The sequence below is a fragment of the Streptomyces sp. NBC_01320 genome (genome assembly GCF_035974375.1).
GTDB lineage: Bacteria > Actinomycetota > Actinomycetes > Streptomycetales > Streptomycetaceae > Streptomyces > Streptomyces yanii.
In genome coordinates this window covers 4,086,080-4,201,422 of the sequence record NZ_CP108390.1, presented here as the reverse complement: position 1 = coordinate 4,201,422, position 115,343 = coordinate 4,086,080, and the positions used below count along the sequence as shown (strand labels likewise).

94 protein-coding genes, 3 pseudogenes and 1 riboswitch (2 of these 98 running past the window's edge) are annotated in these 115,343 nt (G+C 69.7%); of the genes and pseudogenes, 63 read left to right on the top strand and 34 right to left on the bottom strand.

Translation table 11 applies throughout. The features are described 5' to 3' along the window. Positions 1-644, bottom strand: the start of a protein-coding gene (locus OG395_RS19005) for a DEAD/DEAH box helicase (RefSeq protein ID WP_327244036.1). Its footprint begins 4,012 nt before the window's first position; 644 of the gene's 4,656 nt are visible here — the first part of the coding sequence; its start codon is at positions 642-644; its stop codon lies off the left edge, out of view. Positions 645-771: 127 nt separating this feature from the next. Between OG395_RS19005 and OG395_RS19000 the strand changes: the two genes are divergently transcribed. Genes OG395_RS19000 through OG395_RS18990 form a run of 3 tightly spaced genes read left to right on the top strand, consistent with a single transcriptional unit; the run spans position 772 to position 2,790 of the window. Continuing rightward, positions 772-1,665, top strand: a complete 894-nt coding sequence (locus OG395_RS19000) for an AraC family transcriptional regulator (protein ID WP_327244035.1) — start codon at positions 772-774, stop codon at positions 1,663-1,665. A 10-nt stretch (positions 1,666-1,675) separates the two neighbouring features. Next, positions 1,676-2,488 (top strand): AzlC family ABC transporter permease, encoded by an 813-nt coding sequence (locus tag OG395_RS18995; protein ID WP_442818575.1) that lies wholly within the window; start codon positions 1,676-1,678, stop codon positions 2,486-2,488. After that, the gene (locus OG395_RS18990; protein WP_266980829.1) at positions 2,485-2,790 is read left to right on the top strand and encodes an AzlD domain-containing protein; all 306 of its coding nucleotides are present in this window, start codon (positions 2,485-2,487) and stop codon (positions 2,788-2,790) included. The genes OG395_RS18995 and OG395_RS18990 overlap by 4 nt, the downstream gene beginning before the upstream one ends. A gap of 480 nt (positions 2,791-3,270) precedes the next feature. Here the strand turns inward: OG395_RS18990 and OG395_RS18985 are convergent, their stop codons facing one another. After that, positions 3,271-4,185, bottom strand: a complete 915-nt coding sequence (locus tag OG395_RS18985; RefSeq protein ID WP_327244034.1) for a hypothetical protein — start codon at positions 4,183-4,185, stop codon at positions 3,271-3,273. 79 nt (positions 4,186-4,264) lie between these two features. Here OG395_RS18985 and OG395_RS18980 point away from each other — a divergent pair, with 79 nt between their 5' ends. Both OG395_RS18980 and OG395_RS18975 read left to right on the top strand, forming a co-directional pair. Beyond that, positions 4,265-4,459, top strand: coding sequence for a DUF3046 domain-containing protein (locus OG395_RS18980; RefSeq protein WP_266980825.1), 195 nt, complete (start codon positions 4,265-4,267; stop codon positions 4,457-4,459). A gap of 186 nt (positions 4,460-4,645) precedes the next feature. Further along, entirely contained in the window at positions 4,646-5,812 is a 1,167-nt protein-coding gene (locus tag OG395_RS18975; protein ID WP_327249381.1) for an AI-2E family transporter, read from the top strand. Between the two features lie 103 nt (positions 5,813-5,915). On the opposite strand, the pseudogene OG395_RS18970 reads toward OG395_RS18975, so the two are convergent. Beyond that, positions 5,916-6,821: pseudogene (locus OG395_RS18970) on the bottom strand (SDR family oxidoreductase); the annotation flags it as partial. 267 nt (positions 6,822-7,088) lie between these two features. Here OG395_RS18970 and recA point away from each other — a divergent pair. Further along, complete coding sequence (recA, locus tag OG395_RS18965; RefSeq protein WP_327244033.1) at positions 7,089-8,219, top strand: recombinase RecA; 1,131 nt, start codon at positions 7,089-7,091, stop codon at positions 8,217-8,219. Positions 8,220-8,222: 3 nt separating this feature from the next. Further along, complete coding sequence (gene recX / locus OG395_RS18960) at positions 8,223-8,945, top strand: recombination regulator RecX (protein WP_327244032.1); 723 nt, start codon at positions 8,223-8,225, stop codon at positions 8,943-8,945. 145 nt (positions 8,946-9,090) lie between these two features. Here the strand turns inward: recX and OG395_RS18955 are convergent, their stop codons facing one another. Continuing rightward, on the bottom strand, positions 9,091-9,729 hold the full coding sequence (locus OG395_RS18955; RefSeq protein WP_327244031.1) for a DUF6197 family protein: 639 nt from the start codon (positions 9,727-9,729) through the stop codon (positions 9,091-9,093). A gap of 230 nt (positions 9,730-9,959) precedes the next feature. Between OG395_RS18955 and OG395_RS18950 the strand changes: the two genes are divergently transcribed. Further along, on the top strand, positions 9,960-10,571 hold the full coding sequence (locus tag OG395_RS18950; protein ID WP_327244030.1) for an ArsR/SmtB family transcription factor: 612 nt from the start codon (positions 9,960-9,962) through the stop codon (positions 10,569-10,571). After that, positions 10,568-13,129, top strand: a complete 2,562-nt coding sequence (locus tag OG395_RS18945; protein WP_327244029.1) for an FtsX-like permease family protein — start codon at positions 10,568-10,570, stop codon at positions 13,127-13,129. The genes OG395_RS18950 and OG395_RS18945 overlap by 4 nt, the downstream gene beginning before the upstream one ends. A gap of 61 nt (positions 13,130-13,190) precedes the next feature. Here the strand turns inward: OG395_RS18945 and OG395_RS18940 are convergent, their stop codons facing one another. From OG395_RS18940 to OG395_RS18905, 8 genes are all read right to left on the bottom strand, one after another. Then, positions 13,191-13,598 carry a rhodanese-like domain-containing protein gene (locus OG395_RS18940; protein ID WP_327244028.1) on the bottom strand — a complete coding sequence of 136 codons (408 nt, stop codon included), beginning with the start codon at positions 13,596-13,598 and terminating at the stop codon, positions 13,191-13,193. Beyond that, entirely contained in the window at positions 13,595-14,146 is a 552-nt protein-coding gene (locus OG395_RS18935; protein ID WP_327244027.1) for a cysteine dioxygenase, read from the bottom strand. Before OG395_RS18935 ends, OG395_RS18940 begins: the two co-directional genes overlap by 4 nt. Positions 14,147-14,219: 73 nt before the next feature. Next, on the bottom strand, positions 14,220-14,291 hold the full coding sequence (locus tag OG395_RS18930) for a putative leader peptide (RefSeq protein ID WP_327249380.1): 72 nt from the start codon (positions 14,289-14,291) through the stop codon (positions 14,220-14,222). Between the two features lie 48 nt (positions 14,292-14,339). Beyond that, positions 14,340-15,956 carry an FAD-dependent monooxygenase gene (locus OG395_RS18925; RefSeq protein WP_327244026.1) on the bottom strand — a complete coding sequence of 539 codons (1,617 nt, stop codon included), beginning with the start codon at positions 15,954-15,956 and terminating at the stop codon, positions 14,340-14,342. 176 nt (positions 15,957-16,132) lie between these two features. Continuing rightward, a complete protein-coding gene (locus OG395_RS18920) occupies positions 16,133-17,044 on the bottom strand; it encodes an amino acid ABC transporter permease (protein ID WP_327244025.1) in 912 nt (303 codons plus the stop codon). Continuing rightward, complete coding sequence (locus OG395_RS18915; RefSeq protein ID WP_327244024.1) at positions 17,041-17,706, bottom strand: amino acid ABC transporter permease; 666 nt, start codon at positions 17,704-17,706, stop codon at positions 17,041-17,043. The genes OG395_RS18920 and OG395_RS18915 overlap by 4 nt, the downstream gene beginning before the upstream one ends. A gap of 75 nt (positions 17,707-17,781) precedes the next feature. Further along, complete coding sequence (locus tag OG395_RS18910; protein WP_327244023.1) at positions 17,782-18,624, bottom strand: glutamate ABC transporter substrate-binding protein; 843 nt, start codon at positions 18,622-18,624, stop codon at positions 17,782-17,784. Positions 18,625-18,675: 51 nt separating this feature from the next. After that, positions 18,676-19,461, bottom strand: a complete 786-nt coding sequence (locus OG395_RS18905; RefSeq protein ID WP_327244022.1) for an amino acid ABC transporter ATP-binding protein — start codon at positions 19,459-19,461, stop codon at positions 18,676-18,678. Positions 19,462-19,801: 340 nt separating this feature from the next. Between OG395_RS18905 and OG395_RS18900 the strand changes: the two genes are divergently transcribed. Both OG395_RS18900 and OG395_RS18895 read left to right on the top strand, forming a co-directional pair. Continuing rightward, entirely contained in the window at positions 19,802-20,494 is a 693-nt protein-coding gene (locus tag OG395_RS18900) for a response regulator transcription factor (protein WP_327244021.1), read from the top strand. Between the two features lie 15 nt (positions 20,495-20,509). Continuing rightward, a complete protein-coding gene (locus OG395_RS18895; RefSeq protein ID WP_327244020.1) occupies positions 20,510-21,904 on the top strand; it encodes a sensor histidine kinase in 1,395 nt (464 codons plus the stop codon). A 43-nt stretch (positions 21,905-21,947) separates the two neighbouring features. Here the strand turns inward: OG395_RS18895 and OG395_RS18890 are convergent, their stop codons facing one another. Further along, positions 21,948-22,946, bottom strand: coding sequence for a TAXI family TRAP transporter solute-binding subunit (locus OG395_RS18890; protein ID WP_327244019.1), 999 nt, complete (start codon positions 22,944-22,946; stop codon positions 21,948-21,950). 98 nt (positions 22,947-23,044) lie between these two features. Between OG395_RS18890 and miaB the strand changes: the two genes are divergently transcribed. Beyond that, a complete protein-coding gene (gene miaB / locus OG395_RS18885; protein ID WP_266990422.1) occupies positions 23,045-24,547 on the top strand; it encodes a tRNA (N6-isopentenyl adenosine(37)-C2)-methylthiotransferase MiaB in 1,503 nt (500 codons plus the stop codon). 111 nt (positions 24,548-24,658) lie between these two features. Continuing rightward, the gene (locus OG395_RS18880; protein ID WP_327244018.1) at positions 24,659-25,378 is read left to right on the top strand and encodes a class III extradiol dioxygenase subunit B-like domain-containing protein; all 720 of its coding nucleotides are present in this window, start codon (positions 24,659-24,661) and stop codon (positions 25,376-25,378) included. Between the two features lie 118 nt (positions 25,379-25,496). Here OG395_RS18880 and OG395_RS18875 read toward each other — a convergent pair whose 3' ends face one another. Beyond that, a complete protein-coding gene (locus OG395_RS18875) occupies positions 25,497-25,736 on the bottom strand; it encodes an antitoxin (protein WP_327244017.1) in 240 nt (79 codons plus the stop codon). Positions 25,737-25,759: 23 nt separating this feature from the next. After that, a complete protein-coding gene (locus OG395_RS18870) occupies positions 25,760-26,002 on the bottom strand; it encodes a hypothetical protein (protein ID WP_327244016.1) in 243 nt (80 codons plus the stop codon). A 234-nt stretch (positions 26,003-26,236) separates the two neighbouring features. Between OG395_RS18870 and miaA the strand changes: the two genes are divergently transcribed. From miaA to hflX, 6 genes are all read left to right on the top strand, one after another. Then, the gene (gene miaA, locus OG395_RS18865) at positions 26,237-27,175 is read left to right on the top strand and encodes a tRNA (adenosine(37)-N6)-dimethylallyltransferase MiaA (RefSeq protein WP_327244015.1); all 939 of its coding nucleotides are present in this window, start codon (positions 26,237-26,239) and stop codon (positions 27,173-27,175) included. A 107-nt stretch (positions 27,176-27,282) separates the two neighbouring features. Next, positions 27,283-27,720: a hypothetical protein gene (locus tag OG395_RS18860; protein ID WP_327249379.1), complete on the top strand. Its 438-nt coding sequence runs from the start codon at positions 27,283-27,285 to the stop codon at positions 27,718-27,720. 104 nt (positions 27,721-27,824) lie between these two features. Further along, positions 27,825-28,697, top strand: a complete 873-nt coding sequence (gene dapF / locus OG395_RS18855) for a diaminopimelate epimerase (RefSeq protein ID WP_327244014.1) — start codon at positions 27,825-27,827, stop codon at positions 28,695-28,697. A 141-nt stretch (positions 28,698-28,838) separates the two neighbouring features. Continuing rightward, entirely contained in the window at positions 28,839-30,992 is a 2,154-nt protein-coding gene (locus OG395_RS18850) for a RelA/SpoT family protein (protein WP_327244013.1), read from the top strand. A gap of 99 nt (positions 30,993-31,091) precedes the next feature. Beyond that, positions 31,092-32,546, top strand: coding sequence for a M1 family metallopeptidase (locus OG395_RS18845; protein ID WP_327244012.1), 1,455 nt, complete (start codon positions 31,092-31,094; stop codon positions 32,544-32,546). Positions 32,547-32,690: 144 nt separating this feature from the next. After that, the gene (gene hflX, locus OG395_RS18840; RefSeq protein WP_327244011.1) at positions 32,691-34,211 is read left to right on the top strand and encodes a GTPase HflX; all 1,521 of its coding nucleotides are present in this window, start codon (positions 32,691-32,693) and stop codon (positions 34,209-34,211) included. A 78-nt stretch (positions 34,212-34,289) separates the two neighbouring features. Here hflX and OG395_RS18835 read toward each other — a convergent pair whose 3' ends face one another. Together OG395_RS18835 and OG395_RS18830 are read right to left on the bottom strand one after the other, a co-directional pair. Continuing rightward, positions 34,290-35,459, bottom strand: coding sequence for a trypsin-like serine peptidase (locus tag OG395_RS18835; RefSeq protein WP_327244010.1), 1,170 nt, complete (start codon positions 35,457-35,459; stop codon positions 34,290-34,292). Positions 35,460-35,716: 257 nt separating this feature from the next. Continuing rightward, on the bottom strand, positions 35,717-36,940 hold the full coding sequence (locus OG395_RS18830) for a trypsin-like serine peptidase (RefSeq protein ID WP_327244009.1): 1,224 nt from the start codon (positions 36,938-36,940) through the stop codon (positions 35,717-35,719). Between the two features lie 315 nt (positions 36,941-37,255). Here OG395_RS18830 and OG395_RS18825 point away from each other — a divergent pair, with 315 nt between their 5' ends. The 5 genes from OG395_RS18825 to OG395_RS18805 all read left to right on the top strand — a co-directional run bounded on the left by OG395_RS18825 (position 37,256) and on the right by OG395_RS18805 (position 45,309). Beyond that, a complete protein-coding gene (locus OG395_RS18825) occupies positions 37,256-38,647 on the top strand; it encodes a diaminobutyrate--2-oxoglutarate transaminase family protein (protein ID WP_327244008.1) in 1,392 nt (463 codons plus the stop codon). A gap of 29 nt (positions 38,648-38,676) precedes the next feature. After that, complete coding sequence (locus tag OG395_RS18820) at positions 38,677-40,572, top strand: IucA/IucC family protein (RefSeq protein WP_327244007.1); 1,896 nt, start codon at positions 38,677-38,679, stop codon at positions 40,570-40,572. A 61-nt stretch (positions 40,573-40,633) separates the two neighbouring features. Beyond that, on the top strand, positions 40,634-41,368 hold the full coding sequence (locus tag OG395_RS18815; RefSeq protein WP_327244006.1) for a GNAT family N-acetyltransferase: 735 nt from the start codon (positions 40,634-40,636) through the stop codon (positions 41,366-41,368). A 60-nt stretch (positions 41,369-41,428) separates the two neighbouring features. Next, complete coding sequence (locus OG395_RS18810; RefSeq protein WP_327244005.1) at positions 41,429-43,300, top strand: IucA/IucC family protein; 1,872 nt, start codon at positions 41,429-41,431, stop codon at positions 43,298-43,300. Between the two features lie 38 nt (positions 43,301-43,338). Next, positions 43,339-45,309, top strand: coding sequence for an ATP-dependent DNA helicase (locus OG395_RS18805; RefSeq protein WP_327244004.1), 1,971 nt, complete (start codon positions 43,339-43,341; stop codon positions 45,307-45,309). 117 nt (positions 45,310-45,426) lie between these two features. Here OG395_RS18805 and lexA read toward each other — a convergent pair whose 3' ends face one another. Beyond that, positions 45,427-46,221, bottom strand: coding sequence for a transcriptional repressor LexA (gene lexA, locus OG395_RS18800; protein ID WP_266980763.1), 795 nt, complete (start codon positions 46,219-46,221; stop codon positions 45,427-45,429). Positions 46,222-46,773: 552 nt separating this feature from the next. Between lexA and nrdR the strand changes: the two genes are divergently transcribed. Together nrdR and OG395_RS18790 are read left to right on the top strand one after the other, a co-directional pair. Continuing rightward, positions 46,774-47,286, top strand: coding sequence for a transcriptional regulator NrdR (nrdR, locus tag OG395_RS18795; RefSeq protein WP_327244003.1), 513 nt, complete (start codon positions 46,774-46,776; stop codon positions 47,284-47,286). A gap of 161 nt (positions 47,287-47,447) precedes the next feature. Then, positions 47,448-50,351: a vitamin B12-dependent ribonucleotide reductase gene (locus tag OG395_RS18790; RefSeq protein WP_327244002.1), complete on the top strand. Its 2,904-nt coding sequence runs from the start codon at positions 47,448-47,450 to the stop codon at positions 50,349-50,351. A 98-nt stretch (positions 50,352-50,449) separates the two neighbouring features. Here the strand turns inward: OG395_RS18790 and OG395_RS18785 are convergent, their stop codons facing one another. Then, the gene (locus OG395_RS18785) at positions 50,450-50,986 is read right to left on the bottom strand and encodes a TerD family protein (RefSeq protein ID WP_327244001.1); all 537 of its coding nucleotides are present in this window, start codon (positions 50,984-50,986) and stop codon (positions 50,450-50,452) included. Positions 50,987-51,114: 128 nt separating this feature from the next. Then, the gene (locus tag OG395_RS18780; RefSeq protein WP_327249378.1) at positions 51,115-52,071 is read right to left on the bottom strand and encodes a DUF1152 domain-containing protein; all 957 of its coding nucleotides are present in this window, start codon (positions 52,069-52,071) and stop codon (positions 51,115-51,117) included. An 89-nt stretch (positions 52,072-52,160) separates the two neighbouring features. Between OG395_RS18780 and OG395_RS18775 the strand changes: the two genes are divergently transcribed. The 4 genes from OG395_RS18775 to OG395_RS18760 all read left to right on the top strand — a co-directional run bounded on the left by OG395_RS18775 (position 52,161) and on the right by OG395_RS18760 (position 56,706). After that, positions 52,161-52,766 carry a YdbC family protein gene (locus OG395_RS18775; protein WP_327244000.1) on the top strand — a complete coding sequence of 202 codons (606 nt, stop codon included), beginning with the start codon at positions 52,161-52,163 and terminating at the stop codon, positions 52,764-52,766. A 420-nt stretch (positions 52,767-53,186) separates the two neighbouring features. Continuing rightward, complete coding sequence (locus tag OG395_RS18770; RefSeq protein ID WP_327243999.1) at positions 53,187-53,846, top strand: histidine phosphatase family protein; 660 nt, start codon at positions 53,187-53,189, stop codon at positions 53,844-53,846. 12 nt (positions 53,847-53,858) lie between these two features. Next, positions 53,859-54,770, top strand: a complete 912-nt coding sequence (locus OG395_RS18765) for an ADP-ribosylglycohydrolase family protein (RefSeq protein ID WP_327243998.1) — start codon at positions 53,859-53,861, stop codon at positions 54,768-54,770. Between the two features lie 184 nt (positions 54,771-54,954). Next, positions 54,955-56,706: a DUF4153 domain-containing protein gene (locus OG395_RS18760; RefSeq protein WP_327243997.1), complete on the top strand. Its 1,752-nt coding sequence runs from the start codon at positions 54,955-54,957 to the stop codon at positions 56,704-56,706. Positions 56,707-56,908: 202 nt separating this feature from the next. Here OG395_RS18760 and OG395_RS18755 read toward each other — a convergent pair whose 3' ends face one another. After that, entirely contained in the window at positions 56,909-58,462 is a 1,554-nt protein-coding gene (locus tag OG395_RS18755) for an MFS transporter (protein WP_327243996.1), read from the bottom strand. 187 nt (positions 58,463-58,649) lie between these two features. On the opposite strand from OG395_RS18755, the gene OG395_RS18750 reads away from it, so the two are divergent. From OG395_RS18750 to OG395_RS18740, 3 genes are all read left to right on the top strand, one after another. Next, on the top strand, positions 58,650-59,276 hold the full coding sequence (locus tag OG395_RS18750) for a TetR/AcrR family transcriptional regulator (RefSeq protein WP_327249377.1): 627 nt from the start codon (positions 58,650-58,652) through the stop codon (positions 59,274-59,276). A gap of 119 nt (positions 59,277-59,395) precedes the next feature. Next, positions 59,396-60,106, top strand: coding sequence for a ribonuclease HII (locus tag OG395_RS18745; protein WP_327243995.1), 711 nt, complete (start codon positions 59,396-59,398; stop codon positions 60,104-60,106). Positions 60,107-60,166: 60 nt separating this feature from the next. Next, complete coding sequence (locus OG395_RS18740; RefSeq protein ID WP_327243994.1) at positions 60,167-60,787, top strand: hypothetical protein; 621 nt, start codon at positions 60,167-60,169, stop codon at positions 60,785-60,787. 66 nt (positions 60,788-60,853) lie between these two features. On the opposite strand, the gene OG395_RS18735 is transcribed toward OG395_RS18740, so the two are convergent. Continuing rightward, positions 60,854-61,492: a hypothetical protein gene (locus OG395_RS18735; RefSeq protein WP_327243993.1), complete on the bottom strand. Its 639-nt coding sequence runs from the start codon at positions 61,490-61,492 to the stop codon at positions 60,854-60,856. Between the two features lie 214 nt (positions 61,493-61,706). Next, the gene (locus OG395_RS18730) at positions 61,707-63,878 is read right to left on the bottom strand and encodes a RecQ family ATP-dependent DNA helicase (RefSeq protein ID WP_327243992.1); all 2,172 of its coding nucleotides are present in this window, start codon (positions 63,876-63,878) and stop codon (positions 61,707-61,709) included. 110 nt (positions 63,879-63,988) lie between these two features. Between OG395_RS18730 and OG395_RS18725 the strand changes: the two genes are divergently transcribed. The 6 genes from OG395_RS18725 (at position 63,989) to OG395_RS18700 (ending at position 72,158) form a co-directional block, all read left to right on the top strand. After that, the gene (locus OG395_RS18725; protein WP_327243991.1) at positions 63,989-65,287 is read left to right on the top strand and encodes a DUF4192 domain-containing protein; all 1,299 of its coding nucleotides are present in this window, start codon (positions 63,989-63,991) and stop codon (positions 65,285-65,287) included. Positions 65,288-65,571: 284 nt separating this feature from the next. Continuing rightward, the gene (locus tag OG395_RS18720) at positions 65,572-66,336 is read left to right on the top strand and encodes an NUDIX hydrolase (protein ID WP_327243990.1); all 765 of its coding nucleotides are present in this window, start codon (positions 65,572-65,574) and stop codon (positions 66,334-66,336) included. A gap of 112 nt (positions 66,337-66,448) precedes the next feature. Then, positions 66,449-68,275: an ATP-binding cassette domain-containing protein gene (locus tag OG395_RS18715; protein WP_327243989.1), complete on the top strand. Its 1,827-nt coding sequence runs from the start codon at positions 66,449-66,451 to the stop codon at positions 68,273-68,275. A 181-nt stretch (positions 68,276-68,456) separates the two neighbouring features. Next, complete coding sequence (locus tag OG395_RS18710) at positions 68,457-69,323, top strand: FadR/GntR family transcriptional regulator (protein ID WP_327249376.1); 867 nt, start codon at positions 68,457-68,459, stop codon at positions 69,321-69,323. Between the two features lie 325 nt (positions 69,324-69,648). Next, complete coding sequence (locus OG395_RS18705) at positions 69,649-71,199, top strand: RNA polymerase sigma factor (RefSeq protein ID WP_327243988.1); 1,551 nt, start codon at positions 69,649-69,651, stop codon at positions 71,197-71,199. A 128-nt stretch (positions 71,200-71,327) separates the two neighbouring features. After that, entirely contained in the window at positions 71,328-72,158 is an 831-nt protein-coding gene (locus OG395_RS18700) for a S1 family peptidase (protein ID WP_327243987.1), read from the top strand. A 106-nt stretch (positions 72,159-72,264) separates the two neighbouring features. Here the strand turns inward: OG395_RS18700 and OG395_RS18695 are convergent, their stop codons facing one another. After that, the gene (locus OG395_RS18695; protein ID WP_037701300.1) at positions 72,265-72,498 is read right to left on the bottom strand and encodes a DUF7455 domain-containing protein; all 234 of its coding nucleotides are present in this window, start codon (positions 72,496-72,498) and stop codon (positions 72,265-72,267) included. 443 nt (positions 72,499-72,941) lie between these two features. Here OG395_RS18695 and OG395_RS18690 point away from each other — a divergent pair, with 443 nt between their 5' ends. From OG395_RS18690 to OG395_RS18665, 6 genes and pseudogenes are all read left to right on the top strand, one after another. Next, positions 72,942-75,062 carry a DNA gyrase/topoisomerase IV subunit B gene (locus tag OG395_RS18690; protein WP_327243986.1) on the top strand — a complete coding sequence of 707 codons (2,121 nt, stop codon included), beginning with the start codon at positions 72,942-72,944 and terminating at the stop codon, positions 75,060-75,062. Positions 75,063-75,194: 132 nt separating this feature from the next. Beyond that, entirely contained in the window at positions 75,195-75,713 is a 519-nt protein-coding gene (locus tag OG395_RS18685) for a DUF1453 domain-containing protein (protein ID WP_327243985.1), read from the top strand. Beyond that, positions 75,710-76,845, top strand: a pseudogene (locus OG395_RS18680) (sensor histidine kinase); the annotation flags it as partial. The gene OG395_RS18685 and the pseudogene OG395_RS18680, both read left to right, overlap by 4 nt. A 382-nt stretch (positions 76,846-77,227) precedes the next feature. Continuing rightward, a complete protein-coding gene (locus OG395_RS18675) occupies positions 77,228-77,908 on the top strand; it encodes a response regulator transcription factor (RefSeq protein WP_327243984.1) in 681 nt (226 codons plus the stop codon). A gap of 131 nt (positions 77,909-78,039) precedes the next feature. Next, positions 78,040-78,483, top strand: coding sequence for a DUF485 domain-containing protein (locus tag OG395_RS18670; protein WP_327243983.1), 444 nt, complete (start codon positions 78,040-78,042; stop codon positions 78,481-78,483). Then, on the top strand, positions 78,480-80,072 hold the full coding sequence (locus tag OG395_RS18665) for a solute symporter family protein (protein WP_327243982.1): 1,593 nt from the start codon (positions 78,480-78,482) through the stop codon (positions 80,070-80,072). The genes OG395_RS18670 and OG395_RS18665 overlap by 4 nt, the downstream gene beginning before the upstream one ends. A 93-nt stretch (positions 80,073-80,165) precedes the next feature. On the opposite strand, the gene OG395_RS18660 is transcribed toward OG395_RS18665, so the two are convergent. Further along, entirely contained in the window at positions 80,166-80,843 is a 678-nt protein-coding gene (locus tag OG395_RS18660; protein ID WP_327243981.1) for a DUF7342 family protein, read from the bottom strand. Beyond that, the gene (locus tag OG395_RS18655) at positions 80,840-82,510 is read right to left on the bottom strand and encodes a sensor histidine kinase (protein ID WP_327243980.1); all 1,671 of its coding nucleotides are present in this window, start codon (positions 82,508-82,510) and stop codon (positions 80,840-80,842) included. The genes OG395_RS18660 and OG395_RS18655 overlap by 4 nt, the downstream gene beginning before the upstream one ends. 96 nt (positions 82,511-82,606) lie before the next feature. Between OG395_RS18655 and OG395_RS18650 the strand changes: the two genes are divergently transcribed. Further along, positions 82,607-83,626, top strand: coding sequence for a LacI family DNA-binding transcriptional regulator (locus OG395_RS18650; protein ID WP_327243979.1), 1,020 nt, complete (start codon positions 82,607-82,609; stop codon positions 83,624-83,626). 46 nt (positions 83,627-83,672) lie between these two features. Here OG395_RS18650 and OG395_RS18645 read toward each other — a convergent pair whose 3' ends face one another. After that, complete coding sequence (locus OG395_RS18645) at positions 83,673-84,977, bottom strand: citrate synthase (protein WP_327243978.1); 1,305 nt, start codon at positions 84,975-84,977, stop codon at positions 83,673-83,675. Between the two features lie 112 nt (positions 84,978-85,089). Between OG395_RS18645 and OG395_RS18640 the strand changes: the two genes are divergently transcribed. Continuing rightward, complete coding sequence (locus OG395_RS18640) at positions 85,090-86,250, top strand: citrate synthase/methylcitrate synthase (RefSeq protein WP_327243977.1); 1,161 nt, start codon at positions 85,090-85,092, stop codon at positions 86,248-86,250. Between the two features lie 23 nt (positions 86,251-86,273). Continuing rightward, positions 86,274-87,374 carry a CobW family GTP-binding protein gene (locus tag OG395_RS18635; RefSeq protein WP_327243976.1) on the top strand — a complete coding sequence of 367 codons (1,101 nt, stop codon included), beginning with the start codon at positions 86,274-86,276 and terminating at the stop codon, positions 87,372-87,374. A gap of 26 nt (positions 87,375-87,400) precedes the next feature. Here the strand turns inward: OG395_RS18635 and OG395_RS18630 are convergent, their stop codons facing one another. Beyond that, a complete protein-coding gene (locus tag OG395_RS18630) occupies positions 87,401-89,851 on the bottom strand; it encodes a DNA gyrase/topoisomerase IV subunit A (RefSeq protein ID WP_327243975.1) in 2,451 nt (816 codons plus the stop codon). A gap of 378 nt (positions 89,852-90,229) precedes the next feature. Here OG395_RS18630 and OG395_RS18625 point away from each other — a divergent pair, with 378 nt between their 5' ends. From OG395_RS18625 to OG395_RS18610, 4 genes are all read left to right on the top strand, one after another. Continuing rightward, positions 90,230-91,606, top strand: coding sequence for a M16 family metallopeptidase (locus OG395_RS18625; protein WP_327243974.1), 1,377 nt, complete (start codon positions 90,230-90,232; stop codon positions 91,604-91,606). A 26-nt stretch (positions 91,607-91,632) separates the two neighbouring features. Continuing rightward, positions 91,633-93,015: a M16 family metallopeptidase gene (locus OG395_RS18620; protein WP_327243973.1), complete on the top strand. Its 1,383-nt coding sequence runs from the start codon at positions 91,633-91,635 to the stop codon at positions 93,013-93,015. A gap of 208 nt (positions 93,016-93,223) precedes the next feature. After that, positions 93,224-93,390: riboswitch (cyclic di-AMP (ydaO/yuaA leader) on the top strand. 13 nt (positions 93,391-93,403) lie between these two features. Continuing rightward, entirely contained in the window at positions 93,404-94,210 is an 807-nt protein-coding gene (locus OG395_RS18615) for a M23 family metallopeptidase (protein ID WP_327243972.1), read from the top strand. Between the two features lie 214 nt (positions 94,211-94,424). Next, positions 94,425-95,144, top strand: coding sequence for a GntR family transcriptional regulator (locus OG395_RS18610; protein ID WP_327243971.1), 720 nt, complete (start codon positions 94,425-94,427; stop codon positions 95,142-95,144). Between the two features lie 191 nt (positions 95,145-95,335). Here the strand turns inward: OG395_RS18610 and OG395_RS18605 are convergent, their stop codons facing one another. Then, positions 95,336-95,617 (bottom strand): HPr family phosphocarrier protein, encoded by a 282-nt coding sequence (locus OG395_RS18605; protein ID WP_327243970.1) that lies wholly within the window; start codon positions 95,615-95,617, stop codon positions 95,336-95,338. 172 nt (positions 95,618-95,789) lie between these two features. Between OG395_RS18605 and OG395_RS18600 the strand changes: the two genes are divergently transcribed. The 5 genes and pseudogenes from OG395_RS18600 to OG395_RS18580 form a co-directional block, all read left to right on the top strand. Further along, the gene (locus OG395_RS18600; RefSeq protein ID WP_327243969.1) at positions 95,790-98,744 is read left to right on the top strand and encodes a bifunctional acetate--CoA ligase family protein/GNAT family N-acetyltransferase; all 2,955 of its coding nucleotides are present in this window, start codon (positions 95,790-95,792) and stop codon (positions 98,742-98,744) included. Between the two features lie 73 nt (positions 98,745-98,817). After that, positions 98,818-99,414, top strand: a complete 597-nt coding sequence (locus OG395_RS18595) for a DUF5998 family protein (protein ID WP_327243968.1) — start codon at positions 98,818-98,820, stop codon at positions 99,412-99,414. Next, entirely contained in the window at positions 99,414-100,601 is a 1,188-nt protein-coding gene (locus tag OG395_RS18590) for an alkaline phosphatase family protein (protein WP_327243967.1), read from the top strand. The genes OG395_RS18595 and OG395_RS18590 overlap by 1 nt, the downstream gene beginning before the upstream one ends. Before the next feature lie 53 nt (positions 100,602-100,654). Further along, on the top strand, positions 100,655-101,305 hold the full coding sequence (locus OG395_RS18585) for a thymidine kinase (protein WP_266980684.1): 651 nt from the start codon (positions 100,655-100,657) through the stop codon (positions 101,303-101,305). Positions 101,306-101,774: 469 nt separating this feature from the next. After that, positions 101,775-102,083: pseudogene (locus OG395_RS18580) on the top strand (Ku protein); the annotation flags it as partial. 4 nt (positions 102,084-102,087) lie between these two features. On the opposite strand, the gene OG395_RS18575 reads toward OG395_RS18580, so the two are convergent. Further along, a complete protein-coding gene (locus tag OG395_RS18575; protein ID WP_327243966.1) occupies positions 102,088-103,464 on the bottom strand; it encodes an AbrB family transcriptional regulator in 1,377 nt (458 codons plus the stop codon). A gap of 215 nt (positions 103,465-103,679) precedes the next feature. Here OG395_RS18575 and OG395_RS18570 point away from each other — a divergent pair, with 215 nt between their 5' ends. Together OG395_RS18570 and OG395_RS18565 are read left to right on the top strand one after the other, a co-directional pair. Beyond that, positions 103,680-104,357 carry a response regulator transcription factor gene (locus OG395_RS18570; protein ID WP_327243965.1) on the top strand — a complete coding sequence of 226 codons (678 nt, stop codon included), beginning with the start codon at positions 103,680-103,682 and terminating at the stop codon, positions 104,355-104,357. Positions 104,358-104,360: 3 nt separating this feature from the next. Next, the gene (locus tag OG395_RS18565; protein WP_327243964.1) at positions 104,361-105,806 is read left to right on the top strand and encodes a sensor histidine kinase; all 1,446 of its coding nucleotides are present in this window, start codon (positions 104,361-104,363) and stop codon (positions 105,804-105,806) included. A gap of 383 nt (positions 105,807-106,189) precedes the next feature. Here the strand turns inward: OG395_RS18565 and OG395_RS18560 are convergent, their stop codons facing one another. Next, positions 106,190-106,966 carry a VOC family protein gene (locus OG395_RS18560; protein ID WP_266980682.1) on the bottom strand — a complete coding sequence of 259 codons (777 nt, stop codon included), beginning with the start codon at positions 106,964-106,966 and terminating at the stop codon, positions 106,190-106,192. A gap of 232 nt (positions 106,967-107,198) precedes the next feature. Here OG395_RS18560 and OG395_RS18555 point away from each other — a divergent pair, with 232 nt between their 5' ends. Continuing rightward, the gene (locus tag OG395_RS18555) at positions 107,199-108,026 is read left to right on the top strand and encodes a sulfurtransferase (RefSeq protein ID WP_327243963.1); all 828 of its coding nucleotides are present in this window, start codon (positions 107,199-107,201) and stop codon (positions 108,024-108,026) included. Positions 108,027-108,126: 100 nt separating this feature from the next. Here the strand turns inward: OG395_RS18555 and sepH are convergent, their stop codons facing one another. Beyond that, a complete protein-coding gene (sepH, locus tag OG395_RS18550; protein ID WP_327243962.1) occupies positions 108,127-109,182 on the bottom strand; it encodes a septation protein SepH in 1,056 nt (351 codons plus the stop codon). A 495-nt stretch (positions 109,183-109,677) separates the two neighbouring features. Between sepH and OG395_RS18545 the strand changes: the two genes are divergently transcribed. Beyond that, positions 109,678-110,790 carry a hypothetical protein gene (locus OG395_RS18545; protein ID WP_327243961.1) on the top strand — a complete coding sequence of 371 codons (1,113 nt, stop codon included), beginning with the start codon at positions 109,678-109,680 and terminating at the stop codon, positions 110,788-110,790. A gap of 16 nt (positions 110,791-110,806) precedes the next feature. On the opposite strand, the gene OG395_RS18540 is transcribed toward OG395_RS18545, so the two are convergent. Then, on the bottom strand, positions 110,807-112,129 hold the full coding sequence (locus OG395_RS18540) for a D-arabinono-1,4-lactone oxidase (protein WP_327243960.1): 1,323 nt from the start codon (positions 112,127-112,129) through the stop codon (positions 110,807-110,809). Then, positions 112,086-113,333 carry an MFS transporter gene (locus OG395_RS18535; RefSeq protein WP_327243959.1) on the bottom strand — a complete coding sequence of 416 codons (1,248 nt, stop codon included), beginning with the start codon at positions 113,331-113,333 and terminating at the stop codon, positions 112,086-112,088. Before OG395_RS18535 ends, OG395_RS18540 begins: the two co-directional genes overlap by 44 nt. A 179-nt stretch (positions 113,334-113,512) precedes the next feature. Here OG395_RS18535 and OG395_RS18530 point away from each other — a divergent pair, with 179 nt between their 5' ends. Together OG395_RS18530 and OG395_RS18525 are read left to right on the top strand one after the other, a co-directional pair. Next, positions 113,513-114,640 carry a ferrochelatase gene (locus OG395_RS18530; RefSeq protein WP_327243958.1) on the top strand — a complete coding sequence of 376 codons (1,128 nt, stop codon included), beginning with the start codon at positions 113,513-113,515 and terminating at the stop codon, positions 114,638-114,640. A 42-nt stretch (positions 114,641-114,682) separates the two neighbouring features. Beyond that, positions 114,683-115,343, top strand: partial view of an inositol monophosphatase family protein gene (locus OG395_RS18525; protein WP_327243957.1) — the 5' portion only. 158 nt of this gene lie beyond the right edge of the window; only the first 661 of its 819 coding nucleotides appear in the window; the start codon lies at positions 114,683-114,685; its stop codon lies off the right edge, out of view.

Here is a 115,343-nt window from a genome sequence, read left to right as displayed (position 1 = left end):
CGCGCCACCTCGTCGACCGGACGGACCGTCGCCGACAGACCGATCCGCCGCGCGGGACGCGGCAGCAGCTCGTCGAGGCGCTCCAGCGACACAGCGAGATGGGCGCCCCGCTTCGTACCGGCGACGGCGTGCACCTCGTCCAGAATCACCGTCTCGATCCCCGACAGGGCCTCGCGCGCCGACGACGTCAGCATCAGGAACAGCGACTCGGGGGTGGTGATCAGGATGTCCGGCGGGCGGGTCGCCATGGAGCGGCGCTCGGAGGGCGGGGTGTCGCCCGACCGGATGCCCACCCGCACGTCGGGCTCGGGCAGGCCGAGGCGCACCGATTCCTGGCGGATGCCGGTCAGCGGCGAGCGGAGGTTGCGTTCCACATCGACCGCGAGGGCCTTGAGCGGCGACACGTACAGCACGCGGCAGCGCTTCTTCGCCTCGGCGGGCGGCGGAACGGCTGCCAGCCGGTCCAGCGCGGCGAGAAACGCGGCGAGCGTCTTGCCCGATCCGGTGGGCGCGACGACCAGCACGTCCGAGCCCTCGCCGATCGCCCGCCAGGCGCCTTCCTGCGCGGACGTCGGCGCGCTGAAGGCACCCGCGAACCAGCTGCGGGTGGCGGGGGAGAACGCATCGAGAGCAGAGCCGGCCATGTCCCCCATCGTGCACCCGACCACTGACAACGGACTGAGGCCGGAGGGTGACGAGGGTCGGTACCGGAGGGTGGGGACGGCCGGTACCGGACGCTGACCACGGCCCGTACCTGCGAGAATTCCGGGTATGGCGGCACGATCGGTCCTGGGGACGGCCCCGGATTCGGCTTCGGTTGCGGGGGAGTGGGCGAGGTACTGGCAGTACGCGGAACTGCCCGACCTCGATCTTCTGCGCGCCCGGTACGTCCGCCACACCTTCCCGCGCCACAGCCACGAGGGCTATGTCTTCGGCACCATCACCCGGGGCATCGAGGACGTCGGGCTGCCCGGCGGCACCGTGCACGCGGGTCCCGGCGCCGTCGTCATGATCAATCCGGAGGTGCCGCACACCGCCCGGGCCGGGGCCCCCGAAGGCTGGGTGTACGCCACGCTGTACCCGTCCGCGCAGGTGATCAACGACATCGCGGCCGATACGACGCGGCTGCGCGGCACGGTCGGCTTCGCCGAGACCAGCGTCCTGGACCCGGAGGCGGCCCGGCTCATCGGCGAGGTGCACCGGGCGGCCGAGGAGGGCAATGCGCTCGCCGCCGACAGCATGCTGCGGATCATGGTCGCGCGGCTGCTCAGCCGCCACGGCAGCGCGCTGCCCGCCCGTGCTCCCCGGTCGGCCGGCGCCCGGGACGCGGAGCGGGCGCGTGCGGTGCTGGAGAGTCGTATGGCCGAGCCGCCGACACTGGAGACGTTGGCCGCCGAGCTCGGCACCAGCCCCTTCGCCCTGCTGCGTGCGTTCAAGAAGCAGTACGGGATGCCGCCGCACACCTGGCTCACCGATGCCCGGGTGCGGCGCGCGCGGCGGATGCTCGATGCGGGCATCGCGCCGGCGGACGCGGCGGCAGAGGTCGGCTTCACCGATCAGCCGCACCTCAACCGTCATTTCACCCGGATCGTGGGGGTGCCGCCCGGCGCCTACCAGCGCGAACGCGCAAGAACGTACAAGACCGGTCCTGGTTCGTCCGCGTAGCGTTCCGGACGTGCCAGAACAGACAGCATCCTCAGAGAGACTCGGCGAGACATCCGAGACCGCCGACGGCGTCACCGCCGACGGCATTGCCGCCGTCGGCGAGGCGAAGCCGGACGCGGCCGTCATCCGCGACGCGCTCGGCGTCGGTATCGCGGTGGGCCTGTCCGGCTTCGCCTTCGGTGTCACCTCGGCGGGCTCCGGCCTGAGCCTGCTACAGACCTGCGCGCTCAGCCTCCTCGTCTTCACCGGCGCCTCGCAGTTCGCGCTGGTGGGCGCCCTTGCCGCAGGCGGAAACCCGTACACCGCCGCCGCCGGTGCGTTCTTTCTCGGCGTACGCAACGCCTTCTACGGTCTGCGGCTGTCACAGCTGCTCGCTCTCCCGCGCGCCGTGCGACCGCTCGCCGCCCACTGGGTCATCGACGAGACGACCGCGGTGACGCTGCCGCAACCCACCCGGCGAGCCGCACGGATCGGCTTCACCGTCACCGGGCTCACCCTGTACGTGTTGTGGAATCTGACCACACTGCTGGGGGCGCTGGGCGCCGAGGCGCTAGGCGACACCGACACCTGGGGACTGGACGCGGCAAGCCCCGCCGTCTTCCTCGCCCTGCTCGCTCCGATGCTGAAGAGCACCACGGAGCGCATCACGGCCGCTCTCGCCGTCCTGCTCGTCCTGGGGGCGCTGCCCATGCTGCCCGCAGGCGTACCCGTGCTGCTCGCCGCGCTCGCCGCACCTGCCGTCCTCTTCCTGATGGGGCGCAGGAAGGCGTCCGCCACTGAGAGACCGGCCAAGGACGCGACCACGGCGGAGGACGCCCGATGAACGTATGGATAGCGATCGCTCTCACCGCCGTCGGCTGCTACCTCGCGAAGCTGCTGGGACTGCTGGTCCCCGCAGGGGCACTGGAACGCCCGCTCGTGCAGCGTCTTGCCGCGCTCCTGCCGGTGGCGCTCCTGGCGGCCCTCACGGCGCAGCAGACCTTCGGGAACGGACAGCAGCTGGTGCTCGACGCCCGGGGTGCGGGGCTCGCTGCCGCCGCACTCGCCCTGGTGCTGCGCGCACCCTTCCTGGTGGTCGTGGGAGCTGCCGTCGTCGTCACGGCCGGGGTGCGCGCGCTCGGATAGACAACCTGGCCGGGCAGACAGTGTGCTCGGACAGGCAACGTGCAAGGGGCTCGGCCCACTGAGTCCCTTGCGCCGTCCGTCGTCGGCGCTGTCTCGGTGCACGATCGACCACCCGGTCGTGACCAGCGGCGACAGGGACGCCGGCCGGCACCTGGGCGAAGGCCGGGGCGCCCAGCAGCACACCGGGCTCGGCCGACCCGGGCCTGTCGTGTCGAGGCGAGGGGTGCCGCCGTGCCATGGCAGCGGTCCCGGAGGCGTCCCGCACGGCCCTGGAGATCCTGCGGGCGGCGGCGCGGGTGCGCGGGCTGCCGTCCGGACCCAGCTGCCCGGACGACGTACTCCTCGAATCCCGTCCGTCGCGCCCCGGTCCCCGCAGCCACTGTGGCGCTGCCCTGCTGTTGCACAGCTCCACCTCCCTCGGGGCCCGACGGCGCGTCCGCCGCATGACGACGGTGTCGGAAGGGACCGCGCCACCCGGTCTCAGCCGACGCTGCGGCCGTGGGCCCGCAGCGTCAGCAGCGCCTTCAGCGTCACCAGGGGGCGGCCCTCCAGGGCGGTGCCCGGTGCCCACTGCCGCCAGTTCACCGGCCAGCCGCCGTCCGCCTGCTGCTCCGCCGCCAGATGGTCGAGCGAGCGTTCCAGCTCTTCGTCGGTGAACCAATTGCGGGCGAGCGATTCGGGAGTACGGGCGTAGTCGTACGGGAAATGCTGCTCGCCCGGCGCGTAGCCCGCCGCCACCGGGTACTCCGCACGTCGCTCCGGATCCAGTACGGCCAGCCGCTGTTCCCGTACCAGCCGCCCGAGGCGGTCCGCCGCGGCCTCCGCCCGTGCCCGGTCCGGAGCACCGTCGAGGAAGGCGACCGCGGCTTCGATCTCGTACGGATGCGACTTCTCCAGCGCGTCGACCGCCGCCCAGCAGAAGTCCGTGGCCCGGAACAGCCAGGCGTGCCACACCGCGTTGCGGTGCAGCAGTCCGACTACGGGGCCGGTGGCCAGCAACTGGGCCGCAGGGTCGTCGACGATCGGGATGAACGGCGCGGCCGGATAGCCGCGCTGCGAGGGGAGGAGCGCGGGCAGCGCCCCCTCCTTGGCCGACACAGCGGTCAGGAAGCGGCAGATCCGCTCCACCCGCAGGCCGCTGCAGCGCCCGATGGAGTCCAGGACATTGAGCGCATGGGCGGTGTGCAGCGGCTGGCTGACGGGGCCCCGCAGATCCGGTTCGAGTGCGTGACCGTATCCGCCGTCCTCATTGAGATATGCGGCGAGCGCGGTCTCCACCGCGTCCGCGCTCCCGCCCAGGAAGTGATGGGCGAACCGCCGCTGTTCGAGGACGCGGGCCGTGAGCCAGATGAACTGCTCGGCACGCTTGAGGGGGCTTGCTCCTGTTCCGGCCATGGACCGACCGTAGGCCGGTAAGCGCTCTCGACGAGGCGTAGCGGCCCGGCTGCACTCTCAGCGGCGGGATACTGAAGTCATGCGGTTGACGATTTTCTGGGAACGGATGGCGGACCACTTCGGTGCGGGGTACGCCGACTCCTTTGCGCGCGATCATGTGATGGCCGAGCTCGGCGGGCGTACGGTGCACCAGGCGCTGGCCGACGGCTGGGAAGCGAAGGACGTCTGGCGCGGTGTCTGCACGGCGGTCGGCATTCCCGCCGACAAACGCTGACGCCGTACCCGCCCATCGCTGGACCTCGGCTGTTCCCGGGGTGGGCGGCCGGCTGCCACAGCCGTAGGCGAGACTGGATGCGTGGCACCGACAGACGAGACAGCCCAGACCCAGCCGCCCCTGACCCCGCCCGCCCCGCCGGCCGCGCCACCGACGGCCCCGCCTTCCGGCAGTGGGTCGGCCCGAATGCCCGCGTGGCTGCCGCGAGCCATGGTTCTCGCCCTGGCGCTCTACGCCTGCTTCCGGCTCGGCAGTTGGGCGTTCGACCAGCTCATCGGGCTTTTGATCAATATCCTGATCGCCTTCTTCCTGGCGCTCGCGATAGAGCCTGCGGTGAGCCGGATGTCGGCGCGCGGTATGCGCCGCGGTCTGGCCACCTTCCTGGTCTTCCTCGTGGTGCTGGTCGCCGGCGCCGGGTTCGTCGTGCTGCTCGGCTCGATGCTCGCGGGCCAGATCGTCGACATGGTCGATGAGTTCCCCAAATACCTCGACTCGGTGATCAACTGGATCAACCAGAATTTCCGCACCGATCTCTCCCGGGTCGAGGTTCAGGACAGCCTGCTGCACTCCGACTGGCTGCAGAAGTACGTCCAGAACAGCGCGACAGGTGTGCTCGACGTCTCGACCACCGTGCTCGGCGGGCTCTTCCGGCTGCTGACGATCTTCCTGTTCTCGTTCTACTTCGCGGCCGACGGTCCCCGGCTGCGCCGCGCCCTGTGCTCCGTGCTGCCGCCCACCCGGCAGGCCGAAGTGCTGAGGGCCTGGGAGATCGCGGTCGACAAGACCGGCGGTTATCTCTACTCGCGCGGACTGATGGCGCTCATCTCCGGGATCGCGCACTACATCCTGCTGGTGATCCTCGGTGTGCCGTACGCCCCGGCGCTCGCGGTCTGGGTCGGTCTCGTCTCGCAGTTCATTCCCACGATCGGTACGTATCTGGCAGGCGCCCTGCCGATGCTGATCGCGTTCACCGTCGACCCCTGGTACGCCCTGTGGGTGCTCGGATTCGTCGTGATCTACCAGCAGTTCGAGAACTATGTGTTGCAGCCCAAGCTCACCTCGAAGACCGTGGACATCCATCCGGCGGTCGCCTTCGGCTCGGTCATCGCCGGTACGGCTCTGATGGGCGCCGTGGGCGCGCTCATCGCGATCCCGGCCGTCGCCACGCTGCAGGCGTTCCTCGGCGCCTATGTGAAGCGCTACGACGTGACGGACGACCCACGGGTGCACGGCCGGCATCTGTGGCGGCGCGGGGAGTCGGTGCTCTCACTGCGGCGCGTGACGACCAGGGCTCCGGGGAACGACGGTGACGCGGATGCCGAGCGGCCGAACGTCCCGGGTCCGCGGGCCTGAATCGGGAACCGGACGGCAGGTGGTCCGGCAGGTTGTGTGGCGCGTGCGGTGCGGGAGCGCGTGGGTTGCGGGGGCGTTCGGGTGCGGTCCGCGGGTGGGCTCGGCGATAGCCCGCCACGTCGGCCGGCAGGCCCGCGTCCTGGACGTCGGGGACGTACCTCCAGGCGTCGGGGCGACCGGCCGTCGAGGGCGGTGAAGCCGTAGACCTGCGCCAACTGTCCGCTGGACAACGACTGTCCGTTCCAGCGTGCGACCTCCGGGTCCTGCGCGAGCGCGGCCACGGCCCGGCCGACGAATGCGGGACTCTCGGAGATGGCGAAATGCGGCGCGCAGGCGATCGCGTCGCGCCGGTTCGCCTCGGTGACGCCGTAGGCATCGAGCATGGCCTCGGAGCGCAGCCGGCCGGGCGTGAGTGACACGGCGGTCGCACCGTGCGGCTTCAGTTCCTGCGCCAGGGCGAACGCCATCCGGTTCACCGATGCCTTGGCCAGGCCGTAGAAGAAGGAGACCCGGTAGGTGGCGGCGTCGTACTCGCCGGTTCCGTCGGTCACCTCGACGACCAGCCCCCTGGTTGCTCGATGAGGAGCGGAAGCGCGTAGTGGCTGGTGATGGCGTGGGTGTCGACGGCAAGGCGCAGGGTGTGCAGGCCGGTGTCCAGGGAGGACTCCCAGACCGATTTGCCCCACTCGATCTCCGTTCCCCAGCTGTCGTTCACGAGAACGTGCAGGCAGCCGTGGTCCCGCCGGATGCACGCCACGAGTGCGCAGACCTCCGAGGGACCGAGATGGTCCACCCGCACCGGGATCCCGTGGCCGCCCGCCTCGTCCACGAGAGCCGCGGTCTCGTCGATGGTCTCCGGACGGTTCATCTCCGACCGTTGGGTCCCGGTCGTCCGCCCCGTCACGTAGACAGTCGCTCCGACCGCTCCCGGCTGAACGGCGATGCCTCGGCCCGCACCGCGCGTGGCGTCGGCGACCAGGGCCACTCTTTCTGCCGGTGATGTCCCCATGTGGCCGGAATCTGGCATGAGGTCGACCACGTCTCCTTGACTCCCTGAATGCGTGATGCTAGGGCGCTACTCTGGGGGCGGGCCGGTCCGGCGCGGTGCGCTTGACACTGAAATCGAACATCCATTCTCATGGGATTCCGGCCGGGTTTTCCCGGGCCCGACCGTGGAGTTGTCCACAGGCCGGGAGGACGTCGAGGCCCATTGTCAGTGGCAGGGGTTAGCGTCTTTGACGTGAAGCGATCGACTCAAGCAAATCGGGTGGAACCCATGGCAGGAACCGACCGCGAGAAGGCGCTGGACGCCGCACTCGCACAGATTGAACGGCAATTCGGCAAGGGCGCGGTGATGCGCCTCGGTGAGCGGCCGAACGAGCCCATCGAGGTGATCCCCACCGGGTCGACCGCACTCGACGTCGCCCTCGGCGTCGGCGGACTGCCGCGCGGCCGTGTGGTGGAGGTCTACGGGCCGGAGTCCTCCGGCAAGACGACGCTGACGCTGCACGCCGTGGCGAATGCGCAGCGGCTCGGCGGCTCGGTGGCCTTCATCGACGCGGAGCACGCCCTCGACCCCGAGTACGCGAAGAAGCTCGGCGTCGACATCGACAACCTCATCCTGTCCCAGCCGGACAACGGTGAGCAGGCGCTCGAGATCGTGGACATGCTGGTCCGCTCGGGCGCTCTCGACCTGATCGTCATCGACTCCGTCGCGGCGCTCGTGCCGCGCGCGGAGATCGAGGGTGAGATGGGTGACTCGCACGTGGGTCTGCAGGCCCGTCTGATGAGCCAGGCGCTCCGCAAGATCACCAGCGCGCTCAACCAGTCCAAGACCACCGCGATCTTCATCAACCAGCTCCGCGAGAAGATCGGTGTGATGTTCGGCTCCCCGGAGACCACGACCGGTGGCCGGGCGCTGAAGTTCTACGCATCGGTGCGCCTCGACATCCGCCGCATCGAGACGCTGAAGGACGGCACCGACGCGGTCGGCAACCGCACCCGCGTCAAGGTCGTCAAGAACAAGGTCGCTCCGCCGTTCAAGCAGGCCGAGTTCGACATCCTCTACGGCCAGGGCATCAGCCGCGAGGGCGGTCTGATCGACATGGGCGTGGAGCACGGCTTCGTGCGCAAGGCGGGCGCCTGGTACACGTACGAGGGCGACCAGCTCGGCCAGGGCAAGGAGAACGCCCGTAACTTCCTCAAGGACAACCCCGACCTCGCCAATGAGATCGAGAAGAAGATTCTCGAAAAGCTGGGCATCGGCGTCAGGCCGGAAGCGGCTCTGAGCGCCGAGCCCGGTGCGGACGCGGCGGGCGGCGCTGCGGCTCCGGCCGACGGCGCGAAGTCGGTGCCCGCTCCGGCCGGCAAGGCCAAGCCGGCCAAGGCTGCGGCGGCCAAGAGCTAGACCGTGACGCGTCGTACGGAGTGGCTGGACAGCGCCGTCGGCGTCGGTCTCGGCCCAGGAGCCGCCGGGCGCACGGACGATTCCGCGTCCGAGTCCGCATGCGGACCGGAGGCCGGTTACGGCACCGGCTCGAGCGGCGGATTCGGCGAGGGCGCGGGCCGTCGTGCCCGCTCCCGCTCCAGGAACAGCGGCTCCCCTTCCTCGTCGAGGGCCGAGAAGGGGGAGCCGCGAGACCCGGTCGAGCAGGCGCGCAATATCTGTCTGCGGCTCCTCACCGGGACTCCGCGCACCCGCAAGCAGCTTGCGGATGCGTTGCGTAAGCGGGAGATCCCGGACGAGGCAGCCGAAGAGGTGCTGTCGCGTTTCGAGGACGTCGGACTGATCGACGACGCGGCGTTCGCGGACGCCTGGGTGGAGTCCCGGCACCACGGCAGGGGGCTGGCCCGCCGGGCTCTCGTCCGGGAGCTGCGCACCAAGGGGGTGGACTCGACGGTGATCGATGAGGCCGTCGGGCAGCTCGACTCCGAGCAGGAGGAGGAGACGGCCCGCGAGCTCGTCGCGCGCAAACTCCGCTCCACTCGCGGACTGGACCGCGACAAGCGGCTGCGCCGCCTTGCGGGCATGCTCGCGCGCAAGGGGTACGGGGAGGGGATGGCTCTGCGCGTGGTGCGCCAGGCACTCGAAGCAGAGGGCGAGGACACGGAAGGCCTGGACGAGCCGTTCTGACGGCGTCCCTATCGGTATGTGCGGGGATGTGCGCACAGGCGGCGTGCACGCAGCGGATGTACACGGCGCGGGCGTTGCACGCAGGGGGCATGCACAGTGACGGTGTGCACGCTGACGTTGCTGCGGGTCGGGGGAGGCGCGGCGGTCACTGTCCGGCATGTGAGGCGCGGCGGATGGTGGCGTCGAGCAGGGCCACAGCATCCGCCGCGGTGCGGCCGGGGTGTCGGTTCCAGGGGCCGATCAGGTCGGTCCAGCCCTGCGAGCGAAGCTCGGCGACGATCCAGGCGCCGGCCCGGTCCACGGTGTCGAGGGAGCCGTAGCCCAGGCGGTGTGCGGTGAGAAGGGCGCCGCAGACGCACCGGGCGCCGCGGGCGTTCCGCAGCCGGTACGGGGTGTTCTGCCAGCCCCACTCGGTCAGGATCTGCCGTGCGTAGGCGAGGTGGGTGGAGGGCCGCAGTTCGGGCTGCCCGATGCGGCGCCAGCTGTGGAACCGATCGGGGAGGATCGCACCGACGCGCCCGGGGAGGGGGCGCTCGCGCGGGGCGGCCGGGGGCACGGAGCGGACCGATTCGGCGATCAGCTGATCGACGGGCACGGACAGCAGATCGCGCCAGTCGGCCGGATGCCGGTCCGCCGGGTGCTGCACGGAGTCGGATGAGGCGGAACGTACCGGTTCGGGGATGGTGATGTCCCAGCCCGTGACGATCTGCTGCCAGGCGTCCGTGTCATGGAGGCGGGCGGCCTGACGGTCGAGCTGGTCGGGCGTGAGGGCGGCGGTCGGCATCTGTGTGGCATCTCCGTCATATCGGTCCCTTGTATGAGGTGAATGTCTGCCTTGTAGTGAATGTGCTCCACCGGGGTGGGCCATTCGGGTGCGTGTCGGGTCGGATCCCGATCGGCTCCGGAGCGGTTCCGAGGGGAGTCAGGACAGCGACTGCCGGGGGAAAACCCCCGTACGAAGACGCCGACGCGCTCCAGTGCCCAGGTATCTGTGCACAGAGCAGTGTGTGACGCATGGCAGAGAAGTCCGGTGGCACCGACATCACAGAGCTGGCCGCTCTCGGAGCGCTCGCACAGCCGAGGCGGCAGCACATCCTTCAGCACCTCACCCTGCACGGCCCCGCGACGTCCGCGATCCTTGCCCGCGCCCTCGGGCTGAACACCGGGGCCACCAGCTACCACCTGCGTGAACTGGCCAGGTACGGCTTCGTGGAGGACATCCCGGCCGAGGAGCCGGACGGGCGTCGGGCGAGGTGGTGGCGGGCCGTTCCCGGCGACCGACGCTTCCCGCCCCGGTCCCGCCAGAGCCCCGAGGTGCGGCTCGCCATGGACGAACTGAACCGCCACGCATACGCCGCCGACCTCGCTCTCTTCGAGCAGCTTCAGCGCGACGGCGGCGAACGGGGCGAGTGGGCCGACGCGTTCCCGTACTCGCGCGGCGCCATCCGGCTCACGCTCCCCGAGCTCCGCGCGTTCTTCGAGGAGTACATCGCGCTCATGAACCGCTACAAGCGGTCCGACGCCGACACTCCGCCGGGCGCCCGCACGGTCCACACCCGGCTGCTCGCCTTCCCGGCCCCGCCCCTTGCGGCCGACAACGACACGAGAGAGACGGACGCATCATGATGCTGCGCTACGCCCTGCAGACGATCCGAGACCGCAAAGGCGGGTTCGTCGGCGCCCTGTTGGCTCTGATGTGCGCCGCTGCCCTTGTCACCGCCTGCGGCACGCTCCTGGAGACCGGCCTGCGCGGACGGATCGAGACCGAGCGCTATGCCGCAGCTCCGCTCATCGTCTCCGCCGACCAGAATGTGCACCGGACCACCGTCAAGCACAAGGGCAACGGGAAGACGAAGGTCAAGCACAAGGCGAAACCCGTCGCTGAGCGCGCCTGGCTCCCCGCAGCCACCGCGGACCGGATCCGGAACGTGGACGGTGTACGCGAGGTGGTCCCCGAACTCACCTTCCTCGCCGTGCCCGTTGCCCAGTCCACCGGTAAGCCCGCCACATCCTCCAGGCCCTCGTACGGACACTCCTGGGCCTCCGCCTCCCTCACTCCCTTCGCTCTCACCGCAGGCCGTCCCCCCGTCTCCGCCGACGACGTGGTGATCGACCGGAGTCTCGCCGAGCGGACCGGCCTGAAGCCCGGAGACCGGCTCACCGTGCAGTCCACCGGCGTTCCCCGCCCGTACCGCATCAGCGGTGTCGCGGCCCCGGCCCACCGCGGCGACCTCCGGCAGCAGACGTCCCTTTTCTTCTCCGGTGCCGAGGCCGCCCGCCTCTCCGCCCGTCCCGGCCAGGTCACCGCCCTCGGTGTGTTGCCCGCGCCGGGCACGGACCTCCACCGGCTGAAGCGGCACGTGGAGCAGGCGCTCGGGAGCACCACCGCGCGGGTCTCCACAGGAGATGGCCGCGGCCCCGTCGAGTTCCTGGATGCCGCGGGCGCCAGGATCAAACTCGTTTCCATGGGCGGTGCGATGGGTGGCACCTCACTCCTCGTCGCGATCCTCGTGGTCGTCGGCACCTTTGCGCTCTCCATCCAGCAGCGCCACCGAGAACTGGCCCTGCTGCGTGCCATTGCCGCCACACCGCGCCAGGTCCGCCGTCTTCTCGGGCGTGAGGCGCTGGTCGTCGGGGCCGTGGCCGGCGTGCTGGGCTCGCTCGCCGGACTGCCGCTCGCCGGCTGGCTCCACAGTCGATTCATCGACAGGGGTGCGATCCCACCGTCGCTGGAACGCACCGCGGGCATCTTCCCGGTCCTCGCCGCCCTCGCCGTCACCCTCCTCGGCGCCTGGGCAGCCGCCAGGATCTCCGGTCGCAGGATCGCCCGTATCCGCCCTGCCGAGGCCATGGCCGAGTCCACGGTCGAGCGCGAGCGGCCGGCCGCGGTCCGGATCGCCGCAGGTCTGGTGCTGCTCGCGGGCGGCGGAGCGCTCGTCGCCGTACTCGGCAGCCTGCGTACCGAGGCGGCCTCGACCCCCGTCACCTTCCTGGCCGTCGTGGTACTGGCCACGGCCGTGTCGCTGCTCGGACCGCTTCTCGTCAAGGCGGCGGCGGCACTGCTCGCGGGCCCGCTCCGGCCTGCCGGTTCCGGGGGCACGCTGGCCACCGCGAACATCCGTGGAAACTCCACCCGGATGGCCGCCGTCGTCACCCCGCTCACTCTTCTCATCGCGATGACCTGCACGGTTCTCTTCGTCCAGCCGACCCTCGGTGACGCCGCCCGCACCCAGGCCCGCGAAGGAACCCGCGCCACGTGGGTCCTCTCCTCCCAGGGGCCCGGAGTCCCGTCCGCCGCCGCCGAGACCGTGCGCAGGACGCAGGGCGTGACGGCCGTCACCGAGGTCGTACGGACCACGGTCAGGGTCGGCCTCGAGAAGTTCACGGCTCAGGGCGTCACCCAGGCCGGCCTAGCCCACACCTGGGACCCCGAGGTGACCAGCGGCTCGCTCGCCGGTTTCGCCGCCCGTCCCGGCACCGCCGCGATCAGTGAACTCGCCGCCGAACAGCTGGGGCTGCACGCCGGCAGCGAGCTGAAAGCGCACCTCGGCGACGGCACACCCACCACCCTCACCGTCGCCGCGGTCTACACCCGCGGCCTCGGTTTCGGCGATCTGACCCTGCCCCACGATCTGGTCGCCCGTCACATGGACAACCCCCTCGCCGCCACGGTCCTGGTCGCCGGAGACAGCGACCGCAGTCGGCTCGCCGCCGCACTGCAGAAGTTCCCCGGCATCGCCGTGCTCGCCCCTGCCACCGCCGACCGGCTCCACGCGGACCGGCAGCAGCAGAACGCAGAGGTCAACTATCTGGCCATGGGCCTGGTCCTCGCCTTCACCGCGATCGCGGTCGTCAACACGCTCGCCATGTCGGTGTCCGAGCGGATCCGGGAGTTCGCCATGCTCCGGCTGGCCGGTGCCACTCGACGCCAGGTTCTGCGGATGCTCCGTATCGAAGCCCTGTCGGTTCTGCTGATCGCCGCCGTCCTCGGCACCGGCATCGCCCTCGCCGTGCTGACCGCCTTCAGCATCGGCATGACCGGCAGTGCGGCGCCCACCGTCCTGCCGTCGGTGTACGCGTCCGTGGTGGGCGCAGCCGCACTGCTGGCACTCGTCGCCACGGCGCTGCCCGGCCGGCTGGCACTCAAGGTCAGCCCGGTGGAGGTGGCGACGTCCAGGCAGTGACACCGCCGGCCGGTGGCGGGCGGAACAGCGCAGAGCGCAGCGCGGCCGGGCCCGCCACCGGTCAGGCGCCGACCGGCAGGCCCGCCGCCCGCCAGGCCTGGAACCCGCCGATCAGATCCGTCGCCCGGTGCAGCCCCAACTGCCTCAGGGACGCGACCGCGAGACTCGACGCGTACCCCTCGTTGCAGACCACCACCACCCGCAGATCGTGGCTGACCGCCTCCGGCGCGCGATGGCTGCCCTGTGGGTCGAGCCGCCACTCCAGCTCGTTGCGCTCGACGACCAGCGCCCCCGGAATCAGCCCGTCCCGCTCGCGCAGCGCCGCGTAGCGGATGTCCACCAGCAGGGCGCCGTCCGCCGCGGCGGCGATCGCCTCGTGCGGGCCGATGCGGTCGTACCCGGCCCGGACCCGCTCCAGCAGTTCGTCGATTCCCACCCGCTCCGCACCGTTGGTGCGCCTGTCGCTCACTGCCAGTCCTCCGGGCGTTCGATGTGCTCGAGACGGAGTAGCGCACCGGTGCGGCTGTAGCGCCGGATCTGGGGCAGTGGCGGGTAGTACGCATGGACCGAGACAGCGTGCTCGGTGCCGGATTCGTTCAGCACCTCGTGCACATGGTGCTGCCCGAACGCCCTGCCGCGGCCGGCCGCCAACTGCCGGGTCCGGTCGACACCTTCGGCCAGTTCGAGGGTCTTCCAGCCGTCGGCGGGCAGTCTGACCGCGAGCGAATGCTCCTTGAGCGTGCCGGCTGCGGTGGTGAAGGCGCCGATCGAGTCGGCGTGGTCGTGCCAGCCGGTGCCGGTGCGCGGCGGCCAGCCGATCAGCCACGCCTCGCTGCCGCCGGGTCCGTCGAGCCGGACCCAGGTGCGGCCCTCGGGATCAAGGGGGAGCGAGGCGATCAGACCTGCGTCCGCCGCCGTACGACGGACGAAGTCGAGCAGTTCCGCAGCCGTGGGACCGGCACCGGAGTCCGGGCCGGCAGAAGGCGTGCGTACAGAAGGTGGGGGATAGGCAGACACAGGGACCGTCCTGAGAGTTCGCGAGTGATGCCCGGCGTGCGACAGAGCGCGCGCCGCGGCAGGGAGAGGCGATTCAGCAGGACGGACGACACACGCAGCCCGAATAGCGGACGAGGTCCATATAGACCCTCCGCCACATGCGCACATCGGTGTCGGTCACATTTCGGAGTACACCACGTGCCGCCTGTGGGGGTCAATTGATGTCTGCGGTCCGGTCGGAGCGTGCGGAGGCACGTGGGGCACCGCCGCGCGCAGCGTCCGCCGCCGCGAAGAGTTCCGCGGGCCGGACCCCGCCGAACGATGCCACCAGATGTCCGTCCGGCCTGATCAGCAGCACGGTATGGGCGGGGGCGCCCGGGTAGGCCTCGGTCACCAGCAGCTCCCCCCTCACCGGCAGGGCGTCGACCGACTCGACGAGCCGGGGCATCACCCCCGCGGTCAACCAGTGGCGCCGGTCCCACACCCCGGTCCCAGGGGCGACCAGCACGACCAGCAGACGGCCCCGCCCCAGCCGCTCGCGCAGCCGTACGGTCGTGCCGTCGGGCGCCGTCACCCGTACATCGTCGACCGGCGCGCCCGGGGGCGTACCCACAGATGTGTGCGCCTCCGCGTGCGCAGGCGCAAGGGGGGAGTACGAGTATGAGGGGGGCGCACCCAGTGGGCCGCACCCCAAATGACCGTCGGCCAGCAGTGAATCGTGCCCCCGTGCGCTCCCTGGGACGATGGTCCGCAGTCCTCCGCCGCCGCGCAGTATCGGCAGCGACTGGTCCGCCGCGCGCAGCCGGGAGGCGACCGCGGCCCGGCGCTCCGCCTGGTAACTGTCGAGCAGCACGTCGGAGGCGCCGTGATGCCAGGCCTGTGCCAGCTTCCAGGCCAGGTTCTCGGCGTCCCGCAGCCCTTCGTCGAGCCCCTGCGTACCGAGTGCACCGAGCAGATGGGCGGCGTCCCCGGCAAGGAACGCCCGCTGGACCCGCCATCGCCGGGCCAGCCGGTGATGCAGCGTGTGCACGCCCGTGTCCAGCAGTTCGTACGGCGGGGTCTCGCCGCCGCACCAGCCCGCGAGAGTGTCCCGCACCCGGGTGATCAGGGCGTCGGGGGTGACGAGCTCGCCGCGTGGCGGGAGCAGCCAGTCCAGCCGCCACGCACCGTCCGGCAGCGGGCGCGCGGTGACCTCGGCGCCCCCGGTGCGCCACGGTGGCAGCCGGTGCAGCACGGCCTCGCCGGGCCAGGGCAGATCGGTGCGCAGCGCGGCGACGGCGTGCCGCTCCACCGCTGTGCGCCCCGGGAACCTGATGTCCAGGAGCTTGCGGACGGTGGATCTGGCGCCGTCGCAGCCGACCAGGTAACTCCCGCGCCACCAGGTTGAATCGGGTTCCCTGGTGTGCACCGTGACCCCGGCCGGATCCTGCTCAAGGGTGTCGATCCGGCTGAGCGGCGCCATGTGCACCAGCTCCTGCCCGGCGACCGCGGCCCGCAGCCCGCGCATCAGGGCGTGCTGGGGCAGATGGAGCGGGGCCGGGAGCGGATCACCGTGCGGGGAGTCCTCGCCGAGGCGCAGTTCGCGTACCAGCTGCTTGCGGCGCATGGAGCGCCAGCCCGTCCAGCGGGCGCCCTCGTCCCGGAGCGCCTTGCACCCGAGCCGCTCCACCAGGGCCGCAGTGTCCTCGCGCAGCACCACCGTCCGGGCGGGACGGGTCTCGTCCCTCCCCGGATCCTCGTCGAGGACGACGGAGGGAACGCCCTGCGCGGCGAGTGCGAGCGACAGCGTCAGGCCGACGGGCCCGGCGCCGACGACGATCACCGGGTCCACGGCGCGACTCCCTGGGCCCGTGCGGTCGGAGGAGTGGAAGCGGAAGCGGGGGCTCGGTCGGCGATCACAGAACGTATGCAACCCACTGCCGGTGCTTGCGTCAAGTGACACCCGAGCACGGCGAGGGGCGCCGGTGCATGCACCGGCGCCCCTGCGCAGAGATTACCGACGAACCGTCAGACAGCGCTTCCGTCACCGATTTTGAGCGCCGGCGCACCGATGGTCTCAAGCCCGCCGCCAGGTGCGGAACCGACCGCGGCGCCCGTGCTCTTCTTCCCGCGCCGCAGCCGGCCTTCCAGCCAGCTCGCGAACGAGGTGAGCGCGAAGTTCACCACGACGTAGAGAAGGGCGACGATCGTGAAGCACGCAATGGTGTTCGCACCGTAGTTCGCGCTCATCGGGCGGATCGAGGCCAGCAGCTCGGGGAAGGTCATCATGGCGCCACCGAGTGCGGTGTCCTTCACGATGACGACCAGCTGGCTGACGATCGCCGGCAGCATGGCCGTCACCGCCTGCGGCAGCAGCACGAACACCATGATCTGGCCCTTGCGCATGCCGATCGCCTTGGCCGCGTCCGTCTGGCCCTGCGGAAGGGAGTGGATGCCGGCGCGCACGATCTCGGCGAGCACCGAGGCGTTGTAGAGGACCAGGCCCGTGACCACGGCGTACAGCGGCCGCGAGTCGCTGCTGATGTTCGTGTACTCGGAGTACACCGCATTCGCGGTGATCATCAGGATCAGCACCGGGATGGCGCGGAAGAACTCCACCACCGCACCGGCCGGCATCCGCACCCATCGATGGTCGGAGAGTCGGCCGATGCCGAACAGGGCGCCGAGCGGCAGTGCGATGATCAGCGCGAAGAACGCCGCCTTGAGCGTGTTCTGGAGGCCCGGCCAGATGTACGTCGCCCAGGGCTGAGAGCTGGTGAAGAAGGGCTTCCACTTGATCCAGTCGAGCTGGTGCTTCTCGGCGAGGCCGAGGTACACCCACCACACCACCGCCGCGGCGCACAGCACGAACAGCACCGTGTACAGGATGTTGCGCTGCTTGGCGCGCGGTCCCTGGGCGTCGTAGAGGACGGAAGTCATCGCTTCACCGCCACCTTCTTGCTCACCCAGCCGAGGATCAGGCCGGTCGGGAGGGTCAGAACGATGAAGCCGAGCGCGAAGACCGCGGCGATCAGGATCAGCTGGGCCTCGGCCTCGATCATGCCCTTCATCAGGTACGAGGCTTCGGCGACTCCGATCGCGGAGGCGACCGTGGTGTTCTTCGTCAGCGCGATCAGCACATTGGACAGCGGGTTGACGACCGCGCGGAACGCCTGCGGGAGGACGATCAGCCGCAGCACCTGGGTGAAGCTCAGACCGAGGGCACGTGCCGCCTCGGCCTGGCCGACCGGGACGGTGTTGATGCCGGAGCGCAGTGCCTCGCACACGAAGGCGGAGGTGTAGGCGATCAGGGCGAGCACCGCGAGCCGGAAGTTGATGTCCTTGGAACCGCTGGCGCCGAGGGTGATGCTCAGGGTTTGGTAGAGGCCCAACGACGAGCACACGATGATCACGGTCAGCGGAATGTTCCGGACCACGTTCACATAGGCGGTGGCGAAGCCGCGCATCAGGGGGACCGGGCTGACCTTCATGCCGGTCAGCAGCGTTCCCCATATGAGGGAGCCGAGAGCGGAGTAGACGGTGAGCTGCACCGTCACCCAGAAGGCCCCCAACAGGTCGTAACCTTCAAGAAAGTCGAACACGATCTCCCGCGCTTCCGCGTGTAGGAGGGCATGGCGCGCCGCCGTTCAGGGACGGCGCGCCCGGTCAGCCCTGCTTCACTTGACGATGTTGCCGATCTTCGGGGCGGGCTCGTTCTTGTAGTTCGCCGGACCGAAGTTGGCCTTCACGGCCTCGTCCCAGGAACCGTCCGAGACCATCTTGGTGAGCGCGTCGTTGATCTTCTTCTTGAGGTCGGCGTCGCCCTTCTTCAGGCCGATGCCGTAGTTCTCGTTGCTCATTCCGAAGCCGGCCAGCTTGAACTTGCCCTGGAAGTCCTTCTGCGAGGCGAAACCGGCCAGGATGGAGTCGTCGGTGGTCAGCGCGTCGACGACCTTGTTCTCCAGGCCGGTCAGGCACTCCGAGTATCCGCCGAACTCCTGGAGGTCGGCCTTCGGGGCCAGCTTGTCCTTGACGTTCTGCGCCGAGGTCGAGCCGGTGACCGAACACAGCTTCTTCTTGTTCAGGTCCTCCGGCGACTTGATCGAGTCGTCGTCGGCACGGACCAGGATGTCCTGGTGCGCCAGCAGGTACGGGCCCGCGAAGTCGACCTTCTGCAGACGCTCGTCGTTGATCGAGTAGGAGGCGGCGATGAACTTGACGTCCCCGCGCTCGATCGCCGTCTCGCGGTCGGCGCTCTTGGTCTCCTTGAAGGTGATGTCCTTGGCGTCGTAACCGAGTTCCTTGGCGATGTACGTGGCGACATCGACGTCGAAACCGGTGTACTTGCCGTCGGGCGTCTTCAGACCGATACCGGGCTGGTCGATCTTGATGCCGATGGTGATCTTCTTGCTGCCGCCGGCCGAGTCGCCGCCCTTGTCGTCGGAGGAGCCACAGGCGGTGGCGGTGAGGGCGAGCGCGAGCACGGCGGCCGATGCGGCGGTGACCTTACGAAGCTGCATGGTGAACTTCCCTAGAGTTGACGCGATGTGAGTGAACAGCTGATCCGGAAATCAGTGGTGCAGGATCTTCGAAAGGAAGTCCTTGGCCCGGTCACTGCGCGGGTTGCTGAAGAACTGGTCGGGCGCCGCCTCTTCGACGATCTTCCCGTCCGCCATGAAGACGACACGGTTCGCCGCCGAGCGCGCGAAGCCCATTTCGTGGGTGACGACGACCATGGTCATGCCGTCCCGGGCGAGCTGCTGCATGACTTCCAGCACCTCATTGATCATCTCCGGGTCGAGCGCGGACGTCGGCTCGTCGAAGAGCATGACCTTGGGGTCCATCGCCAACGCCCGTGCGATGGCCACACGTTGCTGCTGGCCTCCGGAGAGCTGCGAGGGGTACTTGTCGGCCTGCGTCGCCACGCCCACCCGGTCGAGCAGCGAACGCGCCTTCTCCTCGGCAGCCGTCTTGTCCGCCTTGCGGACCTTGAGCTGCCCCAGCATCACGTTTTCGAGCACCGTCTTGTGTGCGAAGAGATTGAACGACTGGAAGACCATGCCGACATCGGCACGCAGCCTGGCCAGCTCCTTGCCCTCCTCGGGCAACGGCTTGCCGTCGATCGATATCGCGCCCGAGTCGATCGTCTCCAAGCGGTTGATCGTGCGGCACAGCGTGGACTTTCCGGACCCGGAAGGCCCGATCACAACCACGACCTCGCCCCGTGCGATGGTCAGGTCGATGTCCTGGAGCACATGCAGCGCGCCGAAGTGCTTGTTGACGTTGCTCAGTACGACAAGGTCGTTCGCCGCGGGTACGGCATCCTCGGCGGCCTTGGTCACTGAAACTCCGCTCATCGGCTTTTTGCTCCGTCCTCCTCGGTTGGGAAGGACCTTAGTGACGCAGTGCGACCACCGTCATTACATCTGAGCGGAAATTGAGCATAACGATCCGGCGGCAACCGGACACTCCGCGTGAACGGGACGGCGGGAGAGGTACCGGGGGCGTACCGGGTGCATAACGGAAACCCCGATGTAATAGGTGGGCCCTTGACTGACGTACCGGTCATCGGAGTGGATGCCCTGGTACGTGATGACGTGAAACACCTCGGTACGGGGAAGTACCGGGAAGATGGACAGTCACCGGGGAGTGCGGGAAGCCTGCACCACGAGGCGAAAGCGGAGAGGGAGGAGGGCCATGAGGCTGCTGCTCGTCGAGGACGACAACCATGTGGCGGCCGCCCTGTCCGCGGTGCTCGCCCGGCACGGCATCCAGGTCGTGCACGCGCGCAGCGGCGAGGAGGCCCTGAAGGCCCTGCTGCCGGCGGACACAGAGCCCTTCGGCGTCGTGCTCCTCGACCTCGGACTGCCCGACCAGGACGGTTACGAGGTCTGCGGGAAGATCCGCAAGCGCTGTTCCATCCCCGTGATCATGGTGACCGCGCGGGCCGATGTCCGGTCGCGGATCCACGGCCTCAACCTCGGAGCGGACGACTACGTCGTCAAGCCGTACGACACCGGTGAACTCCTCGCGCGTATCCATGCGGTCAGCAGACGCAAGTCGGCCGGGGAGGACACGGTGCAGACGCCCGTCGCCGCCCTGCGCCTCGGTCATGTCCACATCGAGCTGCCGACCCGCAGGGTCAGTGTCGACGGCGCCGAAGTCCAGCTCACCCGCAAGGAGTTCGATCTGCTCGCGCTCCTCGCCCAGCGCCCCGGTGTGGTGTTCCGCCGGGAGCAGATCATCAGCGAGGTGTGGCGCACGAGTTGGGAGGGAACGGGGCGCACGCTCGAAGTGCATGTCGCGTCCCTGCGTTCCAAGCTGCGGCTGCCCGCACTGATCGAGACCGTGCGCGGGGTCGGCTACCGGCTCGTCGCCCCGTCCGCGTAAAGGCGTACGTCCCCGGTGCGTACCCGTCTTCTCCCTCTGCTCATCGTCCTCATGGCGGCCGTGCTGCTCGCGCTCGGCTTTCCGCTGGCCGTGAGCGTGGCCGCCGCCCAGCAGCAGAGTGTGGTGATCGACCGCATCGACGACACGGCGCGCTTCGCCGCACTGGCCCAGTTCGTCACGGAACCGACCGGCAGCAACGACGAACGGCGCCGCGTGCTCCAGTCGGAGCTGGAGATGTACGACTCGGTGTACGGAATCCGGGCCGGCGTCTTCTACCGCGACGACACCGCCATGGCGAAGGCACCGGCCGACTGGCGGCTCCCTTTCGTGGGGGCGGGCCGCGAGGCGTTCAGGGAGGCGCTCCTCGGGCGACGCAGTCATGATCCGCCGCAGGTCTGGCCCTGGCAGCGCGGCCGGGTCGTCGTCGCCTCGCCCGTCGTACGGGACGGCGATGTGGTCGCCGTCGTCGTTCTCGACTCGCCCACCGGCGAGATGCGCACCCGCACGCTGCGCGGCTGGCTGCTGATCGCGGCGGGCGAGGTGGTCGCCATGTTGGTGGCCGTCGGCGCCGCGATCCGGCTCACCGGCTGGGTCCTGCTGCCCGTCCAGACCCTGGACGCGGCGGCCCACGACATCGCCAGCGGCCGGATGCGGTCCAGGGTGGTGGCATCGGGAGGGCCGCCGGAACTCAGACGCCTGGCCCGTTCGTTCAACGAAATGGCCGACAACGTCGAGGAAGTGCTGGAGCAGCAGCGCGCTTTCGTCGCCGACGCCTCGCATCAACTGCGCAACCCCCTCGCCGCACTGCTGCTGCGCATCGAGCTCCTCGCCCTCGAACTCCCCGAGGGGAACGAGGAGATCGCCTCCGTCCGCATGGAGGGAAAGCGCCTCGGGCAGGTCCTGGACGACCTGCTGGACCTGGCGCTGGCCGAGCACGCCGCGGCCGACCTCCAGCTCACCGACATAGGCGCGCTCACCGCGGAACGGGTGGCTTCCTGGCGCCCGTTCGCGGAGGAGAACGGTGTACGGCTGACGGCCGACGGGGCATCCGCCGTGACAGCCTGGGCGGATCCCATCGCGCTGTCCAGCGCCCTCGACGCCGTCATCGACAACGCGTGCAAGTTCACCCCCGCCGGTGAAGAGGTCCGTGTCACCGTCGCGGCCGGCCGCGACACCGTCACCGTGGCCGTCGCCGACCGCGGCCCGGGGCTGACCGATGAGGAGCTGGAGCGGATCGGCGACCGCTTCTGGCGCAGCGCCCAGCACCAGAACGTGCAGGGGTCCGGTCTCGGGCTCTCCATCTCCCACGCACTGCTCGCCGCGGGCGGCGGCTCTCTTTCCTATGCCCCGCACGAGCCACACGGGCTGCGGGTGACGGTGGCGGTTCCGCGCAACGGTCCGAGCGACTGACTCCGGTACCGGGTCCCGCGACGGCGCACCCCGACGGAGTGCGTCAGGGCTTGACCGACCGGTAGTAGCGTCTGGCCCCGTCGTGCAGTTCCAGCGGATCGGTGTAGATCGCCGTCCGCAGATCCACCAGCTGCGCCGCATGCACCTCGCTTCCGATGCGGTCCCGGCTGTCGATCACCGTCCGGGTGAACGCCTCGGTCATCGCCGGATCCGTGCGGTCCGTGGTGACCAGCACGTTGGCGACGGCCACCGTCGTGATGGCCGATTCCTGCTGGGCGCTGCGGTACGCGTCGGCGGGCATCACGGCCGAGCGGTAGTAGCGGGTGGGGCCGCCCCCGGCCCGCAGCCGCTTGATCAGCGATGCCTCCAGGGGCACCAGCCTGATCGGGAAGCGGTCCGACAGCTCCTGCACAGCGGTGGTCGGCAGCCCGCCGGACCAGAAGAAGCCATCGAGAAGACCGTTCTGCAACTGCGTCGGCATCGTGTCGATCCCGGCCGGGACCGGAGTGATGCCGTGCGTCGGATCAAGACCCGCGGCGGTCATCAGCCGGTCGGCGACCAACCGCACGCCCGAACCCTTCTGCCCCACCCCGATCCGCTTGCCGGCGAGATCCGAGACGGTCTGCACGTCCGAGTCCCGGGGCACCACCAGCTGGATGTAGTCGTCGTACAGCCGGACGCAGCCGCGCAGCCGGTCGGCCCCTGCCTTGCCGTCCCGTAGATATGTGGAGAGGGCATCGGTCGTGGCGATGGTGAAGTCGGCCTTCCCGGTCGCCACCCGCTCGATGTTCTGCTGGGAGCCCTCGCTGGTCTGCAGCCGTATCGAGACCATGGGCAGGTCCTTGGCGAGCGCTCCCCTGAGCCGCTCGCCGTAGCGGTGGTAGACCCCGCTGCGCACCCCCGTGCTGAAGGTCAGCGATCCGCTCGGCGGCGGATCCCCGAGCGGCAGCACCCACCACAGCAGCAGCCCGAGAACGACGGCAACGGCGGCGCCCCCCTGAAGAGTGCGTCGGCGGCCGATACGGGACAGTGCGTGGAGCATGGCGCGATCCTGCCAGCTCGCTCCTCGTGATGGCCAGGGCCGGTCCTGTGGAAGAGGGGCCCGGGGTGTCCGTACGACCTCGTACCCTGGTGGACGAGATGAGCGAGGTAGAGGGTTTGAAAACGTACGAGGTGCGCACCTACGGGTGCCAGATGAACGTCCACGACTCCGAGCGGCTGTCGGGGCTGCTGGAGGGCGCGGGGTACGTACGTGCGCCCGAGGGCGCCGACGGTGACGCCGATGTCGTCGTCTTCAACACCTGCGCGGTGCGGGAGAACGCGGACAACAAGCTCTACGGCAATCTCGGCCGGCTTGCCCCGATGAAGACGAAGCGGCCCGGGATGCAGATCGCGGTCGGTGGCTGTCTGGCGCAGAAGGACCGCGACACGATCGTCCAGCGGGCCCCATGGGTCGACGTCGTCTTCGGAACGCACAACATCGGCAAGCTGCCGGTGCTTCTGGAGCGCGCCCGTATCCAGGAGGAGGCGCAGATCGAGATCGCCGAATCCCTGGAGGCCTTCCCCTCCACCCTCCCCACCCGCCGCGAGTCCGCCTACGCCGCGTGGGTCTCCATCTCCGTCGGCTGTAACAACACCTGTACCTTCTGCATCGTCCCGGCGCTGCGCGGCAAGGAGAAGGATCGTCGCACCGGCGACATCCTGGCCGAGATCGAGGCACTGGTCGCCGAGGGAGTCTCCGAGATCACCCTGCTCGGCCAGAACGTGAACGCGTACGGCTCCGACATCGGCGACCGCGAGGCCTTCTCCAAGCTGCTGCGCGCCTGCGGGAAGATCGAGGGCCTGGAGCGGGTCCGCTTCACTTCGCCGCACCCCCGCGACTTCACCGACGACGTGATCGCGGCGATGGCCGAGACACCGAACGTGATGCCGCAGTTGCACATGCCGATGCAGTCGGGTTCGGACACGATCCTGAAGGCGATGCGGCGCTCGTACCGGCAGGAGCGGTTCCTCGGCATCATCGAGAAGGTACGCGCCGCGATGCCGGACGCCGCCATCTCCACCGACATCATCGTGGGCTTCCCCGGCGAGACGGAGGAGGACTTCGAGCAGACCATGCACGCGGTCCGCCAGGCGCGCTTCGCCAACGCCTTCACCTTCCAGTACTCCAAGCGGCCCGGAACCCCGGCTGCCGACATGGAGGGGCAGATCCCGAAGGAGGTCGTCCAGGAGCGGTACATGCGCCTGTCCGCCCTCCAGGAGGAGATCTCCTGGGACGAGAACAAGAAGCAGGTCGGCCGCACCCTGGAGATCATGGTCGCTGAGGGCGAGGGCCGTAAGGACGGTGCCACACACCGTCTCTCCGGCCGTGCTCCCGACAACCGTCTGGTCCACTTCACCAAGCCGGAGGAGGACGTGCGCCCCGGCGATGTGGTGACGGTCGAGATCACCTACGCCGCCCCGCACCACCTGCTTGCCGAGGGCGCTCCGCTTGGCGTGAGGCGGACCCGGTCCGGGGACGCCTGGGAGAGGCGCACCGTCGCCGAGGCCGCCAAGCCGGCCGGAGTGATGCTGGGGCTGCCCGGCATCGGCGCCCCGGCGCCGCTGCCGCCCGCGGCGGCTCCCGGCTGCGGGTGCGACTGACCTCGCAGGAGAAGGCGGCACGGACCCGCGGCCGGTAGGCCGGGTCGTGGACCCGTGGCCGGAGGGGGCGGGGAAACAGGCGGAATCGGCTGACGCAGTACGCTGCCCAGCATGCTTGTCGCCGCAGCTGTCTGCCCCTGTCCGCCCGTGCTGGTACCCGAGGTCGCCGCCGGAGCCGCGCCCGAGCTCCGAGCCGCGAGGACCGCGTGCATCGACGCCCTTGGTGTGCTCGCCGCGGCCCGCCCCGACCTGCTGATCGTGATCGGGCCCGCGGATCCCGATGGCCGGGGGCCGCATCCCGAGGGGGCCCGGGGCTCCTTCCAGGGCTTCGGCGTCGATCTCGACGTCCGGCTCGGGCTCGGGGGAGCCCCCGGGGCTACGGCGGAGCGCCCGCTTCCGCCGTCCCTCTCGGTCGGCGCGTGGCTCCTTGCCCGGGCGAAGTGGGCGGACGCGCCGATCGAGGGTCTCGGCGTGGGGGAGACGCTCGAAGCCGGGCTCTGCGCGAGCTCCGGACGGGAGCTGGCGACCAGGGCCCGCCGCGTGGCCATGCTGGTGATGGGCGACGGCAGCGCCTGCCGCACAGTCAAGGCCCCCGGCTATCTGGACGAGCGTGCCCTCTCGTTCGACACGGAGGTGTCACGGGCCCTGGGCGCCGCGGACCTCGCCGTGCTGCGTGCGCTGGACGAGTCGCTGGCGTACGAACTGAAGGTGGCGGGCCGGGCGCCGTGGCAGGTGCTGGCGGGTGCGGCGGAAGGAGCCGGGCTGAGCGGGCGGCTGCTCTACGAGGACGCTCCGTACGGCGTCGGATACATGGTCGCCACCTGGTCCTGAGACCGGATCCTGTCGGTTTCGGACCGGTTCGGAGAGTTCCGGGCGGCGCACGCACGTGACGGCCGCGGAGCGATGCCGCTCCACGGCCGTCCACCGTGAACAGGTCGAGGTGCCGAGGTCAGGAAGTCGGCGGCGGCGTACCGCCCTCGCCCATGTGGGACAAACGGTCAATCGCACCCTTGGCCTTCTGCGAGCCGGACTCGATCTTGTCGCTGTACTTGCCCTTTGTCTTTTGATCGACTGTTCGTGCGGCCTTGTCGATCCCATGGTCGATCTTGTCCCCGTGCTGCTGCGCGAGGCCGCCGACCTTGTCCTTCGCCGGACTCAGCTTGGCCTTCAGACTGTCCATGAAGCCCATCGGACACCTTCCCTGCTGGGGGACTATGTGTGGGCGTTCTCTCCGGTCTCGTTGTCCGCCGCTTCGTCGGCCGACTGCTGCTTCGGGATTTCCACGCCATCGGAGGACTCCGACACGGTGGACGTCACCGACTCGTCCACCGTCGCCCCGGACGAGGCCGAAGCGGCGGCCTGGGAAGCCTCGTCCGTCGGCGGCGCGACGGCTTCCTCGGCCGACGCCTCGACCGCTCCGCAGGAGGAACGGCGAAACCATGAAAAAACGCCCATATTTGCTCCATATTTTACTCGTGCGATCGAAATTCCGCGCCGCCCGGAGCGTCTCATTGCGCCACTCGGGCCCTCGTCCGTCAGCCCTCGTCGGGCCTTCGGTCGTCCGACCGCCTGCCGGGCGGGGGCCGGTCCGAACCGGCGCGCGAAACCTCGGAACAGCAAACGACTCCGGCTTCGTGCCGTCACGTAACTCGTTCGGGGAGAGGTCTGGAGATTTGCGAGACTGGGGCAGTGAGTAGTCCATCTCCCGCACCGCGGGTCATCGCCGTCGTCGGTCCCACTGCAGCCGGAAAGTCCGATCTGGGGGTATTCCTGGCCCAGCAGCTCGGTGGCGAAGTGGTCAATGCCGACTCCATGCAGCTCTACCGGGGGATGGATATCGGCACCGCGAAGCTGACGCTCGCCGAGCGCGGATCCGTACCCCACCGACTGCTGGACATCTGGGACGTGACCGAGACGGCCAGCGTCGCCGAGTACCAGCGGCTGGCCCGCGCCGAGATCGACCGGCTGCTCGCCGAGGGCCGGACCCCGGTTCTGGTCGGCGGCTCCGGGCTGTACGTGAAGGGTGCGATCGACGCACTGGAATTCCCCGGCACGGACCCCGGCGTACGCGCCAGACTGGAACAGGAACTGGCGGATCACGGCTCAGGGGCACTGCACGGCAGGCTCGCCGCCGCAGACCCCGAGGCGGGCCGCGCCATCCTGCCGAGCAACGGCCGCCGCATCGTCCGGGCCCTCGAAGTCATCGAGATCACCGGCAAGCCCTTCACAGCCAACCTCCCGGGTAACGAAGCGGTCTACGACGCGGTCCAGATCGGCGTCGACGTGGCCCGCCCCGAACTCGACGAACGCATCGCCCTCCGGGTCGACCGGATGTGGGAGGCAGGGCTCGTGGACGAGGTGCGGACTCTGGAGGCCTGCGGTCTGCGTGAGGGGCGCACCGCCTCCCGTGCGCTCGGCTATCAGCAGGTGCTTGCCGCACTGGCCAACGAGTGCACGGAGGGCGAGGCGCGCGCCGAGACGGTCCGCGCCACCAAACGCTTCGCGCGGCGTCAGGACTCCTGGTTCCGCCGCGACCCCCGCGTCCAGTGGCTGAGCGGCGCCGCGGAGCACCGCGGGGAACTCCTGCACCAGGCGCTGGCGTTGGTCGAACGAGCGGTTACAGCCTGATCACGTGATGGCATCGGGAAGCCCTGCCCGTCATTAAGGCGACCGGGAGCGTGCCATCATCGAGCATCGATCGACCAGTGGAGTCCGAGTTGGGAGGGCGCGTGGCGATGGAGGCCGGCCCTCGCGACACAGAACAAGACGCACCGGACACGCAGCACGAGGCGGGACGCCTGAGCCCTGACGGGCCCGACGAGCCCCAGGTGACCCCCGAGGTCGAGGTCGAGCTGCGGCCCGTGCGCCGTCTGAGGATCTGGCAGCTCGCTCCGATCGTCATGCTTGCCGCGGTCGGTTCGCTGATGTTCGCCTTCCCGCTCGCCTTCGAGTTCGGCGACGGGGGCGCCGTCGTCGCCATGCTCGGTCTGCTGATCAGCTGCTGCGCGGCGGGCTGGGGGATGATGGCCGCCCGCCGTGTCGGCCACACCTGGCCGGGCCTGCCGCCCCGGGGCTCGGGGGAGCGCCCCGACTGGCGCGTGATCGCCCTGTACATGGCCGTGTGCGGCGCACTGGTCGCGCTGGCCATCTGGCGCGTGGCGCGACTGCGCTGAGTCCGGGCTCGCGCCCGGCCCGCCCGTCATCTGGCCCCCGCCGCGCCCGTCCACCGTCCGGCCCGGCTTCGTCCGCTGTCGGCGCGGCCTCGTACAGTTGCCCTGTGAGCACCCCGCAGATCGCCTTCCTCAAGGGCCATGGCACCGAGAACGACTTTGTGATCGTTCCCGACCCGGACAACGCCGTCGACCTGCCCGCATCCGTCGTCGCCCGGCTCTGCGACCGGCGGGCCGGTATCGGCGGTGACGGGCTGCTGCACGTCGTCCGGTCCGCCGCACACCCCGAGGCGCGGACCATGGCGGCCGACGCCGAGTGGTTCATGGACTACCGCAATGCCGACGGCTCGATCGCCGAGATGTGCGGCAACGGCGTGCGGGTCTTCGCCCACTATCTGCAGCGCGCCGGCCTGGTCGAGGAGGGCGACCTCGCGGTCGCCACCCGCGGCGGCGTGAAGAAGGTCCACCTTGCCAAGGGCGGCGACATCACGGTCTCCATGGGGCGCGCCCTGCTCCCCGAGGACGGCGTCACGGTCACCGTGGACGGCCGCAGCTGGGACGCGCGCAACGTCAACATGGGCAACCCGCACGCGGTGGCCTTCGTCGACGACCTGGCACACGCGGGCGAGCTGCGCTCCGTACCGCCGTTCAGCCCTGCCGCCGTTTACCCCGACGGCGTCAACATCGAGTTCGTCGTGGACCGCGGACCGCGCCATGTGGCGATGCGGGTCCACGAGCGCGGTTCCGGCGAGACCCGCTCCTGTGGCACCGGCGCCTGCGCCGTGGCCGTCGCCGCCGCCCGCAGGGACGGCGCGGACCCCGCGGAGAGCGGTACCCCGGTCACGTACACCGTCGACCTGCCGGGCGGCACCCTTGTGATCACCGAGCGGCCGGACGGCGAGATCGAGATGACCGGAGCCGCCGTCATCGTCGCCGAGGGCAAGATCGATCCGGCCTGGCTCGAAACGGTGACCGGCTAGAGCCTCGCTCGAATGGGTGATCCGGTTCACGCTGAGCGAGAGCCGGACTCCGCCACGTGGTGGGGTCGGTAGCATCAAGCACCGGCCCGGAGGCGCGTCCGCACCTCCCCACCGCCGGTCGACGTTTGCCGGAGGTGCCCCATGAGCGCAGAGGCCACCAACCCAGGTGCTCCCATCCGCAGACGAGGCCGCCCCCGGATCGATCTCCGCAGGCTCGGCCGCGTCGCCGTGCTCGGACCGGTCTCCCGTGACCGGCTGCCCGACGCGATCGGTCACGTCGCCGAGGCCCACCGGGCCCACTACCCGGACGCCGATCTCACCATCCTCCACAAGGCCTACGTCCTGGCGGAGTCCTCCCACCGGGGGCAGATGCGCAAGAGCGGCGAGCCCTACATCACGCACCCGCTCGCGGTCACGCTGATCCTCGCCGAGCTCGGGGCCGAGACCACGACACTGACCGCTTCGCTGCTCCACGACACGGTCGAGGACACCGAGGTGACCCTCGATCAGGTCCGGGAACAGTTCGGCGACGAGGTCTGCTACCTCGTCGACGGCGTCACCAAACTGGAGAAGGTCGACTACGGGGCGGCGGCCGAACCCGAGACGTTCCGCAAGATGCTGGTCGCCACCGGGGACGACGTCCGGGTCATGTCGATCAAGCTTGCCGACCGGCTGCACAACATGCGCACCCTCGGGGTGATGCGCCCGGAAAAACAGGCGAGGATCGCCAGGGTCACCCGCGACGTGCTGATCCCGCTCGCCGAACGGCTCGGGGTGCAGGCACTCAAGACCGAGCTGGAGGATCTTGTCTTCGCGATCCTCCATCCCGAGGAGTACGCACACACCCGGGTGCTGATCGCCGCGGCCTCGGCACCGGAATCCGGCTCCCCGGGCGCCACCGGCGACCTCCTGTCCGTCATCGCCGAGAACGTCAGAACCGTGCTGCGGGACGCCGACATCCCCGCAGAAGTCCTCATCAGGCCCCGCCATTACGTCTCCGTGCACCGCGTCAGGATCAAACGCGGAGAGCTGCGCGGCACCGACTTCGGGCGGCTGCTCGTGCTCGTCGGCGAGGACGCCGACTGCTATGCCGTCCTCGGCGAGCTCCACACCTGCTTCACCCCCGTGATCTCCGAGTTCAAGGATTTCATCGCGGCTCCCAAATTCAACCTGTACCAGTCACTGCACACGGCTGTGGTGGGCGCGGAGGGCGCGGTCGCGGAAGTCCTCATCCGTACCCATCGGATGCACAAGGTCGCCGAGGCGGGCGTGATCGCCCTCGGCAACCCCTACACCGCGGACGGCACCCCCGCGCTGCCGCAGGCCGAACCCGCGGACGGTGAGCGCGCCGACCCGACGCGGCCCGGCTGGCTCTCCCGGCTCCTCGCCTGGCAGCAGTCCGCCCCCGACCCGGACACCTTCTGGACCACCCTCCGCGCCGACCTCGCCGAGGACCGCGAGATCACGGTCTTCCGCACCGATGGCGGCACGCTCGGACTCCCCGCCGGCGCCAGTTGCGTCGACGCCGCCTACGCGCAGTACGGCGACGAGGCCCACAGCTGTATCGGGGCCCGGGTCAACGGTCGGCTCGCCACGCTCTCCACCGTGCTCAGCGACGGGGACACCGTGCAGCTGCTGCTCGCCGAGGACGCCGCCTCCGGTCCCTCACCGGACTGGCTCGACCACGCCCGTACGCCCGCCGCGCGCATCGCCATCACCGGGTGGCTCGACGCCCACCCGGAGGGTGCGGAGGGGACGTACGGCAGCCAGCCCGCGGGCCGCAGGCCCGAGCGGCAGTCGGCGGACCTGTCGGACGCCGGAGTCAACCGGGCCGCACGCCGCGCCGCGACCGTCGTCGTGGACATGCCGGACGCCACCGTACGGCTCGCAGGCTGCTGTACCCCCGTACCGCCCGACGACGTCACCGGATTCACCGTGCGCGGCGGCGTCGTCACCGTGCACCGGCGAGAGTGTCCCGGGGTGGCCCGGATGCAGGCAGGGGGCCGGACGCCCGTCACGGTGGGCTGGGGCGACACGGCGGAATGCCGGGTCACCCTGGTCGCTGAGTCCTTCGGCCGGCCAGGGCTGCTCGCCGATCTCACCGAGGCCATCGCGTCGGCGGATGCGGCGATCATCTACGCCACCGTGGAACCGCCCAGCGAACAACGTGTTCGGCACACCTACACCCTGCAGCTCCCGGACGCAGCCGGACTGCCCGCACTGATGCGCGCGATGCGGGACGTACCGGGGGTGTACGACGTGAACCGCGCCCAGCACCCGGCCGCCGCCGTCTGAACCAGTCGTCCGCGGCGCCCAGCTGTCCCGGCGACCTCGTTCGAGTGGCGCGGCGCGTGCCGCGCCCGTACCCGCGCGGGTCGCTGGTAGCCGTAGTCCATGCCGTTCATCCCCCGCCGCCTGCGGGCCGCCCTGCTGGCCACCGCATCGGCCACCCTCGTTGCCGCCACCCTGCCCTCGCCCGTGCCGCTCGGCATCGGGGATTCACTCTTCCCCACCCTCGGCAACCCGGGGTACGACGTCCTCTCGTACGACATCGGATTCACCTACCACGGCAACAACAGCAAACCCCTGGACGCCGTCACCACGATCGACGCGCGGACCACCGAGCCGCTGGACCGGATCAACCTCGACTTCACCCGCGGCACCGTCCGTTCCGTCGCGGTCAACGGCCTGCGCGCCGACTTCGCCGTCACGGGCGAGGACCTTGTCGTCGAGCCCCTCGGCACGCTGCCCGCCGGAGTGCCGCTCCGGATCACCGTCCGGCACACCAGCGACCCCAGTGGCGACCAGGACAGCGGCGGCTGGCTGCGCACCTCCGACGGCCTGGCCATGGCCAACCAGGCCGACGCCGCGCACCGGGTCTTCCCCAGCAATGACCACCCCTCCGACAAGGCCTACTTCACATTCCGGGTCACTGCCCCCAAGGACCTGACGGCGGTGGCCAACGGCCTGCCCGTCGGCACGGTCCGGCACGGCGCCTCGACCACCTGGACGTATCGGACCGAGCACCCCATGGCCACCGAACTGGCCCAGGTCTCCATCGGGCACTCGACCGTCCGGAAGCGGACGGGGCCGCACGGGCTGCCGATTCGTGATGTGGTGCCGACCGCGGACGCCGCCCGCCTGGAGCCCTGGCTCAAGAAGACGCCCGGACAGCTCAAGTGGATGGAGCGCCAGGTCGGCCGCTACCCCTTCGAGACGTACGGACTGCTGGTCGCCGACACGGAGACCGGTTTCGAACTGGAGACCCAGACACTGACGCTCTTCGAACGGACCCTGTTCACCAACAAGGCATATCCCCAGTGGTACGTCGACTCGCTCATGGTTCATGAGCTGGCCCACCACTGGTTCGGCGACAGCGTCTCCCCGCAGGCCTGGTCCGATCTCTGGCTCAGCGAAGGACATGCCAGCTGGTACGAGGCCCGCTACGCGGAGGAGCACGCCAAGAAGTCGCTGGTGAACCGGATGCGTGACGCCTACATCCTGTCCGACGGCTGGCGCGCAGTCGGAGGCCCGCCGGCCCGTCCCTCCGCACCCTCGCCGGGACAGAAGATCAGCCTCTTCCGGCCCGTGGTGTACGACGGCAGCGCGCTGGTCCTCTACGCGCTGCGACAGGAGATCGGCAAGAGCGCCTTCGGCCGGCTGGAACGCCGCTGGGTGAGGAAGCACCGGGACTCCACCGCCACCACGGCGGACTTCGTCCGGCTGGCGTCAGAGATTGCGGGACGCGACCTGACCGCATTCTTCGACGGCTGGCTGTACAGCGAGAAGACCCCGTCGATGCCCGGGCACCCGGACTGGCGCAGCACGCATCCCGCCGGACACCGGTAAACCCGGGTGACGGGGCCGTCCGGGCCGTGCCACTATCGACGGGTCGCCGCGGCAGCCGGACCGGAGATTCTCCCGAGCGGGAATCTTCCGGACAGGTCACGCGTTGTGACTGACGTAACGGACTTCCATCGACGTAAGGATCCAATGACCTCCTCTTCTTCCCTTCCCCAGGACGCGCAGAATGCGCAGAGTGCCACGGAGAACGTCACCGAGAGCCTCACCGAAAGCCTTCGGGCCGACGCCCTGATGGAAGAGGACGTCGCCTGGAGCCACGAGATCGACGGAGAGCGGGACGGCGAGCAGTTCGACCGCTCCGAGCGTGCGGCACTGCGGCGTGTGGCGGGCCTCTCCACAGAGCTTGAGGACGTCACCGAGGTCGAGTACCGGCAGCTGCGCCTGGAGCGTGTGGTGCTGGTCGGCGTCTGGACCTCGGGGACCGTGCAGGACGCCGAGAACTCCCTCGCGGAACTGGCGGCGCTGGCCGAGACGGCGGGTGCTCAGGTGCTGGACGCCGTCTTCCAGCGGCGCGACAAGCCCGACCCGGCCACCTACATCGGCTCGGGCAAGGCGCTGGAGCTGCGTGACATCGTCCTCGAATCAGGAGCCGACACCGTCGTCTGCGACGGTGAGCTCAGCCCCGGCCAGCTGATCCATCTGGAGGACGTGGTCAAGGTCAAGGTGGTCGACAGGACCGCCCTGATCCTCGACATCTTCGCCCAGCACGCGAAGTCCCGAGAGGGCAAGGCACAGGTCTCGCTGGCACAGATGCAGTACATGCTGCCGCGCCTGCGCGGTTGGGGGCAGTCGCTCTCCCGTCAGATGGGCGGCGGCGGTTCCAGCGGCGGTGGCGGCATGGCCACCCGTGGTCCCGGTGAGACCAAGATCGAAACGGACCGGCGCCGGATCCGCGAGAAGATGGCGAAGATGCGCCGGGAGATCGCGGAGATGAAGACCGGCCGCGAGATCAAGCGGCAGGAGCGCAAGCGCAACAAGGTGCCCTCGGTCGCCATTGCCGGTTACACCAACGCGGGCAAGTCGTCGCTGCTCAACCGGCTGACCGGTGCGGGCGTCTTGGTGGAGAACGCACTCTTCGCCACACTCGACCCGACCGTGCGCCGGGCCGAGACGCCGACCGGCCGGCTCTACACCCTGGCCGACACCGTCGGGTTCGTTCGGCATCTTCCGCACCACCTCGTCGAGGCGTTCCGCTCCACGATGGAGGAGGTCGGCGAGTCCGACCTGATCCTGCACGTGGTGGACGGCTCGCACCCGGTGCCCGAGGAGCAGCTCGCCGCGGTGCGCGAAGTGATCCGCGAAGTGGGTGCGCTGGACGTGCCCGAGGTCGTGGTGATCAACAAGGCGGATGCGACCGACCCGCTGGTCCTCCAGCGTCTGCTGCGGAACGAGAAGCACGCCATCGCCGTCTCGGCGCGGACCGGGGCCGGAATCGACGAGCTGCTCGCGCTCATCGATGCCGAACTGCCCCGGCCGTCGGTCGAGATCGAGGCACTCGTGCCGTACACGCACGGCGGACTCATCTCCCGGGCGCACGCCGACGGCGAAGTGATCTCTGAGGAACACACCTCGGAGGGCACCCTCCTCAAGGCGCGGGTGCACGAGGAACTGGCCGCGGACCTTGCGCCGTTCGTGCCCGTGGCGCACTGACAGCACGACACAGTACGGACCGAAGGCCCGCCCCCTCGTCGTGAGGGAGCGGGTCTTCGGGTGTGAACCGGACCGTGACTATCGGCCGGCGAACTTGTCGCTCATCATGTTGAAGATCTCCTGCGCGCCCCGGCCCAGGTGGGGTCCTGCGAGCCAGCCCGCAGTCGCCGGGCCGATGGAGGTGTTGGAGACCAGCGCCGGCTTGCCGTCGGAGCCTTCACTGAACCAGCCGCCACCGGAGGAACCGCCGGTCATGGTGCAGCCGATGCGGTACATCGTCGGGGTGCTGGGGCTGATGGAGAGCCGGCCGGGGCGGTCGATGCACTTGTGCATGATCAGACCGTCGTACGGGGCGGCGGCGGGGTAGCCCCAGGCGCCCATGGCGCTGATTTGCGAGATCTCGGGGGCGTCGAAGTTGACCGGCAGGGCGTTCCCCACGGTCTCCTCAAGCGACTTGGTGCCGCTTTCCGGCTTCACGTGCAGCACGGAGTAGTCGTAAGGAGCGCCCTCGCCGCCTGTGGGGCCGCCATTGGCGATCCATTCACCGGAGGTTGTGACCCAGTCGGCCCAGTACGCGCCGTACGGAGCGATCTCCTCGGGGCGGGCGTTCTCCAGAGCGGCGGCGGACTTGCCCTTGTCGTTGTAGGCGGGAACGAAGACGATGTTGCGGTACCAGCCACCCTTGGAACCGGCGTGAACACAGTGTCCGGCCGTCCACACCAGGTTGGACCTGCCCGGGTTCTTCGGGTCCTTGACGACCGTGCCCGAGCAGACCATGGACCCCTCGGGGGAGTCGAAGAACACCTTGCCGACCGGGGCGGCATGCTCGTGGTACGGGAGGTCCTCGGGCTCTGCCTTGACCGGTGCGGGCTCCGGGTCCGTGACGCCCTGGTCGCCGGAGAAGTCACTGGCCGCCATCGTCTTCGCCGGGTCCTTGGCGGACTTCATCCGCTCGGGCTTCCACAGCCCGTCGATCACCGGGTTGACGAAGTCCTTGGCCTCACGCAGCCACGTGTCCTTGTCCCAGTTCTTCCACTCGCCGTTCTTCCACTTCTCCGGGTCGACGCCGTGCTTCTTGAGCGTCTCGGCCAGATCGGCGGATATGCCGCCGCCGGTGCCGTTGCCACCGGCGGATTCGGCGGCGGGCTTGTCGGCCGCCTTGTCCTCGCTCGGACCACATGCTGTGGCCGTCAACGCGAGAGCGGCGACGAGGCCGGTCGCGACGAGCAGTGGACGTATGGATCGCATGGAAAATTTCCCCCTGAAACACTCAGAAAATGCCATGAACGTGTCATGTTAGGCGCCGGGCCGATGGCCACCCCGAGATGCAGGCCCACCCTATGACGGTCCGGCGGATGCTTTCCGCCACCGAGCACCGGCGCATGAGGGGGCGCCTGGGGGCCGGGCACCGCCCGGCCCCCAGGCGCCCTCGACGGACTGCTGTCGTGCCGAGGGTTCCCTGAACAACCGTCACCGGCAATGCTGCCGGTGGCAGTTCGTGCGCCTTACTGTCCTGCGTACTTCTTGCTGACCGCGTCGTAGACGCCCTTGGCCTCCTTGCCGAGGCGCGGCCCTGCCAGCCAGCCGGCCGTCACCGGGCCGATGGACGTGTTCGACACCAGTGCGGGCTTGCCGTCCTGGCCCGCTGCGACCCAGCCACCGCCGGAGGAGCCGCCGGTCATGGAGCACCCGATGCGGTACATCGTCGGGTCTGCCTCGGTGAGCGAGAGGCGGCCCGGCTTGTCCTTGCACTGCAGCATCGTCTGGCCGTCGTACGGCGGAGCGGCCGGGAATCCGGTTGCCGTCATGTTGTCGATCTTCGGCACGGCCGGGGCGTTGAACTCGACGGGCAGCGCCGAACCGATCGTCTCCTCAAGGGACTTCCCGGTCGATCCCTTCTCCGGGGCCACATGCAGGACCGCGAAGTCGTACGGGGCTCCCTGGCCACCGGTGGGGCCGCCGTCGGCGATCCACTGGTCGGAGGTCTGCGCCCACTGCCCCCACCACACGCCATAGGGTGCGATCTTCTCCTTGGGCGCGCTCTTCAGTTCGGCGAGCGACAGGCCGCTGTTGTTGTACGACGGCACGAAGGCGATGTTGCGGTACCAGCCGCCCTTCTTGCCCGCGTGTACACAGTGTCCGGCGGTCCACACCATGTTGGACTTTCCGGGATTGGCCGGGTCCTTCACCACGGTTGCGGAGCAGACCATGGAACCCTCGGGACCGTCGAAGAAGAGCTTCCCCGACTCTGCGGCATTGCCGTGGTAAGGCGACTGCACATTCGTGGCCTGGACCGGCGCGGGCGTCGGGTCCGTCACACCCTTGTCATCCGAGATGTCGTTGTCGACCGGCTGCTCGGGCGCCTTGTCGGCATCCCGCATACGGGCCGGGTCCCAGAGCCCCTCGATGATCGGGTTGATGAAGTCCTTGGCCTCACGCAGCCACGTGTCCTTGTCCCAGTTCTTCCACTCGCCGTTCTTCCACTTGTCGAGGTCGACTCCGTGTTCCTTGAGCCGGTCCCGCAGATCATCCGGAATAGTGATCTTGTCGTCCGTGGTCTGCCCGACGGAGTTGCTCGGCTCGGCATTCGCACCGTCCTCGCTCGGCCCGCAGGCAGTGGCCGTGAGCGTGAGAACGGCGGTGACCGCGGCCACGGCGAGCACGGAGGAGGGCGTGGGACGTCCGCTCCTCCCCGGACGTGCGGTGAGAACTGGTCGAATCGGTCGCATGCGGTGATCCCCCTGGGACTTCGTAACTCAGCACTTCTGTAGTGCATTTGGGCACTCTTCCGACGCACCGCCCCCTCCGGTGACGGTGCCCGGAGTGTCGGCACGGCCCCCCACTATGCCGGTGCCGGTGGGGACGGTACGCAGCAGGTCCACGGTTCCGTCTCCGCAAGGATCTTCCGACTTACCCGTGATCCCCTGTGCGCGGCGTCGTTGGTACGTACGAGGGACTTACGGACAGCGTTCATCGCCGCAGTCCGTTCATGCGGAAACGTACTGACGTGCAACGCAACTGTGACAGCGGGAGGACCAGAAGCCGTGGCCGTGACCGAACCAGCTCCGGTGGCACCACCCGCGGTGCACGAGGGAATCCTGCGCCGCCAGTCGCTGCGCGAATCGGCCGCTCGCACCTATGCGCGGTCACTGCCGATCGTGCCGGTGCGGGCCCGCGGGCTGACCATCGAAGGTGCGGACGGACGGCGCTATCTCGACTGTCTCTCCGGAGCCGGCACGCTGGCGCTCGGGCACAACCATCCGGTGGTTCTGGAAGCGATCAAGAAGGTCATCGACTCGGGTGCGCCCCTCCACGTCCTCGACCTCGCGACCCCGGTCAAGGACGCCTTCACCACGGAACTGTTCGCCACACTGCCACGGCAGTTCGCCGACAACGCCCGCATCCAGTTCTGTGGACCGGCCGGCACGGACGCCGTCGAGGCGGCCTTCAAACTGGTCCGTGCCGCGACCGGGCGCAGCGGACTCCTGGCCTTCACCGGCGCCTACCACGGGATGACGGCGGGAGCCCTTGCGGCCTCGGGCGGAGCCGACGACGTCGGCGTGACCCGGCTCCCCTTCCCGCTGCAGTACCGGTGCCCGTTCGGTATCGGTGGCGAACGCGGTGCCGACATCGCCGCCCGGTGGACCGAGAGCCTGCTGGACGATCCCAAGGGCGGAGTACCCACGCCGGCCGGAATGATCGTCGAACCGGTGCAGGGGGAGGGCGGCGTGAACCCCGCCCCCGACGGCTGGATGCGCCGGATGCGTGAGATCACCGCCTCCCGATCCATCCCCCTGATCGCCGACGAGGTCCAGACCGGCGTCGGCCGGACCGGCGCCTTCTGGGCAGTTGAGCACAGCGGGATCACCCCTGATGTGATGGTGCTCTCGAAGGCCATCGGTGGTTCCCTCCCGCTTGCAGTGATCATTTACCGTTCCGAACTGGACACCTGGCAACCGGGCGCCCACGCCGGCACATTCCGCGGCAACCAACTAGCGATGGCCGCCGGCACGGCCACCCTCGCCTACGTGCGCGAGAACAGGCTCGCCGAGCGCGCCGCGTCGCTCGGCGCCCGTATGCTCGCCCGCCTCCGCACGCTGGCCACCGACCACCCGTGCATCGGAGACGTCCGCGGACGGGGGCTGATGATCGGGGTCGAACTCGTCGACCCCGAGTCCGCCCCGCTCACCTGCGGTACCGGAGGCGCCACCGAGGCACCGCCCGATCCGGTCCTCGCCGCCGCTGTCCAGCAGGAATGCCTCCGGCGGGGCCTCATCGTCGAACTCGGCGGACGCCACTCCAGCGTTGTACGCCTACTCCCTCCGCTCACACTCACCGACGAACAGGCAACGGCGGTCGTCGACCGCCTCGCCGACGCCCTGGCAGCCGCTGAACGCTCGCCGCATCGCCGAATCACGACCGGGTCGACCCACTGACCCCGGACACCCTCACAAGAAAGACCGCCGTGAACCCCACCCCCGCGCCCGCGCCCGAGGCCGACGGCGCCCCCGTCGGCCGGCAACGAGGCCAGTCCGTGCTCGTCGGCCGAGTGGCAGTCGAGCAGACGACGGTGCCGTGCCAGATGGCAGCCCTCCAGGGCGAGCGGTGTACTCCGCAGGAACCCCCTGCCGGCGCAGGAACGGCCGATCCTCTCGACCACCCGGACCCGCTCCGGGCGGCAGACGCATCAGGCGTCGAGAACCTGCTGCGCTGCTGGGTCCGCGAGAACGATCTGCCCCGACCCGACGGGAACACTCTCCGCCTCCCGCTTCCCGCCAGCGGTACCGCCCTGCTCGTCCCCGTCCTCTATTGGTCCGCCACGGGATGGCACCGCTTCGGCCCGCCTAACCTGGAGCACGCACCCGACGAAGCCCCGACCACCGATGCCGTCACCGTCGCCGCCCTCCTGGGGCGCGAGGCGGACCGCAACGAAGGCGCCGACATGGTGGCCAGGGTCGCTGACTCCGTACGCCGTGCAGCCGGTTTCATCGCCGAGCGACGCCGCGCACCCGCGCCTCCCGCCGACTCGGACCTCTTCCTCACTGCCGAGCAGTCGCTTTTGCTGGGCCACCCCCTGCACCCCAGCCCGAAGAGCCGCGAAGGCATCTCCGAGGCCGAATCCCGGCTCTACTCACCGGAGTTGCTCGGCTCCTTCCCGCTGCACTGGATGGCTGTGGACCGCTCCTTGCTGGCCACCGATTCCTCCTGGACGGACGGAGGCCGCCCCGTCCCCGCCGAAGACCTCGTCGCCTCCCACGCCGAGGGACTGCACCTCCCCGCCAACACGGCACCGATTCCGCTCCACCCCTGGCAGGCACGGGAACTGGGCAGCCGTCCGGACGTCGCGGCCCTGCTCGAAGCCGGTCTTCTCCATGACCTGGGACCGCACGGCGAGCTCTGGCACCCCACCTCCTCCGTCCGTACCGTCCATCAGTCCGGCGCCGACGTCATGCTCAAGCTCTCCCTCGGCGTACGCATCACCAACTCCCGTCGTGAGAATCTCCGCAAGGAACTTCACCGGGGCGTGGAGGTCCACCGGCTGCTCCGCAGTGGACTCGCTGCGCAGTGGCACGCCGTCCACCCCAGCTTCGACATTGTTCGCGACCCGGCCTGGCTCGCCGTCGACACACCGGGTGGCGAACCCGTCCCCGGCCTCGATGTCATGCTGCGTCACAACCCCTTCGGCCCGCACGACGATGCGGTGTGCATCGCCGGGCTGACTTCCCCGCGCCCCTGGTCCGACCGGCCAGGCATGCAATCGCGGCTCGCCGACATTGTCTTCCGCCTCGCTGCCTCCACCGGCAGAACCAAGGGAGCGGTCGCCGCCGAGTGGTTCCTGCGCTACCTCGACCGGGTCGTGCGCCCCGTGCTGTGGCTCGATGCCACAGCAGGCGTCGCCCTGGAAGCCCACCAGCAGAACACGCTGGTGCTGCTCGACGCCGCCGGCTGGCCCATCGGGGGCCGGTATCGGGACAACCAGGGCTACTATTTCCGCGAATCGCATCGCCCAGCACTTGAGCAGAGGCTCCCCGGCATCGGAACCGTCAGCGACACCTTCGTCTCCGATGCGGTCACCGACGAGCGCTTCGCCTACTACCTGGGCATTAACAACATCTTCGGTCTGATCGGAGCCTTCGGAGCTGAGCATCTCGCCGATGAACGAGTGCTCATCGCCGGCCTCCGCCGGTTCCTCGGCGGTGTCACCGGCCTCGGCTCCCCGCTTCCCGCGCAGCTGCTGCAGAACCCGCAGCTGCGGTGCAAGGCCAACATGCTGACCCGACTGCACGGTCTCGACGAACTCGTCGGCCCCGTCGACACTCAGTCCGTCTATGTCACCATCGCCAACCCCCTGTACGCCTGAGAGAACATGACCACCGCCTGAACCACTGAACTACCTGAACCGCTGAGAGGAGAGCGTCACCGTGCCTCCCGACGATGCACACACCGATGCAGGAACCGGCCCCGCCCCACGGGCGGGTACGGGCGTGGAGGACACCCTGGACCTGAAGCTCCCCGACGAGTTCCTCGCGCTGTTCGGGGAAGACACACCGGCAGCAACACCGGCCACCGCCCTGCCCAGCACCTCCGACCTGCTCGACAACCCGGCCGAATGGCGACCGGTGACCACGACCGCTGGAGTCTTTCAACTCGTCCCCGTGCGACTGGACCGCGACCTGTCCGTGATCAGTCGTTGGATGAACGACCCGGCAGTCGCCGCCTTCTGGGAACTCGCAGGAGCCGAAGCCGTCACCGCCACCCATCTACGTCCGCAGCTCGACGGTGACGGACGCAGCGTCCCCTGCCTGGGCGTGCTCTCCGGCATTCCCATGAGCTACTGGGAGATCTATCGTGCGGACCTCGACCCATTGGCGCGCCACTATCCCGCCCGACCGCATGACACCGGAATCCACCTCCTCATCGGCGGCGTGAACAACCGCGGGCGCGGCGTCGGTACCACCCTGCTCCGGGCCGTCTCCGACCTCGTACTCGACAACCGTCCTCTCTGCGCACGCGTCGTAGCGGAACCCGACCTGCGCAACACCCCCTCCGTCTCCGCATTCCTGAGCGCCGGCTTCCGGTTCTCCGCGGAAGTCGAACTCCCCGACAAGCGAGCTGCCTTGATGGTCCGCGACCGAGCCCACCGTGCCCAGCTGTGAACGACCTGTTGCATTACTTACACCGCTCGAAGCCCATCGGTTCCGTCCCGAGGAGTCCCCGTGCCGAACAATCCTGCGAGCCATGAACCAGCGGAGTCTCCCGCGCTGCTCAGCACTCCAGAACTGAACCGGACGGTCTGGGAACGGGCTGCCGCCCGCCTGCTCGCGAAAATGCTCGGAGAGTTCGCCTACGAGGAAGTCATCGAGCCGGTTCCCAGGGCCGCCGGGAGCGACACCTACACCCTTGCGCTGGACGACGGCGAAACCCTGAACTTCCGCGCCGGCCGGGGCGTCTACGGCGGCTGGCACGTCGCCCCCGACTCGATGCGCGTCACCGACCGGAACGCGCCCGCGGGTAGCGGTCAGGACGAGAGCGCCGGGACCATCCCGTTCGGCGATCCGCTGCAGTTCCTTGCCCGCGCCCACCGTCTCCTCGAACTCGACGGCGCCACGCTCGGCCACCTCATCCGCGAGATCACCACCACACTCGCCGCCGACGCCCGGCTGGACCACACCGCGTTCACCGCCGCCCGGCTGGCCGAACTCGACTACGCCGAGCTCGAGGGACACCAGACCGGCCATCCGTGGCTTGTCGCCAACAAGGGGCGCCTCGGATTCTCCGCCGCCGACGCCTCCCGCTTCACGCCCGAGGCCCGCAGGCCGGTGAGGCTGCCGTGGATCGCCGTGAGCACCCGGATCGCCGGCTACCGAGGTGTGACCCGGCTCGCCACTCCCGAGCAGCTGTACGCGCAGGAACTCGACGCCCCGGTCCGCGCATCATTCGCCGCCGGACTCCGCGCCCGCGGCCTCGACCCGGACTCCTACCTCCTTCTTCCCGTGCACCCCTGGCAGTGGGACGAATGGATCGTTCCGCTGTTCGCCCCGGCCATCGCCGACGGCGACATCGTTCCGCTGCACACCGACGAGGACCTACGGTTGCCGCAGCAGTCCATCCGTACCTTCGCCAACCTCGGACACCCCGACCGGCACACCGTCAAACTGCCGCTGTCGATCCTCAACACGCTGGTCTGGCGGGGTCTGCCGACCGAGCGGACCCTCGCTGCGCCCGCCGTCACCACGTGGGTGCAGGGCCTGCGCGACCGCGACCCCTTTCTGCGTGACACCTGTGGGGTCATCCTGCTCGGAGAGGTTGCCTCCGTGGCGGTCGAGCACCCGCTCTACGACCACCTCCCCGAGACCCCGTACCAGTTCAAGGAAATCCTCGGCGCGATCTGGCGAGAACCGCTCCACCCCCGGCTCGCGCCCGGTGAGCGCGCCCGCACCCTCGCGTCGCTGCTCCACACGGATGCGCACGGCCGCGCCTTCACCGCCGAGCTCGTCGCCCGCTCGGGTCTGATCCCCTCCGTCTGGCTGACCCGGCTCTTCGCCGCACTGCTCCCGCCGCTGCTGCACTTCCTCTACCAGTACGGCACGGTCTTCTCCCCACACGGCGAGAACGCCATCGTGGTCTTCGACGGCCAGGACGTGCCCGTACGGTTGGCGATCAAGGACTTCGTCGACGATGTGAACATCAGCGCCCGGCCGCTGCCGGAGCACGCGACCATGCCGGACGACGTACGCAGCATCCTTCTCACCGAGGATCCCGGCTTCCTCACCCAGTTCATCCACTCAGGGCTCTTCGTCGGTGTCTTCCGATTCCTGTCCAGGCTGTGCGAGGAGCAGTTGGCTGTCCCGGAGGACGAATTCTGGTCACTCGTCCGAGCCGAGATCCTGCGCCACCACGCCCGCTTTCCCGAGCTCAAGGACCGCTTCGAGATGTTCGACATGCTGACGCCGCGCATAGAACGCCTCTGTCTCAACCGCAACCGCCTGTATCGCGACGGCTACCGCGACCGGCCCGAGCGCCCCCACGCCGCCGTCCACGGAACGGTTCCCAACCCACTCCACCCCTCCTCGCGAGTCCTGGAGTGATCCCCGTTGTCAGTGATGCACCGTAGGCTGGTCACGCTATGACAAAGCCATCCCTCCTCGAGCTTCTGCACGCCGCCGTGACCGCCGTCGGCGGTACGGAGCGGCCTGGTCAGGCCTCCATGGCCGAGGCCGTTGCCGAGGCCGTCGACGACAATTCCCATCTGCTGGTCCAGGCCGGTACAGGCACGGGCAAGTCTCTCGGTTACCTGGTGCCCGCGCTGGCGCACGGGGAGCGCGTCGTGGTCGCCACGGCCACCCTGGCGCTACAGCGCCAGCTCGTGGAGCGAGACCTTCCGCGTACGGTCGACGCCCTGCATCCGCTGCTGCGCCGTCGACCCCAGTTCGCGATGCTCAAGGGGCGCTCGAACTATCTCTGTCTGCACCGGCTCCACGAAGGTGTCCCGCAGGAAGAGGAAGAGGGACTCTTCGACCAGTTCGAGGCCGCGGCGCCGTCGAGCAAGCTCGGGCAGGATCTGCTGCGGCTGCGGGACTGGTCGGACGAGACCGAGACCGGAGACCGCGACGACCTCACCCCCGGCGTCTCCGACCGGGCCTGGGCGCAGGTCTCCGTCTCCTCCCGGGAGTGCCTGGGCGCCAGCAAGTGCGCGTACGGCGCGGAGTGCTTCGCGGAGATGGCCCGCGAGCGCGCCAAGCTCGCCGATGTCGTCGTCACCAACCACGCGCTCCTCGCCATCGACGCGATCGAGGGGGCCCCGGTGCTCCCGCAGCATGAAGTGCTGATCGTCGACGAGGCCCATGAGCTGGTTTCCCGTGTCACCGGAGTGGCCACCGGAGAACTCACCCCCGGGCAGGTGAACCGGGCCGTGCGCCGCGCGGCGAAGCTGGTCAACGAGAAGGCCGCCGACGCCCTGCAGACCGCGGCGGAGGGCTTCGAGCGGGTGATGGAGTTGGCGCTCCCCGGCCGTCTGGAAGAGATCCCGGAGGACCTCGGCTACGCGCTGATGGCGCTCCGCGACGCTGCTCGCACCGTGATCACGGCCCTGGGGTCCACCCGCGACAAGTCCGTCCAGGACGAGGACGCCGTCCGCAAGCAGGCAATGGCCTCCGTGGAGACGATCCACGGCGTCGCCGAGCGCATCACCCAGGGGTCCGAGTACGACGTCGTCTGGTACGAGCGCCATGACCGCTTCGGCGCGTCCGTGCGGGTCGCCCCGCTCTCCGTCTCCGGCCTCCTGCGCGAGAAGCTCTTCGCGGAGCGCTCCGTCGTCCTCACCTCCGCCACGCTCAAGCTCGGCGGAGACTTCAACGGTGTGGGCGCGTCCCTGGGCCTGGCCCCCGAGGGCACCGCGGAGGGCGACCTCCCGCAGTGGAAGGGGCTCGACGTCGGCTCGCCGTTCGACTACCCGAAGCAGGGCATCCTGTACGTCGCCAAGCACCTGGCCACGCCCGGCCGGGAGGGTTCGCGCACCGACATGCTGGACGAGCTCGCCGAACTGGTGGAGGCCGCCGGCGGGCGCACGCTCGGGCTTTTCTCCTCCATGAGGGCAGCCCAGGCCGCTGCGGAGGAACTGCGTGGCCGGCTCGACAAGCCGATCCTGCTGCAGGGTGAGGAGACGCTGGGTGAGCTGATCAAGAACTTCGCGGCCGACCCCGAGACCTGCCTCTTCGGCACACTCTCGCTCTGGCAGGGCGTCGATGTCCCGGGGGCGAGCTGCCAGTTGGTGATCATGGACCGGATCCCGTTCCCGCGTCCCGACGATCCGCTGATGAGCGCGCGCCAGAAGGCCGTCGAGGAGGCGGGGGGCAATGGGTTCATGGCTGTCGCGGCGACCCACGCCGCACTGCTGATGGCCCAGGGTGCCGGTCGTCTGGTCAGAGCCACAGGCGACAAGGGTGTGGTCGCGGTGCTCGACCCGAGGCTGGCCAATGCCCGGTACGGCAGCTATCTCCGGGCCTCGCTTCCCGACTTCTGGTACACGACGGACCGCAACCAGGCCCGCCGCTCACTCGCGGCCATTGACGCTGCCGCCAAGGCCGACGGGCGGTGATCCGTAAGCCCGCCGGTGCTCCTGCTCATCGTTGAGCGGTCGGCGGCGTCAGCTGCACGGACAGGGCCCCAGGACCGGCGCAGCGGATCCCGGGGCCCTGTCCGTGCAGGTGTCTCTTCACACCCGCCGCAGCACCGCCACGACCTTGCCGAGGATGGTTGCCTCGTCGCCAGGGATCGGCTGGTACGCGGAGTTGTGCGGGAGCAGCCATACATGGCCATCCTCCCGCTTGAAGCGCTTGACGGTGGCCTCGCCATCCAGCATTGCGGCCACGATGTCGCCGTTCTCCGCTACGGGCTGACGGCGGACGGTGACCCAGTCGCCGTCACAGATCGCCGCCTCGATCATCGAGTCGCCGACGACCTTCAGAACGAACAGCTCGCCGTCCCCGACCAGCTGGCGGGGGAGGGGAAAGACGTCCTCGACCGATTCTTCGGCAAGGATCGGGCCACCGGCTGCGATCCGCCCGACGAGCGGTACGTACGATGCCGCGGGCTTGCCGGTCGTATCGGTCGGCTGCGTGCTGGGCTGATCCGAACCACGGACCTCGTACGCCCGGGGCCGGTGCGGGTCGCGGCGCAGGAAGCCCTTGCGCTCCAGGGCCATCAGCTGATGGGCGACGGAGGACGTGCTGGACAGGCCCACCGCCTGACCGATCTCCCGCATCGATGGCGGGTATCCCCGGCGTTGCACGGAATCCCGGATGACCTCGATCACGCGCCGTTGGCGGTCCGTGAGCCCCGAGCTGTCCGCTCGGATGCCTGGAGGTCGGCCGGGGAGCGAGCGTGCCGGTCGTGCCGGCTCCGGCCCCTCCGTGTTCGTGACTGAGTCATTCATGGCATGCACCGGCTGGAGTCGGCTCTGGGAGCGGTCCTGGGCAGTGATGGTGGCACTGTCTGCGGTGGTGGTCACGTCGGCCCCTCTCGAATGGTCTCCCTAGCTGGACAACGGTAGTAGCTTTCGAAAGGTTGCGCCAAACACACGTTCGAGTGAAAAACGAATAAAAGTCTGTGCCCTGTTCACCGCGGGGTGTATGAGCAGGGTCCGGGCGGCTTTCCAACTGCGTTCCGGCCCAGGCCCGGGCCGCTTTGCGGCGACCCGACGCCACCGGCAATTCGGCCCATTACGGTAGCCTCCGCGGCCGCGCCGCTGCCACGCGGGGTGGTCTTCCGGCGGCCGTTCGGGTCAGGTGGCGGGTGCCCCGCGATCCGTGCGGCCGGGAGTGTCCCGTAACCTCGTGGGCGGCCGCACGTCGCCTGCGGGCCGCCTGGGATGCGCGACACGCGCTAGGGCCAAATGTGCAACCAAACCCAAGATCTAGTGGTTGGATTGTTCCAGCTACCCATAAGTTGTGGTCTCCGGTCGATCCGGCCGTGGTCATCGCCTATGCTTGTGGCTGCTTCGAAGGCCCCCAACGGGGCCTGAAGAGGCTATTCAGTCGTGCCGTGAGGAGGGTTCGGAGCCATGCACTGCCCCTTCTGCAGGCACCCCGACAGCCGGGTCGTCGACAGCCGCACCACCGACGACGGCACGTCGATCCGTCGACGCCGTCAGTGCCCCGACTGCTCCCGCCGTTTCACCACGGTGGAGACCTGCTCGCTGATGGTGGTGAAGCGCAGCGGGGTGACCGAACCCTTCAGCCGCACCAAGGTCATCTCCGGCGTGCGCAAGGCGTGCCAGGGGCGGCCGGTCACCGAGGACGCCCTCGCCAAGCTCGGCCAGCGGGTCGAGGAGGCGGTGCGTGCCACCGGGAGCGCGGAGCTGACCACTCACGACGTGGGTCTGGCCATTCTTGGCCCCTTGCAGGAACTCGACCTTGTCGCGTACCTGCGCTTCGCGTCCGTGTACCGGGCGTTCGACACACTGGAAGACTTCGAGGCCGCGATCGTGGAACTCCGCGAGCGACGGTCTCTTGTGGAGGGATGCGGGACCGGCGGGACTCTTGAGGTTCCCGTTCCCGCCGTCGCCGCCGACTGAGCGACACCGGCTGATCGACACAGGGCTGTGAGATCAGTGGCAGGGCGGCTGCAGGAACCTGCTCCGGGTGCTGTGCGCGGCAACCGAAGCATCAGACACACACTGTGCCCCGGGAAGTTCTGGGCACTTCAGGGCGTTTTTGCCCACATATGGGAGGCGGCATGACAGAGACGGCGAGCGGCCCGGCACGAGGTTCCCGAGCCAAGGGACCCAAGTCGACTGCGACGAAGCAGGGTCTGCGTATCGAGCGCATCCACACCACCCCCGGCGTGCATCCGTACGACGAGGTGGCGTGGGAGCGCCGTGACGTCGTCATGACCAACTGGCGCGACGGCTCGATCAACTTCGAGCAGCGTGGCGTCGAGTTCCCCGACTTCTGGTCGGTGAACGCGGTCAACATCGTCACCAGCAAGTACTTCCGCGGTGCTGTCGGCACGCCGCAGCGCGAGACCGGTCTGCGACAGCTGATCGACCGGATCGTGAAGACGTATCGGAAGGCGGGCGAGGACTACAACTACTTCGCCTCTCCGGCCGACGCCGAGATCTTCGAGCACGAGTTGGCGTACGCCCTCCTGCACCAGATCTTCAGCTTCAACTCGCCGGTCTGGTTCAACGTCGGCACGCCCCAGCCGCAGCAGGTCTCCGCCTGCTTCATCCTGGCCGTCGACGACTCCATGGAGTCGATCCTCGACTGGTACAAGGAAGAGGGCATGATCTTCAAGGGCGGCTCCGGCGCCGGCCTGAACCTCTCCCGTATCCGCTCCTCCAAGGAACTGCTGTCCTCCGGCGGCAACGCCTCCGGTCCCGTCTCCTTCATGCGCGGCGCCGACGCGTCGGCCGGAACGATCAAGTCCGGTGGCGCCACCCGCCGTGCGGCCAAGATGGTCATTCTCGATGTCGACCACCCCGACATCGAGAACTTCATCGAGACCAAGGTCAAGGAGGAGGAGAAGATCCGCGCCCTGCGCGACGCGGGCTTCGACATGGACCTGGGCGGCGACGACATCACGTCCGTCCAGTACCAGAACGCCAACAACTCGGTCCGCGTGAACGACGAGTTCATGAAGGCCGTCGAGTCCGGCGGGAAGTTCGGGCTGCGTGCCCGGATGACCGGTGACGTCATCGAAGAGGTCGAGGCCAAGTCCCTCTTCCGCAAGATGGCCGAGGCCGCCTGGGCCTGCGCCGACCCGGGTATCCAGTACGACGACACGATCAACCAGTGGCACACCTGCCCCGAGTCCGGCCGGATCAACGGCTCGAACCCGTGCAGCGAGTACATGCACCTGGACAACACGTCGTGCAACCTGGCCTCGCTGAACCTGATGAAGTTCCTCAAGGACGACGGCAAGGGCAACCAGTCCTTCGAGTCCGAGCGCTTCGCCAAGGTCGTCGAGCTGGTCATCACCGCGATGGACATCTCCATCTGCTTCGCCGACTTCCCGACCGAGAAGATCGGCGAGAACACCCGCGCCTTCCGTCAGCTCGGCATCGGTTACGCCAACCTCGGCGCCCTGCTGATGGCGACCGGCCACGCGTACGACAGCGAGGGCGGCCGCGCCCTCGCCGGTGCCATCACGTCGCTGATGACCGGCACCTCGTACAAGCGCTCCGCCGAGCTCGCCGCGGTCGTCGGCCCGTACGACGGCTACGCCCGCAACGCCGAGCCGCACCAGCGCGTCATGAAGCAGCACGCCGACGCCAACGCCGCGGCCGTCCACATGGACGACCTGGACAACCCGATCTGGGCCGCCGCCACGGAGGCCTGGCAGGACGTCATCCGTCTCGGCGCGAAGAACGGTTTCCGCAACGCGCAGGCCTCGGTCATCGCGCCCACCGGCACCATCGGTCTCGCGATGTCCTGCGACACCACCGGCCTCGAGCCCGACCTCGCCCTGGTCAAGTTCAAGAAGCTGGTCGGCGGCGGCTCGATGCAGATCGTCAACGGCACCGTCCCGCAGGCCCTGCGCCGCCTGGGTTACCAGGAGGGGCAGATCGAGGCGATCGTCGCCCATATCGCCGAGCACGGCAATGTGATCGACGCCCCCGGTCTGAAGGCCGAGCACTACGAGGTCTTCGACTGTGCGATGGGCGAGCGCTCCATCTCCGCGATGGGCCACGTCCGCATGATGGCGGCCATCCAGCCGTGGATCTCCGGCGCGCTCTCCAAGACGGTGAACCTGCCGGAGACGGCCACCGTCGAGGACGTCGAGGAGGTCTACTTCGAGGCGTGGAAGATGGGCGTCAAGGCGCTCGCCATCTACCGCGACAACTGCAAGGTCGGCCAGCCCCTCTCCGCCAAGACCAAGGAGAAGGAGAAGGCCGAGGTCACTGCCAAGACCGAAGACACCATCCGTGCCGCGGTCGAGAAGGTCGTCGAGTACCGCCCGGTCCGCAAGCGTCTTCCCAAGGGCCGTCCCGGCATCACCACCTCGTTCACGGTGGGCGGCGCCGAGGGCTACATGACCGCCAACTCCTACCCGGACGACGGTCTCGGTGAGGTCTTCCTGAAGATGTCCAAGCAGGGCTCCACCCTCGCGGGCATGATGGACGCCTTCTCCATCGCCGTCTCGGTCGGTCTGCAGTACGGCGTCCCGCTGGAGACGTACGTCTCGAAGTTCACCAACATGCGCTTCGAGCCGGCCGGCATGACGGACGACCCGGACGTGCGGATGGCGCAGTCGATCGTCGACTACATCTTCCGCCGCCTGGCGCTGGACTTCCTGCCCTTCGAGACCCGCTCGGCGCTCGGCATCCACTCGGCCGAGGAGCGTCAGCGTCACCTCGACACCGGTTCGTACGAGCCGTCGCTCGAGGACGACGAGCTGGACGTCGAGGGCCTGGCCCAGTCCGCGCCGATCCGGACCGAGCCGCTGAAGGCGGTCGCCCCTCCGAAGGAGGCGGAGATGCCCGCCCCGAGGACGGCGCACACCTCGGCGGAGCTCGTCGAGATGCAGTTGGGCATCAGCGCGGACGCGCCGCTCTGCTTCTCCTGTGGCACGAAGATGCAGCGCGCCGGATCCTGCTACATCTGCGAGGGCTGCGGCTCGACCAGCGGTTGCAGCTGATCCAGGGCCCCGTAGGGGCATGAAGCACCGGTCAGGGCGGTGGAGTCGGTCTCTCGACTCCGCCGCCCTCGGCGTCCGTCCTGCCGGGGCTCGAGCTGTCAGATGCCCGGCTTGTGGCTTCCCATGATCGCGGCGTACGAACCGGGGTCGCCGTCGAAGCCCCGGACTGTTCCGTGGAACGTCCAGCCGCCCGATCCGTCCCGGACGAACTCGGCCACGGTCGCCGCGGTGGCGGTGGCGACCCCGGAGAAGTCGTCCTCCGCCAGGTTCGTGTAGCCCTCGCGAATCTGCACGCCGGTATTGGCTATGTCGCCAAACGTCTTCCGGCCGTCGCGCTGCTGAATGACCACTCCGACCACGACCCGGGTGTACGCGGTCGACAGCCGTTCCAGCTCCAGAGTCATCACCTCGTCGAAACCGAGACCCTGGCCAGTCCTGCTGTCGCGGTTCAGCGTGATGGTGCCGTCCGGCGAGCGGCTGTCGAAGTGCACGAGATACGAGGGGCTGCCGGACGGTTCGCCGGCCGGGTAGGTCGCCGCAATGATGTCGAGGTCGTGAGCGGGCGCACCCGGCGGACTCGGGTCCCACTTGAGCCTGACCTCGACCTTTTCGATGTCCTTGTTGGGAGTGCTCATCGGGCTTCCCTCCTTGCCGCTGGGCCGTCGGACCGGTCGTACCACCTGATCATGTCCGTAACTGTCCCCGGAGCCAACCGGCTTGGGCGCGGGTGGCGGAATCGGGCCATTGTTGTTCCCGGTGCCGTTCAGTGCGGGATGCGGCGCGGTGGACGCGGGCTGATCTCTTCGCGGAAGAGCTCGATCGCGTTGCTGACCTGCCGTATCAGGTGGGTGTTCTCGATGCGGTCGAGATAGAGACAGTGGCGCGCCAGCCCTTCCAGCTCAAAGGCGAAGCAGAGGGTCATCAGCGGGTTGATGAACAGCTCGCTGCCGCGGGTACGTGACGTGAACTGGACGTCCCCGAAAGCGCCCTGGACCGCAGCGGCGATCGATCCGTTGACGATGCTCGGATGCTCGGGCGTGTGCTCCTGGGCGTGTGCCACCGCGTCGACGAAGAGGGCACCCTCGCGCGTCGTACGGGAGACGGAGAATGCGCCGAGGCAGGCGCCGTCGCGTTCGAGAGCGGCGATGTTCTCCAGGACGAGTCCGTGGCTGACCCCGTGGTACGCGTCGATCCCGAAGCCGACGGAGACGACCAGGCGCTCCGGTACGTCGATTCCGGCGAGGGCGGCGACGCTGGTCAGGTCCTCCTCCGGGGTGCCGAGCCCGGTTTCGTCGCCGCGCATCAGGATGTCCGTACCGCCGTCGACGAGGACGACCGCGTCGATGTCGTACCGCTCGATCAGCGCCCGGTAGGCGGCGCGCAGCGGCTGCACTCCCACCCGCGTGAAGGCGTGCACGGTGCTCGGGTAGTGGTGCAGATCGAGCCACTGGGCGAGGGTGCGTTCCGGGAAGTACGCCTGATGGAGGGCCGTTTCGGGTGTGATGACTGCGACGTCCGGCGCCAGCCAGGCGTCGAGGGGAAGCCCTTCGAGCGCGCTGAACGACAGATTGGCGAGCCGGACGTTCTTGCCCTGATGGAGCAGGGAGAGCGCCACCGGCAGGCCCGCGTAGATGTCGAAGCCGCCACCCGCCCCGGCTACGAGGATGCGCTCGGCCGATTCGAGGCGCGCGAACAGAGGGTTGGTGTGGAAGGCCGTCATGGAGATCATTCTCCGGTCCGTGTTGACCGGTTCGGGTGCACTCCGGCAGAGCGTGACCCGTGCCACGTTCGGCGCCGTACGATGGCGCGGTGCTGGTCAAGTGGATTCGCTGCACCGTGATGGATCGTCGTGGCTTCGAGCGTGGGCAGCGAAAGTGGGCGGGGCTGCTCGGTGAGCCGGGGTTCAGGGGACAGGGGGGCGGATGGAGCCGGGGGCGACCGGAGGTTGCCCATGTATTCGCGTTCTGGGAGAACCGGGTCTTCTACGACTCCTTCATGGCGCGTGCGCATGACCAGTTGGCTGCGGCGCAGTCCGGAACGTACAGCGACATCCAGGTCAAACTGTTCGAGTGCCGCTTCGACGTGAAGACCGGCTTCGAGCCACGTTTCACTGATGCGGACGTGGTCAGAGTGGCACACAGCACCGTGCACGAGGACCGTGTGGAGCATTTCGCGCTGATGCAGCAGCGGGTGTGGAATCCGGCGATGGCCGGATCGCCCGGAATGCTGCGCGGCGTGTTCGGCGAGGCGCCGGGGCACGAGTTCCTCGTGCTGTCGATGTGGCAGTCGAGCGCTGAGCGGGGCAAGTACCGGCCGGGGAGCCTCGAACGGCTTTCGCGACGGGCGCAGACCGAGGACGATGTGGCGGCTCTGGCGGGGGACGTCGTGCAGCTCGAGCCCTCCTGGACGGTCTGAGCCGACGGCACCCAGGGCCGTTCCGCTCGTGATCAGTCGGGTCCTGCCGCGGTGCGGCGAGTGCTGAACGGCGTGCCGGGACGGCAGCCTGGGCTGCGTCGGCGAGCCGGTCGGCGATGTCTCGGGCAACGGGCTGTTCCGCGTCCAGGACCTACGGGTACCCGGCGGATCGCCCTCCGTGGGCAGCGCAGGCGGCTCGGACTCGGCCGTATGCCGGCCCGGCCCGAGGATCTGCTGCTGCTCGGCGCGCCCGTGAACCACGTGGCGCTCGGGCCGGTGTGGGAGCTGAAGAAGACCACGGCCTCTCCGGCCACGGCGTTGGTGGTCTCCCGACCGGGTCTGCGGCGCCGTTTCACCGGCGACATACATCGGACGGGGTCCGGACAGCCAAATGCGCTGGAATCGATCTAGGGTCTGTACATGGCACGACCGCAGCGCATTGTCCTCGTCCGGCACGGCGAGTCCGAGGGAAATGCCGATGACACGGTGTACGAGCGCGAGCCCGACCATGCGTTGCGGCTCACCGCAACGGGTTTGCGGCAGGCCAGGGAGACGGGGGCACAGCTGCGCGAACTCTTCGGCCGGGAGCGGGTCAGCGTGTACGTCTCGCCCTACCGCCGCACGCACGAGACCTTCAGGTCTTTCGGCCTCGACCTGGAGCGGGTGCGGGTGCGGGAGGAGCCACGGCTGCGTGAACAGGACTGGGGGAACTGGCAGGACCGCGAGGACGTAAGACTGCAGAAGGCGTACCGGGATGCCTACGGGCACTTCTTCTACCGCTTCGCGCAGGGGGAGTCCGGCGCCGATGTGTACGACCGGGTCGGGGCATTTCTGGAGAGCCTGCACCGGAGCTTCGAAGCCCCCGACCATCCGCCCAACGTTCTGCTCGTCACCCATGGACTGACGATGCGGTTGTTCTGCATGCGTTGGTTCCACTGGACCGTGGCCGAATTCGAGTCACTGTCCAATCCCGGCAACGGGGAGAAACGGACGCTGATACTCGGCGAGGACGGCCGCTACACACTTGACCGGCCGTTCGAGCGGTGGCGCACCCCTGAGCCCTATGGCATCACCGGATAGAGTGGAAGGGCGATGACCGCTGACTCCGCTACCGCCACACGCTTCGAGCGCGCCCTGGCCAGCCTGCGCGGGCTGGCCGTGGGAGACGCCCTGGGATCCCAGTTCTTTGTGCCCGTCAACTATCCGCTCCTGAAACAGCGCGCATTGCCGCCCGGACCCTGGCAATGGACCGATGACACGGAGATGGCCTGTTCGGTCCTGGCCGTGCTCGTCGGGCACGACCGTATCGACCAGGACGCGCTCGCCCACTCCTTCGCCGACCATCACGACTTCGACCGGGGATACGGCCCCGCCGTGAACCGGATGCTCCGACTGATCCGGGAGGGCGGCGACTGGCGCGAGCTGGCGTCGGCGCTTTTCAACGGTCAGGGCTCCTGGGGCAACGGTTCAGCGATGCGCATCGCGCCCCTCGGCGCCTGGTACGCGGACGACCCCGAGCAGGCCACGCACCAGGCCGAGATCTCCTCGTACACCACGCATCAGCACCGGGAGGCCGTCGTGGGTGCGATGGCTGTGGCGGCGGCCGCCTCACTCGCAGCCGCGCCCGGGGGACCACCGACGCCTGAGGAGCTCCTCGACGGCGTGGTCGCGCTCGTACCGCGCAGTGCGGTGGGCGCCGGGCTGCGCCGGGCTCGCGACATGCTCGACTACAGCGATGCCGGGACCGTGGCCGCGGTTCTGGGCAACGGGCGCCGTACCAGTGCACATGACACGGTGCCGTTCGCGCTCTGGTCTGCGGCGCGGAGCCTCGGCGACTTCGAGAAGGCGTTCTGGGTGACCGTGCAGGCGGGTGGGGACGTGGATACGACCTGCGCGATCGTCGGTGGGGTCGTCGCGGCGGGCAAGGCGGGCTCCCCGCCGGCCGACTGGTCGGCGCAGGCGGAAGAGCTGCCGGACTGGCTTCCCCGTCCGGGCCGCAGCTGAGACGGGCCGACTGTCACGGTACTGACACATCCCTGCCGCGGGCGCCTGCGAGCGCTAGCAGGGGGCTAATCTTTCGGCCACGCCGCCCACGATGATCATCATGACGGGCGTGTGCCGAATGAGATGCCGGGTTGCTCGCACTGTTCAGCTGTCGTGTGAGCGGACCTCGGTGGGGAGGGGTCCCATGCCCGATCACGCGTCAGAATCAGCCGCCCAGCCGCAGGCGCCCGGGCCGCCGCGTACGTCGGAACCGTCTCGCGCGACGGAGTCGGATCCGGCGGGGGAGCCTACGGAGCGACCGGAGCCGCCCGAGGCGTCGGCGTCCCGGGACACCGTTCCGCAGGCGCCGAAGGTCCCGGCGTACGCGCATCAAGGGCGGCAACCGCAGCAGCCCAACCCATGGCAGAGCAGTCGGCAGACAGCCGGTACGCTCGCGCGGCTGCGCCCGGCCCGCCCGGCCGCCATTCGTAACGCCACGCTCTGGGCGGCCGTCGCCACCGCGCTCCTCAGCGCGTTGTTGCTCGGTGACGGACTCGGCCTGAACCTGCTGATCGTGGCAGTCCCCGCCGCACTCGCGGCCTACTTCGCCGCGCAGGCAGCGGGCCGTCGGCTCCGGTCCTGGTCCGCAGTCTGGGCGGTCGGCGGCCTTGCTCTGCTCGCGGTCCCGGCGCTCAGGGACGCGGGCTGGCCCGCCTTCCTCGCCGTTGTGTCGGCCGTCGCGCTGGGCTCGCTGACGCTGCACGGCAGCCGCAGTTGGCTCGGCGTGTTCCTCGGTTCGGTGGGCCTCTTCTCCTCCGTGGCCGGGGGACTGAGGTGGGGAGTGAGTGGTGTTCGCGACCGTATGACCGGTTCCCGCGGTCGGTGGGGTGTCGTGTTCCGTTCCACTGTGGTGGCGATCGGCCTGCTCATCGTCTTCGGAACGCTCTTCGCCAGCGCGGACGCCGCGTTCGCCGATGTGCTCGGCAACCTGATTCCCGGCGTGTCGCTGGGCGATGCCCCGTGGCGGTTCTTCCTGTTCGTGGTTGGTCTGGTCGGTGCGCTCACCGCCGCATACACCACCGCCGCCCCGGTGCGCTGGGACGACATCACCGTGCGGGACGGGAAGCCCCGCGGGCGCCTGGAATGGGCGCTGCCGCTCATCGTGCTGAATCTACTTTTCGCCGTCTTCATCGCCATCCAGCTCACCGTGCTGTTCGGCGGGTACGACAAGGTGATGGCCGAGACCGATCTCAGCTACTCCGCATACGCCCGCCAGGGCTTCTGGCAGCTGCTGTGGGCGACTCTGCTCACCCTCCTGGTCATCGCGCTCGCGCTGCGCTGGGCACCGCGCGGGCACTCGCGCGACCGCACGCTCGTACGGACCGTCCTCGGCGCGCTCTGCTTCCTCACTCTCGTGGTGGTCGCCTCTGCGCTGCGGCGCATGGACCTGTACGTCGACGCCTACGGCCTGACCCGGCTGCGCATATCCGTGGCTGCGGTGGAACTCTGGCTGGGTGTGGTGCTCATCCTGATCATGGCGGCGGGTGTGTTCGGCGCCCGTATGCTGCCGCGCGCCGTGGCGGCGAGCGCCGCCGCCGCCGTGCTCACGTTCGGTCTGGTCTCGCCCGACGGGCTGATCGCGGAACAGAACGTGCAGCGTTACCGCAGCCATCACACCATCGACATCGACTACCTCCGGGGCCTCTCGGCCGATGCCGTACCGGCTCTCGACGGGCTTCCCGAACCGCTGCGGTCCTGCGCCCTCAACGAGATCCAGCACACGCTCCGTGCGTCCGATGCACCGTGGTACGCCACCAGTTGGGGCGAGGCGCGGGCACGCGACATTCTGGAGAAGCGGAGCGCGAATGCCCTTGTGACGGACTGCCGGGGGCCGGGGAGCGAGGGAGACAGCGAGCGCAGCGGTTACGAGGGCGACGACTCCTACGACCCGTACTGACCCCTGACCACCCAGGACCGACCCGTACTCATCTCGCATTGCGTGGCACGCACTGTGCAGGGAGCCGGTCTGAGTCCTACCGGGCGATCCGGACAGGGTGCAGGACGTACCCTTCACGGTACGTCCTGCACCTGCGTCGACGGGCTTTATCGCCGATACGCCCTGCTGATCGGGCGCGGCTGGCCACACGCATCGTGCCGCGTTATGCGCCAGGTCCTCCTGCGGAGGCCTTGCCGCTCAGCGCCTCCAAGTCGCTCTTGCGCACCCGGATCACCAGCACCGCAGTCAGCAGGGCGGCGGCCGCCATCGCCACCGCTGCAGTGAAGGCGGTCGAAATGCCCTGGGTGAGCACTTCATGCCCCCACGGAGCAGGCAGTTCCTGCGACTTGGCGAACGTCGCCTTCTGTTCCGGTGTCGCCTGCGCCATGAATGACGGAATCTGCTTCTCCGCCTCGTTGCGGCTCGCTGTGCCGAAGACGGTGACCAGAATCGAGAGGCCCAGCGAACCGCCCACCTGCTGGCTGGCATTGAGCAGTCCGGACGCCGCGCCGGCCTCGTGCTGGGCGACCCCGGATACCGCGGTCAGGGTCAGAGTGACGAAGTTCAGCCCCATGCCGAAGCCGAACAGGACCATCGGCCCCAATACGCCGCTCACGTACGAGCTGTCGGGGGAGATCAGCGTCTGCCAGAACAGGCCGATCCCGGTGAGCGTCGATCCGGCGATCATGAACGGCTTGGGGCCGAGGACAGGCAACAGCCGCTGCGACAGCCCTGCCCCTATGGCGATCGCGACCGTCACGGGGAGGAAGGCCAGCCCTGATTCGACGGGGCTGTAGCCCAGTACGTTCTGCACGAACAACACGATGAAGAAGAACATGCCGAGCATAGCGGCGGCCAGGCTGAGCATGATGAGGTACGTCCCCGACCGGTTGCGGTCGGCGAACATTCTCAGCGGCGTGATCGGTTCCTTCGCCCGCATTTCGATGAGGACGAATGCGGCCAGCAGTACGACCGCGGCGGCGAAGGATGCCACGGTGAAGGAGTCCCGCCAGCCCTCCTCGGAGGCCCGGATGAATCCGTACACCAGCGAGGCCATGCCGAGGGTCGACGTCAGAGCCCCGGAGACGTCGAAGCGGCCCGGGTGCCTCTCGGACTCGCTGATGTACAGCGGTGCCAGCATCGCGATCAGTACACCGATCGGTGCGTTGACGAAGAAGACCCAACGCCAGTCGAGCCATTCGGTGAGCATCCCGCCCGCCAGCAGGCCGATCGCGCCACCGCCCGCCGAGACTGCGGCAAAGACCCCGAAGGCGCGGTTCCGCTCGGGCCCTTCGGGGAACGTGGTGGTGATCAGGGCCAGCGATGTCGGCGAGGCGATGGCGCCGCCGACACCCTGGAGGGCCCGGGCCACGAGCAACTGCCAGGGTTCCTGTGCCAGTCCGCCCAGCAGGGAGGCCAGGGTGAAGACCAGAATGCCGATGATGAAGACCCGACGGCGGCCGAGGATGTCACCCGCCCTGCCGCCGAGGAGGAGCAGTCCGCCGAAGGTCAGCGTGTATGCGCTGAGGACCCACGACAGATCGGTGGTGGAGAAGCTGAGCGCGTCCTGAATGTGCGGAAGCGCGATGTTGACGATCGTGGCATCGAGCACAACCATCAGCTGACATGCGGCGATGACTGTGAGGGCGATCCCCCGTCGCCCCTGCCGCCGGGCGGCGCCCGGCGAACTCTGTGCTTCTAACTGAGAGGTTGTCACTATGGATCCCCCACAAGTGAGTTAGTGAACGAGTGCGTTCACTGTCTCGTCAACGGTAGTGAGTCCCCTTCAGTGAACGCAAGCGTTCACTGAATGTGCCGGTGACGGGATGCGCCCGTACATCGCCGGGACGGGATCTGCTCAGTCCCGCCTCGACGTCCCCACCCGTCTCGATGGAGAGAAGCTGATGGATACTTCGCGCTCGGCGGCCGCCGCTCGGCCGTCGGTGGTGTCGCTGCGCCGCCGTGGTCCCGTACTGGAACGCGCGATTCTCGATGCCGCGCTGGAACAGCTGAGCACAGTGGGCTGGAACGGGCTGACGATGGAGGGTGTCGCCGCCGGCGCCCAGACGGGGAAAGCAGCGGTCTACCGGCGATGGCCCTCGAAGGAAGATCTGGTGGCGGAGGCGCTGCGGGCGGCGCTGCCCCCGGTCGGTGAGGCGCCCGACTGCGGCAGCATTCGCGAAGATCTCTACCAGTTGGGTCGTCGGCTGCGCGACGCCATGCTCTCCACGCCCGGAACCGCCCTGCTTTCCGTGCTTCACGAGTGCGATTCGAGCGCTGCCGGCCGCTTCCAGGCCGTGATCTTCCAAGGTGTGATCCAGCCCTCCACCGAGCTCTTTCGGAAGGTCGTGCGCCAGGGTGTCGAGCGGGGTGACGTCCGTTCCGATGCGACGAGCGACCTGGCCCTGGACGTGATCCCCGCGATGATGATGTACCGCAGCAAGGTGTGCGGCAGTGAATGGCCGGATGCGTACATCGCCGAATTGATCGATCAGATCATGGTGCCGCTGCTCCGGCCTTCCGGCAGCTGAGTGCAACCGGTGGCAGCCGGACCGTGAGCGTTCCGTCGGAGCGATGCCGCGGGCCGGACGACGGTCCGGCGCCCCGGGGGTGTTCGTGGCGCCTGCGTCGGCGTACGCTGACTGGCGCCATGCCGTACGAACCACCCACGCACACCGTCGAGCGCTCACTGCGCGCTACCACCGGTGCCAAGACCGTCGCCGGTGTCGATGAGGTCGGACGCGGAGCGTGGGCGGGACCGGTCACCGTGTGCGCGGCCGTCACCGGCCTCCGCAAGCCCCCCGCGGGGCTCACCGACTCCAAGCTGATCAGCCCGAAGCGCCGCGCCGAGCTGGCGCCGCTGCTCCAGGCATGGGTCACGGCCTACGGCCTCGGTGACGCCTCGCCGCAGGAGATCGACGAGCTCGGGATGACCGCGGCTCTGCGCCTCGCCGCCGTGCGCGCCCTCGAAGCGCTGCCCGTGCGCCCCGACGCGGTGATCCTCGACGGCAAACACGACTACCTGGGAAAGCCCTGGACGGTCCGAACCGTCATCAAGGGCGACCAGTCCTGCATCGCGGTCGCGGCCGCCTCGGTGATCGCGAAGGTCCACAGGGACACGATGATGGCCGAACTGGGCGCGGAATCGGGGGAGTACGCCGCCTTCGCGTTCGATGCGAACGCCGGCTACCCGTCCCCCGTGCACAGGGCCGCTCTGGAGGCGCTGGGGCCCACGCCCCTGCACCGCCTCTCGTGGTCCTACCTCGACGCGCTGCCCAGGTGGCAGCACCTGAAGAAGATCCGCATCTCCGCCGAGGCGGCTGCACTGGAAAGCGGGGGCCAACTCGGCTTCGACTTCTGATCGCGCATTTGTGCCCACCCGCCGACGCCCTCTGCGCCGGCGTTTGATAGACAACCACCCATGCCTCTCATCCCCGAGGAGCCTCAGATTCACGAGAGCGCCCAGGGTCCCCGCGTCACTCCGGCCGCAGGCCGCACCGCGCCGACCCCCCGTCCCGTACCCGGCCCGCGTTCCGCGGCCACGCCGCGCCCCGGTCGTCCGGGTCCCGGCCCCGCGAGGCCCGCGCCCCCGGCGCAGCGCCCGCACTCCACCTCCGGTCAGCCTCATTCGGCCCGGTCGAAGACTCGTTCCGCGCCGCAGTTCCAGCTGATCCCGGCCTCGGCCGGCAGTGCGCTCGACGCCGCCGACGAGGCTGTCGATCTGCTACTCGACTCCGGACGCGCACCGGGCGACATCCTGGTGCTCACCACCGGTGAGCAGCACCCGTGGGCGGTGCACGAACTCTCCTTCGGAGAAGCCGCCTACTGGGCCCAGCACGATGCGGGCGACGACGTCTTCTTCGCCGATGCCGTGGCTGCGGACCGGGTGAAGGCCCGCCCCGTGGTGATCGTCGCGGTCAACGGTGGCGTCGATGACGCCACCGCCCGTGTGCTGCCTCTCGCGAGGGAGCATGCCGGAGCACTACTTGTCGTCTGCGGTGACCCGCAGCGGATCAACGCCGTACTCGGCGCCGGCGTCTGAGCCGAACGACGCGCACGACCGTGGTGGCCCGGCTGCCCGACAGGGCGGCCGGGCCCACGACCCGGCTCAGCGGGCCGCGGTGCGTCGCAGTGCCTCTGCCGCGCCGCCGCCGGTGCGCAGCGGGAACGGATCATGCTCGGCAACCGTGTCGGCGAGAGCCGCGGGCCGCGACATGGAGTTGGGCCGACGGCCGCCCCGGCCCTCGCCCAGCACCTGCCACCCGCCACGCGTCAGCGTGATGTACGCGCCGCACCGCAGGCCGTGCAGCGTGCAGGCATCCCGCAGACCCCACATCCACGCCCCGTCCTCCTCCGTCCACCGCTCGTCCCCCTCGCGGCAGTAGAGCAGCACCGCAGTGCGGACGGGTGTGCGGCGGCGCAGATCGTGCGGGATGACCCGGCGCAAATGCGCCAGCAGTGCGTTCCGGAACTCCCAGCCGTCCGCGGAGACGGAGCGACGGGCGAACGAGGCGCTGGCCGTGAGGCGTTCCTCATGGTCGAGTACGGCGACGACAGCGGTCTCCGGGGTCGGCCGGTGCCGGGTATGCAGGCCGCTGACCACCTCGCGCGGGCTGCGCAGCAACGGTATGCCCGCAGCGGCCCACTCGGCCGGTTCGAGCATTCTGGCAAGGCGGTTGGCGGAGTCGGCGGACACCGAGGACGCCGACATCGAAGTGGCTGCGGACGGAGCGAATCCGAAGGTCACGATCCTCCCTTCGCATACGCGCCCACGGGCGGGCAGGGTTGGGTGGGGCGCACCGCGGCACAGCCCTTCCGGGCCGCGAAAGGACCGTGCGGGGAGCGAGTTCAATTCTTCCTGGCGTATCGGCAGGCGGCAACGAGCAATTGGTGCGGCTGACGGAAATCGGCTGGAATGGCACGGATATCCCTGCCCAAACCGCGGATGGTTGACGCTCCTGTCACGCCTGAACGGCGAGGACCAGCGGAAACACCCCCTCCGCACCGGCCCTGCGCAGCAGCCGCGCTGCCACGGCGAGCGTCCAGCCGGTGTCCGAGAGATCGTCCACGAGCAGCACCGGGCCCCCTGCCGACGCCAACGCCTCTGCCAGTTCCGGTTCCACGACGAGCGCCTCATGCAGAGCACGCACCCGCTGCGCGCTGTTGGTCTGCGACATCCGTACCCCGTCCGCCCCGGGGGCATAGGCGACGCTGCCGAGCAGCGGCATCCGGCCGACCTCGGCGATCCGGCTGGCGAGCGACTGGATCAGCTGTGGCCTGCTGTGCGAGGCGACCGCGACGACCCCCACCGGCCGCGGTACGGCATCGGCTGCGCCGGACGCCCAGCCCCCGGGTCCCTTGGCCCAGTCGGCCAGCACCGTCACCACCGCGTTCGCCACATCGTCCGGAACCGGTGCGTCAGGTGTGGGCGAAGCCAGCATCGGGCGCAGCCGGTTGCCCCAGCCGATGTCGGAGAGACGGCCGAGCGCCCGCCCGGAGAAGGATAGTTCTCCCGCCGGGATACGGCCCTTGAGATCGACGCCCACCGCCGCGAGACCGGTCGGCCACATCTTGCGGGGTTCCACTTCGACACCGGGCCTGCCGAGCTCGCCCTGTGCGGTGTCCAGGGCGGCCGTCGACACCTGGTCGTCGAAGCGCGCCCCCGCGCAGTTGTCACAGCGTCCGCATGCCGTCGCTTCCTCGTCGTCCAGCTGGCGACGCAGGAATTCCATCCGGCAGCCGGTCGTCGTCGCATAGTCGCGCATCGCCTGCTGCTCGGCCGAGCGCTGGCGTGCCACCCAGGCATACCGCTCGGAGTCGTAGACCCAGGGCTCTCCCGTGGCGGTCCAGCCACCCTTCACCCGCTTGACCGCGCCATCGACGTCGAGCACCTTCAGCATGGTCTCCAGCCGTGTGCGCCGAAGGTCGACCAGCGGTTCCAGAGCCGGCAGCGAGAGCGGCCGGCCGGCCTGGGCGAGCGCATCGATCGTGCGTCGGACCTGTTCCTCCGGGGGGAAGGCGACCGAGGTGAAGTACTGCCAGATCGCCTCGTCCTCCTTGCCCGGGAGCAGCAGTACCTCGGCGTGCTCGACGCCTCGGCCCGCGCGGCCCACCTGCTGGTAGTAGGCGATGGGGGAGGAGGGAGAGCCGAGGTGCACGACAAAGCCGAGGTCGGGCTTGTCGAATCCCATGCCGAGCGCGGACGTTGCGACGAGAGCCTTGACCCGGTTGGCCAGGAGGTCGTCCTCCGCCTGCTGCCGGTCGGCGTTCTCGGTGCGGCCCGTGTAGGACGCAACGGTGTGTCCGCACTGGCGCAGATACGCTGTGATCTCCTCGGCGGCCGCCACTGTGAGCGTGTAGATGATCCCCGAGCCGGGCAGCTCCTTGAGGTGATCGCCCAGCCAGGCCAGCCGGTGCGCAGCGTTCGGTAGTTGCAGTACGCCGAGGCTGAGACTCTCGCGGTCCAGCGGCCCACGCAGCACCAGCGCGTCCGTACCCGCCCCGGTGCCGAGCTGCTCCGCGACATCCGCCGTCACCCGCGCGTTCGCGGTGGCGGTCGTCGCGAGCACGGGTACCCCTGCGGGCAGATCGGCGAGCATGGTCCGCAGCCGTCGGTAGTCGGGCCGGAAGTCGTGGCCCCAGTCGGAGATGCAGTGTGCCTCGTCGACCACGAGCAGCCCGGTGGCGGCGGCGAGGCGGGGCAGGACTTGGTCCCGGAAGTCGGGATTGTTGAGCCTCTCGGGGCTGACCAGCAGCACATCCACCTCGCCCGCTGCCACCTCGTCCTGGACGGTGTCCCACTCCTCGGTATTGGACGAGTTGATCGTGCGGGCGGTGATGCCGGCCCGGGCCGCGGCCGCGACCTGGTTGCGCATCAGCGCGAGCAGTGGAGAGACGATCACTGTCGGGCCGCTGCCCCGCGCCCGCAGGAGTGAGGTCGCGACGAAATACACGGCGGACTTGCCCCAGCCGGTCCGCTGGACGACCAGCGCTCTGCGCTTGTCCGCGACGAGCGCCTCGATGGCCCGCCACTGGTCCTCGCGCAGCCGGGCAGTGCCGGTGGTGTCCCCGACGAGTCGGGCCAGTACGGAATCGGCCGAAGCCCTGAGTTCTGCGCGGTCTGCGTTGGTCATGCCCCCATGCAACCCGATGGCTACGACAAACGGCGAACGACCCCGCGACCCTGTGGACAACTTATCCACAGGGGGTCGCGGAATTCCGCTGCCCGCGGGACGGTCATGCCATGAACAAGCACCACGAATCCACCGGACCGGCCGACGAGCAGCAGATCACTCTGCGCGGGCCCGCCGAACTCGCCGATGCCCTTCCGTATCTCATGGGCTTCTATCCGAACGACAGCGTGGTCATGGTCGCTCTGCACGGCGGCCGGGGCCGCTTCGGCGGGCGGCTCAGGCTCGGAATTCCGCAGTCGCCGCAGGAATGGCCGCACGTCGCAGAGCAGCTTGCCGAGTGCCTGGTCAAGGGGAGCGAGCGACGCGGTGAGCACCCCGACGCGATCGTCGTCTTCCTCTGCCAGGATCCTGCCGACGGAGAGACCCCCGGCCAGACGATGGAGCGGCTGCGGCCGCTGGCCCAGCGTCTACGCACGGCCTGCGGGGCACTCGATGTACCCGTCCTCGAAGCGCTCTGCATCTCCGGCGGACGCTACTGGTCCTACTGCTGTCCGGACGCACGCTGTTGCCCGAGCGAAGGCAACGGTTTGTCCCTGCCGGGCACTTCGGTGATGGCGGCCGCCGCCACCTACGCGGGCATTCAGGTCCGGGGATCTCTGAGAGAGATGGAAGCCAGACTGGCGCCTCTGACGACCCCGGCGGTGGCAGAGCAACCGCAGGCCCTCGACTTGGCCGGCGCCGCACTGGTGCCGAGGATCCTCGACGAGGAGGGACGCAAGGAAGTGGCTCGTGAGACCCTCGGGCTCGCGCGCGTCCTGATGAAACGCCTCCGGGACGCGCCGACGGCCGCGCCCTCCGCGGCCGACAGCCAGGACGACTCGCTGATCAGTAATGACGAGGCCGCTGCGGTGATCCTCGGTCTCCAGGACCGGGAGACCCGGGACAAGGCCGCGGAATGGATGGAAGGGCGCGAAGCGGAATCCGCCCTGCGGCTGTGGCGGGCGCTCGCACGCCGGTGCGTCGGACCGTACGAGGAACACGCTGCCGCGCCGCTCACCCTGACCGGATGGGTCTCCTGGTCGACGGGCGACGAACCGGGCGCCCGGGTCGCACTGGGGCTCGCCCTCCGGGTGGACCCCGACTACACCTTCGCTCAACTGCTCCATCAGGCCTGCAACGAAGGACTCGATCCGGAGGCTCTGCGCCGCTGCCTGCGCGGGGAGAGCGGCGAGCAGAAGGAGCGCGGTCACCATCGTGCCGAGCGAGTCGTCCGGCCCCGGACAGCACGCCCGTCGGTGGTGAGGCGGAACAAGACGCAGCCCGGCCCGGGCCGGCCAAGGGCGGTCGCGCGACGCCGTACCCGTGAGTCGCGGGCCCATGGTCGCGGTGGGACCGGGGGTGGCCGATGACCATGGATACCGATGGCCCGGTGTCCGTCAGGGGACCGGGGGCGCGGCGCGGGGCATCGAGTTGAGCGGGCACAGAAAGCGAGAGCGAAGAGAGCGACGAGGGGGAGCCGCCGGTGGCGCAGCTTCTGCGCACCGGCACGCAACGGCCTGCGGGGTGCTGCCGTTGCGTGCAGGAGGGCGACTCCCATCGCGCGGTCGGCGAGCCGACCGGTTTCCGGGCCGGGGAGGATGAAGATCATGACGAAGGGAGTGTTTATCGTCAGGCAGACGACTATGATCACGGCATGCCGCCCTACGACCCGTCGACCTTCCCGCCCTTCGCTGTCACCGTCGACCTGGTTGTGCTCACCGTGCGCCGTCATGCGCTCTGTGCGCTGGTGGTTCGCCGCGGCGAGTCCCCGTTCCAGGGCAGGTGGGCACTTCCCGGTGGCTTCGTGAGAGCCGATGAGGACCTCGGAGCCGCTGCGGCGCGTGAGCTCGTCGAGGAAACCGGACTGTGCGCGCAGGACCCGGCGACTCCGGCAGTCGGCAACGGTGCCCATCTCGAACAGCTCGCCACCTACGGCGACCCCAAGCGCGACCCCCGGATGAGGGTTGTCAGCGTCGCTCACCTCGCGCTCGCCCCCGATCTGCCCGCTCCCCGCGCGGGCGGCGACGCGAACAGTGCTCGGTGGGCGCCCGTCGAGGATCTGCTCGGGCCGGAGGGCGGTTTCGGCCGCGAGGGCGAGCAGCAAGCCCCGCTCGCCTTCGATCATGCACAGATCCTCGCCGACGGCGTCGAGCGGGCACGTTCCAAGATCGAGTACTCCTCGCTGGCCACCGCTTTCTGCCCGCCGGCGTTCACGGTCGGAGAGCTTCGCCGGGTGTACGAAGCAGTCTGGGGGGTGGTTCTGGATCCACGGAACTTCCATCGCAAGGTGACAGGCACCCCCGGTTTCCTGGTGCCTGCAGGCGGAACGACCACCCGCCAGGGCGGGCGCCCCGCCCAGCTCTTCCGGGCCGGCGCGGCCACCGTACTCAATCCGCCGATGCTGAGGCCCGAAGTCTGACCTTGCGGAACGCCCGTGGGACCGATGATCCACTAAAAGTCCGATATGCCGGGTTATCGTGCTGCGGTATTCGCCCTGCCGCCGAGCGGTCTCACCTCCCGCGAGAGAAGCGATGCTTCAGGCCATCGGACTCACCAGCGCCCCCCATCGCGGCCGTCCGCCCGCCGTGGACGACCTCACCTTCGAAGCCGGACCCGGCCGCGTCACAGCACTCCTCGGCGCTCCCGGTTCCGGTAAGACCACAGCCCTCCGTCTGATGCTCGAAATCGAGTCGGGGCGCGGTGTCACCTACTTTCGTGGCACCCCACTGCACCGCATCCCGCATCCCGCCCGTGAGGTGGGAGTGCTCCTCGGGGACGTACCCGGCCATCCCGTCCGCACCGTCCGTGGTCAGCTCCGTATGCTCAGCGCCGCAGCGGGCGTACCCGCCTCCCGGGCCGACGAGCTGCTCGATGCCGTCGGTCTTGCCGGGCTCGGCGACCGGCGCCTCGGAGCGCTCTCGCTCGGCATGGACCGCAGGCTGGGCCTTGCGTCGGCGCTGCTCGGAGAACCTCATGCGCTGATCCTCGACGATCCCGGAGAGGGGCTCTCGCCACGCGAGAACGCTTGGTTGCACGGGTTCCTGCGTGCCCATGCCGCGCAGGGAGGAACGGTCCTCTACACCACCTGCGACCCCAAGGAGGCGGCGCGCGCGGCCGACCATGTGGTCACTGTCGACGCCGGACGGCTGGTCTCCGACCAGGACGCCGTCGACTTCTCGCGTACCCGGCTGCGCCCCCGCGTCGTAGTCCGGACTCCGCACGCCGCACGGCTCGCCGCAGTCGTAAGCCGTGAGGCGCGCGCGGCCCGGCGTTCCGTCGAGGTGGTCACCGAAGCGGGCAGCCGCCTCTCGGTGTACGGCAGCACGTGCGCGGAGATCGGCGACACCGCATTCCGTCACGGTGTACCCGTTCATCAGCTCGCCGACGAGATCGCCGACACCGGCCCCGCAACGGCCACCGCTCGCGAAGCGGAGGCTGCATCGCCGGGGCCGGCGTCACCCGCGTCAGGCCCGGACGCGGCACCGGCGCGACCGGAGCCGACTGCGTCCGAGCCGGAAGCTGCGCCGCGAACGGCATCGCCCGTCCCGGGTCCGGAACACGTGCCGTCGATCCGCCGGCGACCGGCCCGTGGCCCGCACCGGCCGGTCCGCTACGAACTGCGCCGTCTCTTCGGCGTCAGGACAACAACGTTGATCATGGCGGCCGTTCTGGTCGTCTCGGTCGGGTTCTCCGTCCTGCTCGCCCGCACCGGCCATGCTCCGCTGCCTAATGTGCTTGCAGCCTGGCCCGCGGTGCTGCCCCTGCCGCCTGCTGCTGTCGGCGCCGGGCTGCTCGGCGCGCTCTCCTTCGGCGACGAGTTCCGCTATCCCGCGCTTGCGGCGGGCCGGGGCACCGTCCCCCGCCGGCTCGGTCTGCTCATGGCCAAGCTGGCGGTCTCCGCGGGCGTCGCGCTGCTCCTCGCTCTGATCGTTGCAGCGGCCTCCGCCGAGGCGCTCCGTCTTGTGTACGGCGTCGACTTGGTCGGCTTTCCGTCGAATGCGGCTTTTCTCGCAGCGAGTTGGGCGGGCCTGAACGTGGGTTGCGCCTGGGCGGGTCTGCTGGCCGCCGGAATCTTCCGGGTGACAGCTGCCGGGGTCGCCGCGGTGCTCGCTGTGCCCGTGCTCGTCGTTCCGCTCGTCCGGAGGGTGCTGTCGGGGCCGGCCGACCATTCGGTACTGGGGCTCCCCGGCAGGCTCCGCGAACTGGCTTGGGTGCAGTGGCCGGACGGGATGGATTCCTGGGTGATGGCGGGGGTGCGTGTGGTCGCGCACCCCGTGGGGGCGGCGCTGTCGTTGTCGCTCTCGGTCCTCATCTGTGCGTATGTGTTCACCAGCCTTCGCGGCAGGGTCCGTTGGTGATCACGGAACGCGGCCACCTGGTCACGAGACCTTTAAGTCCCTTGAAGGTGCCCGTTTTATACGGATAAGGCGTCAATTGGGGGGTGGGCGCCGATCACCCTTTCGTGTGCTTTTCACCAAAGACCTCAAGGGGCGGGCGAGCCGCGCCGACAAAGGATGCGTGAGTACCCTTGCGCACACCATGATGACCGCCGCCCGCTCCGTTGATTCCGGCCTCGCCGGCTCGGGTGAACTCGACCGCTACCCCTATACGGAGGCGCCGGCCGGCGAGCGCGCCGCCATCCGTTCGTGGGACGGCACCGATGCCGAGCTGGGGCGAGCGAGCCGGCGGGGTTCGGCCAGCCGCGGCCGTGGCCTCCACGGACAGCTCGTTCAGCAGCTCGGTCAGATGATCGTCTCCGGTGATCTGGGCGCCGATCGCCCGCTCGTGCCGGAGGAGATCGGCCAGCGTTTCGAGGTGTCCCGCACGGTCGTGCGTGAGTCTCTGCGCGTTCTCGAGGCCAAGGGGCTGGTCAGCGCCCGGCCCAATGTGGGTACCCGGGTCCGTCCGGTCAGTGACTGGAATCTGCTGGATCCCGACATCATCGAATGGCGAGCCTTCGGTCCGCAGCGCGACGACCAGCGTCGTGAGCTGGGTGAGCTCCGCTGGACGATCGAACCGCTCGCCGCTCGCCTTGCCGCCGGTCACGGCCGCGAGGACATTCAGCAGCGGCTCGGTGACATGGTCGAGATCATGGGGCACGCGCTCGCGCAAGGCGACGTGATCACTTACTCGCGGGCCGATGCCGAGTTCCACTCTCTGCTGATCCAGGCCGCCGGCAACCGCATGCTCGAACATCTCTCCGGCATCGTCTCCGCCGCCCTCCAGGTCTCGGGCGGCCCGGTCACTGGCTGTGACCGCCCCGGCGAGGGGTCCCTCGGTCACCACGTCCGGATCGTCGAAGCCCTCGCCACCGGCGACGCGGCGGGTGCGGAGGCGGCCATGCGTCAACTGCTCGTCGTCCACCCCGAGGTGGACCGGGTGGTGCCGGCGCCGCGCGAGCACTGACCGCTGTACGGCCAGGGTGTACGAACCATGTGTCGCCGGACCCTCACGGTCCGGCGGCTCAGTTATTGAGGGATGTCCCCCTTGGTCGCATTCGTCGCACATGGGGTGTGACTCGGGCCACGCGGATTGGGCGTAACACTCCTCGAGGCAGTGCGATGACTTAAGAGGTGACCGCCGCGGAAGGAATACAGCAGCCATTGACGGCGCTGTGCAGTTCTGAGGCCAAACCCGCGCCGTCGGTACATTCCCAGCCCGACGGTCGTCGGTACCAGCCCTCTCCCGGGCCGGGCCGGAAGCCGTTTTCCATCGTTCCGAGAGGTTGTTCGTGTCGGCCAGCACATCCCGTACGCTCCCGCCGGAGATCGCCGAGTCCGAGTCTGTGATGGCGCTCATCGAGCGGGGAAAGGCTGATGGGCAGATCGCCGGCGATGACGTGCGTCGGGCCTTCGAGGCTGACCAGATTCCGCCAACCCAGTGGAAGAATGTTCTGCGCAGCCTCAACCAGATCCTCGAGGAAGAGGGTGTGACGCTGATGGTCAGTGCCGCGGAGTCGCCGAAGCGCGCCCGCAAGAGCGTCGCAGCGAAGAGCCCGGTCAAGCGCACCGCCACCAAGACTGTCGCGGCCAAGACGACCGTGACGAGGACCGTCGCGGCCACCGCCGCCCCGTCGGCCGAGACCGTGGACGTGGTGGCCGACGACGCTGCCGCGGCCAGCCCTGCGAAGAAGGCGGCAGCCAAGAAGACGGCTGCCAAGAAGACCGCCGTGAAGAAGACGGCGGCCAAGAAGACTGCAACGAAGAAGGCCGGTAAGAAGGACGCCGACGAGCTCCTCGACGGCGACGAGGCTGTCGAGGAAGTGCAGGTCGGCAAGGGCGACGAGGAGGAGGGCGAGGGCGAGAACAAGGGCTTCGTCCTCTCCGACGACGACGAGGACGACGCGCCCGCGCAGCAGGTCGCCGTCGCAGGCGCCACGGCCGACCCGGTCAAGGACTACCTGAAGCAGATCGGCAAGGTCCCGCTCCTCAACGCCGAGCAGGAGGTCGAGCTCGCCAAGCGCATCGAAGCGGGCCTGTTCGCCGAGGACAAGCTGGCGAACTCCGACAAGCTCGCGCCGAAGCTCAAGCGCGAGCTGGAGATCATCGCCGAGGACGGGCGCCGGGCCAAGAACCACCTGCTGGAGGCCAACCTCCGCCTCGTGGTCTCGCTGGCCAAGCGTTACACCGGCCGCGGCATGCTCTTCCTGGACCTGATCCAGGAGGGCAACCTCGGTCTGATCCGCGCGGTCGAGAAGTTCGACTACACCAAGGGTTACAAGTTCTCCACGTACGCCACCTGGTGGATCCGTCAGGCGATCACCCGCGCCATGGCCGACCAGGCCCGCACCATCCGTATCCCGGTGCACATGGTCGAGGTCATCAACAAGCTCGCGCGTGTGCAGCGTCAGATGCTCCAGGACCTGGGCCGTGAGCCCACCCCGGAGGAGCTGGCCAAGGAGCTCGACATGACCCCCGAGAAGGTCATCGAGGTCCAGAAGTACGGTCGTGAGCCGATCTCCCTCCACACGCCGCTGGGTGAGGACGGGGACAGCGAGTTCGGTGACCTGATCGAGGACTCCGAGGCGGTCGTACCGGCCGACGCGGTCAGCTTCACGCTCCTCCAGGAGCAGTTGCACTCGGTGCTCGACACTCTCTCCGAGCGTGAGGCCGGCGTGGTCTCGATGCGCTTCGGTCTCACGGACGGGCAGCCGAAGACCCTCGACGAGATCGGCAAGGTCTACGGCGTGACGCGTGAGCGCATCCGTCAGATCGAGTCGAAGACCATGTCGAAGCTGCGCCACCCGTCGCGCTCGCAGGTGCTGCGCGACTACCTCGACTAAGTCGCGGGAGTAAGCAGGCCGAGGGCCCGGTTCCAAGGAACCGGGCCCTCGGCGCATGTGCGGGTGCGGTTGCCGACACGCTGGATGACTCTGAGTGGGCATGGTCCACCGCAGAGTCAGGAGTACGCATGTCCCATACCGTCGTCCGCGCCATGACCGGGCTGTTCGCCCTGGTTGCCGCGGCAGCCGTGATACCGCTCGCGTCCCCGGTTCCGGTGGCTGCCGACAGCATCGTCATCGGTGGGCAGCCGGCACATGTCAAGGACAGTCCGTGGGTCGTGGCACTGTCCAGCCGTAACCGTTTCGGAGGTACCCGTGCGGGCCAGTTCTGCGGTGCTGTGCTGGTAGGGCCGACGAAGGTGCTGACCGCCGCGCACTGTCTGAGCCGGGAGGCGCTCGGCACGGATGTGAGTCAGGTGCACGACCTGCGGATCATTGCCGGGCGGGATGAGTTGACCGGCTCCGGCGGCCGGGAGGTCACGGTCAAGGGGACATGGATCAACCCGGGGTACGACCCCACCACCAACTCCGGCGATCTGGCGGTGCTCACCCTGGCCGACGCGCTCCCCGGAGAGAGTGTGATCCCGATGGCCACAGCCGGTGACCGGGCCGATGAGCCGGGTAGTGCAGCCCTCGTCTACGGCTGGGGGGACATCTCCGGTAGCGGTGACTACGTGACGTCGCTCCGCTCCGCCCAGGTGAGGGTTCTGCCGGACAGCACGTGCGAGCGGGCCTACTCGGGTGGCAGGGGTGCCGCGTACGAGGCCTCGACGATGCTCTGTGCGGGCGAACCGGACGGCGGGCACGACGCCTGCCAGGGGGACAGTGGAGGGCCGCTGGTGGCCGGTGGGCGGCTCATCGGCTTGGTGTCCTGGGGGAATGGCTGTGGGGTGGCGGGCAGCCCCGGCGTCTACACGAGGATCTCCGCGGCGGCCGGCTGGATGGCGGGCAGTAGCTGACCGGCGTCGCTCCGTAGGTACGAGAACGGGCGGCTCCCCCTTCGGTGGGGGAGCCGCCCGTCGGCCGGTACGGAGCCGGACCCTGGCTCGTCGTGGATGCGAGGTGTCAGTGTTGTTCCTCTTCGACGGCATTGGCCTGCACGGCCGTCAGTCGGTCCGTCTCATCCTGTATTTCCGCGGCGATCTTCTTGAGTTCCGGCTCGAACTTGCGACCATGGTGGGCGCAGAAGAGCAGTTCACCGCCGCTGATCAGGACGACGCGCAGATATGCCTGGGCGCCGCAACGGTCACAGCGGTCTGCTGCGGTCAGCGGGCTCGCGGGGGTCAGAACAGTAGTCACGTCGCCTCTTCTCTAGCTCGACGAGCTGTCGTACCAGGGTCAACATCCAACCAGGCCGAAAACGTTCCCGCTCGTGGCTTTTCTTCGAAACTTCTTCTCAAGATGGCTGTCTGTTGCCGGTTGGCGGCGAATGTGCCGTATTGCGTAGCGCTACGGTTTCGCGTTGCTTGTATGGGTCGGTCGGTCGGTCCGTCCGGCCGGCTTGCCGGTTTGTTCATGAGGACGTGCCCGGAGCCTAAATGGTTCATGCCTCGAAGGGAACGTGATGTGCGCGTCACTCCAACGAGGGATCGAACGCGTATGCGAGGCTGGTCTAGTGTGAGCATTCCCTGAGGGTGGCGGTACAACCGCTCTACCAGGCCTCGGTACGCTCTCAGCGGCAACCGAAGCCGACCCCGTTACCCACCTGGACCCCAAATGAAATTCAGCGAGGAGCGAACCGCGTGACCGCCGATACGTCCGTGCCGTCCACTGCGCTGCTGACCGGAGCAGACCGAGACGGCTCCAACTACACCGCGCGGCACCTTCTCGTGCTCGAGGGGCTTGAGGCAGTCCGCAAGCGCCCCGGGATGTACATCGGGTCGACCGACAGCCGCGGCCTCATGCACTGCCTCTGGGAGATCATCGACAACTCCGTCGACGAGGCCCTCGGCGGTTACTGCGACCACATCGAGGTCATCCTTCACGAGGACAACTCCGTGGAGGTCCGGGACAACGGCCGGGGCATCCCCGTCGATGTGGAGCCCAAGACCGGACTGTCCGGCGTCGAGGTCGTCATGACCAAGCTTCACGCCGGCGGCAAGTTCGGCGGCGGCTCGTACGCCGCGTCCGGTGGTCTGCATGGTGTGGGAGCCTCCGTGGTCAACGCGCTCTCGGCCCGGCTCGACGTCGAGGTCGACCGCAACAGCGCGACCCACTCGATCAGCTTCCGGCGTGGGGTGCCGGGCATCTTCACGGAGCAGGGCCCGGACAGCCCGTTCGACCCGGCCAACGGCCTCCGCAAGGGGAAGCGGGTCCCGAAGACGCGCACCGGCACCAGGGTGCGCTACTGGGCCGACCGGCAGATCTTCCTCAAGGACGCCAAGCTCGGCCTGGAGACGCTCTACCAGCGGGCCCGGCAGACGGCATTCCTCGTCCCCGGACTCACCATCGTCGTACGCGACGAACGCGGTCTCGACGGTGAGGGCAAGACCGAGGAGACGTTTCGCTTCGACGGCGGAATCAGTGAATTCTGCGAGTACCTGGCCCAGGACAAGGCCGTCTGCGACGTGCTGCGGCTGACCGGGCACGGCACCTTCAAGGAGACCGTGCCGGTCCTGGACGAGCGCGGGCACATGACGGCGACCGAGGTCACGCGTGAGCTGGCCGTCGACATCGCCATGCGCTGGGGCACGGGATACGACACCAATCTCAAGTCCTTCGTCAACATCATTGCCACCCCCAAGGGCGGCACACATGTGACCGGGTTCGAACGCTCCGTGACCAAGACGGTCAACGAGGTGCTCCGCTCCGCGAAGCTCCTGCGGGTCGCCGAGGACGACATCGTCAAGGACGACGCCCTGGAGGGCCTCACCGCAGTCGTGACCGTACGGCTGGCGGAGCCGCAGTTCGAGGGCCAGACCAAGGAGGTCCTCGGCACCTCGGCGGCCAACCGGATCGTCGCCAATGTCGTCGCCAAGGAGCTCAAGGCATTCCTGACCTCCACCAAGCGTGACGCCAAGGCGCAGGCCAGGGCAGTCCTGGACAAGGCGGTCGCCGCCGCGCGCACGCGCATCGCGGCCCGGCAGCACAAGGACGCGCAGCGTCGTAAGACGGCGCTGGAGTCTTCCTCGCTGCCCGCCAAGCTCGCGGACTGCCGCAGCGACGACGTGGACCGCAGCGAGCTCTTCATCGTGGAGGGGGACTCCGCGCTCGGCACGGCCAAGCTCGCCCGGAACAGTGAGTTCCAGGCATTGCTGCCGATCCGGGGCAAGATCCTCAATGTCCAGAAGGCGTCCGTCTCGGACATGCTGAAGAATGCCGAATGCGGCGCGATCATCCAGGTCATAGGGGCCGGGTCCGGCCGGACCTTCGACATCGACGCGGCTCGCTACGGCAAGATCGTCCTCCTGGTGGACGCCGATGTCGACGGCGCGCACATCCGCATCCTGCTGCTCACGCTCTTCCAGCGGTACATGCGGCCCATGGTCGAGGCGGGACGCGTCTTCGCCGCTGTGCCCCCGCTCCACCGGATCGAGCTGGTCCAGCCGAAGAAGGGCCAGGACAAGTACATCTACACCTACTCCGACGGCGAGCTGCGCCAGACGCTGCTGGAGCTGCAGCGCAAGAACGTCCGGTACAAGGACTCGATCCAGCGGTACAAGGGGCTGGGTGAGATGGACGCCGACCAGCTGGCCGAGACCACGATGGATCCGCGCCACCGGACACTGCGGCGGATCAACATCGGCGACCTCGAATCCTCCGAGCAGGTCTTCGATCTGCTGATGGGCAACGAGGTCGCGCCCCGCAAGGAATTCATCACCAGCTCGGCCGCCACGCTGGACCGCTCGCGCATCGACGCGTGACCGGCAGCCGCCGTCTCCACCCGTGGGTGGAGACGGCGGCTGCACCCACGATCAACCCCTGATCCGATCCTCTGACCTGGCATTTTCCGTAGCGTCGAAGGTGTTGAACCTTTCCGCACTTCGGAGGCTGCCATGTCAGGACTCATCAATGTCCTGGTGATCATTGCCGTCATCGCACTCGTCGTGGTCCGCCAGTGCTCGGCACGACGGATCGCGGACGACCGGCGCTGGTGGGTCCTGCCCGGCATTCCGATCTTCCTGTCCCTGCGCGAACCCGGCCTGACCGACCCGCGCCACGAAGCGCTGTCCGCAGTGGTTCTCGGCGCCGAACTGCTGGTCGGGCTGGTCATCGGCGTCGGCTGGGGCTGGACGACCCGGCTGTGGCGCGAGTCGGACGGGTCCCTGTGGAGCAGAGGCACCAAGGCCACCGTCCTGGTCTGGACGGGAGGTCTGGCGATGAGAGCCGCGCTGTACGGGACGGCCGCGCTGATGGGCATACGTCAGGGCAGCGCCGCCCTCATGGCCGCTCTCGCGCTGACGCTGCTCGCGCGCAGCGCTGTGCTGACCCGGCGGGCCCGGGGGATGAGCCCGGCGTACGGTGATGCTGTCGGCGGCCTGTCGTCGCAGCCGGCGTGGAAGGAGCGTGTGTGACACGCGCTACCTGGACGAGTTGGCCGTCCCGGGAGGCACTCTCCCGACAGGGGCGCACGCGCCCACGGGCGGTCATTGCCTGGTCCGTACGCGCGCTCCTTCTGGCCCTCGTGCTCTGGGGCACCTTCACCGCCGGAAAGTTCGGCCCCTGGGAAGTCGCGGTCGGACTGCTGGGCGTACTGGGTTGCGCCTGGACCGCGTGGGCGTTCTTCCGGACCAGTCTGGAACACCGGCTGTGGCCCTCCCTCGGGTTGATGGCGCTGCTGATGGCGGCGGCCTTCGGGACGCAGCAGGCCGGTGCCGGTGTGCCGGCCGTAGTCCTGTGGTGCGGTTGCGCGGTGACCGCACTGGAGCGGTTGCCGCTCTCGGCGGCTGTTCCCGCCACGGCCGGCGCGCTCGCCGCGTACGCCGCCGTCAACACCGACGGGTGGATGACGACCGCGCTGACCACGGGGGGCCCTGCCTCGCGGGATACGTGCTCCGGCTGGATGCCGAGGCACGTGGAAGCGCCCTGCGGCTCCTGGCGCAGGAGCGGGCGGCGAGGGCGGCGGAAGCGGAATCGGCGGCGCTGAACGAGCGCTCCAGGATCGCTCGGGAGATACACGATGTTCTCGCGCACAGTCTCTCCGCGCAGCTGGTGCACCTGGAGGCGGCGCGGCTCCTCATTGAGCGACAGCCTTCCGGGGAGTTCCGGGACCAGGTCCTGGAGCGAGTGGTGGCGGCGCGTTCGATGGCGCGCGAGGGGCTCGCCGAGATCCGTCAGGCGCTCTCCGCGCTCCGGGGCGAGGTCGCGCCGGTGGAGGACTTCCTGAGACAGCTTGTGACTGCGGAGCCGGGCGAGGTGACCGTGGCCGGGGAGCAGCGGCCGCTGACGGCAGAGGCCTCGCAGACGGTCCGACGGGTGGCGCAGGAGGCGCTGACCAATGTGCGCAAGCATGCGCCGGGGGCCACCGTTCGCGTAGGGCTGGAGTACCTGCCGGGCGAAGTCGCTCTGGAGGTCAGGGACCGGGGCGGTCACCGGCCCGTGGACGAGCTCGCTGTCAGCGGCTCCGGATACGGTCTGCTGGGGATGAGGGAGCGCGCCGAGCTGCTCGGCGGGACGTTGGAGGAAGGTCCGGGCGAGGAGGGGTTCACAACTGTTGGGCCGGCACATCGTTTTGGCGAACATGGGCACGATTGGGTGAATGGCGCGATGAGCTGCGGGTATGCCCGGCGGGGTGTGCGTAACGTTCTCGGTGCGATCTGGGACGCCGGGTGTGGTGTCAGCAGTCGGGGCCCCCGTGTCACCAGCGAGATGGTTCGGGGCCTCCCCGTCGCCTCTGGCCACACCCATATGGCCAGGTCGTAGGGATTCCGCCCACCTGGAACGGAGCGCATACGGGATATGCGTCGCCGCCCGGGACGCGAAAGCGGAGGACCAGTGCGCCCAAGACCGTTCGGGGCGTGCCGGTGAGCCAGGACTCACTCCTGCTCACTGCCCAGGAACGGTTCGTGGTGAGTCTGCGGGTGCCCGCGTGAACGCGCGGGTCGTGGTCGCCGACGATCAGTCGGTGGTGCGCGAGGGAATCGTGATGCTGCTGGGGCTGTTGCCCGGAATCGAGGTGGTGGGATCGGCGCGGGACGGGGAAGAGGCCGTCGCGCTCGTCGCCGAGCGGGCGCCCGATGTGGTTCTGATGGATCTTCGGATGCCCCGCTGCGACGGGGTGGAGGCAACACGGCGCATCCGCACGGAGTATCCGGGCACGCAGGTGGTGGTCCTCACGACGTTCGCGGACGACGACTCGCTCTTCCCCGCGCTGCGGGCGGGCGCCCGCGGCTACCTCACGAAGGACGCCGGGGGCGATGAGATCGTGCGGGCCATCCAGGCAGTGCTGTCGGGCGAGGCCGGGCTCTCGCCCGTGGTGCAGCGTCGGCTGCTGGAGCGGGTCACCACAGCACCGGCGCCCGCCGGGCCGCTGCCTGCCCAGTCGCAACTGCCCGACGGTCTCACGCCCCGCGAGGCGGAAGTACTCGTCCTGATCGCCGAGGGGATGTCCAACCAGGAGATCGCCCGCAGGCTGCACATCTCGCAGGCCACGGTGAAGAGTCACATCAACAATCTCTTCGCCAAGGCCGGGGTGCGCGACAGAGCGCAGGCCGTGCGCTATGCGTACGTTCGGGGTCTCGCACACCCGCCCGGGGCATCCTTCACCTGAAGAGGTGAAGAGCGGCGAATGAAGTGCCCGGGAACTTCCTGATCTGCCCATTCTTGGGTACGCGGCCGAAGTGGTCCGTGGACAAGGGGAGTTGTTCGGTGGAGAAGGAAGCAGGGTGCGACGCTGCAGCGATGCGAGTCGACGACCCGTGGTACGACGCTCTGGCCTCCGGATGGGGCGAGCTGGACGGTGCGGGGGGCTTCGTGCCCGTCGGGCCACCCGGACCCGTGGCCCCGCAGCGCAGCCACGGCGCGGCAGACATCTATCTGGAGGTGCAGCGCAGCGCGGCCTTCCAGGAAGTGCGGCGTCGATACCGGCGGTTCGTCGTCCCCGCCACCCTGGCCTTCGTCGTCTGGTACCTCGCCTATGTTGTCACGGCGGTCACCGCACCCGGACTGATGGCCCGTCCGGTCGCCGGGGCCGTCAACGTGGCGATGGTCGCGGGGCTCGGGCAGTTCCTCACCACGTTCCTGCTCACCGGGGCGTACACACGTCATGCGCGGCTGCGCAGGGACCGGGCCGCGCTCGATCTGCGGTGGGAGACCCAGGAGATGACGCGGGGGATCGGGCGTTGAGCGGGAATCACCAGACCCTGGCGTTGCTTCTGTTCAGCGCATTCATCGCCGTGACGCTCGCCATCACCACCTGGGTGAGCCGCAACCGGCACGGCTCGGCGGAGGAGTTCTATGCCGGCGGTCGGTTGTTCTCCCCCATGGAGAACGGTTTCGCTATCGCCGGTGACTACATGTCGGCCGCATCCTTTCTCGGTATCTCCGGTCTGATCGCTCTGTTCGGCTACGACGGCATGCTGTACTCGGTCGGCTTCCTCGTCGCCTGGCTCGTCGTCCTGCTGCTGGTCGCCGAACTCGTCCGTAACTGCGGCCGATTCACCCTCGCCGACGTGGTGGCCGCACGCATGGCGGAACGTCCGGTGCGGATCGCGGCGGGCGTCTCCTCCGTCACCGTCTCCGTGCTCTACCTGGTGGCGCAGATGGTGGGTGCGGGCAGCCTGGTCGCCCTGCTCCTCGGTGGTACGAGCAACGCCGCCCGCTCCTGGACCGTCATCGGGGTCGGGGCGCTCATGGTGATCTATGTGTCCTTCGGGGGGATGCGTGCCACGACCTGGATCCAGATCGTCAAGGCCGTCCTGCTGATGATGGGCGCGACCGTGCTCACCGTGCTGGTTCTGGTCCATTTCCACGGCAACGTCAACGCGCTCCTCACGTCCGCCGCCGAACGGAGCGGGCACGGACTGAAGTTCCTCTCGCCCGGACTCAAGTACGGCGGCAGCTGGACCGCGCGATTCGACTTCATCAGCCTCGGGCTGGCCCTGGTGCTCGGTACGGCCGGACTGCCCCACATCCTGTCGCGCTTCTACACCGTGCCCACCGCCCGCGCCGCCCGTCGCTCGGTCGTCTGGTCGATCGGCCTCATCGGCAGCTTCTACCTGATGACGATCGTGCTCGGGTTCGGGGCGGCGGCGCTGGTCGGTTCGGCGGACGTACGGGCGTCGAATCCCGCCGGGAACACGGCCGTCCCGCTGCTGGCCCTGGTGCTCGGCGGCGGTGAAGGCTCCACCGGGGGAACGATCCTGTTCGCGGTGGTCGCCGCCGTGGCCTTCGCGACCATCCTCGCCGTCGTCGCCGGGATCACGCTCGCCTCGTCCGCCTCCGTGGCCCACGACCTCTACGCCTCGCTCAGGCGTCCGGGCCAGAAGCAGCACAGCGAGGTCACCGTGGCCCGGGTCGCCGCGGCCGGGATCGGGGTGGCCGCCATCGCGCTCGGGCTGGTCGCGCAGGATCTGAATGTGGCGTTCCTGGTGGCTCTCGCCTTCGCCGTCGCCGCTTCGGCCAATCTGCCGGTGCTGCTGTACTCGCTGTTCTGGCGAGACTTCACCGCGCGAGGGGCGGTCTGGTCGGTCTACGGAGGGCTGATCCCCGCGGTGCTGCTCGTCCTGCTCTCACCGGTCGTCTCGGGCAGCCCCACCTCGCTCTTCCCCGGCGTCGACTTCCAGTTCTTCCCGTTGGAGAACCCCGGGCTGGTCTCCGTCCCGCTCGGCTTCCTGGCCGGCTGGATCGGCACAGTCACGTCACCCCAGCCGCCCGACGCCGCCAAGCATGCGGAGGCCGAGGTCCGCGCGCTGACCGGGGCGGGGGCGGTGTAGCCGGTCAGGGCAGCGGACGGCGGACGAGCCGGGCCGGGAATGCGGGACCGGCCGTGGCGGACGCGGGTCGGCGGTACGTCACGCAGGGATTTCCTAGGAGCCCGAGGCCCAGGTGTAGCGGTGTTCCGGGCGGCCTGTCTCGCCGTACCGCAGTGTCAGCCGCACCCGACCCGTCCGCTCCAGCAGCTTCAGGTAGCGCTGCGCGGTCTGTCGGCTCATTCCGGCGCTCTCCGCGATTTCCTGCGCGGAGAGCGGCCCCTCGGCCTCCTTGAGCGCCTGGCGGACCAGTTCCGCCGTGGTGGGGGAGTGCCCCTTGGGCAGGTCGGGTTCGCCCGCCGCCCACAGAGCGCCGAAGAGCCGGTCCACGTCTCCCTGCTCGGTCTCGCCGCCGCCCTCCAGCGTGTGGTGCAGCGCCGAGTACGCCTCCAGCTTGGTACGCAGCCCCGCGTAGGTGAACGGCTTCACCAGGTACTGGAGCGCGCCGTGTCGCATGGCCTCCTGGACGGTGGCGACGTCACGCGCCGCAGTCACCATGATCACGTCAGTGCGGTGACCGAGCCTGCGCAGCTCGCGCACCACGGCCAGGCCATTGCGGTCGGGCATGTAGTGGTCGAGCAGGACGAGATCCACGTGCTGCGACTCGACCGCGGCCAGGGCCTCGGCGGCGCTGTGCGCCTGCGCTACCACCCGGAAGCCGGGCACCTTCGAGACATACGCCGCGTTGATCCGCGCCACCCGGATGTCGTCGTCCACGACCAGGACCTGGATCACTGAACTCCTCCCGTGAGATCCGGCTCCGGAAGCTGTGTGTCCGCGAGACCCGGTTCGGTGAGCGCCTCGGGCAGTACGACGGTGAACTCGGCGCCGCCTTCCGGCGGCCCGTCCACGGTGGCGCTGCCGCCTTGTCGTTCGGCCAGCCGCCGTACCATCGCGAGACCGAGACCACGCTTGCCGTGCGCCGGGAGTTCCTTGGTCGACCAGCCCTCCGTGAAGACCGATTCACGATGCTCGGGAGGGACGCCGGGGCCGCTGTCGCGTACCCGCAGCACCACCGCACGGCCATCCGCCCGCAGCCCCACCTCGATCAGGGGGTCGTCCGATCCGGCGGCCGCGTCCAAGGCGTTGTCGACGAGGTTGCCGACGACGGTGACCAGACCGCGCGGGTCCACCAGCCGGTCGGGGAGCAGCGTGCCGGGCGCCATGCGCAGCGATACGCCGCGCTCCGCGGCGACCGTCGCCTTGCCGACCAGCAGGGCGGCCAGCAGCGGATCGTGGACCTTCTCGGTGACCTGCTCGGCGGTGGCCCGGTGGACGCCGACGACCTCGGTGACGAACTCCATCGCGTCCTCGTGCATGTCCAGCTCCAGCAGTCCCAGGAGGGTGTGCAGCCGGTTGGCGTGCTCGTGGTCCTGTGCGCGCAGGGCATCGATCAGACCACGGGTGGAGTCGAGCTCGCGGCCGAGGTGTTCGAGTTCGGTGCGGTCGCGGAGGGTGGCGACGGCGCCTCCGTCGGCGGTCGGCATCCGGTTGGCGAGCAGCACCCGGTTGCCGCGCACGGTCAGCAGATCGTCGCCCACCACGCGGCCGGCCAGCACGTCTGCGGTCCGCCCCCGGCCGAGCACGTCGTCGAGCGGGCGTCCCGCGGCGTCGGGGTCGAGCCCCAGCAGCCGCTGCGCCTCGTCGTTCAGGAGCCGGATGCGTCCTGTACGGTCCAGCGCGACGACCCCTTCGCGGATGCTGTGCAGCATCGCCTCGCGCTCGGTCAGCAGCGCGGAGATGTCGGAGAACGCCAGGTCGTGGGTCTGTCGCTGGATGCGGCGGGAGATCAGATAGGCAGCCAGCGCCCCGACGGCGAGCGCCCCGCCCGCGTAGGCGAGCAGCCCCGGGATCGCTGCCAGGAGCCGGGCGCGGACACTGTCGTACGCGATGCCGACCGAGACCGCTCCGACGATGTGGTCCGCGTTGTCGCGGAGCGGCACCTTGCCGCGTGCCGAGCGGCCGAGCGTACCGCTGTCGATCTCCATGATCTCTCCGCCCGCGAGCGCCTCACTGGGGTCGGTCGAGACGACCTTGCCGATCCGGCGGGTGTCGGTGTGCGACCAGCGCACCCCGTGCCGGTCCATGACGACGACGTACTCGGCGCCGGTGGACCGCCTGATCCGCTCCGCGGCGGATTGCACGGGCCCCCCGGGGACAGGGGTCGTGGTGAGCAGGGACTCGGCGATCTGCGGCTGGGCCGCCGTGCTCTGCGCGATGGCGAGCGCACGGCGCATCGCCTCGTCGTCGAGCTGCGTGCTGAGGGGTGCCAGGAAGAGGCCGGTGGCGAGTACGGTGACGCCGGTGGCGATGGCGAGCTGCATCAGCAGCACCTGGGAGAAGACCCGCTGCGGCCAGCCGAGCCGTCGCGGTCTCCGGGGGGTGGGCTGTGGGGCGCTCATCGTATGAAGGTAAAACGCCGCCCTGCGCTTCCTGAAATCTCTCTACTTTTCAACTCCACGCAATCGGCTTGCGTTTTTTTCGCTAATCTTGCGCGCATGACGCGACGACTTGCTCAGGTGGCACAGAAGGTGGGAGTCAGCGAGGCCACGGTCAGCCGGGTGCTCAACGGCAAGCCCGGAGTCTCCGACGCCACCCGGAAGGCCGTCCTCTCGGCGCTCGACGTCCTCGGTTACGAGCGTCCGACCCAGCTGCGCGGCGAGCGGGCCCGACTGGTCGGACTGGTCCTGCCGGAGCTCCAGAACCCGATCTTCCCGGCCTTCGCCGAGGTCGTCGGCGGTGCGCTCGCCCAGCAGGGACTGACCCCCGTTCTGTGCACCCAGACCAAGGGGGGCGTCTCCGAGGCCGACTACGTGGAGCTGCTTCTGCAGCAGCAGGTGTCGGGTGTGGTCTTCGCGGGCGGGCTCTACCACCAGGCGGACGCCCCGCACGATCACTACAAGGTGCTGGCCGACCGAAGGATCCCGGTCGTCCTGATCAACGCGGCCATCGAGCACCTCGGCTTCCCCGGGGTGTCCTGCGACGACTCGGTCGCCGTCGAGCAGGCGTGGCGTCACCTGGTCTCGCTCGGCCACGAGCGCATCGGCCTGGTGCTCGGTCCCTCCGACCACGTGCCCTCGCAGCGCAAGCTCGCGGCCGCCCGCGCGCTCGCCCGGGCGGCCGGCACCACGGTGCCGGACGAGTGGGTGGCGAGAGCCATGTTCTCGCTGGAGGGCGGGCAGGCCGCGGCCATGCGCCTGCTGGACCAGGGGGTCACCGGCATCATCTGTGCCAGCGACCCGCTCGCGCTCGGTGCCGTGCGCGCGGCCCGCCGCCGCGGCCTCTCCGTGCCCGCCGATGTCTCGGTGGTCGGGTACGACGACTCGGCCTTCATGAACTGCACCGAGCCGCCGCTGACCACGGTCCGGCAGCCGATCGAAGCGATGGGGCGCGCCGCTGTCGAGCTGCTCTCCGTGCAGATCGGGGGCCGGGCCGTGCCCTCCGACGAGCTGCTCTTCGAACCGGAACTGGTGGTGCGGGGGTCCACCGCACAGCCCCCACGAACTACTTCCGGTTGATCGTCGAGATTTTGCGGATCATGAGCTATCTATTGCGGCAGATTCCCTATGCCGTGGCCGATCCCAGACCGGGCAGCGGCTGAGGGGGCCGAGGGCCGCTGTACTGGCCGCTGGGGCGCATCCGCAGCGGACGTTCGCCGTACTCCTCCAGCGCATGCGCGATCCAGCCCGCTGTTCGGGACACCGCGAACACCGTCTCACCCGCCTCGGCGGACATGCCGGACGAGACCGAGAGCACGGCGAGCGCCAGGTCGACGTTGGCGTGCAGCGGGGTGTGGCGCGCGGTCGTGGTGACCACGTCGCGCGCCGCGGCCAGCGCGGGCGCCGCTTGCGGGACCTGCGCGAGCAGGGCGAACAGCGTGCGCGCCCGCGGATCCTCGGCGGTGTAGAGCCGGTGCCCGAGCCCCGGCACCCTGCGGCCGGTGCGGAGATGGTCGGCGACCACCGGGGCCGCGCTGCCCCGCTCCAGGACCTCGACGAGCATCCTGTGTGCCAGCCCGCTCGCGGCGCCGTGCAGGGGGCCCTCCAGGACGCCGAGGCCCGCGGAGACCACCGCGTACGGATGGGCATGCGCGGATGCGGCGACGCGGGCGGCCAGCGTCGAGGCAGCCAGATCATGGTCGATCAGCAGGCCGAGAGCCGTGTCCAGCACGGTGAGCGACGCCGCGTCGGCCGGGTGGGCGGTGAGTTTCGGCCATAGCCGGTGTGCCAGCCCGGGTGTCTGCGAAGCGGCCTCGTGGCCGGTCGTGGTCGGTGCGCCGGTCGTTGTCGGCAGCGCGCCGACCAGGGTGGGAATCAGGCTCCGCGCGCTGCCGAGTACCGCCTCGGGGGAGAGGTCGAAGCGCAGCGGATCCGCGGTGGCCGCGGCCACGACCGCGACCCGCAGCCGGTCCGTGGACCCGCTGTGTGCGGGCAGCGCATCCACCGTGCGGCGCGCCGCGGCCAGGGCCTCGGCAGGCGCGGTGAAGCGCGTGCCTGGCCGGAGCTCACCGGTCCACAGCCATTCGGCGATCTCCTCGTAGGCGTAGTGCGTGGCCAGTTCGGTCGCGTCGACACCGCGGAAGTAGTACCGGTCGCCCTCGATCAGCGTGATGCCGGTGCGGAACACCAGGTCTCCGGTGACGGGGGAGGGTTCCCTGCGTCCGGTGCGCCGGAGCAGCGCATCGACCTCCGCGGCGTCGAACGTACTGCCGCGGCCGCCGGGCGCGCGCCTGCTGCTCAACTGGCCCCGGCTGACATACGCGTACACCGTCTCGGGCTTCACCCCCAGGCGCTCGGCCGTCTCGCGCGTGGTGAGCCGATCCGCGGTCGCCCCGGCCGAACCGTCGCCGGGGGCTGCTTGATCCTTCATGCTGCTCACCGTATCCATATTGATTCAATCAACATTGACATCGCTTGAGTCAATCATAGACAGTCGAATCAATATCGATCTGGCTTCAGCAGAGAAGTTCGCGGAGGAAGAGATGCCGACCATGACCAACGGAACCCCGCAAGATGTACCCCGCGGCCTCGCGGGTGTCGTCGTCACGGACACCGCTCTCGGTGACGTCCGGGGGCGCGAGGGGTTCTACCACTACCGGCAGTACTCGGCGATCGAACTCGCACGGACCCGCAGCTTCGAGGACGTCTGGTACCTGATGTTCCACGGCGAGTTGCCGGGTCCGGCCGCCCGTGCCGACTTCGCCGCGCGCACCGCCGCCCTGCGGCGGCTGCCTGCGGACGTACGGGACGCCCTGCCCGCCATAGCCCGTGCGGGGGCCGTCTCAGGACCGCTTGCCGGGCTGCGCACCGCCCTGTCGTTGCTCGGCGCCTCCGCCGGATTCCGCCCGGTGTACGACATCGACGGCGAGGGGCGCCGCAGTGACGCGCTGGCCGCCTGCGCCGCCGTACCCACGGTCCTGACCGCACTGCACCGGCTCGGGCAGGGCCTCGAACCGGTCGAACCGCGCGACGATCTGCCGTACGCCGCCAACTACCTCTACATGCTCACCGGGTCCGTGCCGGACCGCGCCCGCGTCAGGGCCGTCGAGCAGTACCTGATCTCCACCGTCGACCACGGCTTCAACGCGTCGACCTTCACAGGCCGGGTCGTCGCCTCCACCGGTGCGGACGTCGCCGCCTGCCTGGTGGCGGCCGTCGGCGCACTCTCCGGACCGCTGCACGGCGGAGCGCCCAGCCGGGCGCTCGACACCCTGGACGCGATCGGTACCCCCGACCGCATCGACGGCTGGATCCGCGAGCGTGTGCTGGCGGGAGAGCGGATCATGGGCTTCGGCCATCCCGTCTACCGCACCGAGGACCCGCGCTCACGCATGCTGCGCGGGATCGCCCAGGGCTTCGGCGGACCGTTGGTCGACTTCGCCGTCGAGGTGGAACGGCAGGTCGAGGAGATCCTCGCCGAGCTCAAGCCGGGCCGAGAGCTCCACACCAACGTGGAGTTCTACGCCGGGGTCGTCATGGAGCTGTGCGGGCTGCCGCGTGAGATGTTCACGCCGACCTTCTGTGCGGCGCGTGTGGTGGGCTGGAGCGCCAATATCCTGGAGCAGGCGGAGGACTCGAAGATCATCCGCCCGGCGGCCCGCTACATCGGTCCGCCCCTGCCGCAGCCGGTACCGGCGCCCTGAGGTCCCTTTGAGGAAGGCCACCGTTGAGCCCGTCGTCCCCGCACCGCAAGCAGCAGATCCCTGTCATCGTCCTGGCGGGGTTCCTGGGTTCCGGCAAGACGACCCTGCTCAACCACCTGCTCCGCCATCGTGCGGGGAACCGGATCGGCGTGATCGTCAACGACTTCGGTTCGATCGAGATCGACGCCATGACCGTCTCGGGGCAGGTCGGCTCGACTGTTTCGCTGGGCAACGGATGTCTGTGCTGCGCCGTCGACGCGAGCGAACTCGACACCTTCCTGGAGACGTTGACCCGCCCCGCCGTCGGCCTCGACGTGATCGTCATCGAGGCGAGCGGACTCGCGGAACCCCAGGAGCTCGTGCGCATGCTGCTGGCCAGCGACAACCCGCAGATCGTGTACGGGGGACTGGTCGAGCTCGTCGACGCCGCCGAGTTCGACGCCGTCCGGGAGCGCCATCCGGAGATCGACCGGCACCTCGGCGTCGCCGATCTCGTCGTGCTGAACAAGACGGACCGGGTCACGGACGAGGAGCAGGACCGCATCCGGGACGCCGTTGCGGCGACCGGCAGCAGGGCGGCCGTTGTCCCCGCCGCGTACGGACGCATCGACCCGGAGCTGCTCTTCGACCCGGCGCTGCGGCCGGACGGCGAGGAGCGGATGCGTCAGCTCTCCTTCGAGGACCTCCTGCTGGACGAGGAGGGCGTCGAGACCCACGCGGGGCATCTGCACGCCACGTACGAGAGTGTCTCGTTCAGCGCCGATGTACCCATGAACCCCCGCCGAACGATGGAGTTTCTCGACTCCCGGCCGGAGGGCCTCTACCGGATCAAGGGGTACGTCGACTTCGGCGCGGGAGACCGCGGCAACAAGTACGAGGTGCATGCGGTCGGCCGGTTCCTGAGGTTCACCCCGCAGCCCTGGAAGCGCGACGAACCGCGCCTCACCCAGCTGGTGCTGATCGGCTCCGGCATCGACCCGCACGCCCTGCACAAGGAACTGGCCGACTGCCGCGAGAGCGCCGAGCCGCCGGTGGAAGCCGGGGCGCCGGACATGACGCAGGACGCCGCACACGAGCAGAGCATGTGGGGCGTCCTGCGCTACGTACAACAGCCGGCCGACTGAGAAACCGACCGACGGAATCCCGTCGGCTACACCGGTCCGGCGATCACCGCGACCGGCTTGGCCAGGGGCGTCCCCGAACCGTCTCGTCGCGGATCCGGCTCCGGCAGTTCGGACGGGGTGCCGTTCTTCTGCGCCGCCCGCGCCGGGACCGCACCCGCCCAGGCGAACACCAGGACGTCCTCCCCCTTGAGGAAGCGCTGACAGCGCACGCCGCCGGTGGCCCGGCCCTTGCGCGGGTACTGGTCGAACGGCGTGAGCTTCGCCGTCAGTACCGAGTCGTCCAGCGTGCCGTGCGAGCCCGCCACCGTGAACACCATCGCGTCCGCCGCCGGGTCCACCGCGCCGAACGAGAGCACCTCGGCGCCCTCCGCCAGCTTCACGCCTGCCATGCCGCCCGCCGGCCGGCCCTGCGGCCGTACCTGGGCCGCCGGGTAGCGCAGCAGCTGTGCGTCGGACGTGATGAAGACGAGGTCCTCCTCGCCCGTACGCAGTTCGGCGGCGCCGACGATCCGGTCACCGTCCTTGAGGGTGATGACCTCCAGCTCGTCCTTGTTGGCCGGATAGTCCGGCACCACTCGCTTGACGACGCCCTGCAGGGTGCCGATCGCCAGGCCGGGGGAGGACTCGTCGAGCGTGGTGAGGCAGATGACCTCCTCACCGGTCTCCAGCGTGAGGAACTCCGAGACCTGTGCCCCGCCCGAAAGATTCGGCGCGGCATGGGTGTCCGGCAGCTGAGGCAGGTCGATCACCGCGAGCCGCAGAAGCCGCCCTGTCGACGTCACCACGCCGACATCGCCACGCGCCGTTGCCGGCACGGCCGACACGATCGCGTCGTGCTTGGCGCGCTTGGCGTCCTCGGCGACGACGATCGGGTCGCCGGTGGCCGTACGGGCCAGCAGACCGGTCGAGGACAGCAGTACCCGGCACGGGTCGTCCGCGACCTCCAGCGGCACCGAGGCGACCTGCGAACCGGCCGACTCCAGCAGCACCGTACGCCGGTCGGTGCCGAACTTCTTCGCGACCGCGGCCAGTTCGGTGGAGACCAGCTTGCGGAGCTCGGCGTCCGATTCGAGGATCGTCGTCAGCTCGTCGATCTCGACGTTGAGCCGGTCCCGCTCGCTCTCCAGCTCGATCCGGTCGAACCGGGTCAGCCGGCGCAGCGGGGTGTCCAGGATGTACTGCGTCTGGATCTCGCTCAGCGAGAAGTGCTCGATGAGCCGCTCCTTCGCCTGCGCGGAATTGTCGCTGGACCGGATGAGCCGGATGACCTCGTCGATGTCGATCAGTGCGACGAGCAGTCCCTCGACCAGGTGCAGCCGGTCCCGGCGCTTGGTCCGGCGGAACTCGCTGCGGCGCCGCACCACGTCGAAGCGGTGGTCGAGGTAGACCTCGAGGAGCTCCTTGAGACCCAGCGTGAGCGGCTGTCCGTCGACCAGTGCCACATTGTTGATGCCGAAGGACTCCTCCATCGGCGTCAGCTTGTAGAGCTGTTCCAGCACGGCCTCGGGCACGAAGCCGTTCTTGACCTCGATGACCAGGCGCAGGCCGTGCTCGCGGTCGGTGAGGTCCTTGACATCGGCGATGCCCTGGAGCTTCTTCACCGAGACCAGGTCCTTGATCTTGGAGATCACCTTCTCCGGGCCGACGGAGAAGGGCAGTTCGGTGACGACCAGGCCCTTGCGGCGGGCCGTCACGTTCTCCACGGCGACCGTGGCACGGATCTTGAACGTGCCCCGCCCGGCCGCGTACGCGTCCTTGATCCCGCCGAGGCCCACGATCCGGCCACCGGTCGGCAGGTCGGGTCCGGGGACGAACCGCATCAGGGTCTCCAGGTCCGCGCCCGGATGCCTGATCAGATGGCGGGCGGCGGCGATGACCTCGCCGAGATTGTGCGGCGGCATATTGGTCGCCATGCCGACCGCGATCCCGGACGAGCCGTTGACCAGGAGGTTCGGATACGCGGCCGGGAGGGCGACCGGCTCCTGCTCCTGGCCGTCGTAATTCGACTGGAAATCGACGGTGTCCTCGTCGATCGACTCCGTCATCAGCGACGTGGCGTCGGCCATCCGGCACTCGGTGTACCGCATGGCGGCGGGCGGGTCGTCGTTGCCGAGCGAGCCGAAGTTGCCGTGCCCGTCGACGAGGGGGAGCCGCATCGAGAACGGCTGCGCCATCCGGACCAGCGCGTCGTAGATCGACGCGTCGCCGTGCGGATGCAGCTTGCCCATGACCTCGCCGACGACGCGGGCGCACTTCACATAGCCGCGGTCGGGGCGCAGCCCCATCTCGTTCATCTGGTACACGATGCGGCGGTGCACCGGCTTCATGCCGTCGCGGGCGTCCGGCAGGGCCCGTGAGTAGATCACCGAGTACGCGTACTCGAGGAAGGAGCCCTGCATTTCGTCGACGACGTCGATGTCGAGGATCTTCTCCTCGAAGTCGTCCGGCGGCGGGGTCTTCGTACTGCGGCGGGCCATCGCTGCTGCGACTCCTTCACAGATCTGTTCGGGCAACCTCTGGTTCTGACGCGGACCATTGTGGACCGCCGCACTGACAACGCCGACCTCGACCCATCCCTAGGCCCTGTCCAGCCGGTCTTCGTGGGCCCGCAACGTCCGGCACGGCACCTCGCCGCGTTGTCTTCAGTCGTCCACGTACGTCCAGTACGAGGACGATCCTCCGCCTTGCGATGCACCGCACCATACGCCGCAGGTGATCCGCGAAGATCGACCGGACAGGACCTGGCGCTCTTTCACGCGAACTTCCACGGCACGGGAACTTCGCCAGGTGTCGGTGCGCTTGCTTACAGTGGCAGGTCTCGCAGGAAATCCAGTATCGCGATCGAAGGGACGTACATGCCCATGGGTCACACGGCCACAGCCCAGGCCGGCTCCGGCGGCTTGACAGCGACCGAGCACCGCCTGGCCAACGGCCTGCGCGTGGTGCTCTCCGAGGACCATCTGACCCCGGTCGCCGCGGTGTGCCTCTGGTACGACGTCGGGTCGCGCCACGAGGTCAAGGGGCGCACGGGTCTGGCGCACCTCTTCGAGCACCTGATGTTCCAGGGCTCCGGACAGGTCAAGGGGAACGGACACTTCGAACTGGTGCAGGGCGCCGGCGGCTCCCTCAACGGGACGACCAGCTTCGAACGCACCAACTACTTCGAGACGATGCCCACGCATCAGCTGGAACTGGCCCTGTGGCTCGAAGCCGACCGGATGGGCTCGCTGCTCGCCGCGCTCGACGACGAGTCCATGGAGAACCAGCGGGACGTCGTCAAGAACGAGCGCCGCCAGCGGTACGACAACGTTCCGTACGGCACGGCGTTCGAGAGGCTGACCGCCCTCGCCTATCCCGAGGGCCACCCGTACCACCACACCCCGATCGGCTCGATGGCCGACCTGGACGCGGCGACGCTCGACGACGCGCGGACCTTCTTCCGTACGTACTACGCACCCAACAACGCGGTGCTGTCGGTCGTCGGCGACATCGACCCCGAGCAGACGCTCGCCTGGATCGAGAAGTACTTCGGCTCCATCCCGTCCCACGACGGCAAGCAGCCGCCGCGCGACGGCACGCTCCCCGAGATCATCGGCGAGCAGCTGCGCGAAGAGGTGCACGAGGAGGTCCCGGCCCGGGCGCTGATGGCCGCCTACCGGCTGCCGCACGACGGCACCAGGGAGTGCGACGCCGCGGATCTCGCGCTGACCGTGCTCGGCGGCGGCGAGTCCTCCCGGCTGCACAACCGTCTGGTCCGCCGCGACCGCACGGCCGTTGCGGCAGGTTTCGGGCTGCTGCGGTTGGCCGGCGCGCCCTCGCTCGGCTGGCTGGACGTGAAGACGTCCGGCGGTGTCGAGGTGTCGCAGATCGAGGCCGCGGTCGACGAGGAGCTGGCCCGGTTCGCCGCCGAGGGCCCCACGCCCGAGGAAATGGAGCGTGCTCAGGCACAGTTGGAGCGCGAGTGGCTGGACCGGCTCGGTACGGTCGCGGGCCGCGCCGATGAACTCTGCCGGTTCGCCGTGCTGTTCGGCGACCCGCAGCTCGCCCTGACCGCCGTCCAGCGGGTCCTCGACGTCACCGCGGAGGAGGTCCAGGCGGCGGCCAGGGCCCAGCTGCGGCCCGACAACCGGGCGGTGCTCGTCTACGAGCCGGTCGAGGCGGCCGAATCCGCCGACGCGGAAGCCGACGAGACGGACACCGACACCGACGCGCACGAAGGGGCGGACAAGTGACCGACGCTGCCGCGACTGGAGTTTCGATGGAGTACCACCCGCAGCCGACCCCCGGCACGGCCAGGCCCTGGGCCTTTCCCGCGCCCGAGCGCGGCGCCCTGCCCAACGGGCTGACGGTGCTGCGCTGCCACCGTCCCGGCCAGCAGGTCGTCGCGGTCGAGATCTTCCTCGACGCCCCGCTGGACGCCGAGCCCGAGGGCCTCGACGGCGTGGCCACGATCATGGCGCGGGCCCTTTCCGAGGGCACGGACAAGCACTCCGCCGAGGAGTTCGCCGCCGAGCTGGAGCGTTGCGGCGCCACCCTCGACGCGCATGCCGACCATCCCGGCATGCGAGTCTCCCTGGAGGTCCCGGCTTCTCGGCTGGCCAAGGCGCTCGGGCTGATCGCCGAGGCGCTGCGGGCGCCCGCGTTCGCCGACAGCGAGGTTGAACGACTGGTGAACAACCGGCTCGACGAGATTCCGCACGAGCAGGCCAACCCGGCCCGGCGTGCCGCCAAGCAGCTGTCCAAGGAGCTCTTCCCGGCCACGTCGCGGATGTCGCGCCCGCGCCAGGGCACCGAGGAGACGGTGGAGCGGATCGACTCCGCGGCCGTGCGCGCCTTCTACGAGGCCCATGTCCGGCCGTCCACCGCGACCGCCGTCGTCGTCGGTGATCTCACCGGTATCGACCTGGACGCACTGCTCGCCGACACCGTCGGCGACTGGACCGGGAACACTGTGGAGCCCCGTCCGGTCCCGCCGATCACCGCCGACGACACCGGCCGCGTGGTGATCATCGACCGTCCGGGCGCTGTGCAGACGCAGCTTCTGATCGGCCGCATCGGCGCCGACCGGCACGACAGCGTGTGGCCGGCCCAGGTCCTCGGCACCTACTGCCTGGGCGGCACGCTCACCTCCCGGTTGGACCGGGTGCTGCGCGAGGAGAAGGGGTACACCTACGGTGTCCGGGCCTTCGGGCAGGTCCTGCGCTCGACGGCCCCGGACTCCGCCTCCGGTGCGACCGGCGCGGCGATGCTGGCGATCAGCGGCTCGGTGGACACGGAGTCCACCGGAGCGGCGCTCGACGACCTGTGGAAGGTCCTGCGGACGCTGGCGGCCGAGGGGCTGACCGACGCCGAGCGCGAGACCGCTGTGCAGAACTTCGTGGGTGTCGCCCCGCTGAAGTTCGAGACGGCTGCCTCCGTCGCAGGCACGCTCGCCGACCAGGTCGAGCAGCACCTCCCGGACGACTACCAGGCACAGTTGTACGCCCGCCTGGCCGAGACCGGCACGGTCGAGGCGACCGCAGCCGTGGTCAACGCCTTCCCCGTGGACCGGCTGGTCACGATTCTCGTCGGCGACGCCGCGCAGATCGAGGAGCCGGTCAGGACGTTGGGCATCGGAGAGGTGTCGGTCGTCACCGGCTGATGTGTCAAAGTCCCGCAAAGAGGGACAAAGGGAGACCCTGGCGAGTCGCTTCTCGTCAGAGTCTTCCCTTTTGTCTGATTTGACATGAAAGTGTCTTGCTTGCCCTGTGGGATGCGCTACAAAACACCCTGTCCGTTTGGTGAATGAAAGTGCCCCCGCCTAGCGTCGGCTCCACTGTCCGTCACTCGTATGCCGCATCCGTGGCGCCGGGCAGTGATCGCCGAGTCCCCGTCAGGCGCGAGCCTGGGGAGCCGGGGACCCACACAGTCCCTGGGGTGAATCGGATGCCGCGACCTCCTGCGAGGCCGGGGATCCGTAGGAGACCTTCCTGCTCCGAACCCGTCAGCTAACCCGGTAGGCGAGAAGGAAGGAAAGGACCAGCTAGTTCATGGCGTTCACCCGCCCCACCGGGAAGCACCGTGCCCCGAGCCGCCTGAAGCGCAGGAGCGCGCGCGTCGCCGGAGTCGCGACGCTGGCGACCACCGGCGTCATCGGCGGACTGGCCTCTCCGGCCCTCGCCACGGATGCCGAGGCCTCCTCCGTCAGTGAGACCGGCCTGACCCAGATCATCGCCATCGAGGGTGCCCTCGCCGACCAGGTGGCCACCCAGGCCGACGTGCAGAAGCGCCAGGCCGACGTCGCCGCGAAGGCGAAGGCTGCCGCGGCAGCGAAGGCCAAGGCCAAGGCGAAGGCCGAGGCGGCGGCGAAGGCCAAGGCCGAGGCCCGCGCCAAGGCGGCCCGTGACGCGAAGGCCCGCGCTGCCCGTTCCGCCGAGCGCACCCGCCTGGGCTCCTTCCGGCTCCCGGTCGCCGGTTCGTACGTCACCACCGGCTACAAGTCGAGCGGTTCCCTCTGGTCCTCCGGCAGGCACTCGGGCATCGACTTCCATGCCGCCTCCGGCAGCTCCGTCGTCGCCGTCGGCGCCGGCACGGTCGTCGAGGCGGGCTGGGGCGGCGCATACGGCAACAACATCGTGCTGCGGATGACGGACGGCACGTACACCCAGTACGGTCACCTCTCCTCGATCGGCGTCTCCGTCGGCCAGAGCGTCGGTGCGGGCCAGCGGATCGGCCTCTCCGGCTCGACCGGCAACTCCACCGGACCGCACCTCCACTTCGAGGCCCGCACCACGCCTTCGTACGGCTCCGACATGGACCCCGTGGCGTACCTGCGCGCCCATGGCGTGAACGTCTGACCGACGTTCCCTCCGCACCACCCCGAAGGCCCCGGTTTTCCGCCGGGGCCTTCGTCGTTTCCGCCCCTGCCGAACCGCCCCGCGGAACCGGCCCCGGTCCAAAAGATATTCATGGTTCTCGGCCCGGCGTCGGAAATGCAGTCGCATTGCAATAGAGTCACAGAACAGGCGTCGATCGGCCGCGTTTCGCGGGGATTAAGGCGGAGGTTCGGACATGCGCATTCCGGCGCAATCGGTATGCACAGCAATCCGCGACGACATCGTCTCCGGTGTCTTCGAACGCGGCAGCAGACTCACCGAGGAGCTGCTCGCGCGTCGTTACGGGGTCTCTCGTGTCCCGGTGCGGGAAGCGCTGCGCACCCTGGAGTCCGAGGGCTTCGTGGTCACTCGCCGACATGCGGGTGCCTGTGTCGCCGAGCCCACCGAACAGGAGGCCGCCGACCTTCTGGAGGTACGGATGCTGCTGGAGCCGCTGGGTGCGGCCCGTGCCGCGCAACGCCGCACCGAGGCGCACCTCAAGGTGCTCCGCGGCCTGGTCAGGCTGGGTCAGGAGAGAGCACGACGGGGCGAGGGGGAGGATCTGCGCTCGCTGGGCGGCTGGTTCCACGAGACGCTCGCCCAGGCGTCCGCCAGCCCCGGGCTCATCGCGCTGCTCACCCAGCTACGGCACAAGATCGCCTGGATGTACGCGGTCGAGCAGCCGGCCCGCCCCGCCGATTCCTGGGCCGAGCACGGAGCCATCGTGGACGCCGTGGCGCGTGGGGACGCGGAACGGGCCAGGGCGCTGGCCGCCCAGCACGCCGAGCGGGCCACCGCCGTGCACCGGCTGCGCCGCGCGGGCGGTGCCCCGGGTCGCGACGCCCGCGCACCCCGCTCCGGCGGCCGGGTGAGGACTTCGCAACATGCCGTAAACACCGCGAGCGGTCGGCATTAACACATGCGCCGTATACAAAGGGAAGTAAATGCGCGGGGCTTTCTTTAGGCTGCCCGAATTCGCTCCGAATGTATTGTCGGTATCCGAAAACGAGGGAGCCGCGGCCCCGGTTGGGGGTGCCGCGGCTCCGCCACAGAAATAGACCCGACAGGAATCGGCCGGAAAGGCTTCCCCTGATCGGAACCCTGGAATCAGACGGTCTCCGGGAGCTCCTCGAGCCCCTCGGTGACCAGCTTCGCCAGACGGTCGAGCGCGGCTTCCGCGTCGTCCGCATCGGAGGCGAGCACGATCTCCTCGCCGCCGTGCGCGCCGAGACCGAGCACCGCGAGCATGGAGGCGGCGTTCACCGGGGTGCCGTCGGACTTGGCGATCGTCACGGGGACGCCGGAAGCCGTGGCGGCACGGACGAAGATGGAAGCGGGGCGGGCGTGCAGGCCCTCGGCCCAACCGACATTGACGCGGCGCTCAGCCATGGTTCTGCCCTTCACGAATCAATGGTTGTCTAGACCAGTCTCTCACGCAGTGCGCTGTGCTCCCGCCGACCCGCAACCCGGCCCCAGCCCGTGCCACACGGCCGATCGGAGCTCTCAGACTGCCCCGGCTCCGGGCCCTACGCGACCGCTGGCCGCGCCGTAGGCTTTGCCCATGCAGCCCATGCCGGAGCAGAGTCCGCACCACGCGTACCCCGACCACTGGGAAGCGGATGTGGTGCTCCGCGACGGCGGTACGGCCCGCATCAGGCCCATCACCACGGACGATGCCGAGCGCCTGGTCAGCTTCTACGAGCAGGTCTCCGACGAGTCGAAGTACTACCGGTTCTTCGCTCCCTACCCCCGTCTGTCCGCCAAGGACGTCCACCGCTTCACCCATCACGACTACGTCGACCGGGTGGGGCTCGCCGTCACGGTCGGCGGCGAGTTCATCGCCACCGTCCGCTACGACCGGATCGACGCTACCGGCCGGCCGGCCTCCGCCCCCGCCGACGAGGCCGAGGTCGCCTTTCTCGTCCAGGACGCGCACCAGGGCCGCGGCGTGGCATCGGCGCTCCTCGAACACATCGCCGCAGTGGCGCGTGAGCGCGGCATCCGGCGCTTCGCGGCCGAGGTGCTGCCCGCCAACAACAAGATGATCAAGGTGTTCCGCGACGCCGGGTACACCCAGCAGCGCAGCTTCGAGGACGGGGCCGTCCATCTCACCCTCGACCTCGAACCGACCGCCGAGTCCCTCGCCGTCCAGCGCGCCCGCGAGCAGCGGGCGGAGGCGCGGTCGGTGCAGCGGCTGATCACACCCGGGTCCGTCGCCGTCATCGGCACCGGCCGTACCCCCGGCGGGGTCGGCCGCACGGTTCTGCGCAACCTCCTCGGTGCGGGCTTCACCGGCCGTACGTACGCCGTGAACAGCTCGTTCGACGCCGACCAGGGAACGATCGACGGCGTCCCCGCACACCGCTCCATCGGCGAGATCGGCGAACCGGTGGACCTCGCGGTCGTCGCCGTGCCCGCGGACCGGGTCCCGGAGGCCGTCGCCGACTGCGGCGAACACGGTGTCCAGGGCCTCGTCGTCCTCTCTGCCGGATATGCCGAATGGGGTGCCGAAGGCAGGGAAAGGCAGCGCGAACTGGTCCGCCAGGCCCGCTCGTACGGCATGCGCATCATCGGCCCGAACGCTTTCGGGATCATCAACAACGCGGACGGCGTACGGCTGAACGCCTCCCTCGCCCCCGAGCCGCCCGCCCCGGGGCGCATCGGTCTGTTCACGCAGTCGGGCGCGATCGGCATCGCCCTGCTCTCCGGGCTCCACCGGCGCGGCGCGGGCCTGTCGACGTTCATCTCCGCGGGCAACCGCGCCGACATCTCGGGCAACGACTTCCTTCAGTACTGGTACGAGGACCCGAACACCGACGTCACCCTGCTCTACCTCGAATCCCTCGGCAACCCGCGGAAGTTCACCCGCCTCGCGCGGCGCACCGCAGCGGTGAAGCCGGTCGTCGTGGTGAAGGGGGCCCGGCACAGCGGCAGCACCCCGCCCGGTCATGCGGTGCCGATCAGCCGGATCCCGGACGCGACGGTCTCCGCGCTCATGCGGCAGGCGGGCGTGATCCGCGTCGACACGGTGACGGAGATGGTCGACGCGGGTCTGCTCCTCGCCGACCAGCCGCTCCCGGCGGGTCCCCGGGTCGCGATCCTCGGCAACTCCGAGTCCCTGGGCCTCCTCACGTACGACGCCTGCCTGGCCGAGGGGCTGCGCCCGCGCCCGCCCCTCGACCTCACCACCGCGGCCACCCCGCAGGACTTCCGGGACGCGCTGGCGGAGGCACTCGCCGACCGGAGTTGCGACGCGGTGATCGTGACGGCGATCCCGTGGGTCGGGGAGAACGGCCAGGCGGAAAAGGGTGATGGCGAGGTACTGGCCGCCGCGCTGCGCACGGCGGCGGCCACGGGGCCGGCCAAGCCGGTGGCCGTGGTCCACGTGGAGATCGGCGGCCTGGCGGAGGCGCTCGCCGCCGCCAGCAGCACGGTCGCGGCGCCGCGGGTGGCCGCGACGGCTGCCCCGGGTGCTTCCGCCGCGGCGGACGGCAACGGCACCCCGAGCGTCACGAGTACCACAGGCGCTTCAGCCGCGCCGGGCATCACCGGCGCCCCGGCTGCTTCAGCTCCGCCGAATCCCCCGGCTCAGCCCCATGCCCCCGGCTCCGGTGTCCCCACGCCGTCTGCTCCCTCCATCGGCCGCATCCCCGCCTACCCCGCCGCCGAGCGTGCCGTCCGTGCCCTCGCCGAGGCGGTGAAGTATGCGCAGTGGCGGCGGCAGGCCGCTGTGCCCGGCAAGGTGCCCGAGTTCCTCGACGACACCATCGACGAGGCCGGCGCCGCCGACCGTATCGACGCACTCCTCGGGCCCGACCCCGATCCCCGGGGCCGTCAGCTCAGCCACGAGGAGGCCCGCGAACTCCTGGGCCGCTACGGCATCTCCGTACGGCCGACGCTCCCCGCCCCCGACCCGGACGCCGCCGTCGCCGCGGCTGCCCGGCTCGGCTATCCGGTGGTGCTCAAGACCACCGCACCTCATCTGCGCCACCGCGCCGACCTCGGTGGCGTCCGGCTCGACCTCGCCAACGAGACCGCGCTGCGCCGGGCGTACGGCGAGCTGACCGACCTGCTCGGCAAGCCCGCCGAGCTGCAGCCGGTCGTCCAGTCCATGGCACCGCGCGGCGTGGACACCGTCGTACGGGCCACGATCGACCCGGCGGCGGGCGCCGTCCTCTCCTTCGGTCTCGCGGGAGCCCCCTCCGAACTCCTCGGGGACACCGCCCACCGCCTCGTGCCGGCCACCGACCGCGACGCCGCCGAACTGATCCGGTCCATCCGGGCGGCCCCGGTCCTCTTCGGCTGGCGGGGCGCGGCGCCCGTCGACACCGCGGCGCTCGAGGAACTGCTGCTGAGGGTGTCCCGGCTGGTCGACGACCACCCCGAGGTGGCCTCCGTCGCACTGGAACCGGTCGTGGTCGCCACGCAGGGACTGACCGTCCTCGGCGCTGCCGTCCGGCTGTCGCCGCCACCGGCCCGTACCGACCTCGGCCCTCGTCGCCTGCCCAACTACTGAATCCACGGACGATCCGCCGCAGCCCTGTCCACAGCGTCCCCGGCAGTCATCCACCCCCCGTAGGATGGTGCGTATGGCGAAGACCGGTACGACGACCCAGGGGCTGCGCGCGGCGATCGAGCGCAGCGGCTACTACCCGGCCCTTGTGGCCGAGGCGGTGGAGGCCGCCGTCGGCGGTGAGCCGGTCGCTTCGTACCTGGTGCACCAGGAGACGACCTTCGACTCCAACGAGGTGCGCAGGCACGTCACGGTCCTGGTCCTGACGGACAACCGTTTCATCGTCAGCCACACCGACGAGCAGAACGCGGACACCAGTTCCCCGTCGCCGTACGCCACCACCTCCACCGAGTCCGTCAAGCTGGACCGGATCTCGTCGGTGGTGGTCAGCCGCGTCGTGGCCGACCCGGAGAAGTATGTCCCGGGCACACTGCCCCGCGAGGTCGTCCTGACCATCGGCTGGGGCGCGGTCTCCCGCATCGACCTGGAGCCCGCCGCCTGCGGCGACCCCAACTGCGAGGCGGACCACGGCTACACCGGCAGCTCCACCGCCGACGACCTGAGCCTGCGCGTCAGCGAGGCCGGTGACGGCCCGGACACGGTGCGGCAGACCCTTGCCTTCGCCCAGTCCCTCTCCGAGGCGACGGCCGCGACCGCGGCCAACGGCCGCTGATGGCCCAGCCGGCCTGGCAGGACCCCGTTCTGCTCCCTCTCGACACCGCCCCCGTCCCCGCGTACGGCAGCGGTTCGCTTGCCGATCTGCTGCCGACGCTCGTCGCCGGACAGGGTGTGCCCGGCTTCACGGCGGCGATCCCGGAGCTCACCCCCGCGGACCGGAACTGCGTCTTCCTGATCGACGGACTCGGCTGGGAGCAGATCAAGGCCCATCCGGACGAGGCGCCGTATCTGCACTCCCTGCTCCCCACATCTCGCGGGGGCACGGGCCGTCCCCTCACGGCGGGCTTCCCGGCCACCACCGCGACCTCGCTCGCCTCGGTCGGTACGGGGCTGCCGCCCGGCGCACACGGTCTTCCCGGCTACACCGCCCGCAATCCGGAGACCGGCGAGCTGATGAACCAGCTCCGCTGGAAGCCCTGGACCTCGCCGGCGGTCTGGCAGCCGTACCCCACCGTCTTCCGGCTCGCCGACGAGGCCGGTGTGGCGACCGCGCAGGTCTCCGCCCCGACCTTCCAGCACACCCCGCTCACCGAGGTCGCGTTGAGCGGCGGCACGTTCCACGGCAGGCTCTCCGGCGAGGAGCGGATGGACCTGGCCGCGGACCGGCTCGCCGCCGGTGACCGGTCACTCGTCTACACCTACTACAGCGAGGTCGACGGCAAGGGGCATCGGTTCGGCGTCGACTCCGACGCCTGGCGCGGCCAGCTGATGTACGTCGACGGTCTCGTGCAGCGCCTCGCCGAGCAGCTCCCGCCCCGCTCGGCGCTGTACATCACCGCCGACCACGGCATGATCGACATCCCGTTCGACGAACAGTCCCGGATCGACTTCGACGGGGACTGGGAGCTGCGCGCGGGCGTCGCCCTGCTCGGCGGCGAGGGCCGGGCCCGCCATGTGTACGCCGTCCCCGGCGCCGAGGCCGATGTGCTGACTGTCTGGCAGGAAGTGCTCGGCGAGCAGTTCTGGGTGGCGAGCAGGGACGAGGCGATCGCGGCCGGCTGGTTCGGTCCGAAGGTCGACGAGCGGGTGTACGGCAGGATCGGCGACGTGGTCGCGGCCGCCCGCGACGACGTGGTGGTCACCGCGTCCGTCCAGGAGCCGCACGAATCGGCGATGGTGGGCATGCACGGCTCGATGACCCCCGTCGAGCAGCTCGTCCCGCTCCTCGAAGTACGCTCGTAGCCCGTTTTCCCGCTTTTCTGCCCCCTGCTGAACCGAAAGGTGTTCACCCCCTCATGCCCGAGCTTGTGTTCTTCTCCGGAACGATGGACTGCGGAAAGAGCACGCTGGCGCTGCAGATCGGCCACAACCGGTCGGCCAGAGGCCTGCAAGGCGTGATCTTCACTCGGGACGACCGCGCGGGCGAGGGGAAGCTCTCCTCGCGACTCGGCCTGGTGACGGAGGCGGTCGAGGCTGCCCGGGGCATGGATCTGTACGGCCACCTGGTGGGTCAGATGTCGAAGGGCGACAAGGTCGACTACGTCATCGTGGACGAGGCGCAGTTCCTCGCTCCCGAGCAGATCGACCAGCTGGCGAGGGTCGTGGACGAACTGGGCCTGGACGTGTTCGCCTTCGGCATCACCACGGATTTCCGCACCAAACTCTTCCCGGGCTCACAGCGGCTGATCGAGCTGGCGGACAGGATAGAGACGCTCCAGGTCGAGGCCATGTGCTGGTGCGGCGCCCGCGCGACCCACAACGCCCGCACGGTGGGAGGCGAGATGGTCGTCGAGGGTGAGCAGGTCGTCGTCGGCGACGTCGACCGGCCGGCCGAGGAGATCGGCTACGAGGTCCTCTGTCGACGCCACCACCGCCGCCGCATGACCAGCGCAGCAGCCCGTGCCGGTGCGCTGTCGCCCGATGTCCTGCCGGTCATTCCCGTGTAACTGTCTTGCTCCTCACCCGCTGCTGCAACCGGTTCGCCTTGCCCACCGGAGTTTTCGCCTTGCCCACCGGAACGCCTGGCTGAACGGATACCCGGGTGTCTGCAGGCGCTTTCCGTGCCGTTCCACAACCTCGGCGACCTCATGGCCGCGAATCAGATCTGACTTGTCCACGTCGTCTCCGGCCTTTACAAGGCCATGGGCGAGGAGTGGCAGGACGGCGCGGTCCGGAAGCGACCGGCTGCGCCCTGTTCTACGTGATGCGCGTGGCGGAGTTCGAGCTGAGCCTGGCTGGTCCACCGCCATGTCCATCGACTTCTACGTGTCGATCGCGCTCTTCCTGGGTCTGACCTGTTTCGCCCTGACGTGATCGCCTGCGATCTCGTCTTCCTTCCCGGGTCCTCGACCGCGTCATTGAATGAGTCCGCAGCCGCCGTACTCGGGCGAAAGAAGGCGTCACCGCACCCGAGATGTCCATCTGGAGGACATGGGCCGGGTCCGGACCGAGGTCTGTGAGATCGACGGCGAGGTCGTGCCGCAGGAGGAGATCGGCAAGGGCTACGAACTCACCGGGACGAGACTGTGCCCGTCACCGACGAGGAGCTCGATGAGATGCCGCTACCGACTGCAAAGGCGATCGAGATCGTTGCGTTCGTCGACGCGGGCAGCATCGACCCGATCCGGAACGACGACAGCTAGTGCCGCGCGATCGACGGCCAGATCGCAGCCAAAGCCCTGCACCCTTCTCTGCAGGGCGCTGGAACGCTCGGACAGGGTCGCCGCACCTACGCCCCTGTCTGGGTCGCCACGAAGTTGCGCTGGAAGCTGAGCGTGGACGACAAGGAGCGGACAGCGCCGACTCGCCGGTATTCAGTGGCCGGTGCGATCCTGCCCGCAAGGACGAGACCCGCCCCCGCCTTCGGGGCGCACCCGGTGCCCGTCATCCCTCGCCGCACCGTGCTCAGGCCCGTGCTTGGCCCTGGAGGTGTGAAGACTGGCGTCAGTCGGCGGACGATCAGCGGGGTGATGAGAACGACGGCGAGGAGGCGCAGGCTCTGTACGGTCGAGACGACCGCGACGTCGGCGTGGGAGGAGACGGCTGTGGCGAGGACTGCGTTGATCCCTCCCGGGGTGGTCGCGAGGTAGGCGTCGATGAAGGGGGTACCGGTCGTCCGAGAGAAGAGCCAGGCCAGCCCCGCGCATCCGAGGCAGACGGCTGCCGTCGCCGTCACGACGGATGGCAGTAGACGCCGTACGCGTATCAGGGTCTCGCGAGTGAAGCGCACCCCGACGTCCAGACCGACCAACGCGAAGACGAGGTTCTGCAGGACCCCGGTCGGGGCGAAGCCGGGCAGGACACCGCTGAGGGTGGCGGCCAGGGCCACGAGCATGGGACCGATCAGCGCAGGCGTGGGCAGCCGCAGCCGGCGGCCGACTGCGGCGCCCGCGACACAGATGGCAGCGAGGGTGAGTATGCCTGTCCCCTGCTGAGCCCCCGCGACCAGGTGGAGGAGGCCGCCGGGTGCTCCATTCCCGGCGGCGGACGGGCCCGAAGCGCCCGCCGGTGAGGCGGAGGTCATCCAGTGGGCGGCCAGTGGGGCGGTGGTCGCGACGAGTCCCACCCGCAGGTACTGGCTGAACGCGACGAGACGTACATCGGCCTTGAGTTCATCGGCGCAGGTGACGATCGCCGCCGAGCCGCCGGGCATGGTGCCGAGGACTGCGCTGGGGCGGCTGATCCGTCCCCGGCGTGCCATGAACCAGGCGACCGCGACACTGAGCGCGATCGTGGCCCCGGTGACGGCCGTCAGCGGTAGTGCGACGGGCGCCGCCGACCGCAGCGCCGACCACGTGAGGTAGCTGCCCATGAGAGTGCCCACCAGTGCCTGGGAGGCACGGTTGGCCGGTCCGGGCAACCGGTCGCGCACCACGCCGGACACCGCCAGTGCGGCGCCGACCAGCAACGAGGACAGCAGGTAGGGCGCCGGAACGCCAAGAAAGGAGGCTACGAGGCCGGCGGCGTACGCGCCGACGACGATCAGTGCCCAGCGTCCGGCGAGTGCCGGTCGAGGCCGACGGGTCTCGGCAGGGCCGGGGGCGGGCGCGGCGTCGGCAGCGGGAACGGACGACCGCGCTCGCTGGAGTGTGGGAGTCGGAGCCAACAGGACGCCTCTCGTCGAGTGGGTGGGCGCATCTCGTGGACTCCGCGTCGCACGAGATCACAGGACTCCCTACAGTGCGGGAAGCCTGCTGTGTGGAGCCTGAGAGCCGCTGAGAGCACGCTGAGAGCCGACGATTCGCCGACGCGAGTCGATCTAGACTCGTAGACGGGGATCGGCCTGTCGGCCGAACCCGATAGGTGCACGAGGAGACGGGCGTGCGGGTCCTGGTGGTTGAGGACGAACGGCATATCGCCGCCGCGGTCGAACGAGGTCTGCGCGCCGAAGGCTTCGGCGTGGACATCGCGGATGACGGCGAAAAGGGCCTGGTCTTGGCCCGCCACAACGACTACGCGGTGATCGTCCTCGACCTGATGCTCCCGGGACGCAACGGCTACGATGTCTGCCGCGCGCTGCGAGTCGACGACGTGACCACACCGGTGCTGGTCCTGACCGCCAAGGACGGCGAGTACGACGAGGCGGACGCACTCGATCTCGGCGCCGACGACTACCTCACCAAGCCCTTCTCCTTCGTCGTGCTGTTGGCCCGCATCCGCGCACTGTTGCGCCGCAGTTCCCCGCAACGCCCGGCCGTGCTGAGCGCCGGGGACCTCTGGCTGGACCCCGGTTCCCACCGCTGCGGCCGCGGCGCGGACGTCCTGGCTCTCACACCGCGCGAGTTCGGCCTGCTGGAGTTCCTCCTGCAGCACCCCGAAACCGTGGTGAGCAAGCACGAACTGCTCACCCAGGTCTGGGACGCGTGTTTCGACGGTGACCCGAACATCGTCGAGGTCTACGTCGGCTACCTTCGGCGCAAGATCGACACCCCGTACCGCCGCTCGGCCATCGAGACCGTGCGCGGCGTCGGATACCGTCTGGACGGCAAGGGCGGCTGAGCCGTGCGACGCCTGCTCCTCGGTGCCTTGGCGGGCCGGTGGCCGCGGCATTCCGGCACGCTCACCCTGCGGAAGCGGGTGACCCTGTGGGCCACCTCGATCGTGGCCGCGGCGATGATCGTGGCCAGTCTCGGCCTGCTGTTCGGCCTGAGGCACTCCATGTGGAGCAACCTGGACGGTACTGCAGGACAACGCGTCGCCGATGTCGCGTCCCTCGTCCAGTACCACCCACTGCCGGTGCGCATCCCCTCCAACGGCGGTGACGCGGACGTGGTGGAGGTCATGGACTCCGCAGGACGGGTGCTGGCCAGTTCCGACGACGACATCCGCCCCGGCATGCCCAGCGGTTTCCCGCACCCGCTGCCGGCGGAGGTCACCGCGGGCCACGCCGCCACACTGCCCGGCCTGTACATCGGCGATGGGGGCGACTTCCGGGTCGTGGGCCAGCAGGTCCGTGTCGAGGGGCGTCCGGCCACCATTGTGGCGGCGGTGTCCCTCCGCCAGGCCGAGTCCGCCCTCTCCAGCCTGGCCACCGGCCTCGCGATCGGTGCTCCGGCGCTGACCGCGCTGGTCGCGTGGACGGTCTCGCGCACGGCCGGACGTACTCTGCGCCCGGTGGAGACGCTGCGCCGCCAGGTCATCGACATCGGGGCTACCGACCTGCACCGCCGCCTGGACCTGCCGGCCTCCCAGGATGAGGTCCACGCACTGGCCGTCACGCTCAACGACATGCTCGCCCGGCTCGACGAGGCGTCCGCCGCGCAACGACGCTTCGTCGCCGACGCCGCCCACGAGTTGCGCAGCCCGCTCACCGCGATCCGCGCCCAGTTGGAGGTCATGGCCGCCTATCCCGACCCGCGGCGTGACCCTCTCGCCGCCGCGAGCCTGCTTGAGGACGCCCTACGCCTGAACGATCTCGTCGAGGACCTTCTGGCCCTGGCCCGCAGCGAGGATCCCGCGTCGCAACGGCCGGACACCGTGGTCGACCTCGACGAGGTCGTCCTCGCCGAGGTGCGGCGCCAGCGACGCCTGACCTCCACCCGCATCGATGCCCGCCGGGTCTCGGCCGGGCGGGTGCGGGGGGACCCGGAGGCCTTGCGCCGCGTCGTCCGCAACCTTCTCGACAACGCCCGCCGTCACGCCGTCGACCAGGTGCAGGTGGCGCTCGGCGTACGCCTTGGCCTCGTCGAGCTCACGGTCAGCGACGACGGCTCAGGCATCCCGGCCGCCTACCGCGCCCATGTCTTCGAGCGCTTCACCCGCCTGGACGAGGCCCGTTCCCGTGAGGCGGGCGGCTCAGGCCTCGGCCTTGCCATTGTCGGCAAGGTCGTCACCGCCCACGGGGGCGCCGTATGCGCCGAGGAGGATCCGCCACCTGCGGAGGGCGGGCTCGGCGGTGCCCGTCTCGTTGTGCGGCTGCCGCTGGCGCACGCGCGGGGTGGGAGCTGACCGGCGGTGGGCTGGATACGCTGAGCGAGGATCGAGTAGCAGGAGGGGAAGGTGGGGATGTCCGGCAGGTCATTCAGCGCGCGGGCGAGGCAGGCGATGGACCCTCAGTGGCCGTGGTGAAGCCGCGTCGCGTGAGTGCGGCAGCCAGGTGTCGCTCGGACTCGGCGATCGTGACGCTCAGTCGGCTGTTCTGCCCAGGCCGGCGCTTTGTCGCTCAGCGCGGGGTGCGCCGGGTCGACCTGCAGCAAGAGGTCGTGTGACCCTGGGATCCTCGCTCAGATGGTGGATGGTCAAGAAAGAGAAAGAGCACGCTGGCGCTGCAGATCGGCCACATCCGGTCGCTCAGGCGGCGCGGCGGGCGCGGCCGCCCAGGGCGTGAGGGATCACCGATCCTCTGACCGTACGATCGTGAAGGCGGCGCCCTCCGGGTCCGCGACCGTCGCGACGCGCCCGCTCGACCCGTCCCTCGGGGGCTGCAGTACGTGCCCCCCGAGGTCCACCACCCGCGCGGCTGCCTCGTCGGTGTCGACGACCTCGAAGTACGTCATCCAGTGCGGGCCCCGGTCGCGCGGCAGGGCGCGGCCGACGCCGTGCAGCGAGGCCACCGGGCGGCCGTTCAGGTGCAGGGTCTGGTAGTCGAAGTCGGCCGAGACCACCGCCTCGACGTCGTAGCCGAAGACCGCCTGGTAGAACTTGGCGACCGTCGAGGTCTCGCGGGTCACCAGCTCGTTCCAGACCGGGGTGCCGGGGACCCGCGCCAGCGCCGTACCGAGGTGCGCGGCGGCCTGCCAGATCCCGAAGACCGCACCGCTGGGGTCGGAGGCGATGGCAAGCCGTCCGGCCTCGCCGGCGTCCAGCGGTCCCACGGCGACGGTGCCGCCGCAGGACCGGATCGTCTCCGCCGTGACGTCGGCGTCGTCGGTGGCCAGATAGGTCGTCCAGGCGACCGGCAGGTGCCGTTCCGGTGGCAGCTGCCCGATACCCGCGACCTCCTTCCCGTCGATCAGCGCCCGCACGTACGGGCCCAGCTGCTGTGGGCCGGGCCCGAACTCCCAGCCGAACAGTTCGGCGTAGAACTTCTGGGTCGTGGACAGGCCGTGCACGATCAGACTCACCCAGCAAGGTGTTCCGGGTGTGCGCCGAACGGCAGCCTCGGTCATCGTCACTCTCTCCTCGGACCATCGTGGTGGCCGTACGGGGGAACGGGGCCGACGCGCCGACCGGCGGTGCGGGATGTGTGCGCCCCGTGCAGATGCTTGCACCACCCGGCGCGCGATGCGCCCCGGCCGCGCCGCATGTTCCCGGATCTCGACAGAGGGAGTCCGTTTTGATGCGGTACGTCCGTTTCAGTGTTGTTACAGGTGAGCAGGCTGTTGCGCGAGGATGGCACCCATGAAGCCCATCATCTCCGCATTCGAATGTGCGAGCGAGTCGGCGGGGCCACGTCCGCCGGTGCTCCTGGACGTGCGTTGGCAGCTCGGTGGACCGCACGGCCGACCCGACTACGAGGCCGGGCACATCCCCGGTGCGGTCTTTGTCGATCTGGACGCGGAACTCGCCGGTCCGCCAGGCAGTGGCGGCCGTCATCCGCTGCCCGACCCCGAGGAATTCGGCGCCGCGATGCGCCGCGCCGGGGTGTCCCGCGACACTCCGGTCGTTTTGTACGACGGCGGTCAGGGCTGGGCCGCGGCACGCGCCTGGTGGCTGCTGCGCTGGACGGGCCACCCGGACGTCCGCGTGCTGGACGGCGGTCTCGCCACCTGGGACGGTGAGCTCTCCACCGAGTCGCCCACCCCGGCCGAGGGCGACTTCAGGCCCGAACCGGGTGCGCTGCCCCTGCTGGACGCGGAAGGCGCGGCGGCCCTGGCCCGCTCCGGACTGCTGCTCGACGCGCGGGCCGCGGAGCGCTACCGCGGCGACGTGGAGCCGATCGACCGGGTCGGCGGCCACATCCCCGGAGCGGTCTCGGCCCCGACGTCCGAGAACACCAGTGGTGACGGGCGGTTCCTGCCCGCGGAGGCGCTGGCCGCCCGCTTCAGGGAACTCGGCACCGACGGGGCGCCGGAAGTCGGCGTCTACTGCGGCTCCGGGGTCTCCGGCGCGCACGAGGTGCTGGCCCTGGCTGTCGCGGGAATCCCCGCCGCGCTGTATGCGGGCTCCTGGTCCGAGTGGTCCGCCGACGAGTCCCGGCCGGTGGCCACGGGTCCCGACCCGCAGTAGCGCCGCTATCCGGAACTGCCGCGATCGGTTCCGGAAGCAGACCGCACGAGGGCCCGTACGCAGCGGCGTACGGGCCCTCGTCATGCCACGGTCACCCGGGTCAGTCCTGCTTCTTGCGGCGGGTGCCGAAGACGATCTCGTCCCAGCTCGGCACCGCGGCCCGGCGGCCCGGACGGACACCGTCCGCCTCCGCCTGGCGGTCCGTCGTCCCGGTCAACCGGTCGCGGTGACCGGCCACCGCGCGCGGCATCAGCACATCCGCATAAGCGGAACCGGCGCCCGCGGAGGCTGCCGCAGCCGGCGGCTCGTCGGCCTCCGGCTCCTGCGCGGCGGGCTCGGTCGTCGGCGGCTCGGGCCGCTCCGGCACCACCATGTCGCCACGGAAGCTCGGTACGGCCTCCAGCAGGCTGGTCAGTGAGTCACGCTCACCGGCCGAGACTCCGACGATGTGCTCCTCCGGCTCGGGTGGAGGTGGCGGAGTAGGCCGTTCCATCTGACGGTCGAGCGCACGGTCCAGCGGCCGGTCGCGCGGCAGCCGGGCGATCCGAGGCACGAACGGGAAGCTCGGCTCGGGCGCGGCGACATCGTCGGTCTCGCCGATCAGGGAACGTGCCTCGTCGTCCACGGCCTGGACCAGCCGTCGCGGCGCGTCGTACGTCCAGCTCGCCGAGTGCGGCTCGCCCGCGACCCGGTACACCAGCAGGACTTCCCAGGTGCCGTCGTCACGACGCCAGGAGTCCCACTGGACGGTTTCCTTGTCGGCGCCGCGCAGCAGGAGACGTTCCTGCACCGCCTCGCCGAGCTGGGGGCCGGTGTTCTCGCCGGGACGGCGCACGGGAGTCTTCCGGGCCCGCTCGGCCATGAAGGCGCGCTCCGCGAGGACGGGGCCCTCGAAGCGACGGACACGGTCGACCGGAATCCCGGCGAACTGAGCGACCTCCTCCGCGGAGGCACCGGCTCGTATCCGGGCCTGGATGTCGCGGGGGCGGAGGTGGCTCTCCACCTCGATCTCGATCTGGCCGAGCCGCGCGCGGTCGTTGCGCACAGCGGCGCGCAGCCGCTCGTCGATCGGAAGCGTGTACTCCGTGCTGTCCGCAGCCTTGAGCACCAGTCGTGTGCCGTCGTTGGAGACGGCCACGACACGCAGTTCGGGCATGGGGACCTCCCGGGTGGTGCCTGCCGACGTCACGTGCGTCGCTGCTTCCGCTAGTCGAGTGTGGCCTGCCCGGGTGCAGCCTGCCACAACATTGGCGTGTTGCCCGGCGTGTCGGGCGTGAGCCCTGGATCGCCGGTATGACACGGTGACCTTTGCGCAACGCTGAGTGACCAAATGTCACCCGGCGTAGCTGGCCCTCGTGCGATGCCGTGGCGCCGCCGGATCGAGTGCCGCCTTCGGCCCCGCCCCGAAGGTCCCGGACCCCACGTGGGAGTCCGGCCCCAGGGCTCGCCACAGTACTCCATTCGGGCCACGTGGGTGGACCGGCGCGCCGCCGAACTTCTCGGCGGATGCGGGAGTCCACCTACCCAACTGGCCGCGAAATGCCCATGATGCGTGTCCTGCTTCACAGAATCACCTGAAGTGGAACTATTCACTTCGCCCAATTGTCCCTTCCTGTTGCATGGTGGGAGAGATGTCAATCAAGGGCTGGAAATGGTGCAGAAGCCGGAAAGTGACACAGAACCCAGAGAAAGGCGTATCGATCTGAGCCTGCCGCAGGTTGCCGGCAGTGCAGTGGCAGCGGTCGCGGCGGCAGTGGCGGCCTCGCAACTGGGCGTGTACGGAACGATTCTCGGCGCCGGAGTGATGAGCATCGTCGCCACCTGCGGCGGCTCGGTTTTCCAGCACTTCTTCCGTCGCACGGGCGAGCAGATCCGTGAGGTCACGGTCCAGGCGAAGTTCACGGGCCGGGAGACCCGCGGGACGCGTGAGATGCGGGACGCGTACGGCGCGCCGGATCCGCAGGAGGTACGCGCGGCACGCGACGTGGCGGAGCGCGAGACATGGGCTGGTCAGCGGTCGCCCGACGGATCCGCGGACGCAACGGCGGTGCTGCGCACGGTGGCGGCCGACCCTGACCGTACGCAGCTGCTGAAGCCGCTCGCCGATCACGAGACCCAGCTGCTGAAGCCCCTCGGCACGGACAGGACCCAGCTGCTCACGTCTCTCGGCACGGACAGGACCCAGCTGTTCGAGTCACGCGCCGGGGACGGCGCCCGGCGGGCGGCGCCGCACGGCGCGGCCCCGGACGAGGAGTTCTCCGCGTCGACCACCCATGGCACCCGCATCCGCGGGTGGAAGCGGTCGGCCGTCGGGGCCGCAGCGGTCTTCGCCGTGTCGATGGCCGGGATCACCACGTACGAGCTCGTCTCCGGCGGCGATCTGAGCGGTGGCCAGGGAACGACCGTGGGATCCGTCGTACGCGGCGGGGAGCGGGGATCGGGGCCCGCCGAACCGGCACCGCCCGTCAGCACCGGCCCGGAGCAGGGGCGGACGCCCGGTCAGGAGAGCGGCGGGACGCCGGGCGCGGACTCGCAGGGCGGGCAGAGCCCGAGCCCCGGCACCGGCCAGGGCGACCGGTCCACAGCCGAGCCGACGCCCACGCCCACACCGTCGAACTCGGGCGGCGGTCCGACGGCCCCGGCTCCCACGCCCACTCCGGCGGCGTCCGGCGACTCCAGCAGCGTCGCCCCGGACCCCACCGGTGCGGGCATCGCCCCGGGGCAGCAGGCACCGGCCACGACCGGCACGGGCACCGGCCGGTGACCGGCCGCCGTGCCGGTCAGTCGCCCAGGACCCGGCGCAGATAGTCGTTGGCGAAGAGCCGGTCCGGGTCCAGCCGGTCGCGCACGGCGGTGAACTCGCCGAACCGCGGGTACACCCCGGCCAGGTACTCCGCATCGCGGGTGTTGACCTTGCCCCAGTGCGGGCGGCCGCCGTGCGCGGTCATGATCCGCTCGACCGCGGTGAAGTACGCCTGGTAGGGCGTGCCCTTGTACAGATGGACGGCGATGTACGCGCTCTCCCGGCCCGAGGCCGTGGAGAGCGCGATGTCGTCCGTGGGGGCCGTGCGGACCTCCACCGGGAAGCTGATCCGCAACGGTGAGCGGTCGACCATCGCCCTGACCTCGCGCAGCGCCTCCGTCGCGGCCTCGCGCGGCAGGGCGTACTCCATCTCGACGAAGCGGACCCGGCGCGGGCTGGTGAAGACCTTGTACGGGATGTCGGTGTACGTACGGGCCGACAGGGCACGGCTGGAGAGCTGGGCGATCGACGGGATGGTGGCGGGAACCGCCCGGCCGAGCGAACAGGCCACCTGGAAGATCCCGTTGGAGAGAAGCTCGTCCTCGATCCAGCCGCTGACCCTCCCGGGCGGAGCGGCGGGGCCCGCGCTGCGGTTGTTGCGCTTGGTGTTGCAGTTGCCGGTGTGCGGGAACCAGTAGAACTCGAAGTGCTCGTTCTCGGCGACCAGTTCGTCGAAGTCGGCCGTGACCTTGTCGAAGGTCATCGGCTCCTCGCGGGCCGTCAGCAGAAAGACCGGCTCCACGGCGAAGGTGATCGCCGTGATGACACCGAGTGCGCCGAGCCCGATCCGGGCGACGGCGAAGATGTCGGCGTTCTCCTTCTCGGAGCAGGTCAGCACCGTGCCGTCCGCCGTGACCAGTTCGAGGGCGCGGATCTGGGCGGATATGGATGCCGAGTCGCGGCCGGTGCCGTGGGTGCCGGTCGAGGTGGCCCCGGCGACGGTCTGCTCCATGATGTCGCCCATGTTGGTGAGCGACAGGCCCTCCCGGGCGAGCGCGACGTTGAGCCGCTTCAGTGGGGTGCCGGCCTCGACGGTCACCGTCATCGCCGTGCGGTCGATCTCGCGGATGCCGGTGAGCAGATCGGGGCGGATCAACAGGCCGTCGGTGGCGGCGGTCGCGGTGAAGGAGTGGCCGGTGCCGACCGGCTTCACCTTCAGGCCGTCCTCGGACGCCCGGCGCAGCGCCTCGGCGAGCTCGTCCACGGAGGCGGGGGAGACGGTCCGTGCCGGACGCGCGGTTACATTCCCCGCCCAGTTACGCCACGCGCTCGTCGTCGTCCGTGCGTAGGTGTCGCTCATCTTCCCCGCGCCTTCCCGTAGGAACCGGCTTGGCAAGCCGGCGATACCCCAGGAACGCCACCGCGGCCGCGAGCGCTCCCGCCACGGTGGGCACCGCGTACCCCGCCTTCGCCCCGGACGCGTCGACGACCCAGCCGGCGGCCGAGGAGCCGAGCGCCACGCCGACCGCGAGCCCGGTACTGGTCCAGGTCATGCCCTCGGTCAGCTTGGTGCGCGGTACGTGCTGCTCGACGAGGGCCATGGTGGTGACCATCGTCGGTGCGATGGCGAGACCCGCGACAAAGAGCGCCACGGCCAGGAACGGCAGGCTCCCGGCCAGTTGGAGGGGGATCATACTCACGGCCATGGCGCACACCCCCACCAGCCACCTGGTGGACGCCCTCCCCTTGGGACGGAGCAGTCCGAAGACGGCTCCGGCGAGGCAGGACCCCAGCGCGTACACGGCCAGCACCAGGCTCGCTGCGGCCTTGTGCCCCTGGTCCTCGGCGAAGGCCACCGTCACCACATCGACCGCACCGAAGATCGCGCCGGTCGCCACGAAGGTGCCGACGAGAACCTGGAGACCGGGGGAGCGCAGCGCCGAGCCGTCGGTGTGCTGCTCGCGCGGATGCGGGACCGGCTCGGTGGCGCGCTGGGCGGTCAGCCAGACGACGCCGACCAGCAGGAACCCGGCGGCCAGCAGTGGACCCGCCTCCGGGAACCAGGCAGTGGACAGGCCGATCGAGATGATCGGCCCGAAGATGAAGCACACCTCGTCGACGATCGACTCCCACGAGTACGCCGTGTGCAACTGCTGCGGCGAGCCCCGGTAGATCTCCGCCCAGCGGGCCCGGATCATCGACCCCACACTGGGCACGCAGCCGGCCCCGGCGGCGAACACGAAGAGGGTCCAGTCCGCCAGGCGCTGCTGCGCGCAGATCAGCAGCCCGGCCACCGCCGCCAGCGCGACGAGGGTGACGGGGCGCAGGATGCGGCGCTGCCCGTGCCGGTCGACCAGCCGGGAGACCTGCGGTCCCAGCACCGCCGCCGACATCGCCAGCGTCGCGGAGAGCGCGCCCGCGAGACCGTAACGGCCGGTGATCTGGGACACCATGGTCACCACACCGATGCCCATCATGGACAGAGGCATCCGGCCGAGGAATCCGGCCGCCGAGAACCCCTTGGTGCCGGGGGCGGCGAAGATCGCGCGGTAGGGACTGGGCAAGGAGGGCTCCGGTACAGCGAGGTCGCACGGGGGGTCAGGGATGTGTGTCATGCGTGAAGGTGGCCGACACAGCTTACGGGCGGCGAACGGCGACCGGCACCGGGGCGGATGCCGGGTCACGGGCACGCCGGTGGATGTCGGTTGGAGCGCTGTCGCAGGCGGGTGGCAGGATCGTTGCCATGTCCGATCTGCGCGCTCCCGCTCCCTACGACGCCCTGTTGCTGCTCTCCTTCGGTGGACCCGAGGGCCCGGACGACGTGGTCCCGTTCCTGGCGAACGTGACCCGTGGCCGCGGCATCCCCGAGGAGCGGCTGAAGGAGGTCGGCAAGCACTACTTCCTGTTCGGCGGCGTCAGCCCGATCAATGCCCAGAACAGGGCCCTGCTGGACGCCCTGCGCAAGGACTTCGCGGACCACGGACTCGATCTGCCGGTGTACTGGGGCAACCGCAACTGGGCGCCGTACCTCACCGACACTCTGCGCGAGATGGTTGCCGACGGACACCGCCGCATCGCCGTCCTCGCCACCAGCGCCTACGCCTCGTACTCCGGCTGCCGCCAGTACCGCGAGAACCTCGCCGAGTCGCTGGCCGTGCTGGAGGCCGAGGGGCTGCCGGTGCCACGCGTGGACAAGCTCCGGCACTACTTCAACCATCCGGGCTTCGTCCGGCCCATGGTGGACGGTGTCCTCGCGTCCCTGGCCGAGCTTCCGGAAGGGGCCAGGGTCGGGGCGCACCTCGCCTTCACCACACACTCCATCCCCGTCTCCGCCGCCGACGCCTCCGGCCCCGAGGAGGCGCACGGCGACGGCGGCGCGTATGTCGCCGAGCATCTCGACGTCGCTCGGATGATCGTCGACGCGGTGCGCGAGGAGACCGGAGTCACGTACCCCTGGCAGCTCGTCTACCAGTCGCGCAGCGGAGCCCCGCACATCCCCTGGCTGGAGCCCGACATCTGCGACCACCTGGAGGCGCTCCACGGGGCGGGCGTGCCCGCTGTGGTGATGGCCCCCATCGGCTTCGTCTCGGACCACATGGAGGTCCTGTACGACCTCGACACCGAGGCCACCGCGAAGGCCGCCGAGCTCGGTCTGCCGGTGCGGCGGTCCGCGACGGTCGGTGCGGATCCTCGGTTCGCCGCAGCCGTGCGCGAGCTGGTCCTGGAGCGCGCCGCCACCGAGCGGGGACGCACGGTGGAGCGGTGCGCGTTGGGGGCGCTCGGCCCGAGCCACGATCTCTGCCCCGTTGGCTGCTGCCCGGCCCGTGCCCTCAAGCCCGCCGCGGCGGGCGCCGACAGTCCCTACGCCTAGGAGCGTTGTACCTCTGTGACCCCTGTGACTCCTGTGCCCTCTGTGGCCGACCCCGTCCTGTCCGAACTGCTCGGTCTCGCCCTGGAGGCCGCCCGGCGCGCCGGTGCGCTGCTCCGCGACGGCCGCCCCGCCGATCTCGGGGTGGCCGCGACCAAGTCCAGCCCCATCGACGTCGTCACCGAGATGGACATCGCCGCCGAGAAGCTGATCACCGGCTTCCTCGCCGAGCGCCGCCCCCAGGACGGCTTCCTCGGCGAGGAGGGTGCCAGCTCCGCGGGCAGCAGCGGCATCCGCTGGGTCATCGATCCGCTCGACGGCACGGTGAACTACCTCTACGGGCTGCCGACCTGGGCCGTCTCCGTCGCAGCGGAACGGGACGGCGAGCGTGTCGTGGGGGTGGTGGAGGCCCCGATGCGCTGTGAGACGTACCACGCGGTCCTCGGTGGCGGTGCGTACGCAAAGGGCGGTGCGTACGGCGACGGCGCCGCGCTGCGCACCCGGCCCGCACCGCCGCTCGACCAGGCGCTGGTCTCGACCGGCTTCAACTACGTCACCGCCGTCCGTACGCACCAGGCGGACGTCGCTCAGCAGCTGATCCCGAAGCTCCGCGACATCCGGCGCAGCGGCTCCGCCGCCGTCGATCTCTGCGATGTCGCCGCGGGCCGGCTGGACGGCTACTACGAGCGCGGGCTCCACCCCTGGG

Coding starts and splice junctions, on each gene's coding strand:
- OG395_RS19000 (WP_327244035.1), top strand. CDS start 772: ATGGCGGCACGATCGGTCCTGGGGACGGCCCCGGATTCGGCTTCGGTT.
- OG395_RS18990 (WP_266980829.1), top strand. CDS start 2,485: ATGAACGTATGGATAGCGATCGCTCTCACCGCCGTCGGCTGCTACCTC.
- OG395_RS18985 (WP_327244034.1), bottom strand. CDS start 4,185: ATGGCCGGAACAGGAGCAAGCCCCCTCAAGCGTGCCGAGCAGTTCATC.
- OG395_RS18980 (WP_266980825.1), top strand. CDS start 4,265: ATGCGGTTGACGATTTTCTGGGAACGGATGGCGGACCACTTCGGTGCG.
- OG395_RS18975 (WP_327249381.1), top strand. CDS start 4,646: ATGCCCGCGTGGCTGCCGCGAGCCATGGTTCTCGCCCTGGCGCTCTAC.
- recA (WP_327244033.1), top strand. CDS start 7,089: ATGGCAGGAACCGACCGCGAGAAGGCGCTGGACGCCGCACTCGCACAG.
- OG395_RS18955 (WP_327244031.1), bottom strand. CDS start 9,729: ATGCCGACCGCCGCCCTCACGCCCGACCAGCTCGACCGTCAGGCCGCC.
- OG395_RS18950 (WP_327244030.1), top strand. CDS start 9,960: ATGGCAGAGAAGTCCGGTGGCACCGACATCACAGAGCTGGCCGCTCTC.
- OG395_RS18945 (WP_327244029.1), top strand. CDS start 10,568: ATGATGCTGCGCTACGCCCTGCAGACGATCCGAGACCGCAAAGGCGGG.
- OG395_RS18920 (WP_327244025.1), bottom strand. CDS start 17,044: ATGACTTCCGTCCTCTACGACGCCCAGGGACCGCGCGCCAAGCAGCGC.
- OG395_RS18910 (WP_327244023.1), bottom strand. CDS start 18,624: ATGCAGCTTCGTAAGGTCACCGCCGCATCGGCCGCCGTGCTCGCGCTC.
- OG395_RS18905 (WP_327244022.1), bottom strand. CDS start 19,461: ATGAGCGGAGTTTCAGTGACCAAGGCCGCCGAGGATGCCGTACCCGCG.
- OG395_RS18900 (WP_327244021.1), top strand. CDS start 19,802: ATGAGGCTGCTGCTCGTCGAGGACGACAACCATGTGGCGGCCGCCCTG.
- OG395_RS18890 (WP_327244019.1), bottom strand. CDS start 22,946: ATGCTCCACGCACTGTCCCGTATCGGCCGCCGACGCACTCTTCAGGGG.
- miaB (WP_266990422.1), top strand. CDS start 23,045: ATGAGCGAGGTAGAGGGTTTGAAAACGTACGAGGTGCGCACCTACGGG.
- OG395_RS18880 (WP_327244018.1), top strand. CDS start 24,659: ATGCTTGTCGCCGCAGCTGTCTGCCCCTGTCCGCCCGTGCTGGTACCC.
- OG395_RS18875 (WP_327244017.1), bottom strand. CDS start 25,736: ATGGGCTTCATGGACAGTCTGAAGGCCAAGCTGAGTCCGGCGAAGGAC.
- OG395_RS18870 (WP_327244016.1), bottom strand. CDS start 26,002: ATGGGCGTTTTTTCATGGTTTCGCCGTTCCTCCTGCGGAGCGGTCGAG.
- OG395_RS18860 (WP_327249379.1), top strand. CDS start 27,283: ATGGAGGCCGGCCCTCGCGACACAGAACAAGACGCACCGGACACGCAG.
- OG395_RS18850 (WP_327244013.1), top strand. CDS start 28,839: ATGAGCGCAGAGGCCACCAACCCAGGTGCTCCCATCCGCAGACGAGGC.
- OG395_RS18845 (WP_327244012.1), top strand. CDS start 31,092: ATGCCGTTCATCCCCCGCCGCCTGCGGGCCGCCCTGCTGGCCACCGCA.
- hflX (WP_327244011.1), top strand. CDS start 32,691: ATGACCTCCTCTTCTTCCCTTCCCCAGGACGCGCAGAATGCGCAGAGT.
- OG395_RS18835 (WP_327244010.1), bottom strand. CDS start 35,459: ATGCGATCCATACGTCCACTGCTCGTCGCGACCGGCCTCGTCGCCGCT.
- OG395_RS18830 (WP_327244009.1), bottom strand. CDS start 36,940: ATGCGACCGATTCGACCAGTTCTCACCGCACGTCCGGGGAGGAGCGGA.
- OG395_RS18805 (WP_327244004.1), top strand. CDS start 43,339: ATGACAAAGCCATCCCTCCTCGAGCTTCTGCACGCCGCCGTGACCGCC.
- nrdR (WP_327244003.1), top strand. CDS start 46,774: ATGCACTGCCCCTTCTGCAGGCACCCCGACAGCCGGGTCGTCGACAGC.
- OG395_RS18790 (WP_327244002.1), top strand. CDS start 47,448: ATGACAGAGACGGCGAGCGGCCCGGCACGAGGTTCCCGAGCCAAGGGA.
- OG395_RS18785 (WP_327244001.1), bottom strand. CDS start 50,986: ATGAGCACTCCCAACAAGGACATCGAAAAGGTCGAGGTCAGGCTCAAG.
- OG395_RS18780 (WP_327249378.1), bottom strand. CDS start 52,071: ATGACGGCCTTCCACACCAACCCTCTGTTCGCGCGCCTCGAATCGGCC.
- OG395_RS18770 (WP_327243999.1), top strand. CDS start 53,187: ATGGCACGACCGCAGCGCATTGTCCTCGTCCGGCACGGCGAGTCCGAG.
- OG395_RS18765 (WP_327243998.1), top strand. CDS start 53,859: ATGACCGCTGACTCCGCTACCGCCACACGCTTCGAGCGCGCCCTGGCC.
- OG395_RS18760 (WP_327243997.1), top strand. CDS start 54,955: ATGCCCGATCACGCGTCAGAATCAGCCGCCCAGCCGCAGGCGCCCGGG.
- OG395_RS18750 (WP_327249377.1), top strand. CDS start 58,650: ATGGATACTTCGCGCTCGGCGGCCGCCGCTCGGCCGTCGGTGGTGTCG.
- OG395_RS18745 (WP_327243995.1), top strand. CDS start 59,396: ATGCCGTACGAACCACCCACGCACACCGTCGAGCGCTCACTGCGCGCT.
- OG395_RS18740 (WP_327243994.1), top strand. CDS start 60,167: ATGCCTCTCATCCCCGAGGAGCCTCAGATTCACGAGAGCGCCCAGGGT.
- OG395_RS18730 (WP_327243992.1), bottom strand. CDS start 63,878: ATGACCAACGCAGACCGCGCAGAACTCAGGGCTTCGGCCGATTCCGTA.
- OG395_RS18725 (WP_327243991.1), top strand. CDS start 63,989: ATGAACAAGCACCACGAATCCACCGGACCGGCCGACGAGCAGCAGATC.
- OG395_RS18720 (WP_327243990.1), top strand. CDS start 65,572: ATGCCGCCCTACGACCCGTCGACCTTCCCGCCCTTCGCTGTCACCGTC.
- OG395_RS18715 (WP_327243989.1), top strand. CDS start 66,449: ATGCTTCAGGCCATCGGACTCACCAGCGCCCCCCATCGCGGCCGTCCG.
- OG395_RS18710 (WP_327249376.1), top strand. CDS start 68,457: ATGATGACCGCCGCCCGCTCCGTTGATTCCGGCCTCGCCGGCTCGGGT.
- OG395_RS18700 (WP_327243987.1), top strand. CDS start 71,328: ATGTCCCATACCGTCGTCCGCGCCATGACCGGGCTGTTCGCCCTGGTT.
- OG395_RS18685 (WP_327243985.1), top strand. CDS start 75,195: ATGTCAGGACTCATCAATGTCCTGGTGATCATTGCCGTCATCGCACTC.
- OG395_RS18670 (WP_327243983.1), top strand. CDS start 78,040: ATGCGAGTCGACGACCCGTGGTACGACGCTCTGGCCTCCGGATGGGGC.
- OG395_RS18655 (WP_327243980.1), bottom strand. CDS start 82,510: ATGAGCGCCCCACAGCCCACCCCCCGGAGACCGCGACGGCTCGGCTGG.
- OG395_RS18650 (WP_327243979.1), top strand. CDS start 82,607: ATGACGCGACGACTTGCTCAGGTGGCACAGAAGGTGGGAGTCAGCGAG.
- OG395_RS18645 (WP_327243978.1), bottom strand. CDS start 84,977: ATGAAGGATCAAGCAGCCCCCGGCGACGGTTCGGCCGGGGCGACCGCG.
- OG395_RS18640 (WP_327243977.1), top strand. CDS start 85,090: ATGCCGACCATGACCAACGGAACCCCGCAAGATGTACCCCGCGGCCTC.
- OG395_RS18630 (WP_327243975.1), bottom strand. CDS start 89,851: ATGGCCCGCCGCAGTACGAAGACCCCGCCGCCGGACGACTTCGAGGAG.
- OG395_RS18625 (WP_327243974.1), top strand. CDS start 90,230: ATGCCCATGGGTCACACGGCCACAGCCCAGGCCGGCTCCGGCGGCTTG.
- OG395_RS18620 (WP_327243973.1), top strand. CDS start 91,633: ATGGAGTACCACCCGCAGCCGACCCCCGGCACGGCCAGGCCCTGGGCC.
- OG395_RS18615 (WP_327243972.1), top strand. CDS start 93,404: ATGGCGTTCACCCGCCCCACCGGGAAGCACCGTGCCCCGAGCCGCCTG.
- OG395_RS18610 (WP_327243971.1), top strand. CDS start 94,425: ATGCGCATTCCGGCGCAATCGGTATGCACAGCAATCCGCGACGACATC.
- OG395_RS18605 (WP_327243970.1), bottom strand. CDS start 95,617: ATGGCTGAGCGCCGCGTCAATGTCGGTTGGGCCGAGGGCCTGCACGCC.
- OG395_RS18600 (WP_327243969.1), top strand. CDS start 95,790: ATGCAGCCCATGCCGGAGCAGAGTCCGCACCACGCGTACCCCGACCAC.
- OG395_RS18595 (WP_327243968.1), top strand. CDS start 98,818: ATGGCGAAGACCGGTACGACGACCCAGGGGCTGCGCGCGGCGATCGAG.
- OG395_RS18590 (WP_327243967.1), top strand. CDS start 99,414: ATGGCCCAGCCGGCCTGGCAGGACCCCGTTCTGCTCCCTCTCGACACC.
- OG395_RS18585 (WP_266980684.1), top strand. CDS start 100,655: ATGCCCGAGCTTGTGTTCTTCTCCGGAACGATGGACTGCGGAAAGAGC.
- OG395_RS18560 (WP_266980682.1), bottom strand. CDS start 106,966: ATGACCGAGGCTGCCGTTCGGCGCACACCCGGAACACCTTGCTGGGTG.
- OG395_RS18555 (WP_327243963.1), top strand. CDS start 107,199: ATGAAGCCCATCATCTCCGCATTCGAATGTGCGAGCGAGTCGGCGGGG.
- sepH (WP_327243962.1), bottom strand. CDS start 109,182: ATGCCCGAACTGCGTGTCGTGGCCGTCTCCAACGACGGCACACGACTG.
- OG395_RS18545 (WP_327243961.1), top strand. CDS start 109,678: ATGGTGCAGAAGCCGGAAAGTGACACAGAACCCAGAGAAAGGCGTATC.
- OG395_RS18540 (WP_327243960.1), bottom strand. CDS start 112,129: ATGAGCGACACCTACGCACGGACGACGACGAGCGCGTGGCGTAACTGG.
- OG395_RS18530 (WP_327243958.1), top strand. CDS start 113,513: ATGTCCGATCTGCGCGCTCCCGCTCCCTACGACGCCCTGTTGCTGCTC.